Source organism: Allonocardiopsis opalescens (genome assembly GCF_003002095.1).
In the GTDB taxonomy this organism is placed as follows: domain Bacteria; phylum Actinomycetota; class Actinomycetes; order Streptosporangiales; family Streptosporangiaceae; genus Allonocardiopsis; species Allonocardiopsis opalescens.
In genome coordinates this window covers 688547-800591 of the sequence record NZ_PVZC01000001.1, presented here as the reverse complement: position 1 = coordinate 800591, position 112045 = coordinate 688547, and the positions used below count along the sequence as shown (strand labels likewise).

The 112045-nt window shown below is 73.2% G+C and carries 103 protein-coding genes, 2 tRNA genes and 1 pseudogene (1 of these 106 only partly in view); 41 read left to right on the top strand and 65 right to left on the bottom strand.

Going from position 1 to position 112045, the window contains the following annotated elements:
- The first annotated feature begins 122 nt into the window (after positions 1-122).
- From CLV72_RS03160 to rsgA, 3 genes are read left to right on the top strand one after another with little or no spacing between them, the layout of a single operon-like run.
- Positions 123-713, top strand: a complete 591-nt coding sequence (locus CLV72_RS03160) for a DoxX family protein (protein ID WP_106238813.1) — start codon at positions 123-125, stop codon at positions 711-713.
- Between the two features lie 31 nt (positions 714-744).
- Positions 745-2037, top strand: coding sequence for a 3-phosphoshikimate 1-carboxyvinyltransferase (gene aroA / locus CLV72_RS03155; RefSeq protein WP_106238810.1), 1293 nt, complete (start codon positions 745-747; stop codon positions 2035-2037).
- A complete protein-coding gene (rsgA, locus tag CLV72_RS03150; protein ID WP_245929834.1) occupies positions 2007-3023 on the top strand; it encodes a ribosome small subunit-dependent GTPase A in 1017 nt (338 codons plus the stop codon). Before aroA ends, rsgA begins: the two co-directional genes overlap by 31 nt.
- A gap of 589 nt (positions 3024-3612) precedes the next feature.
- Here rsgA and CLV72_RS03145 read toward each other — a convergent pair.
- Positions 3613-4308 carry an HAD family hydrolase gene (locus CLV72_RS03145; protein ID WP_106238807.1) on the bottom strand — a complete coding sequence of 232 codons (696 nt, stop codon included), beginning with the start codon at positions 4306-4308 and terminating at the stop codon, positions 3613-3615.
- A gap of 109 nt (positions 4309-4417) precedes the next feature.
- On the opposite strand from CLV72_RS03145, the gene hisN reads away from it, so the two are divergent.
- From hisN to CLV72_RS03130, 3 genes are all read left to right on the top strand, one after another.
- Positions 4418-5221 carry a histidinol-phosphatase gene (hisN, locus tag CLV72_RS03140; protein WP_106238803.1) on the top strand — a complete coding sequence of 268 codons (804 nt, stop codon included), beginning with the start codon at positions 4418-4420 and terminating at the stop codon, positions 5219-5221.
- A 507-nt stretch (positions 5222-5728) separates the two neighbouring features.
- The gene (locus tag CLV72_RS03135) at positions 5729-6226 is read left to right on the top strand and encodes a hypothetical protein (protein ID WP_106238800.1); all 498 of its coding nucleotides are present in this window, start codon (positions 5729-5731) and stop codon (positions 6224-6226) included.
- A gap of 164 nt (positions 6227-6390) precedes the next feature.
- Positions 6391-6798 (top strand): hypothetical protein, encoded by a 408-nt coding sequence (locus CLV72_RS03130; RefSeq protein ID WP_106238796.1) that lies wholly within the window; start codon positions 6391-6393, stop codon positions 6796-6798.
- A gap of 583 nt (positions 6799-7381) precedes the next feature.
- On the opposite strand, the gene CLV72_RS03125 is transcribed toward CLV72_RS03130, so the two are convergent.
- Positions 7382-7455 (bottom strand) — tRNA-Met (locus CLV72_RS03125).
- Positions 7456-7751: 296 nt separating this feature from the next.
- Between CLV72_RS03125 and CLV72_RS03120 the strand changes: the two genes are divergently transcribed.
- From CLV72_RS03120 to CLV72_RS03110, 3 genes are all read left to right on the top strand, one after another.
- Entirely contained in the window at positions 7752-8171 is a 420-nt protein-coding gene (locus CLV72_RS03120; RefSeq protein ID WP_211302672.1) for a nitrite reductase small subunit NirD, read from the top strand.
- Positions 8172-8211: 40 nt separating this feature from the next.
- Complete coding sequence (locus CLV72_RS03115) at positions 8212-9267, top strand: GNAT family N-acetyltransferase (RefSeq protein ID WP_106238793.1); 1056 nt, start codon at positions 8212-8214, stop codon at positions 9265-9267.
- 115 nt (positions 9268-9382) lie between these two features.
- Positions 9383-9456: transfer RNA gene (locus tag CLV72_RS03110), tRNA-Met, on the top strand.
- 1197 nt (positions 9457-10653) lie between these two features.
- On the opposite strand, the gene CLV72_RS03105 is transcribed toward CLV72_RS03110, so the two are convergent.
- From CLV72_RS03105 to CLV72_RS03085, 5 genes and pseudogenes are all read right to left on the bottom strand, one after another.
- Positions 10654-13554 carry a UPF0182 family membrane protein gene (locus tag CLV72_RS03105; RefSeq protein WP_245929915.1) on the bottom strand — a complete coding sequence of 967 codons (2901 nt, stop codon included), beginning with the start codon at positions 13552-13554 and terminating at the stop codon, positions 10654-10656.
- A gap of 351 nt (positions 13555-13905) precedes the next feature.
- Positions 13906-14409: a PPA1309 family protein gene (locus tag CLV72_RS03100; protein WP_106238785.1), complete on the bottom strand. Its 504-nt coding sequence runs from the start codon at positions 14407-14409 to the stop codon at positions 13906-13908.
- A gap of 44 nt (positions 14410-14453) precedes the next feature.
- Positions 14454-15506, bottom strand: a complete 1053-nt coding sequence (locus CLV72_RS03095) for a YlbL family protein (RefSeq protein WP_106238781.1) — start codon at positions 15504-15506, stop codon at positions 14454-14456.
- A gap of 103 nt (positions 15507-15609) precedes the next feature.
- Positions 15610-16026, bottom strand: a pseudogene (locus CLV72_RS03090) (molybdenum cofactor biosynthesis protein MoaE); the annotation flags it as partial.
- Between the two features lie 42 nt (positions 16027-16068).
- The gene (locus tag CLV72_RS03085) at positions 16069-17187 is read right to left on the bottom strand and encodes an NAD-dependent epimerase/dehydratase family protein (protein WP_106238773.1); all 1119 of its coding nucleotides are present in this window, start codon (positions 17185-17187) and stop codon (positions 16069-16071) included.
- Between the two features lie 61 nt (positions 17188-17248).
- On the opposite strand from CLV72_RS03085, the gene CLV72_RS03080 reads away from it, so the two are divergent.
- Both CLV72_RS03080 and CLV72_RS03075 read left to right on the top strand, forming a co-directional pair.
- A complete protein-coding gene (locus CLV72_RS03080; protein WP_106238769.1) occupies positions 17249-18640 on the top strand; it encodes a zinc-dependent metalloprotease in 1392 nt (463 codons plus the stop codon).
- Positions 18637-19221, top strand: coding sequence for an NUDIX hydrolase (locus CLV72_RS03075; protein ID WP_245929833.1), 585 nt, complete (start codon positions 18637-18639; stop codon positions 19219-19221). Before CLV72_RS03080 ends, CLV72_RS03075 begins: the two co-directional genes overlap by 4 nt.
- A 394-nt stretch (positions 19222-19615) precedes the next feature.
- On the opposite strand, the gene CLV72_RS03070 is transcribed toward CLV72_RS03075, so the two are convergent.
- Both CLV72_RS03070 and CLV72_RS03065 read right to left on the bottom strand, forming a co-directional pair.
- The gene (locus CLV72_RS03070) at positions 19616-20266 is read right to left on the bottom strand and encodes a glycosyltransferase family protein (protein ID WP_106238766.1); all 651 of its coding nucleotides are present in this window, start codon (positions 20264-20266) and stop codon (positions 19616-19618) included.
- A complete protein-coding gene (locus tag CLV72_RS03065) occupies positions 20263-20817 on the bottom strand; it encodes a M48 metallopeptidase family protein (RefSeq protein ID WP_106238762.1) in 555 nt (184 codons plus the stop codon). Before CLV72_RS03065 ends, CLV72_RS03070 begins: the two co-directional genes overlap by 4 nt.
- Positions 20818-21084: 267 nt before the next feature.
- On the opposite strand from CLV72_RS03065, the gene CLV72_RS03060 reads away from it, so the two are divergent.
- The 3 genes from CLV72_RS03060 to CLV72_RS32030 all read left to right on the top strand — a co-directional run bounded on the left by CLV72_RS03060 (position 21085) and on the right by CLV72_RS32030 (position 23960).
- Positions 21085-22161, top strand: a complete 1077-nt coding sequence (locus CLV72_RS03060) for a thiamine biosynthesis protein ThiF (RefSeq protein WP_106238758.1) — start codon at positions 21085-21087, stop codon at positions 22159-22161.
- 83 nt (positions 22162-22244) lie between these two features.
- Complete coding sequence (locus CLV72_RS03055; RefSeq protein ID WP_106241187.1) at positions 22245-23618, top strand: ABC1 kinase family protein; 1374 nt, start codon at positions 22245-22247, stop codon at positions 23616-23618.
- A gap of 165 nt (positions 23619-23783) precedes the next feature.
- Entirely contained in the window at positions 23784-23960 is a 177-nt protein-coding gene (locus CLV72_RS32030; RefSeq protein ID WP_170140852.1) for a hypothetical protein, read from the top strand.
- Positions 23961-24035: 75 nt separating this feature from the next.
- Here CLV72_RS32030 and CLV72_RS32025 read toward each other — a convergent pair whose 3' ends face one another.
- From CLV72_RS32025 to CLV72_RS03030, 6 genes are all read right to left on the bottom strand, one after another.
- Positions 24036-24203: a hypothetical protein gene (locus tag CLV72_RS32025; RefSeq protein WP_170140851.1), complete on the bottom strand. Its 168-nt coding sequence runs from the start codon at positions 24201-24203 to the stop codon at positions 24036-24038.
- 89 nt (positions 24204-24292) lie between these two features.
- Positions 24293-24562 carry a WhiB family transcriptional regulator gene (locus CLV72_RS03050; protein ID WP_106241184.1) on the bottom strand — a complete coding sequence of 90 codons (270 nt, stop codon included), beginning with the start codon at positions 24560-24562 and terminating at the stop codon, positions 24293-24295.
- 166 nt (positions 24563-24728) lie between these two features.
- Positions 24729-25070: a hypothetical protein gene (locus CLV72_RS03045; protein WP_106238754.1), complete on the bottom strand. Its 342-nt coding sequence runs from the start codon at positions 25068-25070 to the stop codon at positions 24729-24731.
- 203 nt (positions 25071-25273) lie between these two features.
- Positions 25274-26146: an acyl-CoA thioesterase II gene (gene tesB, locus CLV72_RS03040; RefSeq protein ID WP_106238750.1), complete on the bottom strand. Its 873-nt coding sequence runs from the start codon at positions 26144-26146 to the stop codon at positions 25274-25276.
- A 17-nt stretch (positions 26147-26163) separates the two neighbouring features.
- Positions 26164-28224 (bottom strand): ATP-dependent helicase, encoded by a 2061-nt coding sequence (locus tag CLV72_RS03035; RefSeq protein ID WP_106238745.1) that lies wholly within the window; start codon positions 28222-28224, stop codon positions 26164-26166.
- A gap of 159 nt (positions 28225-28383) precedes the next feature.
- On the bottom strand, positions 28384-28773 hold the full coding sequence (locus CLV72_RS03030; RefSeq protein ID WP_342755646.1) for a winged helix-turn-helix transcriptional regulator: 390 nt from the start codon (positions 28771-28773) through the stop codon (positions 28384-28386).
- Between the two features lie 96 nt (positions 28774-28869).
- Between CLV72_RS03030 and CLV72_RS03025 the strand changes: the two genes are divergently transcribed.
- The gene (locus CLV72_RS03025) at positions 28870-29841 is read left to right on the top strand and encodes a zinc-binding dehydrogenase (protein ID WP_106238741.1); all 972 of its coding nucleotides are present in this window, start codon (positions 28870-28872) and stop codon (positions 29839-29841) included.
- On the opposite strand, the gene pabB is transcribed toward CLV72_RS03025, so the two are convergent.
- From pabB to CLV72_RS02985, 8 genes are all read right to left on the bottom strand, one after another.
- A complete protein-coding gene (pabB, locus tag CLV72_RS03020; protein ID WP_106238737.1) occupies positions 29831-31927 on the bottom strand; it encodes an aminodeoxychorismate synthase component I in 2097 nt (698 codons plus the stop codon). The genes CLV72_RS03025 and pabB overlap by 11 nt on opposite strands.
- Positions 31928-32003: 76 nt before the next feature.
- Complete coding sequence (hisS, locus tag CLV72_RS03015) at positions 32004-33326, bottom strand: histidine--tRNA ligase (protein ID WP_106238733.1); 1323 nt, start codon at positions 33324-33326, stop codon at positions 32004-32006.
- Between the two features lie 103 nt (positions 33327-33429).
- A complete protein-coding gene (locus tag CLV72_RS03010) occupies positions 33430-34080 on the bottom strand; it encodes a Uma2 family endonuclease (RefSeq protein WP_106238729.1) in 651 nt (216 codons plus the stop codon).
- Positions 34081-34141: 61 nt separating this feature from the next.
- Entirely contained in the window at positions 34142-35077 is a 936-nt protein-coding gene (locus CLV72_RS03005; RefSeq protein ID WP_245929832.1) for a lytic transglycosylase domain-containing protein, read from the bottom strand.
- 121 nt (positions 35078-35198) lie between these two features.
- Complete coding sequence (gene cydC, locus CLV72_RS03000) at positions 35199-37001, bottom strand: thiol reductant ABC exporter subunit CydC (RefSeq protein ID WP_106238725.1); 1803 nt, start codon at positions 36999-37001, stop codon at positions 35199-35201.
- Entirely contained in the window at positions 36994-38724 is a 1731-nt protein-coding gene (gene cydD / locus CLV72_RS02995; protein WP_106238721.1) for a thiol reductant ABC exporter subunit CydD, read from the bottom strand. Before cydD ends, cydC begins: the two co-directional genes overlap by 8 nt.
- 19 nt (positions 38725-38743) lie before the next feature.
- Positions 38744-39697, bottom strand: a complete 954-nt coding sequence (locus CLV72_RS02990) for a cytochrome d ubiquinol oxidase subunit II (protein WP_106238718.1) — start codon at positions 39695-39697, stop codon at positions 38744-38746.
- Between the two features lie 45 nt (positions 39698-39742).
- The gene (locus tag CLV72_RS02985) at positions 39743-41068 is read right to left on the bottom strand and encodes a cytochrome ubiquinol oxidase subunit I (protein WP_106238716.1); all 1326 of its coding nucleotides are present in this window, start codon (positions 41066-41068) and stop codon (positions 39743-39745) included.
- 129 nt (positions 41069-41197) lie between these two features.
- Here CLV72_RS02985 and CLV72_RS02980 point away from each other — a divergent pair, with 129 nt between their 5' ends.
- Positions 41198-41530: a PadR family transcriptional regulator gene (locus CLV72_RS02980; protein WP_106238713.1), complete on the top strand. Its 333-nt coding sequence runs from the start codon at positions 41198-41200 to the stop codon at positions 41528-41530.
- On the opposite strand, the gene CLV72_RS32690 is transcribed toward CLV72_RS02980, so the two are convergent.
- The gene (locus CLV72_RS32690) at positions 41505-42254 is read right to left on the bottom strand and encodes a permease prefix domain 1-containing protein (protein ID WP_211302670.1); all 750 of its coding nucleotides are present in this window, start codon (positions 42252-42254) and stop codon (positions 41505-41507) included. The two genes, CLV72_RS02980 and CLV72_RS32690, sit on opposite strands and share 26 nt — an antisense overlap.
- Positions 42251-42982 (bottom strand): permease prefix domain 1-containing protein, encoded by a 732-nt coding sequence (locus CLV72_RS02970; RefSeq protein WP_211302669.1) that lies wholly within the window; start codon positions 42980-42982, stop codon positions 42251-42253. Before CLV72_RS02970 ends, CLV72_RS32690 begins: the two co-directional genes overlap by 4 nt.
- A gap of 331 nt (positions 42983-43313) precedes the next feature.
- On the opposite strand from CLV72_RS02970, the gene CLV72_RS02965 reads away from it, so the two are divergent.
- The 3 genes from CLV72_RS02965 to CLV72_RS02955 all read left to right on the top strand — a co-directional run bounded on the left by CLV72_RS02965 (position 43314) and on the right by CLV72_RS02955 (position 44388).
- On the top strand, positions 43314-43592 hold the full coding sequence (locus CLV72_RS02965; RefSeq protein ID WP_106238709.1) for a mycoredoxin: 279 nt from the start codon (positions 43314-43316) through the stop codon (positions 43590-43592).
- A 49-nt stretch (positions 43593-43641) separates the two neighbouring features.
- Positions 43642-44082, top strand: coding sequence for an ANTAR domain-containing protein (locus tag CLV72_RS02960; RefSeq protein WP_245929910.1), 441 nt, complete (start codon positions 43642-43644; stop codon positions 44080-44082).
- 75 nt (positions 44083-44157) lie between these two features.
- Positions 44158-44388: a DUF397 domain-containing protein gene (locus tag CLV72_RS02955; protein WP_106238706.1), complete on the top strand. Its 231-nt coding sequence runs from the start codon at positions 44158-44160 to the stop codon at positions 44386-44388.
- 24 nt (positions 44389-44412) lie between these two features.
- Here the strand turns inward: CLV72_RS02955 and nudC are convergent, their stop codons facing one another.
- The 4 genes from nudC to CLV72_RS02935 form a co-directional block, all read right to left on the bottom strand.
- Complete coding sequence (nudC, locus tag CLV72_RS02950) at positions 44413-45336, bottom strand: NAD(+) diphosphatase (protein ID WP_106238703.1); 924 nt, start codon at positions 45334-45336, stop codon at positions 44413-44415.
- Between the two features lie 72 nt (positions 45337-45408).
- Positions 45409-46851 (bottom strand): dipeptidase, encoded by a 1443-nt coding sequence (locus CLV72_RS02945; protein ID WP_106238701.1) that lies wholly within the window; start codon positions 46849-46851, stop codon positions 45409-45411.
- 158 nt (positions 46852-47009) lie between these two features.
- Positions 47010-47366 carry a DUF222 domain-containing protein gene (locus CLV72_RS02940; protein ID WP_106238698.1) on the bottom strand — a complete coding sequence of 119 codons (357 nt, stop codon included), beginning with the start codon at positions 47364-47366 and terminating at the stop codon, positions 47010-47012.
- Positions 47363-48088, bottom strand: a complete 726-nt coding sequence (locus CLV72_RS02935; RefSeq protein ID WP_106238696.1) for an alpha/beta fold hydrolase — start codon at positions 48086-48088, stop codon at positions 47363-47365. The genes CLV72_RS02940 and CLV72_RS02935 overlap by 4 nt, the downstream gene beginning before the upstream one ends.
- A 242-nt stretch (positions 48089-48330) precedes the next feature.
- On the opposite strand from CLV72_RS02935, the gene CLV72_RS02930 reads away from it, so the two are divergent.
- A complete protein-coding gene (locus tag CLV72_RS02930; protein WP_106238692.1) occupies positions 48331-48723 on the top strand; it encodes a hypothetical protein in 393 nt (130 codons plus the stop codon).
- A gap of 69 nt (positions 48724-48792) precedes the next feature.
- On the opposite strand, the gene CLV72_RS02925 is transcribed toward CLV72_RS02930, so the two are convergent.
- From CLV72_RS02925 to ku, 9 genes are all read right to left on the bottom strand, one after another.
- Positions 48793-52194, bottom strand: coding sequence for an ATP-dependent helicase (locus tag CLV72_RS02925; protein ID WP_211302668.1), 3402 nt, complete (start codon positions 52192-52194; stop codon positions 48793-48795).
- Complete coding sequence (locus tag CLV72_RS02920) at positions 52191-55391, bottom strand: ATP-dependent helicase (RefSeq protein ID WP_106238688.1); 3201 nt, start codon at positions 55389-55391, stop codon at positions 52191-52193. The genes CLV72_RS02925 and CLV72_RS02920 overlap by 4 nt, the downstream gene beginning before the upstream one ends.
- A 176-nt stretch (positions 55392-55567) precedes the next feature.
- A complete protein-coding gene (locus tag CLV72_RS02915) occupies positions 55568-56470 on the bottom strand; it encodes an SDR family oxidoreductase (RefSeq protein WP_106238685.1) in 903 nt (300 codons plus the stop codon).
- A 121-nt stretch (positions 56471-56591) separates the two neighbouring features.
- On the bottom strand, positions 56592-57194 hold the full coding sequence (locus tag CLV72_RS02910; RefSeq protein ID WP_170140850.1) for a TetR family transcriptional regulator: 603 nt from the start codon (positions 57192-57194) through the stop codon (positions 56592-56594).
- Between the two features lie 281 nt (positions 57195-57475).
- Positions 57476-57793, bottom strand: coding sequence for an MGMT family protein (locus tag CLV72_RS02905; protein WP_106238677.1), 318 nt, complete (start codon positions 57791-57793; stop codon positions 57476-57478).
- Positions 57794-57911: 118 nt separating this feature from the next.
- Entirely contained in the window at positions 57912-58163 is a 252-nt protein-coding gene (locus tag CLV72_RS02900; RefSeq protein ID WP_106238673.1) for a hypothetical protein, read from the bottom strand.
- A 443-nt stretch (positions 58164-58606) separates the two neighbouring features.
- Complete coding sequence (gene moeZ / locus CLV72_RS02895; RefSeq protein ID WP_106238670.1) at positions 58607-59785, bottom strand: adenylyltransferase/sulfurtransferase MoeZ; 1179 nt, start codon at positions 59783-59785, stop codon at positions 58607-58609.
- 126 nt (positions 59786-59911) lie between these two features.
- Positions 59912-60823, bottom strand: a complete 912-nt coding sequence (locus CLV72_RS02890; protein WP_106238666.1) for an alpha/beta fold hydrolase — start codon at positions 60821-60823, stop codon at positions 59912-59914.
- Between the two features lie 115 nt (positions 60824-60938).
- Positions 60939-61874 carry a non-homologous end joining protein Ku gene (gene ku / locus CLV72_RS02885; RefSeq protein ID WP_106238663.1) on the bottom strand — a complete coding sequence of 312 codons (936 nt, stop codon included), beginning with the start codon at positions 61872-61874 and terminating at the stop codon, positions 60939-60941.
- A gap of 199 nt (positions 61875-62073) precedes the next feature.
- Here ku and CLV72_RS02880 point away from each other — a divergent pair, with 199 nt between their 5' ends.
- The 4 genes from CLV72_RS02880 (at position 62074) to CLV72_RS02865 (ending at position 64324) form a co-directional block, all read left to right on the top strand.
- Complete coding sequence (locus tag CLV72_RS02880; RefSeq protein WP_106238659.1) at positions 62074-62304, top strand: hypothetical protein; 231 nt, start codon at positions 62074-62076, stop codon at positions 62302-62304.
- A 170-nt stretch (positions 62305-62474) separates the two neighbouring features.
- Complete coding sequence (locus tag CLV72_RS02875) at positions 62475-63110, top strand: TetR/AcrR family transcriptional regulator (RefSeq protein ID WP_106238654.1); 636 nt, start codon at positions 62475-62477, stop codon at positions 63108-63110.
- 32 nt (positions 63111-63142) lie between these two features.
- The gene (locus tag CLV72_RS02870; protein ID WP_106238651.1) at positions 63143-63370 is read left to right on the top strand and encodes a DUF3107 domain-containing protein; all 228 of its coding nucleotides are present in this window, start codon (positions 63143-63145) and stop codon (positions 63368-63370) included.
- A gap of 114 nt (positions 63371-63484) precedes the next feature.
- Positions 63485-64324 (top strand): mechanosensitive ion channel family protein, encoded by an 840-nt coding sequence (locus CLV72_RS02865; RefSeq protein WP_106238648.1) that lies wholly within the window; start codon positions 63485-63487, stop codon positions 64322-64324.
- 80 nt (positions 64325-64404) lie between these two features.
- On the opposite strand, the gene CLV72_RS02860 is transcribed toward CLV72_RS02865, so the two are convergent.
- From CLV72_RS02860 to CLV72_RS02850, 3 genes are all read right to left on the bottom strand, one after another.
- Positions 64405-64632 (bottom strand): hypothetical protein, encoded by a 228-nt coding sequence (locus tag CLV72_RS02860; protein WP_106238644.1) that lies wholly within the window; start codon positions 64630-64632, stop codon positions 64405-64407.
- An 82-nt stretch (positions 64633-64714) separates the two neighbouring features.
- Positions 64715-65026 carry a DUF6401 family natural product biosynthesis protein gene (locus CLV72_RS02855; RefSeq protein WP_106238641.1) on the bottom strand — a complete coding sequence of 104 codons (312 nt, stop codon included), beginning with the start codon at positions 65024-65026 and terminating at the stop codon, positions 64715-64717.
- Between the two features lie 189 nt (positions 65027-65215).
- Positions 65216-65896, bottom strand: a complete 681-nt coding sequence (locus CLV72_RS02850; RefSeq protein WP_106238635.1) for a ferritin-like fold-containing protein — start codon at positions 65894-65896, stop codon at positions 65216-65218.
- A gap of 333 nt (positions 65897-66229) precedes the next feature.
- Here CLV72_RS02850 and CLV72_RS02845 point away from each other — a divergent pair, with 333 nt between their 5' ends.
- Both CLV72_RS02845 and CLV72_RS02840 read left to right on the top strand, forming a co-directional pair.
- Positions 66230-67792 carry a DEAD/DEAH box helicase gene (locus CLV72_RS02845; RefSeq protein ID WP_106238631.1) on the top strand — a complete coding sequence of 521 codons (1563 nt, stop codon included), beginning with the start codon at positions 66230-66232 and terminating at the stop codon, positions 67790-67792.
- Between the two features lie 241 nt (positions 67793-68033).
- Positions 68034-68909: an alpha/beta fold hydrolase gene (locus tag CLV72_RS02840; protein ID WP_106238628.1), complete on the top strand. Its 876-nt coding sequence runs from the start codon at positions 68034-68036 to the stop codon at positions 68907-68909.
- 31 nt (positions 68910-68940) lie between these two features.
- Here the strand turns inward: CLV72_RS02840 and CLV72_RS02835 are convergent, their stop codons facing one another.
- Both CLV72_RS02835 and CLV72_RS02830 read right to left on the bottom strand, forming a co-directional pair.
- On the bottom strand, positions 68941-69792 hold the full coding sequence (locus CLV72_RS02835) for an MBL fold metallo-hydrolase (RefSeq protein WP_106238625.1): 852 nt from the start codon (positions 69790-69792) through the stop codon (positions 68941-68943).
- Between the two features lie 137 nt (positions 69793-69929).
- Entirely contained in the window at positions 69930-70790 is an 861-nt protein-coding gene (locus CLV72_RS02830; RefSeq protein WP_106238623.1) for a PHP domain-containing protein, read from the bottom strand.
- 386 nt (positions 70791-71176) lie between these two features.
- Here CLV72_RS02830 and CLV72_RS02825 point away from each other — a divergent pair, with 386 nt between their 5' ends.
- The gene (locus CLV72_RS02825) at positions 71177-72316 is read left to right on the top strand and encodes an Mrp/NBP35 family ATP-binding protein (RefSeq protein ID WP_106238620.1); all 1140 of its coding nucleotides are present in this window, start codon (positions 71177-71179) and stop codon (positions 72314-72316) included.
- Between the two features lie 60 nt (positions 72317-72376).
- Here the strand turns inward: CLV72_RS02825 and CLV72_RS02820 are convergent, their stop codons facing one another.
- The 4 genes from CLV72_RS02820 to sigE all read right to left on the bottom strand — a co-directional run bounded on the left by CLV72_RS02820 (position 72377) and on the right by sigE (position 76909).
- On the bottom strand, positions 72377-73624 hold the full coding sequence (locus CLV72_RS02820; protein ID WP_170140849.1) for an HNH endonuclease signature motif containing protein: 1248 nt from the start codon (positions 73622-73624) through the stop codon (positions 72377-72379).
- A 235-nt stretch (positions 73625-73859) separates the two neighbouring features.
- On the bottom strand, positions 73860-74948 hold the full coding sequence (locus CLV72_RS02815; RefSeq protein WP_106238612.1) for a S1C family serine protease: 1089 nt from the start codon (positions 74946-74948) through the stop codon (positions 73860-73862).
- A 762-nt stretch (positions 74949-75710) separates the two neighbouring features.
- Positions 75711-76310: a zf-HC2 domain-containing protein gene (locus CLV72_RS31655; RefSeq protein WP_146159322.1), complete on the bottom strand. Its 600-nt coding sequence runs from the start codon at positions 76308-76310 to the stop codon at positions 75711-75713.
- On the bottom strand, positions 76307-76909 hold the full coding sequence (gene sigE, locus CLV72_RS02810) for an RNA polymerase sigma factor SigE (protein WP_245929831.1): 603 nt from the start codon (positions 76907-76909) through the stop codon (positions 76307-76309). Before sigE ends, CLV72_RS31655 begins: the two co-directional genes overlap by 4 nt.
- A gap of 457 nt (positions 76910-77366) precedes the next feature.
- Between sigE and CLV72_RS02805 the strand changes: the two genes are divergently transcribed.
- A complete protein-coding gene (locus tag CLV72_RS02805) occupies positions 77367-77969 on the top strand; it encodes an O-methyltransferase (RefSeq protein WP_106238604.1) in 603 nt (200 codons plus the stop codon).
- 96 nt (positions 77970-78065) lie between these two features.
- On the opposite strand, the gene CLV72_RS02800 is transcribed toward CLV72_RS02805, so the two are convergent.
- Positions 78066-79478, bottom strand: coding sequence for a leucyl aminopeptidase (locus CLV72_RS02800; protein ID WP_245929830.1), 1413 nt, complete (start codon positions 79476-79478; stop codon positions 78066-78068).
- Positions 79479-79998: 520 nt separating this feature from the next.
- A complete protein-coding gene (locus CLV72_RS02795) occupies positions 79999-80166 on the bottom strand; it encodes a DUF3117 domain-containing protein (RefSeq protein WP_106238597.1) in 168 nt (55 codons plus the stop codon).
- Positions 80167-80415: 249 nt separating this feature from the next.
- On the opposite strand from CLV72_RS02795, the gene CLV72_RS02790 reads away from it, so the two are divergent.
- Positions 80416-81201 carry an enoyl-CoA hydratase-related protein gene (locus CLV72_RS02790; protein ID WP_106238594.1) on the top strand — a complete coding sequence of 262 codons (786 nt, stop codon included), beginning with the start codon at positions 80416-80418 and terminating at the stop codon, positions 81199-81201.
- A 31-nt stretch (positions 81202-81232) separates the two neighbouring features.
- Here the strand turns inward: CLV72_RS02790 and CLV72_RS02785 are convergent, their stop codons facing one another.
- Positions 81233-81823 carry a DNA-3-methyladenine glycosylase I gene (locus tag CLV72_RS02785; protein ID WP_106238591.1) on the bottom strand — a complete coding sequence of 197 codons (591 nt, stop codon included), beginning with the start codon at positions 81821-81823 and terminating at the stop codon, positions 81233-81235.
- The gene (locus CLV72_RS02780; protein WP_106238588.1) at positions 81820-82410 is read right to left on the bottom strand and encodes a hypothetical protein; all 591 of its coding nucleotides are present in this window, start codon (positions 82408-82410) and stop codon (positions 81820-81822) included. The genes CLV72_RS02785 and CLV72_RS02780 overlap by 4 nt, the downstream gene beginning before the upstream one ends.
- A gap of 103 nt (positions 82411-82513) precedes the next feature.
- Between CLV72_RS02780 and CLV72_RS33050 the strand changes: the two genes are divergently transcribed.
- Positions 82514-83140 (top strand): hypothetical protein, encoded by a 627-nt coding sequence (locus CLV72_RS33050; RefSeq protein ID WP_245929829.1) that lies wholly within the window; start codon positions 82514-82516, stop codon positions 83138-83140.
- Positions 83141-83548: 408 nt separating this feature from the next.
- On the opposite strand, the gene CLV72_RS02770 is transcribed toward CLV72_RS33050, so the two are convergent.
- Both CLV72_RS02770 and dapE read right to left on the bottom strand, forming a co-directional pair.
- Positions 83549-84370 (bottom strand): LOG family protein, encoded by an 822-nt coding sequence (locus CLV72_RS02770; protein ID WP_211302667.1) that lies wholly within the window; start codon positions 84368-84370, stop codon positions 83549-83551.
- Positions 84371-84550: 180 nt separating this feature from the next.
- On the bottom strand, positions 84551-85615 hold the full coding sequence (gene dapE, locus CLV72_RS02765; RefSeq protein ID WP_106238585.1) for a succinyl-diaminopimelate desuccinylase: 1065 nt from the start codon (positions 85613-85615) through the stop codon (positions 84551-84553).
- A gap of 145 nt (positions 85616-85760) precedes the next feature.
- On the opposite strand from dapE, the gene CLV72_RS02760 reads away from it, so the two are divergent.
- Positions 85761-86546, top strand: a complete 786-nt coding sequence (locus tag CLV72_RS02760) for a hypothetical protein (protein WP_245929828.1) — start codon at positions 85761-85763, stop codon at positions 86544-86546.
- Positions 86547-86862: 316 nt separating this feature from the next.
- Here CLV72_RS02760 and CLV72_RS02755 read toward each other — a convergent pair whose 3' ends face one another.
- From CLV72_RS02755 to fdxA, 3 genes are all read right to left on the bottom strand, one after another.
- Entirely contained in the window at positions 86863-87327 is a 465-nt protein-coding gene (locus tag CLV72_RS02755) for an SgcJ/EcaC family oxidoreductase (protein ID WP_245929827.1), read from the bottom strand.
- A gap of 456 nt (positions 87328-87783) precedes the next feature.
- Complete coding sequence (dapC, locus tag CLV72_RS02750; RefSeq protein ID WP_245929826.1) at positions 87784-88902, bottom strand: succinyldiaminopimelate transaminase; 1119 nt, start codon at positions 88900-88902, stop codon at positions 87784-87786.
- A 265-nt stretch (positions 88903-89167) separates the two neighbouring features.
- Positions 89168-89491: a ferredoxin gene (fdxA, locus tag CLV72_RS02745; RefSeq protein WP_106238581.1), complete on the bottom strand. Its 324-nt coding sequence runs from the start codon at positions 89489-89491 to the stop codon at positions 89168-89170.
- A 167-nt stretch (positions 89492-89658) separates the two neighbouring features.
- Here fdxA and CLV72_RS02740 point away from each other — a divergent pair, with 167 nt between their 5' ends.
- The 3 genes from CLV72_RS02740 to CLV72_RS32020 all read left to right on the top strand — a co-directional run bounded on the left by CLV72_RS02740 (position 89659) and on the right by CLV72_RS32020 (position 92225).
- Complete coding sequence (locus CLV72_RS02740) at positions 89659-89916, top strand: putative acetyltransferase (RefSeq protein ID WP_106241148.1); 258 nt, start codon at positions 89659-89661, stop codon at positions 89914-89916.
- 53 nt (positions 89917-89969) lie between these two features.
- The gene (locus tag CLV72_RS02735; protein ID WP_106238577.1) at positions 89970-91283 is read left to right on the top strand and encodes a hypothetical protein; all 1314 of its coding nucleotides are present in this window, start codon (positions 89970-89972) and stop codon (positions 91281-91283) included.
- A gap of 150 nt (positions 91284-91433) precedes the next feature.
- Complete coding sequence (locus tag CLV72_RS32020; RefSeq protein ID WP_170140824.1) at positions 91434-92225, top strand: site-2 protease family protein; 792 nt, start codon at positions 91434-91436, stop codon at positions 92223-92225.
- 22 nt (positions 92226-92247) lie between these two features.
- Here CLV72_RS32020 and CLV72_RS02725 read toward each other — a convergent pair whose 3' ends face one another.
- The 4 genes from CLV72_RS02725 to mshB form a co-directional block, all read right to left on the bottom strand.
- Complete coding sequence (locus CLV72_RS02725) at positions 92248-93177, bottom strand: hypothetical protein (protein WP_106238569.1); 930 nt, start codon at positions 93175-93177, stop codon at positions 92248-92250.
- Positions 93178-93200: 23 nt separating this feature from the next.
- Positions 93201-94136, bottom strand: a complete 936-nt coding sequence (locus CLV72_RS02720; RefSeq protein ID WP_146159321.1) for a hypothetical protein — start codon at positions 94134-94136, stop codon at positions 93201-93203.
- A gap of 1416 nt (positions 94137-95552) precedes the next feature.
- Positions 95553-96023 (bottom strand): hypothetical protein, encoded by a 471-nt coding sequence (locus CLV72_RS02710; protein ID WP_106238558.1) that lies wholly within the window; start codon positions 96021-96023, stop codon positions 95553-95555.
- A gap of 56 nt (positions 96024-96079) precedes the next feature.
- On the bottom strand, positions 96080-96958 hold the full coding sequence (gene mshB, locus CLV72_RS02705; protein ID WP_106238553.1) for an N-acetyl-1-D-myo-inositol-2-amino-2-deoxy-alpha-D-glucopyranoside deacetylase: 879 nt from the start codon (positions 96956-96958) through the stop codon (positions 96080-96082).
- Between the two features lie 81 nt (positions 96959-97039).
- Here mshB and CLV72_RS02700 point away from each other — a divergent pair, with 81 nt between their 5' ends.
- From CLV72_RS02700 to CLV72_RS02690, 3 genes are all read left to right on the top strand, one after another.
- A complete protein-coding gene (locus CLV72_RS02700) occupies positions 97040-99151 on the top strand; it encodes a S9 family peptidase (protein WP_106238549.1) in 2112 nt (703 codons plus the stop codon).
- A 974-nt stretch (positions 99152-100125) separates the two neighbouring features.
- Positions 100126-101268: a S1 family peptidase gene (locus tag CLV72_RS02695; protein WP_106238546.1), complete on the top strand. Its 1143-nt coding sequence runs from the start codon at positions 100126-100128 to the stop codon at positions 101266-101268.
- Between the two features lie 203 nt (positions 101269-101471).
- Complete coding sequence (locus CLV72_RS02690; protein WP_106238544.1) at positions 101472-102596, top strand: S1 family peptidase; 1125 nt, start codon at positions 101472-101474, stop codon at positions 102594-102596.
- A gap of 71 nt (positions 102597-102667) precedes the next feature.
- Here CLV72_RS02690 and CLV72_RS02685 read toward each other — a convergent pair whose 3' ends face one another.
- Genes CLV72_RS02685 through CLV72_RS02675 form a run of 3 tightly spaced genes read right to left on the bottom strand, consistent with a single transcriptional unit; the run spans position 102668 to position 106031 of the window.
- Positions 102668-103417 (bottom strand): succinate dehydrogenase/fumarate reductase iron-sulfur subunit, encoded by a 750-nt coding sequence (locus CLV72_RS02685; protein ID WP_106238541.1) that lies wholly within the window; start codon positions 103415-103417, stop codon positions 102668-102670.
- A complete protein-coding gene (locus CLV72_RS02680) occupies positions 103414-105372 on the bottom strand; it encodes a fumarate reductase/succinate dehydrogenase flavoprotein subunit (protein WP_106241145.1) in 1959 nt (652 codons plus the stop codon). The genes CLV72_RS02685 and CLV72_RS02680 overlap by 4 nt, the downstream gene beginning before the upstream one ends.
- A gap of 32 nt (positions 105373-105404) precedes the next feature.
- Positions 105405-106031: a succinate dehydrogenase cytochrome b subunit gene (locus CLV72_RS02675; RefSeq protein ID WP_106241142.1), complete on the bottom strand. Its 627-nt coding sequence runs from the start codon at positions 106029-106031 to the stop codon at positions 105405-105407.
- 132 nt (positions 106032-106163) lie between these two features.
- Between CLV72_RS02675 and CLV72_RS02670 the strand changes: the two genes are divergently transcribed.
- From CLV72_RS02670 to CLV72_RS02655, 4 genes are all read left to right on the top strand, one after another.
- Positions 106164-107123 (top strand): LysR family transcriptional regulator, encoded by a 960-nt coding sequence (locus CLV72_RS02670; RefSeq protein WP_106241138.1) that lies wholly within the window; start codon positions 106164-106166, stop codon positions 107121-107123.
- A 379-nt stretch (positions 107124-107502) separates the two neighbouring features.
- Positions 107503-108315 (top strand): hypothetical protein, encoded by an 813-nt coding sequence (locus CLV72_RS02665; RefSeq protein ID WP_106238539.1) that lies wholly within the window; start codon positions 107503-107505, stop codon positions 108313-108315.
- A 25-nt stretch (positions 108316-108340) separates the two neighbouring features.
- A complete protein-coding gene (locus CLV72_RS02660; protein ID WP_106238536.1) occupies positions 108341-110308 on the top strand; it encodes a fumarate reductase/succinate dehydrogenase flavoprotein subunit in 1968 nt (655 codons plus the stop codon).
- Between the two features lie 94 nt (positions 110309-110402).
- Entirely contained in the window at positions 110403-111179 is a 777-nt protein-coding gene (locus CLV72_RS02655) for a succinate dehydrogenase/fumarate reductase iron-sulfur subunit (protein WP_106238533.1), read from the top strand.
- A gap of 198 nt (positions 111180-111377) precedes the next feature.
- Here the strand turns inward: CLV72_RS02655 and CLV72_RS02650 are convergent, their stop codons facing one another.
- Together CLV72_RS02650 and CLV72_RS02645 are read right to left on the bottom strand one after the other, a co-directional pair.
- Positions 111378-111896, bottom strand: coding sequence for a hypothetical protein (locus CLV72_RS02650; RefSeq protein WP_211302666.1), 519 nt, complete (start codon positions 111894-111896; stop codon positions 111378-111380).
- Between the two features lie 45 nt (positions 111897-111941).
- A protein-coding gene (locus tag CLV72_RS02645; RefSeq protein WP_245929825.1) for an MFS transporter crosses the window boundary here: on the bottom strand, positions 111942-112045 show its 3' portion. The gene runs 1147 nt beyond the window's last position; 104 of the gene's 1251 nt are visible here — the last part of the coding sequence; its start codon lies beyond the right edge, outside the window; its stop codon occupies positions 111942-111944.

Sequence of the window (112045 nt, the reverse complement as noted above, 5' to 3'; positions counted from 1 at the left end):
GGCCGGACCCGCCCTTCCCGCCCGCTCCCCTGGGAGCCCGCGCCGCGCCCCCGTCCGCGGGTCTCCGCGCGGCCGCGCGGAGCCGAGGTTTGCCCGGCGGCGCAGCGGCCAGATAGACCTACATGGGACTCCTACGCAGTCAGGCGCAGCGGATGCTCGCGGTGCCCTTCGTGCTCAGCGGCGTTCAGCAGCTGCGCGAACCGGGCCCGCCCGCCGACGCGCTCGCCCCCGTCCTGCGGCGGCTCTCCGGCCGCTACCCGTGGGTGCCCGACGACCCCGAGACCGTGGTGCGGCTCCAGGGCGCGCTCGGGGTCGCCGGAGGCGCCCTGCTCCTGCTCGGCTGGAACCGCAGGCTCGCCTGCGCCGCCCTCGCGGTGCACATGGTGCCGAACCTGCTGGTGGAGTACCGGCTGCGGGGCGAGGACGGCGAGCGCAAGGGCGGCTCCGACCGCCTCGCCCGCGACCTCGGCCTGCTCGGCGCGGTGCTGATGGTGGCCACCGAGCCGAAGAAGCGGCCGAGCTCGCTGCGGCGCGGCGCCGGCGAGCTGTCCAAGAACGTCTCCAAGGGCGCCGAAGACCTCTCCAAGAGCGTCTCCAAGAACGCCAGGAACGTCTCCAAGAGCGTGCGCGGCGGCACCCGCGAGGTACGCGCCCGCTCCCGCCGCACCGTGCGCCGGGCGCGGACCGGTGCGGAGCGGCTGCTTCCCCGCTGACGGCGGGGCACCTCGCCTAGACTTGGTGCCCATGCAGCAGACCCAGCACCCCGGCCACTGGCCCGCGCCGACCGCCCGCACCCCGGTGCGCGCCACCGTCCGGCTGCCCGGGTCGAAGTCCATGACCAACCGCGCCCTGGTCCTGGCCGCGCTGGCCGCCGCCCCCGTACGCGTGCACGCGCCGCTGCGCAGCCGCGACACCCTGCTGATGGCGGGAGCGCTGCGGGCGATGGGCGTCGACGTCGCGGACGCCTCCGGTGCCGACTGGCAGGTCACTCCGGGCCCGCTGCGCGGCCCGGCCGCCGTCGACGTGGGCAATGCCGGCACGGTGATGCGCTTCGTCCCGCCGCTCGCCGCACTGGCCTCGGGGCCCGTCGCCTTCGACGGCGACCCCCGCGCCCGCGAGCGGCCGATCGGCCCGCTGCTCGGGGCACTGCGCGCGCTCGGCGCCGAGATCGACGACGGCGGGCGCGGCGCGCTCCCCCTCACCGTCCGCGGCCGCGGCGCGCTGGCCGGCGGCCCCGTCACCCTGGACGCCTCGGGCTCCTCGCAGCTGGTGTCGGGCCTGCTGCTGGCCGGCGCGCGCTTCGACAAGGGGGTGGAGGTGCGCCACTCCGGCCCGCCGGTGCCCTCGCAGCCGCACATCGAGATGACCCTCCAGATGCTGCGGGCGGCGGGCGCGCGGGTCGAGGCGTCGGCGCCCGACCTGTGGCGGGTGGCCCCCGGCGAGCTGCGGCCCGCGCGGATCGAGGTGGAACCCGACCTCTCCAATGCCGCCCCGTTCCTGGCCGCGGCGCTGGTCACCGGCGGCACCGTCACCATCCCCGGCTGGCCCGCCGAGACCACCCAGCCCGGCGACGCCCTGCGCGAGATCTTCGCCCGGATGGGCGGCGAGGTCGCCTTCTCCGACGGCGGCCTGACCCTGCGCGGCGGCGGCGCCGTCCACGGCATCGAGGCCGACCTGCACGACGTCGGCGAGCTGACCCCCACCATCGCGGCCGTGGCGGCGCTGGCCGACTCCCCGAGCCGGCTGACCGGGGTGGCGCACCTGCGCCGGCACGAGACCGACCGGATCGCCGCGCTGGCCGCCGAGATCAACGGACTCGGCGGCGAGGTGACCGAGCTGGACGACGGCCTGGAGATCCGGCCGCGGCCGCTGCGCGGCGGCCTGTTCCGCAGCTACGACGACCACCGCCTCGCCACGGCGGGCGCGGTGATCGGCCTGGTCAGGCCCGGCGTCGCGGTCGACGACATCGCCACCACCGGCAAGACCCTCCCCGACTTCCCCGGGATGTGGGCGTCGATGCTGGGGGACGCGTCCTGACCCGCCGGCGCTACGTCGACGAGGACAGCGTCCGGGTCCGCCCGCGCCCCGGCTCTCGGCCGCGCACCCGCACCCGGCCCAGCCACGACGACGCGGCCGAGGGGCGCGTCGTCACCGTGGACCGGGGCCGGTACACCTGCCTGGTCGAGGAGCGGTCCGTCACCGCGATGAAGGCCCGCGAGCTGGGCCGGGGCAGCATCGTGGTGGGCGACCGGGTGCGGCTCGTCGGCGACCTCTCGGGCCGCCCCGATACGCTGGCGCGGGTGGTGCGGGTGGAGGACCGCGCCTCGGTGCTGCGCCGCACCGCCGACGACACCGACCCGGTGGAGCGGGTGATCGTCGCCAACGCCGACCAGCTCGTCATCGTCACCTCGCTGGCCGACCCGCCGATCCGGCCGAGGTTCGTGGACCGCTGCCTGGTCGCCGCCTTCGACGCCGACCTGCTGCCGCTGCTCTGCCTCACCAAGTCCGACCTCGCCGAGCCGGGCGACCTGGCCGACCTCTACCGCGAACTCGAGGTGCCCTGCGTGGTCACCGGCCGGGGCGGCAGCCTCGACGAACTGCGCACCCACCTCACCGGCCGCTCCAGCGTGTTCATCGGCTCCTCAGGAGTGGGCAAGTCCACCCTGGTCAACGCGCTGGTACCGGACGCCGACCGGGCCGTCGGCGGCGTGAACCCGGTGACCGGCCGCGGTCGGCACACCTCCACCTCCGCCGTCGCCTTCCCGCTGCCCGCCGACTCCGGTGGCGGCTGGATCGTCGACACCCCCGGCGTCCGCAGCTTCGGCCTGGCCCACGTCGACCCGCAGACCGTCGCGGCCGCCTTCCCCGACCTGGTCGAGGCCACCGCCGACTGCCCGCCCGGCTGCGACCACCTCACCCCCGACTGCGCCCTGGACGCCTGGGTCGCCCGCGGCAACGCCCGCGCCACCCGCCTCGACTCGCTCCGTCGCCTCCTGACCAACCGCCCTGACGACGAACCGTGAGGGCGTAGCGGCATCCGCGAGCCGTGGTGCGCGGAGCCGTACCGTTGGAGCGGGCCGGGGTGAACCCGTTGACGCCAGGGTCACGGAGCCAGACCCCCAGAGGGCACACCAGGTGGTCCTGCCCTCAGGGCCCTGTCAGCGGACCGTATCCCCGGACATCGCGAAGAGGGGCGCACCGGATACTCGACTCCCCCGGGGCCCGCGAACCACGTCCAGCGGATCCCCCAACCCCCGCGGCGGTCCCCCTCCCGCCCGGGGGGACGACCCCAACACCATTTTCGCGCGCATCGCGGTCTGACCGCGAGAGCCGGGCGGGGGCTGTGGACAACACCGCCCACGCCACCGACAAACTGTGGACAACCCCGCGCACCGGAGCACCCGGCGCACCAGATGGTGTAGGCGACCACGAGTAGAGCCAGTCCCGGCACTGGGGCCGTTCACGCGGCCGGAGGAAGCAGTGCCGGCCCGTGCCTGGTCACGGCGCGACGGGTCGGACGGACCACCGCTCGCAGCGGGCGGCGGAAGTCGGCGGACCGCGCGGCACGAGCCTGCGCGCCCGGCCCGCCGCACCATCCCCGCACTCCGGCCGCTACTGCCGGACGCCCAGCTCGTCCAGGCGCTGGAGCAGGTCGGCGGGGTCCGTGTAGACGCGGAAGGCGCCGGTGCGCTCCAGTTCCTCGCGGCCGTAGCCGCCGGAGAGCAGTCCGACGCCGAGGGCGCCCGCGCGGCGGGCGGCGAGCAGGTCCCAGACGCTGTCGCCCACCACCATCGCGTTGCCCGGGTCGACGCCGAGCAGGGAGGCGGCGGCCAGGAACAGGTCGGGGTCGGGCTTGGCGTAGCGGACCAGGTCGCGGGTGACCATGGGGGTGTCCTCGGGCAGTCCGAGCGTGCCGAGCGCCGACCTGGCCGTCTCGGCGCGGCCGCTGGTCGCGATGGCCCACGGGATGCCGCGCTCGGTCAGGCTGCGCAGCAGTTCGGGGGCGCCGGGCAGCGCGCGCACCGAGTCGATCTGGGCGTTGTACTCGCGCGCGTGGGCGCGTTGCAGCGCCTCGAGCTGCTCGGTGCTCAGTCGCACCCCCGTCTCGCGGAGCAGCGCCGCCACGAACAGGCCGCCGCTCATGCCGATCCTGCGGTGGATCCGCCAGACGGACAGGTCGATCCCCATCTCCGCGAGCGCGGTCCGCCACGCGATCACGTGCTGGTAGACGCTGTCGATCAGCGTGCCGTCGAGGTCGAACAGGAAGGCCGGCGGCGCGATCTCCTGATAGCGCAGTTGTTCGCTCATGGCCCCAGTGTCGCAGCGACGGCGCGCGGTCCGCCGTTGCGGTGCGGACACGCCTCTCCGGGGTGGTGGATCTACTGGCGAAGCGCCAAGCACGGTAGCGTTTCGCGGCATGGCGGCCTTTGACGATGACCTGCGTCTCGCCCACGTCCTCGCGGACGCGGCCGACGATGTCTCCACTCGCCGGTTCCGAGCCCTCGATCTGACCATCGACACCAAACCGGACCTGACGCCGGTCACCGACGCCGACCGCGCCGTGGAGGAGGTGCTGCGCGGCATCCTCAAGCGCGCCCGGCCCCGCGACGCCGTCATCGGCGAGGAGTACGGCCGCACCGGCCGCGCCACCCGCTGCTGGGTGCTCGACCCGATCGACGGCACCCGCAACTACGTGCGCGGCGTCCCCGTCTGGGCGACGCTGATCGCCCTGATGGACGGCCCCGAAGTCGTCGTCGGTCTCATCTCGGCCCCCGCCCTGAACCGCCGCTGGTGGGCCGCCCGCAACGGCGGCGCCTGGTCGGGCCGGAGCCTGGCCAAGGCGTCGCGCTGCCAGGTGTCGGGCGTCTCCAAGATCAGCGACGCCTCCCTGTCCTTCTCCGACCTGGCCGAATGGGAGGCCGCGGGCCGCTTCGACCAGTTCGTCGACCTGACGCGCTCGGTCTGGCGCACCCGTGCGTACGGCGACTTCTGGTCACACGTCATGGTCGCCGAGGGCGCCGTCGACGTGTCGGCCGAGCCGGAACTGTCCCTGTGGGACATGGCCGCGCTGACCGTCCTCGTGGAGGAGGCCGGCGGCACCTACACCGACCTCAACGGCCAGAACAGCGTCGACGGCGGCAGCATCGTCTGCACCAACGGCCACCTGCACGCCGAGGTCCTCGCCCGACTCGGCGGCGACCCGAAACTCCGCCTGGCCTGACCCCCGCTCTACTCGCGATCTCCGCCTACACCATCTGGTGCACGGGCGTGCCGTTCCGGCCGGGTTGTCCACAGTTTGCTGGCGGCGTGGGCGGTGTTGTCCACAGCCCCCGCCCGGCTCTCGCGGTCGGACCGCGATGCGCGCGAAAATGGTGTTGGGGTCGTCCCCCCGGGCGGGAGGGGGACCGCCGCGGGGGCGGCGGAGGGGCCGGTTTTCCGGATGGTGGTGCGCGGCTCGCGGCCCTGGTGTGCGGCCCTCGGGTGGTGGCCTGGGGGCGCGGTCCGTCCGCACCCCGACGCGGCCGTGCGTACGTCCGGTGCCTCGGCGGCACGCCGGCACCCGGTCCAGTTCCCTGGCCGGTTCCTGTGCTCCCTGATCGAATTCTCCGGTGCCGCCCCGCGCTGGATCCGCTTCCCGTGCGCGCGCCTCAGGGGGCGCAGTCCTCACGGTCGTCCGAATCGCGCGCGTATGCCCCACGCTCGCGCCTGGTTGGCTACGCTGCCGCCCGTGAACCTCGCATCGCGCTTCCTCACCGCCCCCGCCGCGGCGCTACTCGTGCTCGCCGCCGCTTGCGGCGCACCCGCCGCCGACGAGCCCGCGGCCGCCGACAACGCCACGCCCCAGGCGGTCGAGGTGCCCCCGGACATCGCCTTCTCCCCCGAGACGATGACCTGCGAGCCGCACCTGACCACCACCGTGGCGGGCTCCTGGCAGACCGCCGCCCCCCGCAGCCCTGTCGGGACCGACGCCGAGGTCCGGGTGGCGCTCCGCGACGCCGAAGGCTCCGCCGAGATCCCCGTCCAGGCCCGCGTCACCTCACCCGACGGCACCGTCTTCACCGCCGAGGCCACCGCGGCCGCCGCCGAATGGGCCGAAACCGCCTTCCCCGCCGACTACACCCCCACCCCCGAGGAGATCTCGACAGGCGTCTACACCGTCCTGTGGTACACCACCGGCCCCGACGGCGAGACCTTCGTCTCCTGCGACGGCTTCGAACTGGAGTAGAACCGCCCCCTCGCTGCGTACCCCCCGGCTCGTACGGCGCAAGGACGCGATCTCCGAACCACGAGCCCCTGCCCCTGAACCGCACAGCCCCGAACTTTCCCCTCCTCCAACTGCTTGAAATTCTTCTTTTTCGTCGCTAACTTCTTCGCGAGGAAGGAGTGGCGATGCCCACGACGATCGAAGTAGATGAGCAGACCTACCGCTCACTTGAGTTCGCAGCCCGCATGAGCGGCTGCACCGCAGGCGAGGTGGTTGCACGACTGGTGGCTTCCGCGAGCATGCCGTCTGCGAAAACAGAGGAAATGGAGCATCCGGAGACGGCCAGCGGCCTGCCGGTGTACGCCGACTACGAAGGACACCGCACGCAGGGCAGGTACGACCCGAGCACTTCGCGAATCGACATCACGTCGGGCCCGCTCACCGGCCAGAGCTTCAAGTCCCCGACCGGCGCCGCCCGCGCCGTGGTGACCCACTACAAGCCCGACGTCAACCCCAACCGCAACGGCTGGACTTTCTGGGTCCTCGCCGACGGCTCCGGCAAGCTCCTCCAAAGCACCCGAGAGCCCTCGTAACCGCCCAGGCACAACAACGGTTCTTCCTCACCAGCTCTCAACCCCGTCGGAGGCGAGGGCGCACCCCACAGCCCTGGACAACGGCTGGCCTCCCACCGGGTTCCGGCCCCCAGATTCCCCCACACCGTCAAGGTGCGGCCTCAACGGTGTGCGGGGTGAGGAGCGCCCCACAGTCGTGAACGACGGCCGATCCCCCACCAGGTTCCGCTTCACCCCACATCGCCGAGGTGGGTCCTCGACGGTGTCCGGGGGTGAGGGGCGTAGCCCCACAGCCGCGAACGACAACCGGTCACCCACCAGGTTCCGCTTCACCCCACATCGCCGAGGTGAGACCTCAACGATGTCCCGGGGGCGAGGGGCGCAGCCCCACAGCCGTGAACGACGACCGATGTCCCGACCCGATTCTGTTTCCCCCCACATCGTCGGAGTGAGTCCTCGACGTTGTGGGGGTGGGGGGGTCCAGGGGGGCGCCAGCCCCCCTGGTGTGGGGGGCTCCGGGGGGCCATGCCCCCCGGGCAGACACGCGAAGGGCCCGGCGGTGAAGCAAGCAGAAGGCTTGCGAACACACCGGGCCCAGGGCACGTAGCGGGGGCAGGATTTGAACCTGCGACCTCTGGGTTATGAGCCCAGCGAGCTACCGAACTGCTCCACCCCGCGTCGGGATGCCGTAACTCTATGGCCTGCGGATGGTCACCGCAAATCGGTTCGGGGCGGTGCGGGGCGGGGCGGGTTTTACCTGGTGGTGATCGCGGAGACCCGGTCGGGAAACAGCGGGGGGCGAGGATCGGTGCCGTCCGCCGCTCCACAAGTGCGGTGGGCGGTGCGGGCGGGTTCCGGGGTTCGGGTCGGTTGGCGCTGTCGGCGGGTGCCGGTGGCGGGTCGGCGGGGTCGCGGTGGGCTATGAGCTCTTGCCTGTCCGTGCCGCGTCCGCTTCGACACCGAGGGAGCCGCTGATGTCCGTTCCGACGATGGTCCGGGTGCTGTCCGTGCCTGATCCGTTGGCCTCGCCGTCGACGGGGCGCTTGCACTGGGGTGCGATCGCCTTGGGCGATTGGATCGATGCGGGCCCGGTGGCGGATCTGGTGGCGGGCCATGGGCATCGGGCGCTGCTGCGCGGCTGCCAGATCGCGGTGTTCCGCACTCCGGCGGGCACGGTGCACGCGCTGGACGATTTCGATCCGGTGAGCGGCGCCTACGGCCTGAGTTCGGGTGCGGTCGCGGATGTGGGGGGTGTCCCGTCGGTGTGGTCGCCGTCGTCGGGGCGGCGTTTCGATCTGTGCACAGGGCGGTGCCTGGATCTGGAGGGTGCGCGGACGGTGGAGGTCTATCCGGTGCAGGTGCGTGCGGGCCGGGTCGAGGTCGGGCTGCCGTAGGCCGCGCCGTCGGCTGGAGTGATCGGACGAAGGAGCTGTCGTGCCTCTGTGGCGAATCCGAGTCAAGGTGGAGGACCGCCCTGGCCGCCTGGCCGGGCTGACGCGTGTGCTGGCGGCCGCGAAGGAGAACATCCTCGGGATCACGGCGCAGATCGATTCGGCGGGGGTGATCGACGAGTTCCTGGTGACGGGGCCGCGTGATCCGGGGCCGCTGATGGACGCGCTGCGCCAGGCGCCGTCGGCGGAGACGATCGCGGCGGTCCCCGCGAGTCCGGCGGAGCTGGTCGACGAACCCACCCGGGTGCTGCTGCTCGCGTCGCGGTTGAAGGCGAGTCCGCAGGCGCTGCCCGAGGTGCTGCGCGATCTGCTGCGTGCCGAGGACGCCGCCTGGGTCGACGGCGCCGCGTCCGCCGACGACCTTGAGCAGGACGGCGGCGGGGAGCTGCTGGTGCGGGTGGGCGGCGCGCGGCACATCCGGCTGCGAAGGCCCGCCATGCCGTTCACGCTGACGGAGGCCGCCCGGGCCGACGCGATGGTGCGTGCGGTCCTCCCTTCCGCGGCCACCCCGTCACGGGTGCACCGGCTCCGGCTGGCGGACGGCGCCGGTCTGACCGTGCGCGAGCTGGACGCCGCCGACCTGTCGGAGCTGCAGCGGCTGCACGACCGCTGCAGCCCGGAGAGCCGCAGGTCCCGCTACGGCGGCGCGGTCGACGCCCTCACACCGCGCATGTTCGAGGGCTTCTGCGATCCGGGCCGCGGCATCAGCCTGGTGGCCCGCCCCGAAGGCGCGTCGGAGGCCGCCGCCGTCGGCCACCTGCTCTACACGGACCGCCCCGGCACCGCCGAGCTGGCCCTCCTCGTCCGGGACGACTGGCAGGGCCGCGGGCTCGGCACCCACCTGGCCCGCCTCCTCCTCCACATCGCCCGCGACCACGGCCTCGCCGAGATCCACACCGTCACCGACGCCGGCAACGGCCCCATGCTCACCCTCGCCCGCCGCCTGGGCGCCCAGCTCACCCCGCTCCCCGGCCACGCCACCGAAGCGCGCTTCAGCACCACCCGCGACCACCACACCGCCAGACCGCAGCCCAACTAGCCGACCCGCGCCCCCGCCACCGGACGACGGCACCGCCCCGACCGCACAGCGGGCGCGGTTGCGGTGAAACGATTTGGACCCGCGCCCCCCACCCCCTACACTGAAGGCATCCCGACGCGGGGTGGAGCAGTTCGGTAGCTCGCTGGGCTCATAACCCAGAGGTCGCAGGTTCAAATCCTGCCCCCGCTACGTGCCCTGGGCCCGGTGTGTTCGCAAGCCTTCTGCTTGCTTCACCGCCGGGCCCTTCGCGTGTCTGCCCGGGGGGCATGGCCCCCCGGAGCCCCCCACACCAGGGGGGCTGGCGCCCCCCTGGACCCCCCACCCCCACAACGTCGAGGCCGCACCCCGACGATGTGAGGGAAACCAGAACCCGGTGGGGGATCGGCCGTTGTTCACGACTGTGGGGCTGCGCCCCTCGCCCCCGCACATCGTTGAGGCCGCACCCCGCGATGTGGGGGAACCGGAATCGAGTGGGTGACCGACCGTCGTGCACGACAGTGGGGCTGCGCCCCTCACCCCCGGACACCGCTGAGGACCCACCCCGCGATGTGGGGAGAACCAGAACCTGGTGGGTGACCGGCCGTCGTTCACGGCTGTGGGGCTGCGCCCCTCACCCCCGGACACCGCTGAGGACCCACCCCGCGATGTGGGGAGAACCAGAACCTGGTGGGTGACCGGCCGTCGTTCGCGACTGTGGGGCTGCGCCCTTCACCCCGCACACCGTTGAGGCCGCACCCCCGCGGCGTGGGTGAAGCGGAACCCGGTGGGAGACCGGCCGTCGTTCACCACTGTGGGGCTACGCCCCTCACCCCCTGGACACCGTTGAAGTCTCCCCCCGCGATGGGGGGAAACCGGACCGGGGGCAGCAGCACGCGGTGTTCACGGCCTTGAGGCTGCATTTTCCGCTGGCACCTTTGCGGGCTCGCCTCGGCGAGGTGGGGGCTCGACCCGCTTGGTGGTTCGCTTGTGTTCGCGAGGGCGGTGCTTTTCGGTCCTGGTGGCCTTGGGTTTTCATCTCGGTGGTGTGGGGTGCGCCGGGACCTGGTGGGGGGTCGACTGATGTTCGTGGTTCTGGGGTTGTGGGCCGCGTCGCCATACCAGTGGGCTCTCGCGTTGGCGGTGTGGGGGAACTGAATCCGGTGGGCCGTCGGCCGTTGTTCTTGGTTCTGGGGGTGCGCACCTCGTCCCTATGACGTTGAGGGTTCACGGTGGTGGCTTGGCGTGAACCGGACCGGTGAGGGACGGCTGTGGTTCGGGGCGTGCTGCGCTTCCCTCGGTCGTGGCGGCGTTGGGATGGGGGCACGCCTGCGTCGTCGGATACGACGGAGACCGGGAGCGGCCTAAGGCCGCTCCCGGTCTCCGTGGTGGGTCGGGTCCGCTTTCGGGTTACTCGCCTTCGGGGCTGGGGGCGGGGGACGGCTCGGCGGTGCCGGAGTCGTCCACCTGGCTGCCGCCGCCCATGAGGCGGGCGGCCTGCTCCAGGGCGGCGGCGAGGTCTTCGTTGGCCTCGCCGTAGGCGGCGAAGTCGCCGGCCTGGAGGGCCTCCTGGCCGGCCTCGTAGGCGGCGGTGGCGTCGTTGAGGGCCGCGCGGACCTCAGGGCTGACGGTGCCGCCCTCGACGCCTTCCAGGTCCTCGGGGAGCTCGCTGGGGTCGCCTTCGAAGACCTGGTTCAGGGCGTCCTGGAGGTTGGTGCCGAAGCCGATGGAGCCGCCGTAGAGGACCAGCACCCTGCGGAGCACCGGGTAGGGCTCGGCCTGGCTCTCGGTGGACTGGACGTACACGGGCTGCACGTACAGGAGTCCGCCACCGAAGGGCAGGGTGAGCAGGTTGCCGTTGATGGTCTCGGAGTCGCCGATCCGCAGCACGTTCAGGGTGTCGGCGACCTCGGTGTCGGAGTTGAAGGAGTTCTGCACCTGCCCGGGGCCCTGGATCGGGGAGTCGGTGGGCAGCTGGAGCAGCTGGATCTGGCCGTAGTCCTCCCCCGGCGCCGAGCTGACCGCCATGAAGGCGGCGAGGTTCGGCCGGTCGCGCGGCACGAAGGCGGAGGTCAGCGAGAACCGGGGCTCGGGGTCGCACTGGTCGGCCTCCGCGCCCTCGGTCTCCGACGGCGGCTCCTCGGCGGCGCCGCCGCCCTCGGCGGCCTCGGCGTTGTCCTCGGGCCGCGACGGGCAGGGCATCTGCACGGTCAGGTAGTACGGCGGCTGCGAGATGCCGGACTCCTGGGTGGGGTCGTCGGGAACCAGCCAGAAGTCGCCGCCGCTGTAGAAGGCGCCGGGCTCGGTGACGTGGTACTGGGCCAGGATGTGCCGCTGGACCTTGAACAGGTCCTCGGGGTAGCGGAAGTGCTGCAGCAGCTCCTGCGGGATCTCCTCGTGCTCCTGCACGACGCTGGGGAAGGCGTTCATCCAGGTGTGCAGCACGGGGTCCTCGGTGTCCCACTCGTAGAGGTTCACCTCGCCCGTGTAGGCGTCGACCGTGGCCTTGACGGAGTTGCGGATGTAGTTGAGGCGGTCGGTCGGCTGCTGCTGGACGGCGCCGGTCTGGGTGGAGGTGTCGCTGGTGGCCTCGCCGAAGCTGACGCGCTGGCTGTAGGGGTAGGCGTCGGAGACGGTGTAGGCGTCGACGATCCAGACGATCCGGCCGTCGACCACCGCCGGGTACGGGTTGCCGTCGAGCGAGAGGAAGGGCGCGACCTGCTGGATGCGTTCGCGGGGCTCGCGGTTCAGCAGGATCTGCGACTCGCTGTTCAGCTCGCTGGTGGAGAGCAGGAAGTTCGCGTCGCGCAGCACGATGGCGTAGAGCAGCCGGTTGAAGAAGCCGCCGACGGGGACGCCGGAGTCGCCGGTGTAGGTGTAGCTCTGCTGGCCGCCGCTGGCCTCGTCGGGGTAGTCGTACTCGCGGGGGGCCGCGCCCTCGGGCGCGCCGACGATGGCGTAGTCGGAGGTGCGCTCGCCGAAGTAGATGCGGGGCTGGTCGATGCCCAGCTCGCCGCTGGACGGGATGTCGCGCTCGATGAACGCGGGCCGGCCGGTGTCGTCGACCTCGCTGCCGGGCGCGGCCACCAGGCCGTAGCCGTGGGTGTAGACGAGGTGGCGGTTGATCCAGTTGTCCTGGTCGGCCGGAACGGCGCCCATCTCGCGGGCGGCGATCACGGTGTCGCGGAGGTTGCCCTCGGCGTCGGGGTACCGGTCGACGTCCAGCTGCTCGGGGAACTCGTAGAAGCCGCGGATCTGCTGGAGCTGCTGGTAGGCGGTGGAGACGACGTTGGGGTCGAGCAGCCGCACGCCGGAGATGGTCTCGGCCTCGCTGGCCAGTTCGTTGGGCGTCAGCTCGGTGTTGGCGTTGTAGTCGATGATCTCGGCGTCGGCGACGTCGTAGGCGGCGCGGGTGGCCTCGATGTTGCGCTCGATGTAGGGCTCCTCCATCCGCGCCTCGTTCGGCTGCACCTGGAACTGCTGCACGATCGCCGGGTAGGCGACGCCGAGCAGGAAGGCGGAGATGCCGAGCATGAGGAGGCCGACGATCGGCAGCATGGCGCCGCGCCGGATGATGTTGGCGAAGAAGAGCAGCGCGCAGATGACCGCGATCCCGGCGAGGATGTACTTGGCCGGGAGCAGGGCGTTGACGTCGGTGTAGGACGGGCCGTGCACGTAGCCGCGCTCGGAGTAGGCCAGGCCGTAGGTGTCGAGCCAGTAGGCGACCGCCTTGAGCAGCACGAAGATGCCGAGCAGCACCGACAGGTGCACCCGCGCGGCCGGGGTGGCGCGCTCGCCCTGGGTCTGCAGCCGCACCCCGCCGTAGACGTAGTGGGTGATGACGGAGGTGATCAGCGCGAGGATCACGCCGCCGAACAGGTAGGACATCACCAGCCGGATGAACGGATAGGTGAACATGAAGAAGGAGATGTCCGTACCGAACTGCTGGTCGGTGACGCCGAAGGGCTCCTGGTTGGAGAAGGTCAGCCAGGTCTGCCAGCCGCCGGCCGCCGAGGCGCCGGCCATCAGCGCGAGCACCCCGACCAGGCCCCAGAAGATCATCCTGCGCAGGGGGTCGATGGTCATCCGGTAGCGCTCAAGACCCTGCTGCTCCAGGGAGAACGGCCGGTAGGTGGGGCGGACCCGGTAGGCGATGTAGGTGTTGACGCCCACGAAGAGGCCCATGACGGCCGCGCCGGCGGCGAACATGATGGCCTGGGTGCGCAGCTGGGTGAGGAAGACCTCGGTGTAGTCGACCGAGCGGAACCACAGGTAGTCGGTCCAGAAGCTCGCGTAGAGCACGACGAGCATCACGAGGATCACTACTGCGGCGACCACCGGCACGATGAGCCGCGAGCGGCCTCGCGACGCCTGTGCTCCACCGGGCGAACGGAAGGTCACGCCTCCCCCTATCAGGGTCGATCTCTACAGGCTGCTCGGGGCGTGGTGACCGCCGCATGCCATGGCTTCTCTTGTCTTCAACTCGCCGCCGAGCCGCCGGGTTCCCGGGCGCCGCGGGTGCGGGACGGGCGTCGCGGGCGGCGGCCGCGGGGAGCCGCTCGGTCTCTGCAATGTAGTAGATGCGTGCGGCGGCGTCGCCCCCCGCGCTCCGCCGTGTCCGTCCCGTGCGGCCGGACGGGCGCGCGTACGCGCCCGGAGCGTTCAGTCGCGCAGGGTCACGGCCAGGGCGGCGGTCAGCGCCGGGATGAGGTCGGGGCCGGACAGCACCTGGTCGTCGCTGTCGTGCGCGCGCATCCGCAGCGCGGAGTGGCGGGAGCCGTCGCGCAGCACGGCGGCGACCATGCGGACGTCCTCGCGGCCGGGCTGCCGTGCCGCCCATTCGGCGGGGTCGGCTCCGTCCGGCGGCTCGTCGGCGCCGTCGAGCATGATCCGCTCCAGTACGAGGGCGCAGCCGGCCACCGACTCGGGCCAGGCGATCCGCTCCAGCAGCGTCTCCAGCGGAACGTCGGCGGGCAGCCGGTCCTGGCGCAGCGGGGTGAGGCCGTCGGGCTCGGACTCGGCGAGGCCGAGTTGGGCGGCGAGTTCGGGCTGCTCCTCGCGGAGGCGGCCGGTGGGCACCAGGGCGTACAGCGCGGGCGGCTGGTCCCAGCCGCCCGAGGCGGCGTGGCGCTCGATGTCGTGGACGACGTCTGCGAGTGTGGGCACCCCACCATCTTGCCCGCTGCCGGGAGCGGACCGGGCGGGCCGCGTCACGGGCACCGGGGCAGCTCGCCCTCGCCGGTGCGCAGGGTCTCCAGCGCCTGGATGGCGCCGTCGAGGGTGTCCACCCGGACGACGTCGAGCCCCTCGGGCGCGTCGGCGGCGGCGTCGCAGTTGCCGGCCGGGATCAGGAAGACGGTGGCGCCGTCGCGGGCCGCGCCGACGAGCTTCTGCGGCACCCCGCCGACCGGGCCGACCTCGCCGTCGACCGTGATCGTGCCGGTGCCGGCGACGTGGTGGCCGCCGGTGAGGTCCTCGCCGCCGATGATGTCGACCAGCGAGAGCGCGAAGATCAGGCCGGCGCTGGGGCCGCCGATGTCCTCGACGGTGATGTCGACCTCGACGGGGAAGTCGTAGCTGGCCTGCACGACCACGCCCACGACGCTCTGCTCGGGGTCGCCCTCGGCCGCCTCGGTGGTGAGCTCGACCTCGGTGGGCTCGCCCTGGCGGTCCACGTCGATGACGACCTCGCTGCCCGGCTCGCGGTCGCGGATCAGCCCGGCCGCCTCCTCGGGGCTGTCGACGGGCTCGCCGTCGACCTCGGTGATGACGTCGCCGATCTCCAGCTCGCCGTCGGCGGGCATGCCCTCCTGCACGCCGCCGACGGCGACGGCGGCCTCGACGGGCATCTCCAGCTGGCGCAGGGCCGCGGCGGTGGCGACCGTCTGGGAGTCGACCATCATCTGCTGGTTGGCCTGGTCGACGTCGTCGGCGCTCTGGTCGGGCGGGAAGAGGGTCTCCTGGGGGACCACGGCGCGGTCCGGCTCGATCCAGGCCGACAGCGCCGTGAACAGGTCGAGCGGGCTGCCGGGGCCGCCGGTGTAGGAGATGGTGACCATGCGCAGCTCGCCCTCGGTGGCGGGCACCTCGTGGCCGTCGACCGTGATGAGCGGTGGCTCGCCGCCGCCCCCGATGACGTTCTCGGTGGGGCCGGGCTGCAGGACGATGTACGGCACGGGCAGCAGCACGCTGGCCACCGCCAGCACCAGGACGAGCGCGCCCGCGACGATGAGGGTGAGGGATCGGCGGAGTAGGCCAGGCATGCAGCGAAGCTTATGCGTACCCGGTGCCGGTTCCGGTGCCTATGGGAGGTGTCGGCGCGCTCGCCGCGTCCGCGGGCTCCCCCGGCCGGCCGGGCTCCTCACCCGCGCCCACCCACTCGGCGGTGCCGTCGGTGAACCGCTGGTGCTTCCAGATGGGCACCTGGGCCTTGATGTCGTCGATCAGCCGCCGGCAGCCGTCGAAGGCCTCGGCGCGGTGCGCGGCGGCCGCGGCGACGACCACGGCGGTGTCGCCGATCGCCAGCTCGCCGACCCGGTGCACGGCGGCGACGGCGCGCAGCGGGATGTCGGCGGCGACCCGCTCGACGACCTCCCTGAGCCGGTCGGCGGCGCTGGGGTGCGCGGAGTAGGCGAGGCCGCCGACCCGGCGGCCGGCGTCGTCGTCGCGCACGGCGCCGACGAAGACGGCGATGCCGCCCGCGCCGGGGTCGGCGACGGCGGCGAGCGCCTGGTCCGCCGTGATGGGGTCCTCGCTCAGGCCGATCAGTCTGATGACGTCCACGCCCCGACGTTACCCGGCCGCGGCGCCCGGCGCCGCCCCGCGTCAGCCGCGGCCGCGCCTGCGGGCCCGGCGCAGCACCACGGCGGCGCCGATGACGGCGACGGTGGCGCCCGCCGCGGTGGCGGTGGCGATGGTCGCCTCTCGCGCGCCGACGTGGCGGCCGAGCGCGTGGTGGCCGGAGCGGGCGTCGAGGAGCACGCGCAGGGCGGCGGCGTTGTCGTGGGCGGGGCGCCAGCCGGCCTCGCGCAGGGCGGCCGCGTCGACCACCCAGGGGTAGACCATGAAGGCCAGCTCGCCGGCGGGGGCGGGGGTGACGCCCATGTGGTGCAGCCGCTGCGCGGTGCCGAAGGTGATCGTGGCGGGCAGTTCGAGCTTGCGCAGCCCGGAGATCTCCAGCGCCTCCTGGGAGTCCAGCCATCCGTCGCAGCCGACGGCCAGCGGCCCCGACAGCCGGTGGGAGACGATGAACTCCAGTGCGCTGACCAGGTCGTCGACATGGCAGAACTGCCAGCGCTGCTGCGCTCCCCGCACGGTGAGCAGGCGCGGCGCGGCGAAGTGGCGGGTGGCGTAGCTGTCCAGGCCGGGGCCGACCAGCGCGGCCGGGCGCACGACCGTGACGCGCAGCCCGGGATGCGTCCTGCGGGCCCGCTCGGCCAGTTCCTCGATCTCCAGGAAGTCGCCGACGAGGCCGGAGTCGTGGTCGGCGCGGCTCAGCTCGCCCTCGGCCATCGGCACCGGGTTGTCGGGGCGCGCGCCGTAGACCATCGAGCTGGTGACCAGGACGACGTGGGGGACGCGCTCGGCGGCGGCCGCGGTGAGGACGGTCTGCGCTCCGCGCACGTTGTAGGCGCGGCGGCGGCGCGCGGGGGTCTCGACGGAGCGGTCGTCGTCGAGGTGCACGATCACGTCGACCCCGGTGAGGCGCGCCGCCAGGCGGGGCGCGCGGACGTCGACGAGCCGCCAGGTGACGCCCCGGACGTCACCGCGCCGCTCGTCGATGGCGACGACCTTGGCCGCGGTGTCGGAATCGGCCAGCCGCGCGACCAGTGCGCGGCCGACTCCATCGGCCGCTCCGGTGACCGCAACGACTGGACGGTGGTGGGGGGTTCCCGCCTCGGCCGTGCTGCGCCGAGGGCGAACCTGGCCGTTTGATGTATTCACCCCGGTCGGCTCCAAGCTAACGTGACAGATGTGATACTTCCATCCTGCCCGAGGTCGAACCGTGAGTGACGTCCCCTTTGGCTTTGGTATGCCAAATGAACCAGACGACGAGTCCGGACGGCGCGGCGGCGGCGCGGGCGGCTCCGGCGGCGGTGCCGGAGGCGGCGGTGGCGGCGGCGGTCCCCAGGACCCGTTCGGCGGCATGTTCGACCCGAACATGATGGCCGACATGCTCCGCCAGTTCGCCGACATGATGTCCAAGCAGGGTGACGAGCCGGTGAACTGGGACGTCGCCAAGAACGTGGCGCGCCACGCCGTCAGCGAGCACGGCGACCCCAGCGTGAGCCCGGCGCAGCGCGCCCAGGTGGAGTCCGCGCTGCGGCTGGCCGACCTCTGGCTGGACAGCGCCACCACCCTGCCCTCCGGGGTGCGCACCACCGAGGCGTGGAGCAGGGCGGAGTGGGTGGAGAACACCCTGCCCACCTGGTCCAAGCTGTGCGATCCAATCGCGGCGCGCGTGGTGGAGTCGATGGGCGCCGGGATGCCCGAGGAGATGCGGGCGGTGGCCGGGCCGCTGCTCGGGCTGGTCAGGCAGATGGGCGGCATGATGGTCGCCCAGCAGTCGGGGCAGGCCGTGGGCGCGCTGGGGCGCGAGGTGGTCGGGTCCACCGACGTCGGGCTGCCGCTGGGCAAGCCGGGCACCGGTGTGCTGATCCCGTCGGGTGTGGCGGAGTTCGGCTCCGGGCTGGAGATCCCCGACGACGAGGTGCGGCTGTACCTGGCGCTGCGCGAGGCGGCCCACCAGCGGCTGTTCGTGCACGTGCCCTGGCTGCGCGGCCACCTGATGGGCGCGGTGGCCGACTACGCACGCGGCATCGACTTCGACACTTCCCGGTTCGAGGACCTGATCGGGCGGGTCGACATCAACAACCCCGAGTCGCTGCAGCAGGCGCTGAGCGGCTCCGACGCGCTGCTGGAACCGCAGCAGACCCCGCAGCAGAAGGCGGCGCTGACCCGGTTGGAGACCGTGCTCGCGCTGGTCGAGGGCTGGGTGTCCGTGGTGGTGGACGAAGCGGTGGGCGGCCGGCTGCCGCACGCCGCCGCGCTGGCCGAGACGATGCGGCGGCGGCGCGCCTCCGGCGGACCGGCCGAGACCACCTTCGCCACCCTGGTCGGGCTCGAACTGCGGCCGCGCCGGCTGCGCGAGGCCGCCGAGCTGTGGCGGGAGCTGGGCGCCGTGCGCGGTCCCGAGGGCCGCGACGCGGTGTGGAACCACCCCGACCTGCTGCCCTCCGCCGACGACCTCGACGACCCGGCCGGCTTCGTCCGGCGGCAGACCGACGAGGACGCCGCGCCGCTGGACATCTCGGAGCTGGAGGCCGGCGGCTCCGGCGAGGCGCCGCGCGAGGACCCCGGGCCCGACTCCGGCGGCGAGCGGCCGGACGACCGGTGACGGCCGCGGCGGAGCGCGGTCCCTCCGTCGCCGAGGGGCTGCACGCCGACGCCGCGCGGCTGCTGGCGGGCTGGCCGCCGCCCGACGGTGCGCAGGACGCCCTGCGCCGCGACTACCTGGCGCACCTCTCCGCGCACCCTGACGCCATGTGGCGCTCCTGCCTGCCGGGCCACCTCACCGCCAGCGCGGCGGTGCTGGACGCCTCGGGGCGGCGGGTGCTGCTGACCCTGCACGCCCGGCTGCGGATGTGGCTCCAGCTGGGCGGCCACTGCGAGGCCGGCGACCTCTCCCTGCTCGGTGCGGCGCTGCGCGAGGCGGCCGAGGAGTCGGGCATCGGCGGGCTGCGGCCGCTCGGCGGGCCGGTCCGCCTCGACCGGCACCCCGTTCCGTGCGGCGGCGGCTCCTTCCACCTCGACGTGCAGTTCGCGATGGTGGCCCCGGAGGGGGCCGTCGCGGTCCGCGACGCCCGTGAGTCCGACGACCTGGCCTGGTTCCCGGTCGGCGGCCTGCCCGAGGGCGTGGACGGCTCGGTGCGCGCGCTGGTGGCGGCGGCCATCAGCCGCTTCGACCGGGGCGGCTGAGCCGGTCGGGTCATCCGCGCAGGTGGCTCTGCTCGCGGACCTGTTCCGCCGCTGCGGCGGCGCGGTGACGTGCCGTCCCCGAAGTCGCGCGGGCCCGGGTTCCCGGCTCGGCCGGCAGCCGGGTCGATACGCCCAGGAGCGGGTGCGCTTCGTCACCGGGTGTGTCCGCTCGCTCCGGACCCTGTGCCAGGTCATGGCGGTTCCCGTGTCCGCCGGAAACCGCGGCGCCTCCGTCGTTACGCTGGGTGGCGACCGCTCGTTCCGGCGCCGGCGCAGGCGGCCCGCTCGGCCGAGCGGGTGCTGGCGCTGTTCGCGCCGGAGCTCCGCGGCGTCGAGGGCGCGCGGGCGCACGGCCGTGGCGGCTGCCGGAGCACGAGCGGGGCGGGCTCGGCGGCTATCCGCCGCCAGTGGTCGAGCCGGACCGATCCGGCGCGGGCGCCGGTGGGCGGGAGAGCAGGGTGCGGGTGGCGTCCCAGCCCTCCAGGCCCGGGTCGAGCAGGGCGAGGTCGGCGGGCGCGGTGAGGCGGTGCCAGCCGGGGCCGACCGCGACATCGCGGCGGCGGGGGGCGCCGGCGAGGGCGCCCATCGCGTCGGGGCCGTCGAGGTCCACGGGGCCGAGCCAGCCGGGGGCGGGCAGTCGCGCGGCCAGGGCGACGAGCCGGCCGTCGGCGGTGGGGCAGACGGCGACCGGTGCGGAGCCGAGGGCGCGGAAGAGCTTGCCGACCAGCAGCGGAGGCAGGTCGGGGGCGTCGGCGGCGACCAGCGCCGCCTGGTCGGCGCCCGCGGCGGCGAACTGGTCGAGCGCGGCGCGGGTGGGCTCGGAGCCGTCGTCGGGCAGCCGGATCAGCGGGGTGCCCGGCCAGACCAGTTCGTCGAGGCCGTGCGGGGCGCGGGGGCCGGCCACCAGGCCGGCGGTGAGCAGTTCGAGGCCGGCCAGGGTGTCGTAGACGTCCTCGGCCATCGCCAGGGCGAAGGCGGCCGGGTCGACGCCCGGGGGCGCCGCGGTGCTCGGGCCGGTGACGAGCGCCGCGGCGACACGTCTCATCGCTTGGCGGGGTCGGCGCCCTGGGTGGCGAGGGCCGGGTCGGGGGCGGCCAGCCGCGGCGCGGCCACCACGCCCTCAAGGAAGCCCCTGGCCCGCTCGGCCTTGGGGTACTGGCCGACGAGCTTCCAGAACTCGGGTCCGTGGTCGGGCACCAGCAGGTGCGCGAGTTCGTGCAGGAGCACATAGTCGACCACCCAGGACGGCATGCCGACCAGCCGCCTGGAGAGCCGGATGGAGCCGTCGGCGGGGGTGCACGAGCCCCAGCGGGAGTTCTGGTTGTCGACCCAGCGGACGCTGACGGGCGCGGCCTTGCCGTCAAGGTAGCGGGCCGCCAGATCGGCGGCCCGCTCGAGCAGTTCGGCGTCGCTGGGTTTGCGCCGCATCTCGCGGGCGGCGAGCCGCTGCAGCATGCGCGACACCCAGCGCTCTTCCTCCGCGTGGGACAGGCGCGCGGGCAGCAGAACGACGGTCTTGTCCCCGTCCCGGTAGGCGGACACGGTCCGCCTGCGCCGGGGACTTCGCCGTACCTCGACGATGGGTTCCACAGGCACAATTGCACGTTAGCTGACCAGCGGGATTTTCCACAGGGGGGCGGCGGTCCGGTCCAGGCCACGCCGGAATAATTTGCCTGGGCGACATATGCGGACACCGCCGCGGACATCGCCCGCCCGCAGGCGATGTCCGCGGGCGGCACCGTCGGGCCGGCCGGCGCCGCGCTGTGGAAAACGGCGAGGGCGAACCGAATTCTCTAGGGAGCTTATCCACAGGACGGGAATCGGTACTGACCGCATCCGCGCTCCGCCTGCCACGCTGAGCGCATGCTCCCGTATCTCAAGCCGACGCTCGCCCGGCTCTGGCGCAGCCCCGGCACCCTCCAGATCGGCACCCACCCCAGGCGCGCCCGCGCCGTGCACGGCCTGCCCGAGGGTGCCGCCCCCCTCATCGCGGCACTCGACGGGCGGCACGGCCTGAGCGAGATCCTGCGGCTGGGCCGCCGGCTGGGCGTCTCGCGTGCGTGCGTGCACCAGATCATCGCCCTGCTCGCCGCGGCCGGCCTGCTCGACGACGCCCACCGCCGCCCGGCCGGCCTGCCGCCCGACGAGTTGGCCCGGCTCGCCCCCGAGATCGCGGCGGTCGCGGTGGCGCTGCGCACCGGCGACGGCGGCGCCTCGGTGATCGGGCGGCGGCGCGGGCGCATGGTGCGGATCTACGGCGGTGGCCGCCTCGGCGCCGCCATCGCCACCACCCTGGCCGCCTCCGGCGTCGGCCACATCGCCGTCCGCGCCAGCGGCGAGACCACCCATGCCGACGTCGGGCCGGGCGCCGCCGGCTGGAGCGATGTCGGCCGCCCGCGCTCCGACACCGTCCGCGACGCCGTGCTGCGGGCCGGTCCGCGCACCCGCGTGCACGACGACGGCGTCCCCGACCTCGCGGTCCTCGCCTCCAGCGGCTACGTCGACCCGCTGCTCGGCGCCGAACTCGTCGCCGAGGGCGTGCCGCACCTGGCCGTGGCGGTGCGCGAGGCGGTCGGCATCGTCGGGCCGCTGGTGCTGCCGGGCGGCTCCAGCTGCCTGGGCTGCATGCACGCCGTGCGCACCGACCGCGACCCCGCGTGGCCGAAGCTGCACGAGCAGCTGCTGGACGGCTCCGAGGACGGCTCGGCGGCGGCGCTGGTCGCGGCCACCGCGGCGCAGGCCGCCACCCAGGCGCTCGGGCAGCTCGACGGATTCGCCAGCGCCGCCGTCGGCGGCACCCTGGAGGTCGTGTGGCCCGACTGGCGGTGGGAGCGCCGCTCCTGGCCGCGGCACCCGGCCTGCGGCTGCGCGCGGCGCCGACCGCGGGTGCGCGGCGGGCCGCCCCGGCTGGAACCGAGCGCGCCTCCCGCCGATCCGTGACCGCCTCCGGCGCGCGTCCGCCGCCCGGCGGCGCGCGCCACCCCACTCGCCTGCGGGTCCGAGCAGCGCTTAGGCTGAAAACCGTGAGCGATCTGCCCCAACGCGCGGTCACGCGCACCGCCAAACTGGCCGCGCTGCCGTTGAGGTACGCCAGCCGGACCGCGCTGGGGTTCGGCAGGAGGATGGCCGGCCAGTCGGCCGACGACGTCGCCGCCGACATCCAGCGCCGCACCGCCGACCAGGTCTTCAGCGTGCTCGGCGAGCTCAAGGGCGGGGCGATGAAGCTCGGCCAGGGCCTGTCCATCTTCGAGGCGGCGCTGCCCGACGAGATCGCCGGCCCCTACCGCGAGACGCTCACCCGCCTGCAGGAGTCGGCGCCGCCGCTGCCCGCCGCGGCCGTGCACCGGGTGCTGGCCGAATCCCTCGGCCCGGACTGGCGCGACGGCTTCGCGCACTTCGACGACCGGCCCGCGGCCGCCGCCTCCATCGGGCAGGTGCACCGCGCGGTCTGGCACGACGGCCGCGCCGCGGCGGTGAAGATCCAGTATCCGGGCGCGGGCCGGGCGCTGCGCAGCGACTTCCACCAGCTCGCCCGGGTCGGCCGGCTGTTCGCGGTGATGATGCCCGGGCTGGAGGTCAAGCCGCTGCTCGCGGAGCTGAAGGACCGCATCATCGAGGAGCTGGACTACGGCCTGGAGGCCGACGCGCAGCGCGGCTTCGCGGCCGCCTACGCCGGCGACCCCGAGTTCCGCATCCCCGGGGTACTGGCCGCCGCGGAGCGGGTGCTGGTCAGCGAGTGGCTGGACGGCACCCCGCTGTCTCAGGTCATCGCGCGGGGCAGCCAGGCCGAACGCGACCGCGCGGGCACCCTCTACGCCCGCTTCCTGTTCTCCGGCCCCACCCGGGCCGGGCTGCTGCACTCCGATCCGCACCCGGGCAACTTCCGGATGACGCCCGACGGCCGGCTCGGCGTGCTCGACTTCGGGGCGGTGAACCGGCTGCCCGACGGCCTGCCGGTGGCGCTGGGCCGGTTCACCCGCATCGGCCTGATGGGCGACGCAGAGACGGTGGTGGCCGGGCTGCGGGCCGAGGGCTTCATCCGGCCGGGCGTCGACGTCGACGCCCAGGCCGTGCTGGACTTTTTGCTGCCCAGCGCCGAGCCCACCCGGCACGAGACCTTCGCCTTCAGCCGCGAGTGGCTGCGGCGGGAGGCGGAGCGGATGGCCGACCGCGACTCCACCGCGGTGCTCAGGCAGCTGAACCTGCCGCCGTCCTACATGCTGATCCACCGGGTCATCGCCGCCGCCACCGGCGTGCTCTGCCAGCTCGGCGCGCGGGTGCCGCTGCGCTCGGAGTTCGAGCGCTGGGTGCCCGGTTTCCCCGAGGACCTCGAACGCGATATGGCCGAGGAGGCGGCGTCCGAGGCGCGGGCCGACGACGACCGCGTACCGGGCTGAGCCCTCGGCCCACCGCGCGGCCGGCGGGACGGATCGTCGCGCAGGTGCGTTCCGGCACGCGATCCGGTCGGCGAGCCGCGGCCGGGCGCCGGCCGGAATGTGGGGAATGCTGCTTCGCGGCGGAGTGCGTCCGGCGCCGCCGGCGCCTTGCCTAGCCTTGAGCCCATGAACGGGATACGGATCCTCTGCCCGGCCTGCGGCGGGCGGCGCTGGCGGTACGTGGCGCGGGCCGGCGTGCTCTACGACCGGATGCTCTCCCTCGGGGTGCGCGAGCCCTGCCCGCACTGCGCGGAAGCGGGCCGGCCGGAGGCGGGCGCCGGAAGGCCCGGCGGCGAACCATGACGCGGCACGGCGACGGCGGCGGGCCCCCGCCGCCCCTGTAGGGCGGGGGCCCGCCGCCCCGGTGGCCGCGCCGGCTCAGCGGATGAGCGTGACCGAGCGGTAGAGGCGGATTAAGGCCTCCTCGGACTGCCTGCGCGCCCGGCGCCTGGCGAGCAGCCGCCGCGCCGAGCGGATCGCCTCGCGCTCTTCGACGCGCTCCTGCGCCCGGCGGTCCTCTTCGTAGTTGGGCTTGTTGATGAACACGTCTCACTCCTGGAGTCGTCACACACGGCGGATGGAGGGTGAGGGGCGGCGGCGCGGCCGGGCCGCGCCGCCGTCCGGGAGCTGCGCCGTCAGGCCGCGACCTCGGCGGCCTCGTTCTTGCGAGGCCGGCCGCGCGGGCGCTTGCGGGGCACGACCACCCCGCGCAGGAACAGCTCGCCGCCCCACACACCCCAGGGCTCGCGGCGCTCCCGCGCGGCGGTCAGGCACTCCTCGCGCACGGGGCAGTCGCCGCAGATGGCCTTGGCGGCCTCGACGTCGGCCGGAGCCTCAGCGAAGAACAGATCCGGCACCTCGCGGCACGGGATGTCGACCTCACCCAGCCACGGAGCCACTTCCATGGGCCCGAACACGGGTGTCCTCCCTACGTTTCGTCGTTTCAGGGATTGCGGCTCGAGTGGTCAAGCCAGGGACCTGAAACCACCCCGGTCTCATCGGGGCGGAAACGAAAGAACCGCGGTCCCCAGCTGGGGTCCGCGGCCTGAGGGAGACATCCCGGCCGTGTAGCTAGGCCGGGGCCCTCCGATCTCGCGGACCCTCGTGGGCATCCGTTCCGATGCCCGTCAGTTGCATGGCGCTGCCCAGTTCCCGAAGAGTGCCGGGGCGCGGGTCTTCCCCGACGCCGCGGACGCGCTTCGCCACGGGGGCGAAGGGACGGGAGGCGACCTGCTGCGCGTCGCGCGCCACCGCAGGCATGCCGCCGCCCATGGCAAGGCGACGGTCCACGCCGGCATCGGCGGTCACCACAGCCGAGAACGGAGTGGCCGCGACCAGATACCGCAGGGAGCACACCGAGGTGGCCCACATCGGCTGGGTGAGCTGCGCATGAGCGCTAATCAACGTCGCCACGTGGAACCACCTCCAAGAGATCCGCCGGTGGGAGTCCCCTCCCACGGCCGTGTGATCGAACGGCTAAAGCCTACGCACCCGGCTCCGATCGCGGCAACATATTTTTGACCTGCGATTTCGCCGATCCCGGCCAGAAGTTTTTCGGAACCGCCGTCGGCGCGTCCCGCTCCGCGCCGCCCGGCCGCCGGGGCCGGGCCACCGACCTATCCGGTCCGCTCCGCGTCGCCGGACGGCCGCATCGGCCGGATCAGCCCCTCCTGCACGACCGAGCACACCAGCCGCCCCTCGGCGGTGAACACCTCGCCGCGTGCGAGTCCGCGTCCACCGCCGCCGAACGGGGTCTCCTGGGCGTACAGCAGCCAGTCGTCGATCCGGAACGGGGCGTGGAACCACATGGCGTGGTCCAGGCTGGCCATCTGCACGCCGTTGAAGGTGCGGCCGTGCGGCAGCAGGGTGGTGTCGAGCAGGGTGACGTCGGAGGCGTAGGTCATCAGGCAGACGTGCAGCAGCGGGTCGTCGGGCAGCTTCTCGGCGGTGCGCAGCCACACCTGGTTGCGGGTGGTCCGCAGCCCGGGATCCCGCTCGACCTCCCACGACAGCGGCCCGACCGGGTGCATGTCGAAGGCGCGCCGGTTCGGCTGCGGGAGTTCACCGAAGATCGCGCGCAGCCGCTCCTCGACGGGGGGCAGCTCATCGGGCCCGGCCACCTCGGGCATCTCGCTCTGGTGGCTGAGCCCCGGCTCGGAACCGTGGAAGGAGGCCGAGAGGGTGAAGATCGGCTTGCCGTGCTGGATGGCCACCACCCGCCGGGTGGTGAAGGAGCGGCCGTCGCGCACCCGGTCGACCTCGTAGACGATCGGCACCGCGGGGTCGCCCGGCCGGATGAAGTAGGCGTGCAGCGAGTGCACGCGGCGGTCCTCGGGCACGGTGCGGCCCGCCGCGACCAGGGCCTGGCCCGCCACCTGCCCGCCGAAGACCCGCTGCACGGTGTCGTCCGGGCTGCTGCCGCGGAAGATGTTCACCTCGATCCGCTCCAGATCGAGGATGCGCAGCACGTCGGCCAGCCCACTCGCCATCGTCCGCCGCTCCCTCGCTAGTCGCCCGCCGGGTCGGCGCCGCACAGCCCCAGCACCGCAGCACCGTACCTGTTCAGCTTCACCGCGCCGACGCCGGGGATCGCCCCGAGCTCCGCCGCCGACGAGGGCGCGCGCTCGGCGATGGCCTGGAGGGTGGCGTCGGTGAACACCACGTAGGCCGGCACCTTCTGCTCGCGTGACTCCGCGGCGCGCCACTCCCTGAGCCGGTCGAGCAGCGCCTCGTCGTAGTCGGCCGGGCAGTCGGCGCACCGGCCGAGCTTGCGCTCGGCCGCCGCGGTGAGCGGCTGGCCGCAGACCCGGCACGGCTGCGGCCCGGAGAAGGCGCGCCGCGGCGGGCGCTCGGCCGCCAGCGACGGCGAGGCCGGCCGCAGGCCGTCCAGGAAGCGCGAGGGTCTGCGGTTCTTGCGCCCGCCAGGCGACCTGGCCAGCGACCACGACAGCGCCAGGTGCTCGCGGGCGCGGGTGACGCCCACGTACAGCAGCCGCCGCTCCTCCTCGACCTGTTCGGCCGTGTCGGCGTACACGATCGGCATCATGCCCTCGGTGAGCCCGACGAGGAACACCGCGTCCCACTCCAGTCCCTTGGCGGCGTGCAGCGAGGCGAGGGTGGCGCCCTCCAGCTCCGGGGCGTGCTGGGCGGCGGCGCGGGCGCGCAGCTCCTCGACGAAGTCGGCCATGGTGGCGCCGGGGTGTTCGGCGGCCACGTCCTCGGCGAGCTGGGCGAGGGCGGCCAGCGACTCCCAGCGGGCGCGGGCGGAGCCGCCGCCCGGCGGCTCGGGGCTGAGCCCGATCCCGGCCAGGATGTGGCGGACGGCCACCACCATGGCGGCGTCGTCGTCGGCGCGGCGCGCCCCCTGCAGCAGGTGGATGGCCTGCCGCACCTCGGCCCGGTCGAAGAAGCGGTCGGCGCCGCGCATCACGTAGGGCACCCCGGCGTCGGTGAAGGCCTGCTCGTAGGGCTCGGACTGCGCGTTCACCCGGAACAGCACCGCGATCTCGCGGGCCGGGACGCCGGACTCGATCAGCGCCGCCGCCTTGGCGGCCACGGCCGACGCCTCGGCCACCTCGTCGTCGTAGGCGGTGAAGCCGGGCTCGGGGCCGTCGGGGCGCTGCGCGACCAGCTCCAGGCGGTGCCGGGCGGCGGCGCCCCTGGCCTGGCCGATGACGCCGTTGGCCAGCCGGACCACCTGCGGGGTGGAGCGGTAGTCGCGGACCAGCCGGATGACGGCGGCGTCGGGGTGGCGGACCGAGAAGCCGGTCAGGTAACCGGGGGTGGCGCCGGTGAAGGAGTAGATGGTCTGGTTGGGGTCGCCCACCACGCAGAGGTCGTCGCGCTCGCCCAGCCAGGTGTCGAGCAGCAGCTGCTGCAGCGGGCTGACGTCCTGGTACTCGTCGACGACGAAGTAGCGGTACTGCTCGCGGACCTGCGCCGCGACGTCGGCATGCTCGGTCAGCACGGCGGCGGTGAGCTCCAGCATCGCCTCGAAGTCCAGCAGGTTGTGCTCGCGGCGCAGTTCCTCGTACGCCTCGAACACCCGGGCGACCTCGCGCGGTCCGAGCGGGGCGGCGCGGCCGGCCTTGGCGGCGGCGTTCTCGTAGTCCTCGGGCCGGGTCTGGGTGGCCTTGGCCCATTCGATCTCCGAGGCGAGGTCGCGCAGTTCGGTGCGGCCGAGGGCCAGGCCGCTGGTGCGGGCGGCGTCGGCCACCAGGCGCACCTTGCTCTCGACCAGCCTCGGCAGCGGACCGCCGACGATCTTGGGCCAGAAGAAGCCGAGCTGGCGCAGCGCGGCGGCGTGAAAGGTGCGGGCCTGCACGCGCGGCGCGCCCAGGGCGCGCAGCCGGGTGCGCATCTCGGCGGCGGCGCGGGCGGTGAAGGTGACGGCGAGCACGCCGGTCTCGGGCACCACCCCCGACGCGACGGCGTAGGCGATCCGGTGGGTGATGGCGCGGGTCTTGCCGGTGCCCGCCCCGGCCAGCACGCACACCGGGCCGCGGACGGCCCGGGCCACGGCCAGCTGCTCGGGGTCCAGCCCGTCGAGCACCTGATCGGCCTCCATCGGCGCCTCCCCTCGTGCGCGTGATCGCCCGGCTCCCTCCCCATCCTCTCAAGTAGCGGCGGCAACGCGAGCCGCATCCGGGCCCGATTCGCTCCAGGCGCCACATCCGTACCGCGCGGCGGCGCGCCGGGGCGGCGGCCGGCCGGGCGACGGCGGAGGTCAGCGCTCGGCTTCGCCGCGGCTCTCGTAGGCCGCCCTGGCGGCGAGCAGCGCGGTCATGTGCTCGTCGGCCCACTGCCGGCAGGCGGCGATCACCTTGAGCAGCGTGCGGCCGAGCGGGGTCAGCTCGTACTCCACCCGCGGCGGGACCTCGGCGTAGATCGTGCGCGTGACCATGCCGTCGCGCTCCAGCGCGCGCAGGGTCTGGGTGAGGACCTTGGGGGTGACGCCGCGCAGCGGCACCCGGATCTCGGAGAACCGGCGCGGGCCCTCCTCCAGGCACCGGATGACCGCCGCCGACCACTTGTCGCCGATCCGGATCGGCATGGCGCTGTTCGGGCAGGACGGGTCGAACATGTCGGGGTCGAGCGGACGCATGAGTACCCTCACGGTAGCCGGATACCTTTGAAGTAACCAGTATCTCATGGATACCTTCGCCGGTGGGGTGGACTTCCGCCCTGATCCCTACGGTGAAGGAGAAGGCGCATGCGCGTCGTCCGCTTCCATGAATACGGTCCGCCCGAGGCGCTGCGGGTCGACGAGGTGCCCGAGCCGGAGCCCGGCCCCGGCCGGCTGCTGGTACGGGTGGCCGCCGCCGGGGTGGGCCTCGCCGACACGCGGATCCGGGCGGGCCTGGTCCGTGACATGCTCCCGGACCTGCCGCTGCCCTTCTCCCCCGGCTTCGAGGTGGCCGGCACGGTGGCGGCCGTCGGAGCGGGCGCCGACCCGGCCCTGGCCGGCCGGCGGGTGGCCGCCGCGGTCTTCGGCGGCGGCTACGCGGAGGTCGCCGAGGTGGACGCGGAGGCGGCGTATCCGCTGCCCGACGGCCTGGACGACGCCGCGGCGCTCGCCCTGCTCGGCCAGGGCGCGGCCGCCGTCGGAGCCGCCGAGGCCGCCGCGATCGAGCCGGGCGAGACCGTGCTGGTCCAGGCGGCGGCGGGCGGTGTCGGCGGCCTGCTGGCGCAGCTGGCGAAGCGGGCCGGCGCCACCGTGATCGCGGCGGTGGGCGGCCCGGCGAAGTACGCGGCGGCCCTGCGCAACGGCGCGGACCGCGCCGTCGACTACACCGCGCCGGACTGGGCCGACCGCGTCCGCGAGTCGGCGCCCGGCGGGGTGCACGCGGTGTTCGAGGGCACCGGCGGCCCGGTGTCGGCGGCCGCCTTCGGCCTGCTGGCGCCGTCCGTGGGCCGCATGGTCGTCTACGGCGCGTCGAGCGGGCGGATGCCGGAGTTCGACCCGGCCGAGCTCTACCGGCGCGCCGTCGCGGTCCGCGGCTTCGCGTCGGTGCTGCTGCCGCCCGCCGAGCTGGCGCGGCTGCGGAACCGGGCCTTCGCGCTGGCGGCCGGCGGGGAGCTGAGCCCGGCCGCCGGCTCGGCGCTCCCGCTCGCCGAGGCGGCCGCCGCGCACCGCGCGCTGGAGGAGCGGCGCACCACCGGCAAGACCGTGCTCATCCCGTGACCGCGGGCCCGGCGGCGGAGCCGCGCCGCCCGCCGGCGAGGGCGGCGCGGATCTTGAGCAGCATCTCGTCGTACTCCGCCGCCGGGTCGGAGTCGAGCACGATCGCCCCGCCGCCGCCCACGCTGACGCGGCCGTCGTGCACCACCGCCGTGCGGATGACGATGTTGAGGTCGGCGGTGCCGGTCAGCCCGAAGTAGCCGAGGGCGCCCGAGTAGATCCCGCGCGCGTGCCCCTCGATCCGGTCCAGGATCTCCATGGTGCGCAGCTTGGGCGCTCCGGTCATCGAGCCGCCGGGGAAGCAGGCCCGCACCGCGGCCACGGCGTCGACGCCGGGGCGCAGCCGGCCGCGCACGGTGGAGACGAGCTGGTGGACGGTGGCGTAGGACTCCACCGCCATCAGCTCGGGGACCTCCACCGCGCCGGTCTCGCAGACGCGGCCCAGGTCGTTGCGGAGCAGGTCGACGATCATCAGGTTCTCGGCCCGGCTCTTGGGGTCGGCGGCCAGCCCGGCGGCGAGCCGCCCGTCGGCGGCCGGATCGGGGTGGCGCGGGGCGGTGCCCTTGATCGGCCGCGACTCGACCCACCCCTCGGCGTCGACGGCGCAGAAGCGCTCGGGCGAGGAGCACAGCACCCGGGTGGGGCCCAAGGCCAGGTAGGCGGCGTACGGAGCGGGGTTGGCGGCACGCTGCCGCAGGTAGAAGGCGAAGGGGTCGCCGGTGAAGGGGGCGTCGGCCGCGGTCGTCAGGCAGATCTCGTAGCTCTCGCCCGCGCGCAGCAGCCGCCGGCACTCCGCCACGTCGGCGAGGTAGCCGGTGCGTCTTCGGCGCGGGACGACGGTGTCGGGATCGGGAGCCCCGGCGGCGACCGGCAGCGCCCGGCCGCCCATGCCGATCCCGTCGAGCACGGCCGAGGCGCGGTCCAGCCAGCGCTCCGCGTCGGCGGCGGACGCCGGGGTGCCGTCGGTGAGGGCGGCCAGCCAGGTGGCGCCCTGGCGGTGGTCCACCAGCAGCAGCCGGCCGGCCGCCGCCCACACGGCGTCGGGCAGCGGCGCGGTGCGGGCGGCCGCGCCGCCGCACTCGGCCTTCAGCTCGTAGCCGAAGTAGCCGACGTATCCGCAGGCCAGTTCGGGCGGCACGCCGTCGGGCAGGCTGACGGCGCGCTCGGCGATCCGGCCGCCGAGGGCGTCGAAGACCGAGCCGCGCAGATAGCGGGTACCGCCGGGCCCCAGGCACTCGACCTTGCCGGCGCCGACCCGGTAGCGCAGTACCTCGCCGTGCGGGCCCTGCGGCGCGCCGAGCAGCGAGTAGCGGCCGCTGCCGGCGCCCGGCGCGCCGCTGTCCAGCCAGAACGCGTACTCGTCGGCGCCGAACAGGGCCTGGAAGGCCTCGGGCGCCGGGACCTCGCGGTCCAGGCGCCGGTGCGCCAGGCGCCAGCCGCCCCGTGCGGTGCGCACCGGGCGGCGCGGCGCCCCGGTGCCGGTGCGGCGCGGCGCGGCCGGGCGGCGCGCCGGGGCGTGCCGCAGCGCCAGTTCGCGGAAGTTGCGCAGCAGCCGCGCCCCGTGCGCGCTGCCGACCGACTCGGGGTGGAACTGCACACCCCACCACGGCAGCACGGTGTGCGCCAGCCCCATCAGCACACCGTCCTCGGCCCACGCCGTCGCCGCCAGCTCCGGCGGCAGCGGCTCGGCCACGCACAGGGAGTGGTACCGGACGGCGGCGAAGTGCTGCGGCACTCCGGCGAACAGGCCCTCCCCGGTGTGCGCGACGCGGCCGACGTGCCCGTGCCTGGGCTCCGGCGCCGGGCGAACGGCGGCGCCGGCCAGCAGGCCGAGCAGCTGGTGGCCCAGGCATACGCCCAGCACCGGCAGCTCGGTGCGGGCCAGCAGCGCGGGCAGCGCTCCGACGTCGCGGGCGGTCGCGGGATGGCCGGGGCCCGGCGAGACGACCAGCGCCGCCAGGTCCGCGGGCAGCGGGTCGGGGATCTCGTCATTGCGGACGACGAGCGGGGGCTCACCGTAGACCTCGCCGATCAGCTGGGCGAGGTTGTAGGTGTAGGAGTCGTAGTTGTCGATCAGCAGCGTGCGCATCGCGCTGCTCCGGCAGGTCGGACGGCGCGCGGCCCGCCGGGGCGCGCGGGCGCGCAGCCCGGGCGCCCCGGGCCGGTCAGGCCCCGGCCGGCGTCCATGTCATCAGGTCGGCCTCGGTCTGCTCGCCGCTGGCCATGTCCTTGACCTCGTGCGGCCTGCCGTCCTCGAAGGGCGGGAACCACACGTACGGGATGCCCTTGCGGGAGGCGTACCTGATCTGCTTCCCGAGCTTGTCGGCCTGGTGGTAGGTCTCGGTGTTGACGCCCCGCCCGCGCAGCGCGGCCGCGGCGGCGACGGCGTCGGCACGGCGGTCGTCGGACGGCACGACCACCAGCACCCGGCTGGGCGACTTCGCGCCCGGCTCGATCAGCCCCTCCGCCACCAGCTTGGCGAAGATGCGGGTGAGGCCGATGGACAGCCCCACGCCCGGCAGCTCCCTGCGGATGAAGGAGCCGGCCAGGTCCGCGTAGCGGCCGCCCGCCGTGATGCTGCCGTAGCCGGGCCAGTCGGTGAACTTGCCCTCGTAGACGGTGCCGGTGTAGTAGTCCAGGCCCCGCGCGATGGACAGGTCGGCCACGACCGTGCCCTCGGGCAGGTCGGCCAGCTCCTCCAGTACGAAGCCCAACTCGTCCAGGCCCGTGCTGAGCAGCGGCGAGGAGACCCCGAGCTTGGCGATGTCGTCAACCACGCCGGTGCCGGAGCCGCGCACCGACGCCAGGTCGAGCACCGCGCCGGCCTGCCCGGGGTCGAGCTTGAGGTCGTCGGCCAGCAGCCGCCGCACGCCCTCGGCGCCGATCTTGTCGAGCTTGTCGACGGCGCGGATCACGGCGAGCGGGTCTGGCAGGCCCAGCCCCTCGTAGAAGCCCTGGAGGACCTTGCGGTTGTTGATGTTGATCGTCCACGGCGGGATGCCGAGCGAGGTCAGCACCTCGTGCACGATCCTGGGCAGCTCGGCGTCGAAGTGCAGCGGCACCTGGTCGGGGTTGATGACGTCGATGTCGCACTGGGTGAACTCGCGGAAGCGGCCCTCCTGCGGCCGCTCCCCCCGCCACACCCGCTGCGTCTGGTAGCGCTTGAACGGGAAGACGAGGTCGTTGAAGTGCTGGGCGACGTAGCGTGCGAAGGGCACGGTGAGGTCGAAGTGCAGCCCGAGCCGCGCGGCGTCGTCGCCCGGCTCGCCCTGGAGCCGGTGCAGCGTGTAGACCTCCTGGGAGGTCTCGCCCTTGGCCTGCAGCACCTCGAGCGCCTCGACCGACGGCGTCTCGATCGAGCAGAAGCCGTACCGCTCGAAGGTGGCCCGGATGCGGTCCAGCCAATGCAGCTCCACCGTCCGGACCTCGGGCAGCCACTCGGGGAAGCCGCTGATCGGGACCGGTCGGACGATCTGCTGGTCGGACATGGTGGAGGACTTTCCGTGTCGGCTGCGCGGGGCTGAGGCGCCCTGTCCAACGGTACCGGGAGGCGGGCGCCGCGGGGGCGTCCGGCCCCAGCGGCGATCGGGCTCAGGCGGGCGGACCGGCGAGCCGGCAGGAGTCGATCCGTACGTTGAAGGGCTCCGGGATGGTGATCGGCCCGGACGAGACGCGGTGGCTGTCGTCGTAGTCCTCGCCGCCGGGACGGGAGAGCAGCGTCACACCGGGTCCGCGAGGATCCCAGTGGTCGATCAGGAGGTAGAGGGGAATCCCCGCTCGCGCGTAGTGCCGGCGCTTGACGATCCTGTCGTGGTCCGCGTCCGCCTTCGAGGTGATCTCCACGACCAGCAGGGCCGCCGAGCCTGGAGTGAGCGACTCCGGGCCGTCGCGGCGGGGTAGCGCGGTCCTCGGCACCACGACGAGGTCGGGGACGAACAGCCTCCGCTCAAGGGGGAATGCCAGGCTCAAGGTCTGGTAGATGCCCCATTCGGCAGGGACGACCCGGTAGAGCGCGCACTGGGTCTCCTCCGCCGCGCCGCTGTGGGCCGCGGAGGGCGGGGGGACCGCGAGAACGCCCTCCGCGCGGATCTCGGAGCGCCAGCCCTCGGGAGCGCCGGTCTCGTACCGAGCGCGCAGCAGGGAGGTCCAATCGGAGTAGGGCGCGGAGGTCACCGCCTCAGCGGCGCCGGCCGTTCCGGACGCGTCCGGCGGTCGGTCCTCACCGCGGGGATCACGGCTCATCGCTCACATGGTGGCACGCTGGGCCCCGCGGTGTGACGCCGTCCGGCGGACGCCTCACCCGCTACCCCGCCGCGCTCGCGTACCCGTTCGCCGTCTCCAGCACGTCCGTCACGTACTCGCCGGAGTTGTTGTACGACAGCACCGCGCTCTGCCAGCCCTCGACGGTCGACATGTCGCGCCCGTCGGCGCACAGGTAGCGGGCGGCCGAGACGGCGGCGTCGTCGATGTTGTGGGGGTCGGCCCGCCCGTCGCCGTCGGCGTCGGTGCCCCAGGAGCGCCAGGTGCCGGGGATGAACTGCATCGGGCCGACGGCGCGGTCCCACTCGGTGTCGCCGTCGAGCACGCCGCCGTCGGAGTCGCCGATGGCGGCGAAGCCGTCGCCGTCGAGCTGCGGCCCGAGGATGGGCACGGTGGTGTCGCCGTCGGCGTCGATCTCGCCCCCGCCGAAGGTGCCGTGCCTGGTCTCGATCTGGCCGATGCCCGCCAGGGTGGTCCAGGTGAGCCGGCACCCGGGCAGCGCGCCCTCGCTCCACAGGTGGGCGCCCGCGTAGGCCTGGAGCGCGCGCTCGGGCACCCCGGTGCGCGCCGAGACCTCGGCGATCCAGCCCTGGTCCAGCCGGGGCAGTACGCCCGGCGCCTCCTCGGTGGGCGCCGGCGCGGACTCGCCGGGCCCGCCGCTGAGCGCGCCCGTGCCGCCGGCCTGCTGGGAGCCGGGCGCCCTGGACGCGGCCGAGGCCGGCGCGCTCCCGGCCACCTGCGGGTAGGGCTCGCCGATGTAGACGCCCTCCAGGTCGTAGCCGCCGGGGATGACGGTTGGGGCGGCGAGATCGGAGGCGGGTGCGGGCATGCGCGCGATGGCGACGGCGACGGCCGCGGCGGCGAGCACGGCCAGGGCGGCGGCGATGGCGGCCAGGCGCACGGACGGACCCGGCCGGCCGCCGCCTCCGTAGGGGTCGCCGTGCAGGTCGCCGGGGAAGTGGTCGTTCAGGTCGGCCATTGTCGTCGCGGTCCGTGGTGGCTAGGGGTCCGGGCGGCAAACGGCATCAGCATAACGCTCACAAAACGGATCTTCCGGTGGAACGGTGCCGAAGTTCCTCGGCCCCGGCGCGGAGCGGCGCTCAGTCGGCGCCCGCCGCGGCCAGCGGCGCCCGCGCCAGCTGCTCGGCGGTCAGCCGCTCCCGGAAGTAGCCGGGCCGGGCCGCCAGTTCGGCGTGGCCGCCCCGCTGGGTGATCCGGCCGTCCTCCAGCACGACGATCTCGTCGACGGCCTCCAGGCCGGTCAGCCGGTGGGTGACCAGCAGGGTGGTCCGGTCGGCGGTGGCGGCCAGCACATCGCCGAGCACGGCGTCGGCGAGTTCGTCGTCCAGGCCCTCCGTGGGTTCGTCCAGCACCAGCACGGGCGGGTCGGCCAGCAGCGCCCGGGCCAGCGCGAGCCGCTGCCGCTGGCCGCCGGACAGCTGGGCGCCGTCCTGGCCCGGCAGGGTCTCGAAGCCCTCGGGCATGGCGTCGATGTCGGCGAGCAGCCCGGCGGCGCGGGCGGCCTCGCGCAGCTGCTCGGCGGTGGCGCCGGGCCGGGCCAGCCGCAGGTTCTCGGCCAGGCTGACCTGGAAGACGTGCGGATCCTGCGTGACGCCGCTGACCAGGCGGCGCAGCTCGGCGTCGGGCCGCCCTGCGGGCGGGCGCCCCGCGAGCAGGACCGTGCCGCTCTCCGGCGCCACCTCGCCGAGCACGGCCGCGATCAGGGTGCTCTTGCCCGCGCCGCTCGGCCCGACGACGGCGACGCGCCGCCCGGCCGGGACGTCCAGGCGCACGCCGCGCAGCGCGGGCGGCCTGGACGGGTCGAGCCGCACGGTCACATCGTCCAGCCGCAGGTCGACGGCTGCCGGATCGGCGGTGCCGCCGTCGCCCGGCGCGGCGGCGGCCTCCCCCGGGGCGGACCCGAGCACGGCCACGACCCGGCGCAGCGCGGCGCGCGAGGCCCGCAGCTGCACCAGTGCGGCCGGGAGCGGCCGCAGCGGTTCGAAGACGGCCAGCGCGGTGAGGCCGAGCACGACGACGGCCACCCCGCCGATCACGTCGACGGCCGCGATGCCGGCGAGCGCGACGGCCAGCACGGTGGCGCCCTGGACCAGGATCTGCCCGGCGCCGGCCAGCGCCTCGGCCCCCGCCGCCCGCCGCTGCGCGGCGGCGAGCCGGTCGCCCGCGCCGGCCACCCGCGCGGCGAAGCGGTCGTGCGCCCCGTACACGGCCAGTTCGGCCGCGCCTTCGAGCACGTCGCCGGTGTGCACGGCCAGTTCGGCGCGGACGCGGGCCACCGAGGCGGCCGCGGCGGCCGAGCGCGCGGCCGCCAGCGGCGGCAGCACCGCGCCGGCCAGCAGCAGCCCGGCGGCGAGCAGCAGCGCCGCGGGCGGATGGAGGAACGCGGTCACCGCCACCGCGGCCGCGCCGGCCGCGCCGGCCACGGCCACCGGCAGCCAGCTGCGCAGCAGCAGGTCCTGCACGGCGTCCACGTCGGTGGACATCCGGTTCAGCAGGTCGTCGCGGCGCCAGCGCCGCACCCCGCGCGGCACGAGGGCGTCGTAGACGCGCCCGCGCAGGTCGGCCAGGGCGCGCAGCGCCACATCGTGGCCGGTCAGCCGCTCCAGGTAGCGCAGCACGCCGCGGGCCAGCGCGAAGGCGCGCACGCCCACGATCGCCAGGCCGAGCGCGCCGATGAGCCGCTGCTCGGCGGCGGTGGCGATCAGCCAGGCGGCCGTCGCGGTGAGGCCGAGCCCGGCGAGTTCGGCGGAGGCGGCGGCGAGGGCCGCCAGCGCGAGCCGGCCGCCGTGACCGCGCGTCACCTCGCGCAGGGTGCGGGCGGTGCCGGCCGGGCCGGCGGCCGCGCCGTCCTCGGCGGCCGTCCCGGGCGTCGGTTCAGTCATCGGCGCTCCCGGTGGCGCGGGCGGCGGCGATCCGGCCGTCGCGGAGGGTCACGACCCTGTCGGCGTGGGCGAGCAGCGCGGGGCGGTGGGTGACGAGTACGGCGGTGCGCCCGGTGAGCAGCGCGCTGGTGGCGGCCAGCACCGCCGCCTCGCTGCGGCCGTCCAGGTGCGCGGTGGGTTCGTCGAGCAGTAGCAGCGGCGGGTCGCGCAGCACCGCGCGGGCCAGTGCGACGCGCTGCCGCTGCCCGGCCGACAGCCCGGCGCCGCGCTCGCCGAGCCGGGTGGCGTAGCCCTCGGGCAGTTCGGCGGCGAAGGCGTCGACGCGGGCCGCCCTGGCGGCCGCCTCGACGGCGTCGGAGGGCGCCGAGGGCTCGGCCAGCGCGATGTTCTCGGCGAGGGTCCCGGCGAACAGGTGCGGGCGCTGCCCGATCCAGCCGAGCCCGGCGCGCCAGCGCGCCCAGTCGGCGTCGGTGAAGGCGGCCGCGTCGGCGCCCCCGAGCAGCACCCGGCCGCTGTCGGCGCGGGCGAAGCCGAGGACCAGCGCGAGCAGGGTGCTCTTTCCCGCCCCGCTCGGCCCGACCAGGGCGACCCGCTCCCCCGGCCGGATCTCCAGGCTCACCTCGGCCAGCGCCGGGCGGTCGCGCCCGGGGTAGCGGACGGTCACCCCCTCCAGCCGCACCGCGGGCGCGCCGCCCGCCCGCGCGCCGGGCGGGGGCCCGGCGGCGCCGGGCGCGGCCGCCACCCGGGTCTCGTCGTCGATCACGCCGAAGGCGCGCTCGGCCACGGCCAGGCCCTCGGCGCTGGCGTGGAAGCGCGTGCCGAGGGCGCGCAGCGGCAGGTAGGCCTCGGGCGCCAGGATTAGCACCAGCAGGGCGACGTGCAGGGTCAGCTGCCCGTCGAGCAGCCGCAGGCCGACGGGGACCGCGACCAGCGCGACGGAGACCGAGGCGACCAGTTCGAGCACCAGCGCGGACAGGAACGCGATCCGCAGCGTGCGCATGGTGGCGCCGCGGTGGGCGTCGGCGATGCGGCGCACCACTTCGGCCTGCGCCCGGGCCCGGCCGAAGACCCGCAGGGTCGGCAGACCCGCGACCACGTCGGCGAAGTGCCCGCCCAGCCGCTCCAGGGACCGCCACTGCCGCAGGGTGGCGTCGCGGGTATGCGCGCCGACGAGCGCGCCGAACACCGGGATGAGCGGGAGGGTGAGCAGGATGATCAGCGCGCTGCCCCAGTCGGCGGCGGTCAGCCGGATGAGGATCGCGACCGGCACGACGACGGCGGGGACCAGCGCGGGCAGGTAGCCGGTGACGTAGGGGTCGAGCGCGTCCAGGCCCCGGGTGGCCAGGGTGACCAGCTCGCCGCGGCGCCGTCCGGCCAGCCAGCCCGGGCCGCCGCGCTGCGCGCGGTCGAGCAGCTCCGTGCGCAGCCGCGCCTTGACCGCGTCCGCGGCGCGGCGGGCCAGCGCCTCCAGCCCGAACCACAGCGCCGCCCGGACGCACACGACGGCGGCGAGCGCGGCGATCAGCGGCCAGGCCGGCGCGGCGCCGGCGAAGCCGCCGGCGAGCAGCGCGGCCAGCAGGTCGGCCTGGGCGACGATCAGCACGGCGGTGACGGTGGAGCCGGCGGCGAAGGCGAGGACGTGGCCGCGGCCGCCCGGCAGCAGACCGAGCAGCCGCCCGCGCGCCGGCGGCGTCCGCCGCGCCGCCCCTTCGGCCGTGGTCATCCGCGCCGCCTCCCCCGCGTCACAGGTACGAGGCTGTGGTGCGGTCGACCACGCCCCAGAAGGTCCGCCACAGCCACACCTGCGCCAGCGCCAGCAGCGGCAGCACCGGCCCGGCCGTGAGGGTGAGGACCAGCAGGGTGGGCTGCGGCGCGGCGTGCGCCTGCAGGACGCCGAGCGCGCCGGTGACGACCGCGAGCGCCGGCGCGGCCGCCGCGACGGCGGTGTAGCCGAAGGCTCCGCCGCCCCCGCCTCGGACCAGGGCGGCCGCCCGCAGGGTCGCGAGCGCCGCCACCATGAGGATAGCCCCGGCCCCGATCCACCACAGATCGACCCGGCCTCCGGCCATCGGCGCGCCCAGCGCGGCCACGGCGAGGACGGCGAGCGCCGCCATCGGCAGCCGCACCAGCAGCTTCGCGGCCCGCTCCCCCGGGGTGTCGGCGACCCGCCCCGCGAGGAAGGCGGCGCCGTGCGCGGCCAGCACCGCCACCATGGTGACCGCGCCGAGGAGGGCGTAGGGGTGCAGCAGGCCGGGCATGGGAGTGCCCGGTTCGGCCGGCAGGCCGGCGGCCGCGTTGGCCAGCGCCACCCCCCACATGGCCGCCATCAGCACGCTGCCCGCGGTGATGGCGGTGTCCCAGACCGCCCGCCAGGCGGCCGACTCACCGCGCGCCCGCATCCACAGGCCCGCGCTGCGCAGCACCCAGGCGACCAGGAAGAGGACCACGACCGGGTAGAGCCCGGCCAGCAGCCGCCCCTCCAGTTCGGGGAAGACCCCGAACAGCACGCCGACCACGGCGACCAGCCACACCTCGTTGCCGAGGAAGAACGGGCCGATCCCCGCCACGGCGGTGGCGCGCTCGCGCTCGGTGCGCGCGACCACGGGCAGCAGCACGCCGACCCCGATCGTGAAGCCCTCCAGGACGAAGTAGCCGCCGACCAGCACCGCGAACACGGCGATCCACAGGATTTCCATCGCTCTCCATCACTTCCTCGAACAGGTCCGTGCCGTCGCGCGGCACTAGAGGGTGGCGGCGGGTACGGGGGCGGGCGCCGCCTCCGGGGGCGGCGCGCCCAGCGCGACCCGGTCGGGGCCGCGGCCGATGGTGCGCAGGATGAGCGTCCAGTTGACGCAGAAGAGCACGCCGAACAGCACGGTGAAGCCGGCCAGCGAGGCCGTCAGCGTCGCCGGGTCGATGGGCGAGACGGCCTGCTCCACCGTCAGCTCCCCGTACACCACCCAGGGCTGGCGGCCCATCTCGCGGTAGATCCAGCCCGCGATGGCGGTGAGGAAGGGCAGCGGCGGCAGCAGCACCAGCAGGGCGAGCACGGGGCGGAACCGGGCCAGCGTGTTGAACGCCAGCAGCGGCGCCATGACCATGTTGGCGATGACGAAATACAGGTTGCCGCTGAGATCCATGAACATCGACGCGGTGGCCACCATCGGGCTCAACTCGTAGTCGCCGGGGCCGAACTGCTCGGTCAGCAGCCGCTGGGCGGCCGCGACGTCCCCGGGCTCGGCGTGGGCGAAGTTCGCCATCTTCATCGGCTGCTGCGCGCCGACGTAGGAGAAACGGGCGAAGCCGGCGCTGACTGCGAGAAACGAGCCGAAAGCGGCGAGCAGCACGCCGAAGCGCATCGTGCGCAGGAACAGGTCGCGGTCGGCGGCGACGCCGGGCGGGGCCGCGGCGAGGCGCTTCTTCGCGACGGCACGGCGCAGCTCGCGGCGGCGCAGGAAGTGGAAGGCGGCCGCGCCGACGAACAGGAAGCCGGTGGCGAGGGCGGCCGCGCCGACGATGTGCGGGATCGCGTACCAGGTGCTCTGGTTGGCCACCAGTGCGCCGAAGTCGGTGAGGTGGCCGACTCCGTCGCGGATCTCGTAGCCGACCGGGTGCTGCATGAAGGAGTTGGCCACCATGATCCACACCGCCGACATGTAGGCGGTGAGGGTCACCAGCCAGATCAGCAGGCAGTGCGTCCAGACGCCGAAGCGGTGCCAGCCGAAGATCCACAGGGCCAGGAAGGTGGACTCCAGGAAGAAGGCGAGCAGCGTCTCCAGCGCGATCGGCGCGCCGAAGACGTTGCCGACGAAGTGCGCCAGGCCGCTCCAGGCGATGCCGAACTGGAACTCCATCACCAGCCCGGTGAGGATGCCGAGCGCGTAGTTGATCACGTACACCTGGCCCCAGAAGCGCGTCATCCGCAGGAGCACGGGTCTGCGGGTGATGGCGTACCGGGTCTCCAGGATCGCGACGGCCGGGGCGAGGCCGAGCGTGAGCAGGACGAACAGGAAGTGCATGCCCGCCGTGACCGCGAACTGGGTGCGGGCGAGCTCCAGGGCCTCCATCCGGGCCTCCCCTTCGGACGATCGTCGATGTAGCCACTCTACATATAGCGAATCTACATGTAGTGTGGCTACATGGAAAATCGCACCGGCCCCAGCGCGGGAGCGCCCGCGCGCCTAGACTCGGCTGGCGTGGACCCCAACACGCTGCGCGGGCACCTCGACGCCCTGATCCTGGCCGTGGTCGAGCACGAGCCGAGGCACGGCTACGCGATCATCGAGGCCCTGCAGGAGCGCAGCGGCGGAGCGCTCGACCTCCCCACCGGCACCGTCTATCCGGCGCTGCGCCGGCTGGAGCGGGCCGGGTTCGTGGCCAGCGAGTGGGACGTGGTGGGCGGCCGCAGGCGCCGCACCTACCGGCTGACCCGGGCGGGCCGGGCCGAGCTCGCCGACCAGCGCAGCTCCTGGCTGGAGTTCACCCGGGCCATCGGCCAGGTGCTCAACCCCCGGCCGCAGGGCGCCTGAGCCTCCCGGCGCGCCGGGAGGCGGCCAGCGCCGCCAGCGAGCGCACCGCCAGGACGGCCAGCACCAGGTGGACCAGGTACAGCACCGCCATCACCAGGCTCGCCATCCTCGGCAGCATGTGGCCCAGCACATCGCCCGCACCGCCGAGCGCGAAGACCACCCCGGTGGCCGTCGGCAGCAGGGCCATCGCGAGCACCAGGGCCGAGGTGCCGGCCACCAGCCGGGCGGGGTCGGCCGCCCGGCGCGCCGAGCGCCGCAGCAGCAGCCAGAGCGCCACCGCGCCCGGCACGACGAGCAGCGGGACGGCGTCCACCGCGGTGCTGACCGCGACCAGCCAATCCGGCTGGGCCTGCCACAGCCGCCACTCCCGCGGAGTGCTCGCCGTCCACAGCGACGAGGAGGCCGCCTGCCCGGCCGGCGACACCACCGCCACCAGCACGGCCAGCCGGCGCCCCTGGGAGCGGTGCAGCTCCGCCTGGAAGTGGGGCGCGACCTCGGCGACGGTGCCGAAGTCGGCCACGGCCCGCCGCCGCGCCTCCGCGCGCTCCAACCCTTCGGCCTCGTAGGCCTCGGCCGCGTCGGTCAGCCCGTCGGCCACCTCCGCCAGCATGTCCGCCTTCTCCCGGCGCGCCCCCACCAGCGCGCGCCCCAGGCCGCGCACGTAGGCGTCCACCGGATCGCCGCCGCCCCGGCGGCCGGGCGGCCGGCCCGCGGCCGGGATCACGCCGCCTCCGTCCTGGCGGGGGCGGCGGCCGCGGGCCCCGACCCCAGGGCGCAGAGCACCGCGAGCACGACGACGGTCGCGTTGAGCAGCGTGCCGACGCCGAACACGAGTGTGGCCGGCATCATGCCGGCGTAGTGCTCGGGCGGCAGGTCGGCCACGGCGTTCAGCAGCCAGCCGGCGAGCGCGGCGAAGCCCTGGACCGCGAGCACCGCGACACCGGCCCCGCGCACCAGCCGCACGACGCCGCCCCCGCGCCTGGCGCTGCGGGCGAGGAGGACGAGCACCACCGCGCCGACCAGCGCCGACAGCAGGTGCGAGGCGTCGACCGCCTGGGCCAGCAGCAGCACCCCGTCGGGCTGCTCCCGCCACCGGCGGGCATCCTCCGGCGATCCGGAGGAGCTCCACAGCACGGTGGTGGAGGCCAGTACCGACAGCGGGACGACCACGGCGCAGACCGCGAGCAGCCGCGCACGGCCGCACAGCAGCTCGGCCTGGAAGCCGGCGGCGATCTCGGCGACCGGGCCGAAGTCGGCCACGGCCCGCCGCCGCGCCTCCGCGCGGTCCAGGCCGGCCGCCTCGTAGGCCTCGGCGGCGTCGGTCAGGCCGTCGGAGACCTCCGCCAGGATGTCGGCTTTGGCGCGGGCCGGACCCGCCAGGGCCGCGCCGAGTTCGCCGACGTAGCCGGCCACCGGGTCCCCGGCCGCGCGGGCCGCCGCCCTCTTGTGCATATTCGCCTCACCGTGCGACTCACCGTCACCGGCTACCCTAGGCGAGCCCGCCCGCGCGCACCCGGCCCCCCGCCCCCGGTTCACCCCCGAGCGGACCCTGAGGCATCCCCGAGGGCGGTCGCGCCCGAGGTCGCGGGGCACCGGCGGCCGACCCGCGGATTCGCAGAACAGGCCAGACAAAGAAGGCATACTCTACGAAGGGGTCACGGGTCGTGACGTGGCCTCCGGCCATCCGGTGCGGCCTCCACCGCACTGCGACCGGGAAGGAAGCGGGCATATCGGGCGTTGCAAGCAGCGTCGCGATCGGTGACTCACCCCAAGGAGAGCGTCCATGGCCAGCCCTGCAAGCCCCGCCGAGGCCACGACGGCCAGAATCACCATGTACACCACCCCGTGGTGCGGGTTCTGCAAGCGCCTCAAGGGCCAGCTGTCGCGGGAGGGCATCGAGGTCCGCGAGGTCGACATCGAGCGCGACCCCGAGGCCGCACGCTTCGTGATGAGCGTCAACGGCGGGAACCAGACCGTGCCCACCGTCGTCTTCGCCGACGGTGCGGCGCTGACCAACCCGTCCGTCGCCCAGATCAAGGAGAAACTTGCCGAGCAGGAGTGATCACTCCGCGGCGGCGGTCGCCGTCGCCGACCGGGGGACCGAGCAGACGATCCACCGCACCTCCGCCGGCTGGCGGGTGGGCGGCACCGAGCTGGGCGACCTCACCAGCGCGATGGTCCTCGCCGACCTCATCGCCGCCGAGGAGCAGGCGTCCGAGCACCCCGGCGGCCGGCCGCCGGGGCGGCCGCCCCGCGCGCCCGACGGAGCCGGTGAGGCCGAGCGGCTGCGCGTCACGGTGGCGCAGCTCGAGCACGCCCTGAACACCCGAGTGGTCGTCGAGCAGGCGATCGGCGTCGTCACGGAGCGGCACCGCGTCTCGCCGCGCGACGCCTTCGAGCGGCTGCGCCAGGTGGCGCGCTCCGGCGGTCGGCGGGTGGCTGAGGTGGCCGGCGACGTGGTGACCAGCGCGACCAATCCGCTGGTACCGCTCCCGGCCGAACTGGCCAGACCCCAGCCGGGCGGCGGAGGCGCCGCCAGGCGCAGGCGCTGAGGGCGCGCGCACCGCTGGAGCCGGCGCGTGAAGCCCCGCCGCGCCGCGCGGCCGTGCATTAGGATCGCAGTCACTATGAGCGACGAAAAGCCCACGCCCCAGCAGCTGGACCTCTCCGGCGCCGAATGGCTGCGCAGCCCCGACAGCCCGCCCGACGCCGACGCCGTCGAGATCGCCTTCGTCGGCGAGTTCATCGCGATGCGCAAGGCGAACGACCCCACCCCGCCGCTGATCTTCACGCAGGGCGAGTGGGACGCCTTCGTCCTGGGCGCCAAGGACGGCGAGTTCGACATCGAGGTCGCCTGAGCCCGGCACCTCCACCCGCCCGGCTCACCACTCCCCGGGCAGTTCCCCGCCGTACCAGTGCTCGATCAGCTTGCGCGCGATCGAGACCGAGCCCGGCAGCCTGATCCGGTCGGCGTCCACCGCCTCGCGCAGCTCCGCGCGGGTGAACCAGTACACCTGCGTGATCTCCTCGAAGTCCGTGCGCTCGGCCCGCCCGGTCGCACGGGCGGTGAAGCCCAGCATCAGGCTGCGCGGGAACGGCCATGGCTGGCTGCCGAGGAACTCCGGCCGCTGCACGGCGACGCCCACCTCCTCGGCCACCTCGCGCACCACCGCCTGCTCCGCCGACTCCCCCGCCTCCACGAAGCCGGCCAGCACCGAGACCCTGCGCTCGTCCGGCCAGCGCGGATTGTGCGCCAACAGGCAGCGGTCGCCGTCGTGCACCAGCATGATCACGGCCGGGTCGGTGCGCGGGAAGTGCTCGATGCCCTCGCGCTCGCAGATCCGCACATGGCCGGCCGCGGCGAGCCGGGTCGGCCCGCCGCAGCGCGGGCAGAAGCGGTTCCCCGCGTGCCACGCGTCCAGCGCCGCCGCCTGGGTGAGCAGCCCGGCGTCGCGGTCCGACAGCAGCGCGCCGTAGCGGCGCAGGTCTCCGGGGGCACCGCCCTCGACCACCGGCAGCGGCGCGTGCACCGAGAAGTAGGCGACGCCCTCGCCGTCGACGCCAAGCAGGATCCGCTCTCCCTCGGGCGCGGCGGCCGGCTCGACCAGCATCAGCCCCGGCGGCGAGCCCGCCACCAGCGCGTGCCCCTCGGCCACCACCAGCACCCGGGTGCGGGGATCCGCCCAGGCCGCGGCCAGCCAGGCGTCGTCCTTGCGGCGGTAGCCCGCCAGGTCGACGCCGCTCCGTGATAGCGCCGGGCGCAGCCCGCCGCGGCGGGCTTCCGCCGCGCTCCGGTCGTCCTTCATCCTGCTCCCCTCGTACCGCGCCGCCCGCCGTCCGCCCCCGCCGGAACGGCCCCTCGCCGCCCCGGGACCCGGTCAGCCGGCGCCGGAGCGGGCCCCGGCGAGTTCGGACCACAGGTAGGCGGCCGCCTCGGCCCCCTTGAGCAGCAGGTCGACCTCGACCTTCTCGTTGGGCGCGTGGATGCGGTCGTCGTCCAGGCCCACGGCGACGAAGACCAGCGTCGCGGCCAGGATCTCGGCGAGATCGGCCTCGGGCCCGCTGCCGCCCTCGCGGGTGAACAGCACCTCGGTGCCGAAGGCCCGCTCCATCGCCCGCCGCGCCGCCCGCACCTCGGGCGCGTCGATGTCGGAGAAGCACGGCCGCACCCCCGGCCCGTGGAAGACCACCTCGGCGCGCAGGCCCGGCGGCACCGAGCGCTCGACGTGCTCGCGGAAGAGCCGCTGGATCCTGCCCGGCTCCTGGTGGGCGACCAGCCGGAACGAGACCTTGGCGTGCGCCGAGCGCGGCACGATCGTCTTGCCGCCGGGGCCGGTGTAGCCGCCCCAGACCCCGTTGACCTCGGCGGTCGGCCGCGCCCAGACGCGCTCCAGCGTGGTGTAGCCGGCCTCGCCCGCCGCGGCGCGGCTGCCCGCGGTGGCCAGCCAGGCGTCCTCGTCGAAGGGCAGTCGCCCGAACAGCTCCCGCTCGGCGCCGGTCAGCTCCACCACGTCGTCGTAGAAACCGGGGACCGCCACCCGGCCGTCGTCGTCGTGCAGCCCGGCGAGCAGCCGCGCCATGGCGGCGGCCGGATTCGGCACCGCGCCGCCGAAAGAGCCGGAGTGCAGGTCGCCGTCAGGGCCGTACAGGCTGATCTCGCAGTCGGTGAGGCCCCGCATGCCCGTGCACATGGACGGTACGTCGGCTGCCCACATGGTGGTGTCGGAGACCACCACCACATCGCAGGCCAGCCGGTCCAGGCGCGACCGCAGCAGCGGCGCAAAGTGCGGCGAGCCCGACTCCTCCTCGCCCTCGACCAGCAGCTTGAGGGTGACCGGCGGGGCCGCCGCGCCCGACGCGGCCAGCGCGGCACGCAGCCCGAGGGTGTGGAAGAGCACCTGCCCCTTGTCGTCGGAGGCGCCGCGGCCGTACAGGCGGCCGTCCCGCTCCACCGGCTCGAACGGCGGATGGTGCCAGGCCTCCGGCGGATCGGCCGGCTGGACGTCGTGGTGGCCGTAGACCAGCGCGGTGGGCGCCTGCGGATCGGCGGCCGGCCATTCCGCGTAGACGGCGGGCGCTCCCGCCGTCTCCCAGATCTCCACCACCGGGAAGCCGGTGCCGCGCAGGTGCTCGGCCAGCCAGCGGGCGGAGGCGGCGACGTCGCCGCGGTGCGCCGGGTCGGCGGAGATGGACGGGATCGCCAGCCACTGCTTGAGCTCGGTCAGGAAGTCGCCCGCGTGCTCAGCGATGTACGCGCGCACGGCGGCGTCGCCGTCGACCCCGGCGTGGCGTCTGGGCCCTGTCCCTGTCTCCGCACTCATCCTCGCTCCTTCGCGATCGCTCCCAGGCAGCCTACGGCCGCCCACCGGGTGCGCCGCACCTCGGAGGGGAGCTGTGCGCGAGGCCGCACCGCGGCGGCGGGCGCCCCGAGGCGGAGGATGAGGAGGAGAGGGGAAAGAGCAGGAGACGGCGCAGGGGATCAGTCGAAGGCGGCCCGCCGCCCGCCGCGGGCCTCGGCGTCGAGGGCGCGGCGCGACATGGCGGCCACCGCGTCCGCGCGGCGCTGCCCGAGCGTGCGGCGGTCGCCGCGGCGCGGCGGGTCGGTGAAGGCGGCGAGCACCCGGGTGAACAGCGCGTGCTCGTCCGCCGGGAGTCTCGCCTCCAGGTCGAGCACGCCGCCCTCGGCGCCGTCGGCCCCGGGTACGAGGGCGTCGGGGCGGTCCGAGCGCCGCACCCCCTGAGCCAGCAGGGCGACGCCCGCGACCGCGAGGGTGTCCAGCGCCGCCTCGCCGAAGGCGAGCGGATCGTCGCTCGCCTCCTCAATGATCGAACTCATGTTCGAACTCTAGCAGGCCCGGCGAGCGAGCGCGCATAGCCGTCCAGCCGCTCGGCGAGCTCGGCGGGCCGCGCCAGCATCGGCATATGGCCGCCGCCCATCTCGTCGGCGGCGATGCCCAGCCGCTCGCGCACCAGCCGGCGCATGAACTCCGCCGGGAAGAAGCGGTCGTCGCGGCAGAGCAGCGCCCGGGTCGGCACCGGCGGCCAGGCGACCAGCCCCCACGGCTCCTCCATCGACCGCGCCGACTGGTCGCGCGAGCGCCGCAGCGCCTCGGCCGCGAGCCCCGGCGGGACGTCGTGGGTGAACACCTCGGCCTCGGAGCCGGACGCGGCCTCCGCCGCCGCACCGTGCTCCCGCAGGTACGCCTGGTACCCGCTGGCCTCCCACCACTCCTGCGCCGCCTCCCCCGGCGCCGGGACCATGCCGGCCACCAGCACCAGCAGGTCGGCCTCGACCCGGCCGCACAGCAGTGCGGCGGTGAAGGCGCCGAGGGAGTGCCCGACGACGACCAGCTCCGCCCCCGCCCGGTCCCGGCGCCGCGCACGGGCGCCGAGCGCGTCGGCGACGGTACCGGCGAATTCCGACAGCCCGGCCCCGGGATCCTCGACCGGCAGGTCGACCGCGACCACGTCATGGCCGCGACCGGCCAGGTCCGCGGCGACGAGGTGCCATTCCCAGGCACTGCCGCCACCACCGTGCACCACGGCGAAGACCGCCATCACTCCCCCTCGCAGCTCCGACCCTGGTCGGCTACCCGGGCCTGGCGGCACGCTACCGGCCGGCTCCGACACCGACGGGCCGCCCGGCTCCGCCCCGGCCCCACGGGCGCCCGGCCCCACGGGCGCCCGTCCGCGCGGTCGGGGACCTCCGGCAGCGGCCACACCGGAACCGGAGGCGCTACGCTCCGCGTTGAGCGACAACGGGAAGTACATGGCGGAACTCGGGATTGGAGCACCTTGTGATGAAACGGTGGGCGGCACCCGGCCTGGTGGTCCTGGCCCTCGCGGCCGGATGCAGCGAGGCCCAGCAGGAGCAGGCGATCGACACCGCGGTCACCACGCTGATGGCCGAACTCGGCGCGCAGGAGCTGGCCTCGGCCGGAGTCCAGCTCTCCGGCGGGCTCGACTGCGGCTCCGCCGACGACTCCGACGTCACCACCGTGCAGGTCAGCTGCACGGGTGAGACCGACAGCGGCGAGCCGGTGGAGTTCCTCGGCACCGCCGACGCGGAGATCGTCACCGGTGAGATCAACGGCGAGTTCACCGCGACCGTGGCCGGCGAGGAGGTCTACAGCAGCAACTGCCTGGGCTGCGGTGGCGAGGGCGGCGAAGGCGGTGAGGGCGAAGGCGGCTGACGGCCGTCCGCCCGCTCCCCACGGGCCGGGCCGCGGCGCCTCACCGGCGCGGCGGCCCGGCCCCGCCCGTCACTCCGCCGCCGGAAGCTCCTCCAGCAGCGCCCGCAGCGCGGCGCCGTCCAGCAGGTCGCTCGGCCTGACCGTGGTGTCGAAGCGCACATAGTGGAAGGCGGCTCCCACCCGCTCCACCGGCACCCGCGCCAGGTCGGCCCAGGCCAGCCGGTAGGCGGCCAGCTGCACCGAGACGGCGCGCCGCTCCGCTCCGGTGGCCGGCATCGGCCCCGTCTTCCAGTCGACGACGTCGAAGCGCGCCTGCCCGTCATCGCCCGTCTCGGCGAACACCGCGTCGATCCGGCCGCGCACCAGCCGGTCGCCGAGCATCGTCTCGAAGGGCACCTCCACCTCGATCGGCACCCGCGACGCCCAGGCCCCGCGCTCGAAGGCCTCCCGCAGTTCGGCGAGTTCGCCGTCGTCGGCGGCGCCGTCGTCGGCCGCCCCCGGCAGCTGGTCGGGCTCCAGCAGCTCCTGCTGGCCGAACCGGGTCTCCAGCCAGCGGTGGAAGGCCGTCCCGCGCCTGGCGTAGGGGGCCGGAGGGCGCGGCATCGGCCGGCGGATCTGCCTGGCCAGTTCCTCCGGGTCGCGCGCCAGTGTGACCAGCGAGGACACCGACAGGTGGCCGGGCAGCTCCACCAGCTGCACCCCGTCGCGGTCGCGCTGCGCCTCGCGGTGCGCGAGCAGCAGCTCCACATCGCGCTCCCAGCCGTCCAGGCGGCGGCGCATCCCGGGCGGCAGCGTGGCGCGGCCGATCCGGTCCAGCCACAGCTCGCCGGCGGTGGCGGCGCGCACCTCGCCGCCGTCCGCACCGCCCGCCGCCCCGACGTGCGGCAGCGGCCAGCCCGCCGAACGCACCAGGTCGGCCCCCTCCACCACACCGGCGTGCACCGCCCCGCCGGGTGCGGCCGGCCACGGCGCGCGCTTGGGCTCGGCCAGTCTGGGGTTCTCGGCGTCCTCCCCGGGCGGCGCCTCCCACCGCACCACCCGGCCGGCCCCGGCCAGGCACGCCGCCCGCACCTCGTCCAAGAACACCGACGGCCCCAGCCGCGCCGCGCCGTCGCCCCACCAGTAGCCCGAGCACAGCAGCCCGAAGGACGCGCGGGTCACCGCCACGTACGCCAGCCGCCGCTCCTCCCGCTGATCGCGCAGCGCACACGCCTCGGTGAATTCCGCCAGCGCGTCGGCGTCCACACCGGCCAGCACCGGGAGGTCCCCCGCGTCGCCGCGCAGCGGGAAGGGCAGTTTGCGCGGATTGTCATTCCACCGCGTCGAAGTGCGCGGCCGCGCCGGGAACACGGTGCCGCGCCGCCCCGACGACAGGCCGGGCACCACCACCAGCGGCCACTGCAGCCCTTTGGCGGCGTGCACGGTCATCAGCTTGACGCTGTCGGACTCCCCGACGCGGCCCGCCTCCAGGCCGAACTCCTGGTCCTGCGCCGCGGCCAGGTACGCCAGGAAGGCGCCGAGCGTGGGGTCCTCGGTGCTGCCGGCGAAGCGGCTGGCCGCGTCGACCAGCGCGTCCAGGTCGGCCCGCGCGCTCACCGGCTCCCGGCCCGGACGGGCGGCCACCTCGATGTCGAGGCCGAGCACCCGCTCCACCTCGTTGATCAGGTCCGGCAGCGGCTGGGCCGCCTGGCGGCGCAGCATCCGCAGCTCGGCCCCCAGCCGCAGCAGCCGGTCGTACCCCGCCTCCGAGTAGCCCTCCGCGTCGCCGGGGTCGTCGAGCGCGTCGATCAGGCTGCCGACCTCGGCCGTCATATCGGCCACGGCCTGGCGCAGCGGGTCGGGCTCGTCGACCGGCTCGGGCAGCCGGGCTCCGTCGAGGTCGCGACGGGCCTGGCGGGCCAGCTCCCTGGCCCGGTTGCCCAGCGCCACGAGGTCGCGCGGCCCGAGCCGCCAGCGCGGGCCGGTCAGCAGCCGCGCCAGCGCGTCGCCGGCCCCCGCGTCGTGCAGCATCCGCAGTGTGGCCACGATGTCGGAGACCTCCGGGACGGTCAGCAGCCCGCCCAGGCCGACGACCTCGACCGGGATGCCGCGCCGCCGCAGCGCGGCGCGGATCGGCGCGAACTGGCCCCGCTTGCGGCACAGCACCGCCACGTCCGCCGGCCGCACCCGGCGCCCCTCGTCGCGCTCGTCGGTCCAGGGCCGCCCGTCGGGCGCGATGCCGCCGGGCAGGTCCAGGGCCGCGGCGATCTGCGCCGCGATCCACTCCGCCTCGTCGTCGGCCGTCGCGAACAGCGCGCAGGCCACCGCGCCCCGGCCGCGGCGGGCCCCGCCCGGATGCAGCACCGGCACCGCGGCCGCCTCGGCGCGCAGGTCCTCGGCGAGCACCTTGGCCACGTCCAGTACCCGCTCGCCGTTGCGGAAACTGGTGGCCAGCTGCCCGACGGGCGCGGGCTCGCCGTCCGCGGCGGGGAAGTCGCCGGGAAAGCGCAGCAGGTTCCCCGCGCTGGCGCCGCGCCAGCCGTAGATGGACTGGCAGGGGTCGCCGACGGCGGTGACCGGGTGCCCGCCGCCGAACAGGGCGCGCAGCAGCACGAGCTGGGCATGGCTGGTGTCCTGGTACTCGTCGAGCAGCACCACCTGGAAGCGCTCCCGCTCGATCCTGCCCACCTCGGCGTGGCCGCGGGCGATCCGCGCGGCCAGCGCGACCCGGTCGCCGTGGTCCATCACCTCGCGCGCCGCCTTCGCCTTGGCGTAGCGCTCGATCATCGGCAGCAGCTGCTCGCGGGCCCGCTGCGCGCGCAGCAGCGCCGCGGTGGCCGCCGGGACGCGTCCGGGCAGCGCGTCGGCCTCGGCGCGCAGCCGGTCGCCGAGTTCGCGCACCTCGCCCCCGTCGCGCAGGTGCTCGGCCAGCTCGCCGCCGAGTTCGAGCACCCCCGAGGTGACCGTGGCGGGGGCCCACGGGACCGCGTCCATCGGGCCGTCGTAGTCGGCCACCACCCGGCTGGCCAGCTGCCACTCCACGGCGGGGGTGATCAGCCGCGCACTGGGCTCCACCGCCTCCCGCAGCGCGTGGTCGGCGACCAGGCGGCCCGCGTAGGCGTGGTAGGTCGACACGGTGGGCTCCCCGTCGAGCACGTCGGGCGAACCCTCCTCCCCCGACGGCGTCGGCGGCAGCACCTTCGCGGCCTTGAGCTGGTCGAGGCGGGTGCGCACCCGGTGCGCCAGCTCGGCCGCCGCCTTGCGGGTGAAGGTGAGCCCGAGGACCTGCTCGGGCCGGACCAGGCCATTGGCCACCAGCCACACCACCCGGGCGGCCATGGTCTCGCTCTTGCCCGAACCGGCGCCGGCCACGACCACGCCGGGCCGCAGCGGCGCGCCGATCACCGCCGCCTGCTCCGCGGTCGGCTCCGGCAGTCCGAGCAGGCGCGCCAGCTGGACCGGCCCGAACCGCACCGGTTCGGCACCGGTCACGGCGTCCGCCCCGCCGGGCCGCCCTGGCCCTCGCCCTCCGGCGGCGCCTCCCCGACGTGCGCGCCCTCGTCGTGCGCCGGGCAGCACGAGCGCACCGGGCAGGTGCGGCAGCCGTCGCCGCGGCGGGCCTCGAAGACGGAGCCGGACATGCCGTCGGCCACCGTCTCCACCAGGCGCAGCGGCCAGTGCGGCTCGGCGTCGTCGGTCACGGCCGGCTGGCGCTGCACCCGGGCCCGGGCCCGGAAGCCGGCGTCGCCGACCTGGACCAGCTCGGCGCCGCCCGCCTCCGTCAGGCCGTGGCGCTCGAACGCGGCGAGCATGGTGGCCAGCTGGTAGGCGCCCAGCTGCGGATGGCGGCTCAGCTCGGCCTCGCCGGGCCGCGCCGAACCGGTCTTGATGTCCACCACGATGCCCCGTCCGGAGTCGTCGGTCTCCAGCCGGTCCACCCGGCCGGTGATCCGGATCCGGCCGACCCGGATGTCGAAGGGCTCCTCCACGGCGGTCAGCTTGCGCGGGTTCTCGCGGTGCCAGTCCAGGAACCGGCGGACCATCGTCTCGGCGCGGTCGCGCTGGCGCGCGTTGTACCAGCGGCTGCCGAAGTCCAGCTGCGACCAGATCTCGTCCAGGCGGCGGCCGAGCGCCGCCTCGTCGGCGCCCTCGGCGGCCAGCACTGCCAGGGCGTGCACCACCGAGCCGAGGTGCTGCACGCTCTCGGCGGCCCGCGCCCCGACGGCCGCCTCCAGCAGCCAGCGCAGCCCGCAGCTGGTGAACTGCTCGACCTGCGAGGGCGACACGGTGATGGACTCGTCCGGTGCCACCACCGGGCTCGGGTCCGACAGCGGGGTCAGCGCGTACCACTCGCCGGGATCCGCCCCGCGGACCCCCGCCCGCGCCAGGCGGGCCAGGTGCGCCGCGGCGGCCCGGCGCAGCGCGAGGTCCCGCCCGGTATCGGCGACCACCGACCGCAGATCCCCCACCAGGGCGGGCAGCGCCAGCCAGCGCCGTCCCGTGGAGACCGGCTCCGGTTCGCCCAGGCCCAGCTCGGTCAGGAAGCGCGAGGGCCGCTCCTCGGTGTCCTCTCCGCCGACGGCGGTCACCACCAGTTCGTGCCTGGCCCGGGTGACCGCCACGTAGAACAGCCGCCGCTCCTCATCGAGCAGCCGCGAGACGAGCGCCGCGCCGGTGCCGTCGAACCGGCCCGCCGCCGCGTCGACCAGCCGCTCCACCCCGAGCAGCGAGCCCCGCAGCCGCAGGTCGGGCCAGACGCCCTCCTGGACGCCGGCCACGATCACCAGGTCCCACTCCAGGCCCTTGGAGCGGTGCGCAGTGAGCAGCCGCACCGCGTCCCCGGCCGGCGCCTGCTCGGCGAGCGTGTCGGCCGGGATCTCCTGGGCCTCGATATCGTCTAGGAAGCCCTCAGGGCTCCCCGGCGGCAGCCGGTCGACGTAGCGGGCGGCCGTCTCGAACAGCGCCACCACCGCGTCGAGGTCGCGGTCGGCCGCCGCGCCGCGCGCCCCGCCGGACTGGCTGCGCGCCAGCAGCTCATCGGCCAGCCCCGAGGCGCTCCACAGCTCCCAGAGCACCTCTTCGGCACTGCGCCCCTGGGCGGCGCGCTCGCCGACCAGGGCGAGCAGGCCGCCGACCCTGCGGGCGGGCGCGCCGACCCGGTCGGCCACCAGGGTCAGCTCCTCCGGGCGGCGCAGCGCCGCCACCAGCAGCGCCGAGGTGGGACGGCGTCCGCCCTCGGCCCGGTCCAGCTCGCGCAGCGCACGGCCGAGCCGGCGCAGCCCCACCGCGTCGGCGCCGCCGAGCGGGCTGGTCAGCAGTTCCTCGGCGCGCGCACCGTCCAGCAGCCCGGGACGCAGGCCGTACCGCATCAGGTTCAGCAGCGGCCTGACCACGGGCTCGGCGCCCAGCGGCAGCTCGTCGCCGGAGACCGTCACCGGCACGCCGGCCGCGAGCAGCGCCCGGCGCAGCACCGGCACCTGCCGCACGGCCGAGCGCACCACCACCGCCATCCGCGACCACGGGCGCCCGTCCACGAGGTGGGCCCGCCGCAGCGTGTCGGCGATCAGCGCCGCCTCCTGGGTGGCGCTCTCGGCACGCAGCACCCGCGCGCTTCCCGGATCGGCCCCGGGCGGCGCGTCGAGCTCGCGGTGCTGGTTCACCCGGCTGCCGTCGGGGCTCGGCGCCGCGGGCAGCCGCTGCGCCACCGAGCGCGACGCGGCCAGCAGTTGCGGCCCGAAGCGGCGGCAGGTGCGCAGCGCGACCACCGGGGCGGGGTTCCCGTCGGCGGTGCGGAAGCGGTCGGGGAACTCCAGGATGCCCCGCACGTCGGCGCCGCGGAAGCCGTAGATCGACTGGTCGGGGTCGCCGACCGCGACCAGGTCGCCGCCGTCTCCGGCCAGGGCCCGCAGCAGCTCTTCCTGGGCCGGGTCGGTGTCCTGGTACTCGTCGACGAACACGGCGTCGTGCTCGGCCCGCACCCGCAGCCGGACCTGCGGATCGGCCAGCAGATTGACCGCGACCCGCACGAGTTCGGCGTAGTCGAAGGCGGGCACCGGCGCGATGTCGAAGCGGTCGCCGGCCCGCCGCAGGAAGCGGCCGACCGCCACCCAGTCGGGGCGGCCCAGCCGCGCGCCGAGGGCCGACACGTCCTCGGGCCCCAGGCCGCGCTCGGTGGCACGGGCCCCGAAGTCGCGCAGCTCCTCCGCGAAACCGCGCGTCTCCATGGCCGGACGCAGTGCCGGCGGCCAGTCCGCCGCACCGTCCTGGACCTCGCCCCGCAGCAGTTCGCGGATCTCCATCAGCTGCTCGGGGCCGGACAGCAGGCGCGGCGGCGCGTCGTCCAGGGCGAGGAGTTCGCGCCGGACCAGCGCGTAGGCGTAGGAGTGGAAGGTCAGCGCGAGCGGCTGCCGGGTGGTGCGGCGCAGCCGCGCGGTGATCCGCTCACGCAGCTCGTGCGCGGCCTTGCGGCTGAAGGTGAGCACCAGCACCCGCTCGGGCGGCAGGCCGCGCCGCTCGATCCGGTCGACCACCGCCTCCACGATCGTGGTGGTCTTTCCCGTGCCCGGTCCGGCCAGCAGCAGCAGCGGCCCGCCGGGGTGCGCGACCACCCGCCGCTGCTGTTCGTCCAGCCGCGGCGGCGCCGGGGGTGGTGCGGCGCGGCGCACGAGTCGGTAGGCGGGCCTGCTCACTTATGGCATTCCACCAGATCGTCGGGGTGGCCTGGCCGGGTCGGAACGGCGAGATGGCACACGCCCGACGGCGGCACCGTACCGACTCGCGGCAGCGGGGACTCGTCAGGATACGCCCGACTCCCGGCCGCCCGCCCCACCGGTGGCGCGGGCCGGCACCCGCTCCCGGACCTGGATCAGCGGTAGCCGGTGTCGTCCGCCTCCCGGCCGCCCAGCACCACCTCCTCGAAGTAGCGGCCCCAGTCGGGACGGGTGCCGTCGGAGTCGGTGAAGCCGTACTCGCGGGCCAGCCCCCACGAGGACAGCGCCTGCCCCGACCAGCGCGCCCGGTCGGGGTCGGCGGCCAGCGCGGCCGCGGCCCGGCCGACGAAGGCAGGGGTCTCCGAGGCGCGAAAGTGCGGGTCCGCGGCCTTCCGCCAGGTGTCGGCGGTGACGCCGAAGTGGTCGAGCATCGCCTCGGAGCGCAGGAAGCCGGGTGTGAGCGCCACGGCCGAACCGCCGTGCGGACGCAGCTCGGCCGCCTGCGCCGCGGCCATCCGGATCACCGAACTCTTGGCGAGGTCGTAGTAGAAGGAGCCCCGGTACCCGCCGGTGTCGGTGCCGTCGGTGACCTCGATCACCAGACCGCCAGGGCGGCGGACCAGCAGCGGCAGCGCATGGGCGCTGGTGATGATGTGGCTGTCGACGGCCAGCCGCAGCAGCCGCAGGCCGTCCGCCAGGGAGTGCTCCCACAGCGGCACGCCCCATGCCGTCAGCGGATCGCCGCCCCAGACGTCGTTGACGAGCACGTCGAGCCGTCCGTGCTCGCGGTCGATCCGCTCGACCAGGGCGCCGACGGCCCCGGGCTCGAGGTGGTCGACGGCCACCGCGACGCCCCGCCCACCCGCCTCGCCCACCAGTTCGGCCGTCTCCTCGATGGTCTCGGGACGGTTCATCTCCGAGCGCCGCGACCGGGTGGTGCGGCCGGTGCAGTAGACGGTGGCGCCGGCCGCGCCCAACTCGACCGCGATCCCGCGCCCGGCTCCCCGGGTGGCCCCGGCCACCAGCGCGACCCGGCCGTACAGCGGCTGCTCCTTCATCGGTTCTCCCCCGTCGGTGTGATCTCCCTCGCCTGAATAAATAATGACTGCTCATTATCTAATCGTCAAATCGATCTTCCGCCCCTCCGCCCCCGGGCGGGGGCACCGGCGGAACCGGGTGCTACCCGGGCGGCGTCCGGTAGGGCGCGAGCACGGTTTCCAGCCGCCGGCGCACGGTCTCGGCCACCCGCCCCTCGCGCGCGACGGCCCAGGAGATCTGCGCGCCGTGCCGCACCGTGTCCAGCAGCTCCGCCAGCTCCAGGACCTCGTCCTCACCGCCGAGCCGCAGCCGCCCCTGCTCCGCCGCCTCGCGCAGGAACTCCGCCAGCTGCTCGCGCACCCGCTCCCCCTGGCGGGCCAGCAGCTCGCGGAACTCGTCGTCGGCGAGTTCCAGGCCCAGCCAGCCCAGGTGGTTGGCGAACTCCTGCGGCGACCGGTCGGCGTCGACGGACAGGACGACGGCGCGGACGATCCCCTCGACCGGGTCGGGCGCGGTCGCGAAGGCCGCGCGCGCCTCCAGCGGCGACCAGACCGACGCCGAGCGCGCGTGCGCCAGCAGCAGCTCCCGCTTGCTGCCGAAGCGCTGCACCAGCGCGCCGGTGGTCACCCCGGCGTCCCTGGCGATCTCGGCGAGGGTCAGCCGGGCGACCCCGACCCGGCCCACGGCGCTCGCCACCGCCGCCAGCAGGCGCTCGTCGCTGATCGTGCGCGGTCGTCCGGCCATCCGCCCTCCCCGTGTCGCCCACCATTGAAGACCATGCCGGCGGATCCGACACCCGCACATCGCTCAGACGCATCCCGGCAAGGCAGAGAATGCCCATAAGGCAGAATTCGCAACACAGCCAAGAAATTGCGCCCAGATAATCCCAATTGCCCGATTCGCGACAATATCGCGGCGATCCGGAGCACACGGCCGGGACGAATTCGCCCGAACACCGAGGAGGTCCGGCGGACAATTCCCCGCGCCCCTCCGGCCACCGCTACAGCGCCGGCGCCGCCGCGGACTCAGCCGCGGGCCCCCTCCTCCACGCCGTCCCAGCGCGCCCCGCGCATATCGACGCGGACGCCGCCGGGGCGCAGCGGAGTGCCCTCGGCGCGGTACGCGCGCACCGCTCGCACCTCGTGGCCGGGCGGCGGCGAGCCGTCGGCGCGGATCACCCGCCACCACGGCACCGCCCCGCCCCACAGGGCCATCACCCGGCCCACCTGGCGGGGCCCGCCCGCACCGAGGTACTCGGCCACGTCACCGTAGGACATGACCCTGCCGGGCGGGATGCGTTCGACCAGGTCGAGCACCCGCTCGGCGAATTCGTCCGGCTCCATGGACCAGCAGCCTAGGGCGTTGCGGCGACGCCGACGAGCCGCCGCGGCCGCGCCGGGCATGCGTCGAGGGCCGGCCCCGTACGGTCGGGAACCGGCCCTCGCAGCGCGATGGGCGCCGTTACTCGGTGGGCTCGGCGCTCGGCACGCCGGCGTCCGGGGCCTCGGTGCCCACCCCGGGGGCCTCGGTGCCCACGCCGCCGTCCATGCCCGTCTCGGTGCCGCCGGCCGGGGCGCTCTCGGACGCGCCCTCGGACGGGTCGCCGGCCCCGGCACCGCCGTCGCAGGCGGCCAGCGGCAGTGCGACGAACGCGGCGACAGCGCCGGCCGCGGCCAGCCGCTTGATGGCGGCGATGTTCAGCTCGATGCTCACGTGATACTCCATCCCTCGTCAACCGTGCTTGACTTCGCACTGTCGCGGCCGACGGGAACCGGCCGACCGGCGTGGATCCGGGGGCCTGTTGGCGCGCGGCCCTCCGGGCACGCGGTGGCCGGCGGGTACTCGACGGGACCGCGGCGATGCTGCGAAGGACGCTAACGAGCGCGGTAATACGCTGGGTGAATTGCCGGTGACCGACGCGAATTGACCGCGCGAACCGGAATTCACCGGAGACGCCGACCACAATTCGACCGTTCCTTGAACTGTGAACGGCGCGCCACGTCCCCGCGAACGGGCCGCGAAAATCGCAATGCCGGACCGTTTCCCGCCGCGCGCTCCGGCCGTTCCGGCCGGCGCGTCCGCCTCGGCCCGCCGCAAGCGCGAGGCCGCCGCACCCGTGCGGGTGCGGCGGCCTCGGAGGGCACCAGAGGTGCCGGTCAGTACGCGGGCAGGCTCGGGTCCACCTGCTTGATCCAGCCCAGCACGCCGCCGCCGACGTGGACCGCGTCGGCGAAGCCGGCGCCCTTGAGCACCGCCAGCGCCTCCGCGGAGCGGCCGCCGGACTTGCAGTGCAGCACGACCTGGCGGTCCTGCGGCAGCTTGGACAGCGCCTCGCCGTTCAGGAACTCGCCCTTGGGGATGAGCACCGAGCCAGGGATCCGGACGATCTCGTACTCGTTGGGCTCGCGGACGTCCACCAGCACGAAGTCGTCGCCCCGGTCGATCTTCTCCTTGAGCTCCAGCGGGGTGATGGTCGAGCCGAGGGCGGCCGCCTGCGCCTCGTCGGACACGGTGCCGCAGAACGCCTCGTAGTCGATCAGCTCGGTGATCGTCGGGTTCTTGCCGCACAGCGGGCACTCGGGGTCCTTGCGGACCTTCACCGAGCGGTAGGACATCTCCAGGGCGTCGTAGATCATCAGCCGGCCGACCAGCGGCTCGCCGAAGCCCGCCAGCAGCTTGATCGCCTCGTTCACCTGGATGGACCCGATGGACGCGCACAGCACGCCCAGCACGCCGCCCTCGGCGCACGACGGCACCATGCCGGGCGGCGGCGGCTCGGGGTACAGGCAGCGGTAGCAGGGGCCGTGCTCGGCCCAGAACACCGACGCCTGGCCGTCGAAGCGGTAGATCGAGCCCCACACGTAGGGCTTGCCGAGCAGCACGGCCGCGTCGTTGACCAGGTAGCGGGTGGCGAAGTTGTCGGTGCCGTCGACGATGAGGTCGTAGGGCTCGAAGATCTCGAAGGCGTTGCCGGAGTCCAGCCGCTCGGTGTGCAGGACCACCTCGACGTTCGGGTTCGTCTCCCGGATGGAGTCGCGCGCCGACTCCGCCTTGGGCCGGTCGATGTCGCTCTGGCCGTGGATGATCTGGCGCTGGAGGTTGGACTCGTCGACCACGTCGAAGTCGATGATGCCGAGGGTGCCGACTCCGGCCGCGGCGAGGTAGAGCAGGGCCGGGGAGCCGAGGCCGCCCGCGCCGACCACCAGCACCTTGGCGTTCTTGAGACGTTTCTGCCCGTCCATCCCGACGTCGGGGATGATCAGATGCCGGGAGTAGCGGCGGACCTCGTCGACGGTCAGCTCGGCGGCTGGTTCCACCAGCGGCGGCAGCGACACGTGAGACTCCTCGGAAGCTCGTAACGCCAGGCGTTGGGGGCGAGGGAGCGGGGACGGCTCCCCCCTGCTCCTCAGCACAACCTACTCGGCGGCCCGACGCATTCCCAGCCCCGCTCCGGGCAGGGCTCAGCGGCGCGGACCAGGCGCGACGTCGTCGAGCAGCGCCCGCACCTCGCGCGCCACGGCCGCCGGGTGCTCCATCATCGGCAGGTGCCCGGAGTCGGAGAGCACGACGGTGCGGCTGTCGCGGAAGGCCTGGCCCGCGCGGAGCGCCATCCGCGCGTCCACCAGCTTGTCGTGCCGCCCGTACACGAGCAGCACCGGGCACTCCACCAGCCCGGCCTGCCGCCACAGCGCCCGCGGGCCCGAGCGCACGTACTCCTGCACGAGTCCGCGCAGCGAGCCCAGCTCGGCCCGGCTGACGTGGGCCAGTCCGGCCCGCCTGCGGTACTCCTCGACCGTCGCGGTCATCCGCGGCGGCGGGACCCGGCCGGGATCGTGGTAGCACATGTCCAGCATCGTGCGCACCTGCGCCTCGGGCGGCCGCCGCAGCAGCCAGGCGTGGCCGACGGGCCCGAGCACCGGCAGCAGCCCGCTGAGCAGCTGGTAGGGGTGCGGGCGCGGCCGCAGATCGGGCAGCGCGGGGGTGACGAGGGTCAGCGAGCGGACCAGCTCGGGGCGCTGCGCGGCCACCCGGGTGGCGACGGCGCCGCCCATCGAGTTGCCGAACAGGTGCACCGGCCCCCGGCCGAGCGCCTCGACCAGGCCGGCGACGACGTCGGCGTGGGCGTCGATGGAGTAGTCGTCGTCGGGCGGCGGCGGGGACTCCCCGAAGCCGGGCAGGTCGGGGGCGGCACCGGCCAGCACATCGCCCAGCTCCGCCATCAGGTCGGTCCAGTTGGTGGCCGAGCCGCCGAGACCGTGCACGAAGACGGCGGGCTCGCGGCCGGCCGAGGGCTCGGGGCCGCGCCGGACGAACAGTTCGCGCCCGTCGACCTCGACGGCGGCGCCCGGCCACCACGGCGCGAGTTCGGCCACGACTCCCCTTCCTCGTCTGCGGGCGGTGGCGGTGCGGACCGCACGGCTCCCCGCATGCTAGCCGCGGCACGGTGTGAGCAGCACCGGGCGACCGGTCCCGGCCGGACGGGAACCCCTAGCCCGGTGCGCGCTCCGCCGAAGGGCCGCGCGTGTCGCGCTGCGCCGCCGAGGGGCCGTCCGTGACGCGGCCGGCCGGGCGGGTGCGCGGGCGGCGGCCGGCGGCGCGGCGCTCCGACCGGCGCTGGCCCGCCGCGTCCTCGCCCGCGGCGCTCAGGCTGGTCCGCAGCTCCTCCAGCAGGTCGCCGGACGGCTCCGCCTCGCCCGCGCCGGACGGCGGCGCCTGCGCGGGCTCGGCGGCCCCCTCGCCGCGGGCCGCCGCGGCCGTCCGGTCGGCGATCACGTCCCACAGCGCGGCCGCGTAGTCGTCCTCCAGGTCCAGGTCGGCGAAGTCGGAGGTCATGGCCGCGATCAGCCGCCCCGCCAGCTTCAGTTCGCGCGCGCTGATGGCCACCTCGGCGCGCAGCACGTCGAAGTCGGCCGGGCGCACCTCGTCCGGCCAGACCAGTGTCTGGAGCACGAACACGTCGTCGCGCACCCGCACCGCGGCCAGCGACTCGCGGCGGCGCAGCGTCACCCGCACCAGGGCGACCGCGCCCGAGCGCGCCAGCGCCTCGCGCAGCAGCACGTAGGCCCGCAGCCCTTCGGTCTCGGGCACCAGGTAGTAGCTCTTGGCGGCGAGCACCGGGTCGAGCTGCTCCTCCGGGGTGAAGCGCAGCACCTCGATGCGCCGTCCGCCCCCGGCCGGCAGCGCGGCCAGGTCGTCGTCGTCCAGCACCACCATCTCGCCGCCGGCCGTCTCGTAGCCGTGCGCGACGTCGTCGAAGGGCACCTCCTGCCCGTCGATCTCGCAGACGCGACGCATCCTGATCCGGCCGCCGTCGGCCCGGTGCACGTGCCGCAGGGCCGGATGCCGCTGATCGGTGGCCGCGTACAGCCGGGCCGGAACCGAGATCGTGCCGAAGGCGATGACACCCTTCCAGACGCTGCGCATGCCGACTCCCCACCCGCGCCCCGGTCCTTCCAGGATCGCCGACCGCGGGCCGCCGCGACAGGCAGGGCACCGTATCCCCCGGACCTGCTTTGGCTATCGGTCCGGACAGCGGTTTCACCGCAGGGGCAGCGGGCAGAGATCGCTGAGCGGGCGCCCCGCCCCGCGCGCCCGCGGGCCCAGGAGAGGAACGGGAGGCACCATGGACACCCCGTCGGAGCCCCAGCCCGACCTGGAGGAGCCGAGCACGATCCCCGACGAGCCCGCCGAGCCCGGCGTCGAGGTGGCCGAGGGCGACGCCGCCGAGCAGCGCCGCGAAGTCCGCGACGACTCCGACGACCACCCCCGGCGGACGGACTCCCTGGAAGTCGACGAGGGCGATGCCGTGGAGCAGTCCCGTGCCGTCGGCGAGGACGAGGACGACTACCGCTGAGGCGGCCGCCGGAGCCGTCGATACGCCCCCTGGCCAGGGCATCCGTCCTGCGGTCGGCGCCCCGTGCGGTACGACGGATCGAGCGCGAACCCGCCCCGCCGTACTATTGGACTGATGTTCGACCCACGTCCGCGCGCGCGGACGTGGCCCATCAACGGAAGAGTGTGGGTGTGACTGCTAATCCGGACGCCCGCCCGCGCGGCACCAGGTTGCCCCGGCTCGCCCGCCGAAAGCAGCTGCTCGGGGCGGCGCAGGAGGTCTTCGTCGCGCAGGGCTACCACGCGGCGGCCATGGACGAGATCGCCGAGCGCGCGGGTGTGAGCAAGCCCGTGCTGTACCAGCACTTCCCGGGCAAGCTGGAGCTGTATCTCGCCCTGCTCGACCAGCACTCCGAAGTGCTGATCGAGAAGACCCGCGCGGCCCTGGCCTCGACCGACGACAACCGCCAGCGGGTGACCGCCACCTTCCAGGCGTTCTTCGACTTCGTCGCCGGAGAGGGCGAGGCCTTCCGGCTGGTCTTCGAGTCCGACCTGCGCAACCTCCCCGCCGTGCGCGAGCGGGTGGAGGACACCCTGCGCGCCTCCGCGGAGCTGGTCAGCCAGGTCATCCACGCCGACACCGACATCTCCAGCGACGAGGCGCGGCTGCTCAGCATCGGGCTGGTGGGCATGGCCGAGGTCAGCGCGCGATACTGGCTGGCGTCCACGCGCGCCATCCCCAAGGACGCCGCCGAGCAGCTGATGGCCCGGCTCGCGTGGCGCGGCATCAGCGGTTGGGACCTCACCCGGCCGGGTACGGCTCACTAGCGGGCCACGACGCAGAGTCGGGAGTACAGCGGGTGGAAATCAAGATCGGCATTGTCACGCTGAATCGTGAGATCACCATAGAGACCGACCGCTCCGCCGAGGACGTCGAGCGCGAGCTGGCCGAGGTGCTCGCCCACGAGCACGGTGTTTTCAGCATTACCGATGAAAAGGGCAACCGGTTCGTCATCCCCGCCGACAAGATCGGCTATCTGGAGTTCAGCGCGCTCCAGCCGCAGCCGATCGGCTTCGGCCGCCGCTGACCCCTCAGCAGCGGTTCTGACCGGCCCCTACGCCTCCCCCTGATGGTTTGGTGCCCACGATCCGGGTACCCGCCTGGTCAGAGCATGATCAATCTTCGGGGGAGGGGGCTGGCGATGTCTGGGTCGCTCGCCGCTGTCAATTTCGGACAGGGGATTTCTCAGGCATGGAACGCGGTCGCGTCGTTTGTTCCGGCGCTCGTGGCGTTCCTTGTCATTCTGATAGTGGGCTGGCTGATCGCCAAGCTCATCGGCCGCTGGGTCGGACGGGGGCTCGCACGCGTCGGCTTCGACCGCTTGGCCGAACGCGGCGGCGTGGCCCAGTACCTGGAGCGCAGCCAGTTCACGGCCAGCACGCTGGTCGGCCGGATCATCTACTACGTCGGCCTGCTGTTCGTGCTGACGCTGGCCTTCAACGTGTTCGGGCCCAACCCGATCAGCAACCTGCTCTCCGAGGTCATCGCCTGGCTGCCGCGGGCCGCCGTCGCGCTGGTGATCATCGTGGTGGCCGTGGCGCTGGCCAAGGGTGTGCGCGACATCATCTCCGGGGCGCTGAGCGGACTCGGCTACGGACGCGTCCTGGCCACGATCGCGGCCGTGTTCATCATCGCGCTCGGCGTGATCGCCGCGCTGAACCAGATCGGGGTGGCCACCACCGTCACCACGCCGGTGCTCGTGGCGATCCTGGCCACGGTCGGAGGCATCCTGGTCGTCGGCGTCGGCGGCGGTCTCATCCGGCCGATGCAGCAGCGCTGGGAGCACTGGCTGAACCGCGCCGAAGAGGAGACCGACCGGATGCGCAGCACGGCCTATGCGGCCGGCCGCTCCGATGCCATGAAGGGCGGCCCGTCCGAGCGCCGGACCGCCGGCCGCGGCGCCTCGGAGTCCGACCAGGAGACGATGGCCGAGCACCGGACGTCGGCGCCGGGCGGCGGGATGGACGACCCGCAGCGCTGATCCGGAGACTGCCCTAAGGGCGAGGCGGTGGACCGTTCCAACGGTCCACCGCCTCGGTGCTGTTCAGGGCCTGCGCGCGTCTACAGGGGCTCTTCCGCCCGCGACAGGTGGCCGATCCGGCGGACCAGCATGACCAGCACGAGCACCGAGCCGAGCAGGGCCAGCCAGAACAGGACACTGGCGTAGCCGGCGAAGACCATGATCGTCACCGCGAGCGCGAACTGCAGGGCCAGCAGCACGAAATCCGCCGGCTCCTGGCTGATCAGCACTCCCAGAGGCGGCCGTGCGGCCCCGTGTCGGCCTCTCATCCAAGCTCCCTTCGCCGCGGCGCCTGCGCGCCGCGCAAATACTGCCGAGTAACCATATGCCAACGGACGCGGTGGTCCGTACTCACCGGACGAAGCCGAGCTCGCGGGCCATCCAGCAGATCGACAGCAGGCGCTGCGTCTCCCAGTCGTAGTCGGCGCCGTCGCCGCTCCAGCCCCGTTCGCGCACGCCGTCGAGGAAGCCGTGCAGGTAGTGCGTGAGCGTGACCCGCGTCAGCCGTCCGCCTCCCCGCAGGATCGTGTCGCGCACGGCGGCGGCGTGCTGGTCGACGAGTGCGGTCAGGCCCGGTGAGGCGGCCATCTCCGGGAAGCCGAAGTGGCCGACGTCGCGCACCAGGCGAGAGAGGTGGCTGTCGACGGAGAAGCCACGGCGCATGGACAACCCCCATACGGGATCAAAAGACCAAGGGATCGCCATGAATATATCGGGCGGAGTTATAGTCCCGTGACCGGTTCCAGTGAACGAGTGGGCTCGCCGATGGTAGGAAGCGCCGCTCCGAGGCTCGAACTGCGGCGGTCGCAGCGATATGGCGAGCAAAACGTGAGCTTGCTCACAAGTCGCGGTTCAGGTGGAGAGGCCGAGGGCGTTCATCCGCGCGGTGTGCGACTCCGTCAGCCGCGCGAACATCCGGCCGATCTCGGCCAGGTCGCCGCCCGCACCCTCGACTCGGCCGACCAGCAGTCCGGCAAGCTCGGCCCGCTCGGCCGCGACGCGCTGCGCCTGCCCGAGCGCCTCACCGACCAGGCGGCGCGCCCACAGGGCGAGGCGACCGGCGATCTTGGGGTCGTTCTCGGTGGCCGCCCGCACGCGTGCGACCACGAACTCCGAGTGCCCGGCGTTCGACAGCACCTCGTGCACCAGTTCCCGGGTGCCGGGGTCCACGAGCTCGGCCACCTGCCGGTAGAAGTCAGCCGCGATGCCGTCACCGACGTACGCCTTGACCAGGCTCTCCAGCCAGTCGTTCGGGGCGGTCTGGGCGTGGAAGGCGTCCACCGCGGCGGTGAAGGGCTCCATGGCCGCGCCGGGCTCGGCGCCCAACTCGACCAGCCGGTCGCGGATCCGCGTGTAGTGGCCGAACTCCACCGTCGCGAGCTGCGCCAGTTCGGCCTTGTCCGCGAGTGTCGGAGCGAGCGAGGCGTCCTCGCTCAGCCGGAAGAACGCGACCAGCTCCGCGTAGGCGAGCAGGCCGAGCAGGTCGACGACCGCTCCGGGGGTTTCGGTGCCGTTCGTCGGCTGCTCGCTCATGCAGAGCAGATTAGAGCATCCGCGCGACGGCGGCGCCGGGCCGCCGCGGCGGGCGCCGCGCTCGCGCCGCGGGCCGGATCCGCGCCCGGAAACCCTTGCGCGGCAGGGGCCCTACGAAGATCGCGGAACGCTCCAGGTCGGGAACGGGCAAAACTTGCGTCGAGCGGCTAGACTCACCACCTGGTAGTACTTGATCGCCAAGCCCCCAATGTGCTCGAGCGATCCTCAGATGGACGGACAGGCCCCTCCTCGGGCGCATTCCGTCGCAGCCGCGCGACGACGCGAGCGCACGGATGCCACTCATGGCGACCCCCAGGAGTGCGGCCCCGTCAGATGGAGGCAGTAGTCCTGACCACCTTTCGAGAACTCGGAGTCCAGGCCGACATCGCCGACGCCCTTGAGGCCGAGGGCATAGTCGAGCCGTTCCCGATCCAGACGCTCGCCCTGCCCCTGGCACTGGGCGGAAACGACATCATCGGCCAGGCACGCACCGGCACCGGCAAGACGTACGCCTTCGGACTCGCGCTGGTGCAGCGGGTCGCGGACGCCCAGCAGCGGCTCCCGCGCGCCCTCGTGGTCGTGCCCACCCGCGAACTGGCCATCCAGGTCACCGCGGACCTCACCACAGCGGCCAAGCGCACCTCCGTGCGCGTCCTGACCGTTTACGGAGGCCGTGCCTACGAGCCGCAGATCTCCGCGCTCCGCGCCGGCGTCGACATCGTCGTCGGCACGCCGGGCAGACTGCTCGACCTCGTCGGCCAGAAGCACCTCGACCTCTCCGTGGTCGAGTCGCTCGTCCTCGACGAAGCCGACAAGATGCTCGACCTCGGCTTCCTGCCCGACGTCGAGCGCATCCTCACCCTGACCCCGGCCGACCGCCAGGTGATGCTCTTCTCGGCCACGATGCCGAGCGAGATCGTCACCCTGTCGCGCCGCTACCTGCGCCAGCCCACCCACGTCCGCGCCGACGGCGGCACCGACGAGCCGACCCTGTCGGCCTCCGTCCGCCACCACGTCTTCCGCACGCACCCGCTGGACAAGCCCGAAATGCTCGCCCGGCTGCTGCAGGCCGAGGGCCGCGGGCTCACCATGGTGTTCTGCCAGACCAAGCGCGTCTGCGACCAGGTGGTCCTCGCCCTCACCGGCCGCGGCTTCGCGGCGGCGGCCGTCCACGGCGACCTCGGCCAGAGCCAGCGCGAGCGCGCCCTGCGGGCCTTCCGTAGCGGCAAGATCGACGTCCTGGTCGCCACCGACGTCGCCGCCCGAGGCCTCGACGTCGACGACGTCACCCACGTCGTCAACTACGAGTGCCCCGAGGACGACAAGACCTACGTCCACCGCGTCGGCCGCACCGGCCGGGCCGGCCGCTCCGGCACCGCCGTCACCTTCATCGACTGGCAGGAAACCCAGCGCTGGAAGCTGATCAACAACGCGCTCAAGCTCGCCTTCGCCGAGCCTGAGGAGACCTACTCGACCTCCGAGCACTTCCGGCTCGCCCTCGACATCCCGGCCGACGCCACCGGCGTCCTCGCCGCGGACCGCCGCGACCGCGCCGGCCTCGAGGCCGAGATGATCGAGGACATCGGCGACACCGGCCGCGCCGGGCGACGCGACCGAGACCGCGATCGCGATCGCGACCGCGGCGAGCGCTCATCCAAGAGCCGCTCGACGCGCCAGCGCCGCCGCACCCGCCGGAGCTCGAACAACGCCGAGCCTCGCACCGCAGACGCCGCACAGCCCGCGGCCCCGTCCGACAAGCCCACCGGCCAGGCGCAGGCCGAGGGCTCCGAACCCGCCCAGCGCCGCCGCTCCCGCTCCCGCCGCCGACTCCGCAGCGGAGTGGACGTCGCTCCCGCCGACCAGAGTGCGGGCGACGGCGACACCGCATCGAGCTGACCCGCCCGCCCCGCCAGACCTGACCCACATTCCAGGCAGACGGGGCGGCGACGAACGCCGGCACCGGGCCACCGCCTCGGTGCCGGCACCACACTCGCCAACACCCGGCCGTCAGCTCCGACTCCAGCCCCACAGCACGCCGCACACCACCGTGCCCCCAGTATCACGCCGCGGACCGGCCGGCCCCGCGGTGATCACGCCCCGTCCGCCACCAGGCCGCCTGCAACTAAGGTGAAACCTCGTGAGCACACCGCGTTTCCTGACCCTTCCCCCCGGCGTGCGCCGCGTGGACATCCCGACTGCCCGGGGCACCCTCGCCGCACTCGAAGCCCTCCCCACGTCAGGATCCTGCGAACGCCAGACGGCGGTACTGGTCCCCGGCTTCACCGGCAGCAAAGAAGACTTCATCGCCCTGCTGCAAACCCTCGCCCACGCCCGCCGCCGAGTCATCGCCATCGACATGCGCGGCCAGTACGAATCCCCCGGGCCCGACGACCCCGCCGCCTACGCGCTCGCCGAACTGGGCGTGGACATCCTCGCCCTCATCGACGCCCTCGACTCCGAGGGCGTCCACCTACTCGGCCACTCCATGGGCGGACTCGTCACCCGAGAGGCCGTCATCACGGACGCCGCCGGCATCGCGTCGTACACGATCATGAGCTCCGGGCCAGGCGCCATCGCCGGCGCCCGCGAGTCGGACGCACGGCGCCTGATCACGGCCCTGCAGAGCTACACGGTCGAAGAGATCTGGGAACACAACCTGAGCGCCGGAGTGGCCGCATCCACGCTGCCCCAGGAAGTGAAGGCGTTCCTCTACAAGCGGATGGTAGCGAACACTCCCGCCGGCCTGGCACAGATGGCCCACGAGGTCACCTCCGCCGCCGACCGCGTCGCCGAACTGGCCGCGGTTCCAGTGCCCAAACTCGTCCTCTACGGCGAAAACGACGACGCCTGGCCACCTCAGGTGCAGGCCGAGATGGCCGAACAACTCGGCGCCAGCCGAGTCGTCGTCCCCGGCGCCGCGCACTCCCCCAATGTCGAGGCGCCCGAAACGACCGCAAGCGCTTTGACCGACTTCTGGAACGCCTGCGAGCGCGGCGGAGCACTCGCCGGATGAGGCATCCGCCGCAGCTCGTCCAGGCAGAACACTAGTCCTCGGGCGTCACCCAGTCGTCGAAGTTCGCCGCCTCTGCGGCGATCGTCGTCTCTTCACCATGCGCCGGGAGCACGCGTGTATCGGCCGGCAGCGCCAGCAGTGTCTCCCCGATGGAGGCCAGCTGCCCGGTGAAGTCCCGATACCCGTCGCCGACAGGCCCCGGCCGGCCCTTCACCAGCGTGTCCCCCGTGAACACCACACCGCGTTCGGGGACGTAGAAGGAGACCGCCCCGGGACTCGAGCCGGGCGTCGCCAGAACCTCGATGGTGACGTCACCGACCTCAAGCGTGCCGCCGTCCTCCAACTCCAGGTCCGGAACCTGCTCAGCTCCGTGCTCGCGACGCCAGAGCCGCAACTCCTTCTTGTGCAGCGCGATCGGCGCCTCATCGGCCTCGGCCACGGCGAGCGCCCCGGCGATGTGGTCGCGGACACCGCTCGTGCAGAGCACCAGGACGACTTCCCGACCGCCGACCGCCTTGACGAGCGCGTCACCGTCGAAGGCCGGGTCAACGACGATCACTTCGTCATCGCTGACAGGGAAGATCCACGAATTGCTGACGGCCGCATGTTCGACGTCATCAACGGTCAGCGTGCCCGTGCTTTCGACCAGGCGGATCCCATCATCAGAGGCGGCTTCAGCCTCATCGGATCCGCCATCGCTCACCGCTTCCGCGTCCGCGACGTTATCCGCGTCGATCGCATCTGCAGGCCGCTCAGGCGTGGAGGCGCCATCGACCTCATCCTTCGCCTTGGCGACAGAGTTCGTATCGACGTCGGCCGGAGCACCTTCCGGCGATCCATCGCCACTCGCCGATTCCTGCTTGGCCTTCTTCTTCCAGAACACCGGAGCCTCTCCGTCGGTCTACTCGATCGGACCGTGACTGTGCCGCCAGAACAGCCGCCGGCGGACGTCTCCATCTTGCTGGTCCGCACTCGCCATTGCGACCGTCTCTGCTATACCGCACCAACCTGAACGAATCATCAAACGCCGGTCAGGGGCACCGCACCGGACGCCCCGGCGATCAACGCCTCCAGCGCGTCCGGATCAGTGGTCTCGCACCCTAGCCGGTGCCCCGTCAGACTTCCGTGGTCGTCGCTGGACCCGGTCGCCACGATCGACAAGCTCTCGGCCACCCCACGCCAGAACTCACGTTCAGTCCGATCGTGCATCGGGTGATCCACTTCGATTCCGCCGAGGCCGACGGCGGCCATCCGCTCCACCAACTCGACAGGCTGCGGTCCCTCATCGCCACGCGCGGGATGCGCGATCACTGCGACACCGCCCGCAGCGCGGACCAACTCGACAGCTCGCACCGGCTCGAGCGCGTACCGGTGCACATAGCCGGGCGTTCCTGGAGAGATCCAGAGGTCGAAGACCTCCTGAACGTCGCTTGCGGCTCCGATCTGGACCATTGCGCGAGCGATGTGCGGACGTCCGACCACTCCGTCACCGGCGATACCGCTCACAATCTCCCAGTTGATCGGGATCCCGTGGGACGACAAACGGTCGACCATTTCCCGGGCACGAATATCGCGAGACTCTCGGATACGACGCAATTCTGCTGACAACTCTTCATTACTCGAGTCGAACAGGTAGGCAAGTAGATGCACGCTCCGATCTAGGTACCGACATGAGAGCTCCATACCGGGAATGAGCGTCATGCCAGGCGGCAGAACCGCAGCAGCCGCCGCCAGGCCACCGACCGTGTCATGGTCAGTGAGGGCCAAGGTCTTAACTCCCGCCACGCGGGCAAGTCTGATGACTTCTTCGGGGGGTTCAGTCCCGTCAGAGACGTTGCTGTGTGAATGCAGGTCGATGGACACCTTCCCAGAGTAGCGCATTACCACAGCCCGGATCAGGTCTTCCCTTCGTTGGATATTTTGTTGCCCTACCAGCTCAGCACATACCAAATGTGAGTCACAATACAAAGGAAAAATATTTGATGGAAACACGAGCCCTATGGAGCCAGGAATCGTCAAGCCGCCTTTTCATTCCTGTTGCACTACGACGAGCACCTAGGGAGACGCTCTGCGGCAGGTGCCGATGATGCCGTGCAATCAATATGTCGTACCAGTCCGTTGTCATAGCTACAGCGGCTGAAGCAGCACGCGGCTGGTCGGACACTCGGCCACAGCCGCGGTACTGCTGGGCAAGCAGACGCTGTCGCGGCTTGTTGCCGGTCCGGCCCAGCGACCAAGGGAGTGGCACCAGTGCATACCATGGGAGCATGGCCACCGCACCGACCGTTGAGCAGGTTCAGCAAGCACTGGCAACGGTTCACGACCCGGAGATCCGCCGCCCCATCACCGAGCTCGACATGGTGAAAGATGTCGCAATCGGGCCTGACGGCGACGTCCGGGTGGAGATCTACCTCACCGTCGCCGGCTGTCCGATGCGTGATCGGATCACCTCGGACACGACGTCGGCGGTCAAGCAGGTACCTGGGGTCTCAACAGTCTCCGTCGAACTCGACGTCATGAGCGAACAACAGCGCCGAGACCTACAGACCAAGCTGCGCGGGAACCAGCCGGAACGCGAGATCCCCTTCGCGAAGCCGAACTCGTTGACGAAGGTCTTCGCCGTCGCAAGCGGCAAGGGTGGTGTCGGCAAGTCGTCTGTGACAGTCAACCTGGCCGCGGCGATGGCCGCTCAGGGGCACAAGGTCGGCGTAGTCGACGCGGACATCTACGGGCATTCGGTCCCGCGGATGCTGGGTGTGACCGACCGGCCGACGAAGGTGGCCGACATGATCATGCCGCCTTCCGCGAAGGACGTGAAGGTCATCTCGGTCGGCATGTTCACGGCAGGAAACGCTCCTGTCGTCTGGCGCGGCCCGATGCTGCACCGGGCACTGCAGCAGTTCCTCGCCGATGTGTACTGGGGCGACCTGGACGTCTTGCTCATGGACCTTCCTCCAGGCACCGGTGATGTCGCGATCTCCGTGGCGCAACTGCTTCCGTCAGCCGAAATCCTGGTCGTCACAACACCCCAGCTGGCCGCGGCGGAGGTGGCGGAGCGAGCCGGCTCCATCGCCTCCCAGACGCACCAGCGGATCGTCGGCGTGATCGAGAACATGGCCTACCTCACGTGTCCGCACTGCGATGAGCGTATCGAGGTGTTCGGTAGCGGGGGCGGTCAGGCGGTCGCGGACGGGTTGACCCGGTCTCTAGGGGCGAAGGTTCCGCTGTTGGGCCAGGTGCCTATCGACGTAGATCTGCGCGTCGGGGGGGACTCAGGTGAACCGCTGGTCCTGTCAGAACCTTCGGCATCGTCGAGCGTCGAGCTGAGGCGGATCGCCAAGGAACTGCTGGGTACCGGTCGCGGTCTTGCCGGCCGTCCACTGAACCTGACTCCGGTGGCCCGCTAGACCGGCGGCAAGCGGCCGTGTCCGATGTGATGGCCCTAGTCGTCTGACGGCAAGACCGTTCTAAGCGGCTCGCTCCTGCGCTCGAGCCTCGAAGCTTTTTCGGTAGTAGTCGAGGACGTATCGATTCTCTTTCAGTAGATGATGATGCCAGCACAAGGGTATGGCGTTCGCCATATCGTCGACGCCTCCGCGCCACCATGGTGTCTTCATACTGATGTCACAGGCGGCAACCGGAACACTGCAGCCCTCTTCCCATTGGCAATTGCCGAACTTGGCGGCTACCGCGACGCGAATATTCGGTGGGAACAATTGTGCTGCAGTCCCGATGTCCAGAGGATTGCCACTGGCCGGTTCCGTGAGTATTCGTTGCAGAACGCTGTCACCGTTTGTCATCGCGCGTGCAGCAGAGAGCGGCACGGTCCTGCCCGAGTCGGTGACGGTTGCCCTGCTCTGCGATGACGGAGACAGGCTGTCGATGCCGACATGAACCCGGACCGCGACTGCGTTTCCCTTGCGCGGCAACTTCGAATCTGCGGCATCAATTGCGATCTTACAGACTTCCACGAAGGCGTCGTTGGCACGCTGTGCGAACGTTCGTTTACGATCGTTCGGTGGGAGATGAAGTCGAATGGCTTCTTCAACGAATGTCGCAGAGGCGGCATCAACTTTGATGTTGACGTTGAGTGCGCCTGTTGCTTCACGCATCATCTGCAGTTCACGGCGATCACATTGCCGTTCGAACTCTCGCTCCACACCTGGCGGGTTCACGACGGCACGGATCTGACTCTGCATTCGCTGCAACAGTGGAACGTTGAAGCGGATCGCGGTTTCGGCGAACTCTTTATCCAAACGGTCGTAGAGTTCGACAGGCTTGATGCCGTCCTCTTCAACTTTGAGATCCTTTAACGCAGTATCGGCACAGCCAGCCGCAACCATCATGTGCCCGAGTCCGATGACACCTCCATCGACTGCCGAGCGAGTCCTTTTCAAGCCGTGGAGATGGCGGACAACGTGTGCGCGGCGTGACGCGTCGGCATGACTCATTTTCCCGTTGCGCACCAACCACTGCTTGATTCCGTTTGCATTAGATTTATCGACACCCCCCTGATTGACGAACAATCGCATCGAGCGCAGGGCGCACAACTCCACCTTGTCACGCATCGCAAGTAGATCGACCGTTAGCCCTCCGAGCAACGAGGCGGGAAGAACACCAAGGTCATCGTCAGAGATCGTGACCAACTCTGAAAGCGCATCCTGTATCTGCGCGAACAGTCGAGACGCCGCAGCAGTTGGCGATTCTGCACTCATGTTCATCCTTTCAGCAGACGGCCGCGCTCTAAGCGGAGCGCAGATGGCTGCTATTCGTAACATGAGTTCGGGCGGGGCACCAGCCCGTTATCCACAGGCTGCGGCCAGCAGTGAAAGTTATCCACAAGAGCGCATTGAACGTCCACAGGAGACGCTCGGTCTCGTATAAGGAGTACCAGACGAAGCTCAACGTCCCGAAGAGGTCACATGCCCTGCCTGAGCAGGTCAGCGTCCATCAGTCGGTCGAGTTGCCCAGGGTCAACTGGGTCGTGTTCTCCTCATCGCCGCGGAGGTAGGTGATGTCCACAGTGTCGCCTGGCTGGTTCTGCCGAATCGCCACGATCAGCTCGTCCGGCCCGGTGACCCTGGATCCGTTGAATTCGGTAATGATGTCACCAGGACGCAGGCCCGCATTCTCCGCAGGCCCGTTGGGAATAATGGAGTTCTCCCCTTCCTCGCCGATGATGCGAGCTCCTGTTCCCGGATACCGGATGTCCAGCACCGCACCGATGACGGCGTACGTCGCCTGGCCAGTGGTGATCAGTTGCTGGACGACGTTGTTGACCTGGTTGGAAGGTATGGCGAATCCAAGCCCGATACTGCCGCCTTGCCCCCCAGTTTGCGGGGAAGCCACGGTGTCGATCGCGGTGTTCACGCCGATGACGCGACCATTGACATCGACCAACGGCCCACCAGAGTTTCCGGGGTTGATCGCGGCGTCGGTCTGCAGGGCGCTGAAATAGGATTCTGCCCCTTGTTCGCCGACCGCGACCGGCCTGTCAACGGCACTTATGATTCCAGTGGTCACCGTACCGTTCAGTCCTAGAGGGGAGCCGATGGCGATCACTGTGTCCCCTACAACGACACTGTCCGAATCCCCGAACTCCAGCGGCTGCACACGAGGGCCCTCAGCCACCTCCAGTACCGCGAGGTCGAAACTCGCCGCCCGTCCGACGATTTGAGCCTCTCGGACGTCACCATCACCGAATTCGATTTCGATCCGACCCCGCTCCGCGGCAAGCTCGATGACGTGATTGTTGGTGACGACGTATCCGCCATCGACCACGAAGCCTGAGCCTGTGCTCTGTCCCTGGGCTGCTTGAGCCGTGATCGAGACCACGCTGGGGCGCACGCGCTGAGCGACTCCTGCGACGGTGTCAGGAGGCCGGCTCTGAGTTCCGGAAGGGACGGCTGAGGGATCGTACGGCGAACCGAATACCGAATCCTGCTCGCCTTGGATGTACCAACCCCCCACGACACCGCCGCCGACGGCCGAAACCACGGACACGATGACCATGGTGAGAAACACCAGGAAGAAGGGCACTCCTCGCGGCTTGGACCGTCCTTCGCTGTCCCCGGCCGCACCAGGCGGCAGCTGGCCTGGCGTCGTCTGCGTAGTGAACTGGCCAGTCTGGTGACTCGGACGAGAAGCCGGCCCGACAGCCCAATGCTCATTACGGCCCTGGCCAGCTGGAAGCGATTGTTGGGCTCCGGTGTGGGACGTAGCGCCACGCCCGGGCAGTGCACCGTCACTCTGAGGGGAGCCGGCACTCGAAGAGTACGCAGCCCGTGGGTCACCGTAGAGTGCATTCGGTGGCTGAGACGATTGAGGGGAGCCATACGGCCCTTCGGAACGACGCCATCCGCCGGTGGCGTTCGGAGCCGAGGGAGCCGCGTCAGCGGGAGGTCGTTCATTCCGTTGTGGATCGGGAGTCGGCTTGCCACCGAGACCGTCATGAGGTCCGTTATGACCGGTCATCCCGCCCCTCCGAACGCACCACGTTCACGAACCGATCGTCATGGTCCGTCCTCAGAATCCTACGGGCTCAGTCGCTTGGTCACCTCGGACGAGCTTGCTTTCACACCAGGCCAGGTGCGGCCTGTCCATGATCGACCTCAGCCAGGAGGAGGGTGGTTTTGAGAACGACCGGCACCGAGCCGTGAAGAAGACCGCCCGAGGCGGGCGGTCTTCTTCACCAGCGGATCATGGAAACCGCCACAACACTCAATCCTGGCCGTTGCCACCTCTGACCGGTTGGTCAGCGGCAACGCGCGATCGTGGTGACCGCCCATCGCGGGCGGTCAATCACTCCCCGGTCAGTCCTCCGGTCAGGGCCGTCACGATCGACGGATCCCAGAATGGAACTTCAGTCGATCCATCGCCTTCGACGGCGTAGTCCTCAGGACCAGGGGTGGAACCAGAGCCGCCATCGAAGTCGCCGGTGGCGACGAACGCGGTGCCAAGGGTCAATGCGACGAGCGAGGCACCTGCTACCGCATATCGAGTACGTGACCACCGGATCGGCGCACGCGTCGAGAAACGGCCAAGGCGACCGTTGTTGTTCGAGGGGCGCGCGCTTCCCGAGCCGTCCGGGGTGCGGCCGGCGAAGGGCGAGGACGCACCCAGTGGCGCGCTGCTACCCAGAGGTGGCCGGGCTCCAGGGAACATGGGCGGTGTAGGAGGGTCGTCGGTACTTCCGGAAGTCATCGAGGAGAGGCGGCCGAGGAAGTCCATCGACGGCTCCGGACCGTCCAACCGGTTCAGCCGACGCTTGAGCCGGCGAAGCATTTCCGCCTCGAACCTGCAGGCTTCACACTTGGCGAGGTGACTCAGTGCCCACTCGCGGTCGGAATGGCCCAATTCATCGTCGACCAGCGCGGACAGGCGCTCACCCAAATGGCTCATCGTCCCTCCACCTCCTGGTTCGCCCGCTGGTGAAGCGTCGATTCCGACTGCTCATCGATGGTGATCGCGCGCCGGTGCTCGAGCGCCGCCCGCAACTGGGCGCGTCCACGGTGGATTCGGCTGCGTACTGTACCGAGTTTTACGTCCAAGGTGGCCGCGATCTCCTCATAGGACAGTCCTTCGATGTCGCACAGCACCACCGGGGCCCTGAACTCCGGCGGCAACGCGTCGAGCGCGGCCTGGACGTCGGCATCGAAGTGGCGATCGTCGTAGACCTGCGCGGGCGACGGCTCACGTCCCTGCAAACGCTCGGCTGCGTCATCAGCGAGCCCCTCGAACCGGATGCGAGCACGACGGCGCGCCATATCGAGGAACAGGTTCGTGGTGATCCGATGCAGCCAGCCTTCGAAGGTGCCGGGTGTGTAGGTGGAAAGCGACCGGAACACTCGGACGAAGACCTCTTGAGTGAGGTCCTCGGCGTCGTGCTGATTGCCTGTCAGCCGATAGGCGAGGCGGTACACACGTGCCGAGTGGGTGCGCACCACCTCGTCCCAGCTCGGGGGCTGCCAATCGCCCTGAGCTTGGTCAAGGTTCGACACCAAGGCTCCTCTCGCCACGCAAAGCTCGCCGCCATCGTCGCACTCACGACGTGCCGGGACGTCCGATACGTCCACGTTCACGGTATTCCGTTGTGCGGCACGCCGAAACGCGCCAACACCCGGATCAACGCCGACGACCGTCGATCTAGTTCCGACGGAGCGAGATTGTGACCGGAGTCGTCCCCTGACGCGAGCCACCGGTGGCGCCTGCGAACGACTAAGCTCGGATCGACCGTGACAACGCGAAGGTAGAGCGCGCCTGCTGGTAAGGCGCTGGATCAGCGGGCAGGGCGAGCGGTTCGGAACGGCCAGCCGTGATGAGCACCACGCCGTCCACCTGCTCGCTGAACTGGGCGAGGCCGGAGCGCCGACCATCAGCCCGCCAGTGATTGCGCCGACAGGACGTTCCGCGGGCGAGGAGGCCGACATCGCCAGCCGAGAAGCCACACTTGCCTATGTGGCTGATTTCCCGTCCGAGGACGCGGCCATAGCCAGCGCGCGCCGACGCGGTGCTGAAGCGGGTGCGGCCCCTGTGGACGCCGCGAGCGGCGCCACGCTGCGCTTCCTGGCCGCGGCGATCGCCGCGAAGGCCGTGGTCGAGATCGGCACGGGTTGCGGTGTGTCCGGTCTGTGGCTGCTGCGGGGCATGCGTCCCGACGCGGTTCTCACCAGTGTGGACGTCGAACCGGAACACCAGCGACTCGCCCGGCTCGCGTATACCGAGGCGGGATTCGCGGCGAACCGGACCCGACTCATCACGGGCAGGGCGCTGGACGTGCTGCCCCGGCTGACCGACGGCGCATACGACCTGGTGTTCGCGGACGCGGCCAGGCAGCAGTACCCGGAGTACCTGAGCGAGTCACTGCGGCTGCTCCGTCCGGGTGGGATCGTCGTGTTCAGCAGTGTGCTCGCCGACGAGCGTCTGACCGATGCGACGCGGCAGGACGCCGAGACGCTGGCGATACGCGAGGTGATCCGCCGAGTGCGCGATGACGAGGAGTTGATTCCCCTCCTCATCGCTCATGGCGAGGGCTTGCTCGCGGCGCTGAAGCGCCCGTAGGGGGCTCAGCGGGCCCGAACCGTCACCCGGTCGGCTCCACCGAGATCATGGACCGTGGCTTCGCGCCGGCGCAGCAGCCCATAAGCGGTGGCGGCATTACGGGGTGGTCGGTCGACCGTCTTGGGCGGCGAGCCAGTGCAGCACGAGACGGGTGCCGTAGCCGGTACCGCCCTTGGTCAGTACGCCCTCATCCGAGGTGGAGCGGCCGGGCCCCGCGATGTCGAGGTGCGCCCATGGCACGCCGGCGGTGAACTCTCGGAGGAAGAGCGCCGCTTCGATCGCGCCGGGCCTGCCGTAGTCCTTCTTGATGCCGATGTTGGTCAGGTCGGCCACGGCGGAGTCGAGCGTGTCACGGTACTCGTCCGTGATGGGCATCCGCCACAGGTGCTCGCCGGCGTGGTCGGCGGCGGCGAGCAGCTCGTCTGCCAGTTCGTCGTCGGTGGAGAACAAGGAGGCCGTCATGCCACCCAGGGCGATGCGCGCCGCGCCGGTGAGGGTGGCCACGTCGATGATGCGGTCGGGCCGCAGGTTCTCCACCGCATAGGCGATTGCATCGGCAAGGACGAGGCGGCCTTCTGCGTCGGTGTTCAGTATTTCCACGGTGCGGCCGTCGAAGTGGGTGATGACGTCGCTGGGGCGCTGGGCCGCGCCGGAGAAGGCGTTGTCGGCCATCGCGAGCAGTGCGGTCACCCTGGTGGCCGGCGCGAAGCTCCGTACGTGCGCCATTGCGCCGAGTACGGCTGCGGCACCGGCCATGTCCGTCTTCATCAGCTTCATGTTGTCGTTGGGCTTTAGGGAGAGGCCGCCGGTGTCGAAGGTGATCCCCTTGCCGACGAGGACCACGTGCCGGTCGGCGCCGTCAGGGGTGTGGCGGAGTTCGATCAGGCGGGGAGGGCGTGGGGAGCCCTGACCGACGGCGAGGATGCCGCCGAAGCCCTCGGCTCGCAGGGCGGACTCGTCCCAGGTACGGATCTGCAGGCCGGTGTCGGCAGCGACGGCGGCGGCCTGGTCGGCGAACCAGGAAGGGCTCTTGAGGGCGGCGGGGGTGTTGATCAGGTCGCGTGCCAGCTCGGTGGCGGCGACCAGCGCCCGGCCGGCATGCAGGTCCGTGGCGGGCTCGGGCCAGGCCGTCACCAGTTGAATCTCGGCGACCGGAGCGCGCTTGTTCGGACGGGTGCTCTCGGTGTAGCGGTAGGAGGGAAGGAGCAGGCCCTCGATCAGTGCAGCCGTCGCGGGTCCCTCGGCGACTCGGCCGAGCGTCGTGAGCAGCCGGCCCCGGCCGCGGGCGTGGCGGGCCAAGGCCACTCCGGCGGCTCGGAGCGCGGACGGGGCGGCATCACCGGTTCCGACGAACGCCAGGCGCAGCAGTCGCTCGCCGACCCTGGCCGGAACCTCGACGATCTCGCCCGCTCCGGCGCTGAACTCGTAGAATTCAAGGAGTTCGCGGATCGGGACGGCACCGGCTCCGGCAAGGTCTTCCGGAGTGATTCCGCTGCCCTCCCAGACCACGGTGGGCGGCTGCCCTGCGGCTCCCGGGCGCACGGCCAGGGCGACGAGATCGGCGGGGGCGGTGCCGGACGGGCCGGACACCACGTCGAGCCGGCTGCTTACGGGCACGTCGAAGACCTCCGAGTCGGGATTCGTTCGGCGAGACGACTGTAGACGGGGCTGCCGCGCGGACGGCGCCTCGGGCGCGCGTTCAGGTCCGTGACGTGCCGTCCGGACATGGCCTCCCAAAGGCATGACGGCGGAAGTGGACGCACAGCGATACCTATATGTGCGAGCCGGTTGCCTGGAACGATGATCGACGGTGAAGGCGGGGCCGGCCACGACGCGGTCAACCGCTCACCCGTGTGCGACGGTATGAGGCGGTCGGATCCCTGCAGGACACGGATCGGCGCGCGACCGGAGGGCAGCGCGGCGTAGCGACCGCAGGCGGCGGCCGATCCTCACCTTCGTGCCGAGCGGCTGTACGCCCGCGTGATCGCGGGCGTCGGCCCCGCCTGTCGGCGGTGGGCGGAACGGGCGGTCAGCCGACGACGCCCTTGAGGGCGTCGCCGAGAGCGCTCGCCTCGTCAGGGGTGAGCTCGACGACAAGCCGCCCGCCACCTTCCAGTGGAACGCGCATCACGATGCCACGCCCCTCCTTGGTGACCTCGAGCGGACCATCCCCGGTCCGCGGCTTCATCGCCGCCATGCTGCTTCCCCTTTCCTCTAGGGTCCAGCCAGCCACCGTGAAGCCCCACGATCGTCCTGGGTTCACAGCGCGGAGACCGACTAGCCGCATCCGCATCATTTCCGTAGTGGCTCATTATCTCGATTTCCGGCGGCGGATGGGAACGATCAACCCCGGGCAAGGCAGACTCAGCGTGTCACAAATCGATACGCCGCCGTCGGAACGGATCCGGGCGCAGGCGGCGGGGCACGCCTACCGGGAGGGCATTCCATGTCGGACACCGTGCGATACGAGTCGGGTGGGGGCATCGCCACCATCACGCTCGACCGACCGGAAGCGCTGAACTCGCTGACCGTCGAGAGCAAGGAGGCGCTGCTCGCGTCGCTCGAGCGGGCGCGCGACGATGCGCACGTCCGGGCCGTTATCCTGACCGGCAGCGGCAGGGCCTTCTGCGCCGGGCAGGACCTCCAGGAGCATGCGGCGGCGCTCGACCGCGGCACGGGGCTGATGGACACCGTGCGGCTGCACTACAACCCGATCGTGACGACGTTGACCGGAATGGCGAAGCCGGTCGTCGCGGCGGTCAACGGCATGGCGGCGGGGGCCGGCGCCGCGCTGGCGTTCGCGGCGGATCTCCGTGTCGCCGCACAGAGCGCTTCGTTCCTGATGGCCTTCTCCGGGGTCGGGCTGGGTCCTGACACGGGCGCCTCGTGGACGCTGCAACGGCTGGTAGGCCGCGGACGGGCCAGCGAGATGCTGCTGCTCGGCGAGCGCGTGTCGTCGGAGCGGGCGCTGGAGTGGGGCATGGTCAACAAGGTCGTGCCGGACTGGGACCTCATGGAGACCGCAGGTGCGCTGGCCGCCCGTCTGGCCGCGGGGCCGACTCTGGCTTACGCGGGCATCAAGGAGGCGCTGGAGGTGGCGAGCAGTCGCGGCTTCGAAGAGGCGCTGCGGACGGAAGCGGACGTCCAGGAGCGGCTGGCGGCCACTGCGGACCACCGCAATGCCACCGCGGCTTTCGTGGCGAAGCGGCGGCCTACGTTCGAAGGGCGGTGAGGAAGGGCTGTGCGGCGGTCGCTCCTCGGTCCTACCGGTCGCCTGGGCCGGCTTCGGCCCGGACGAAGCAGTCGGCCAGGTGGTCGTTGACGAGGCCGACGGCCTGCATGGTGGCGTAGACGTTGGTCGGTCCGACGAAGCGGAAGCCCTTGCGCTTCAGCTCCTTCGCGAGGGCCGTCGACTCCTTCGTCGCCGTGGGCACGTCCTCGCCGACGACCGGCGCCGGCGCGGATGCAGGTGCGTAGCGGCCGATGAGTGCGGCCAGCCCGCCGGGCAGCAGCTGCGCGGCCCGGGCGTTCGCGACGGCGGCCTCGATCTTGGCCCGGTTGCGGATGATTCCGGGGTCGGCGAGCAGCCGTTCGACGTCGTCAGGGCCGTAGGCGGCCACCGCGTCGATGCGGAAGCCGTCGAAGGCACGGCGGAAGGCGTCGCGTTTGCGCAGGATCGTGCGCCATGAGAGCCCGGACTGGAACGCCTCCAGGACGATCCGCTCGTAGAGGCCGCGGTCGTCGCGGACCGGACGGCCCCACTCCTGGTCGTGGTAGTGCAGCAGGTCGGGGCCGGCGACCGCCCACGGGCAGCGCAGCCGCCCGTCGGGGCCGGCGAGCGGCCGACCGGTCACGGACCGTCGGGGCGCTCGGCGGGTTCGCCGGCTTGGCGGACGTCGTCGGCGGACGCCGGTGCCTGCTGCGGCGAGGCGCTTGGCGGGGTGGAGTCGATGGAGGTGGGAGTGGAGTCGGGCGAGCGGAGGGCCGCGGGCCGGTCCGGGCGGGTGGGGGCGGCGGGCTCGAGGTCCGGGATGGTCTGCTGCCCGCGGACCTGCTGGTGCTCGTCCGTGGCGGTGGCGTCGGAGCGCTCGACGCGGCTGCGCGACGCGGCGCTCGAGCCGCCGTGCCACCACTCGGCGGGCTGGCCGCCGAGTTCGGTGACCTGCTTCTCGAGAGTCGCGATGCGGGTGTCGCGCTCAGAGAGGGTGAACGCGACCCGCCGCAGGACTTCGTCGACGGCCCGGACGTGGTAGCCCCACATACCGAGCGGGAGGCGCAGCAGCGCGACGTCGGTGCCGACGATGGGGCGGTTGCCGGGAAGGTCGACCGGGGGGTAGTCGGAGGTCGCGGGGGCCAGTTCGCCGCCTCGGCCGAGCGCGACGAAGAATACGCCGGCCACCACGGCGACACCGGCGAGCAGGCACAAGATTGCGATGTACACGTGTCGATCGTGCCATATCCCGGCCGCGGCCGGACTTGCCGGCAAGCCCGGTGCGGTGCGGCGCCCAAAGGCTTCCGGGCTGAGCTGTGCAAGCATCGTCGGCATGGAGTTGCGGCTGGGCACGGTGACGATCGTCGCGGACGGCTATCCGGTGATCGCCCGTATCGGTCCCGACACTCGGGGCGTGGCGATTCCAGGTGCCGACGCGCCGACCGGGGTCGCGACGGCCGCGGATGGGAACTCCGAGTTCGGCGCGGCCGCCGGCGAGCGCCGTGAGGCGCACCCTGAAGGTTCTGTGGACGTGGTCGGGGCCCGGGCCGCGCGGGCGGCCGGGGAGGGAGCGGACGCGGTGCTCCTGGACGGCTTGAGTCCTGGTCTGCGTGCCGCTTTGGCCGGGTGGCGGTTAGGGGTTCCGGTGCTGGACGGCACGGAGCTGGATGGAGCGCTCGTCGATCTGCGGGCCGCGGGTGAGGATGCGGACGGTCTTCCGCCGGCGGAGCGGCTGCGGCGGCGGGTCGCGGAGCTGAAGGGACCTGTGGTCGTCGATGCCGACGAGGCGGCCGCGGCCGGTGGTAGCGCCGCGCTGGTCGCGATGGTGACCGTGAGCGCGTGGCTGGGGGCGGCCGGTTTTGTGACGGCGCGGGTGCGCCAGGTGCGGCGGGCCGTGGATATGGTCGCGGCGGTGCGCGGGATCACCGGACCCGCGGTCGCGCGGCGCGGTCTGGCCTGAGCCTGGCCGGGGCGTCGGTTCGGGTTGGTCGTTCCCCGACGGGATTCGTGGCTGGGCAGGGCGCGGATGCGCCGATCGTGCGAGCTGCGGGGTTCGGCGGGCGGACAGACGCCGTCTGGTGCGCTTCGCCTTTGGAGCGGGCGGACCGGCTCTTCGGCCGGGTGGCCTCCGTGCAGGGGCGGCCTTGTCCGCGGACGGCTCGACGGCGCGCGAGGAGGGTAGGCACGAGCGGGGCCGATCCGGTTCGGGCGGCCCTCGGGCTCGGACCGGCCTGTGTCCGGGCGGCTCCGGAGGGAGCGGCGCCCGTGCACGGGCCGGTCGTGTGGATCTCTTGGGCCGGTCGGGTGGCGGCGGGGCGGGACGGCGTGCCGCCGGCCGGGGTGCACGCGGGACCGGGTCGCCGGGGCGCTACCGCCGCCGGCTCTCCGACTCCTCACTGGCCTCTTCGACGTCGTGTGCCGTGGCTTCGACCTGGCGCTCCTCTTGCATTTCACGCTGGATGTCGGCCTCCTGGATGATTTTCACGGCCTCCTCGGGGTCGTCCGTGAGGTACATCAGGTCGGGGTCGCCGGGCGAGATCATTCCCTCGGCGAGCAGGGTCTCGTTGATCCAGTCGCGGATGCCGGACCAGAAGGAGGTGCCCACCAGCACGACCGGGAAGCGGGTGACCTTGCCGGTCTGCACCAGGGTGATGGCCTCGAACAGCTCGTCGAGGGTGCCGAAGCCGCCGGGCAGCACGATGAACGCCTGCGCGTACTTGACGAACATCGTCTTGCGGACGAAGAAGTACCGGAAGGTGATGCCCATGTCGAGGAAGTCGTTGAGCTTCTGCTCGAACGGCAGCTCGATGCCGAGGCCGATGGAGTGGCCGCCGGCCTGCTGGGCGCCCCGGTTCGCGGCCTCCATGATGCCGGGGCCGCCGCCGGTGATGACGGCGTATCCGGCGCCGGCGAGCAGTTCGCCGATGCGCACGCCCGTCTCGTAGTGCTCGGTGTCGGGTTTGACGCGGGCCGAGCCGAAGACGCAGACGGCACGGCCGAGTTCGGACAGCAGGCCGAAGCCCTCGACGAACTCGGACTGGATGCGCAGGACGCGCCACGGGTCCGCGTGGACCCAGTCCGTCGGGCCCCGGCTCTCCAGAAGGCGCTGGTCGGTGGTGGTGGCGGGGATGGCGTTGCCTCGGAGGGTGAGTGGGCCTGCGTGTCGGATCTTTCCTTTGGATTCGGTCATGCTGACACCGTAGCCAGGACCGGTCGGGTTCGGGTTACCTGACAGCGAACGGTGGCGCTGATCTGGCCCTTTCCGGTCAGTGGAGCCGCGAAGGGCGGTGATCAGGACGGTCGGCGCGCCCCGTTCGCGGGCCGGTCGGGCGCCGTCGGCGAGCCGGCCGGGCCGGGCGTGCGGCGCGGGTCACGGCGAGGCCGTGAGCCAGGCGCGCATCCGCTGCTCGCACTCGGCGACGGCGCGCAGTTCGACGTGCTCGTCGCGGGTGTGCGCGAGCGTGGGTTCGCCGGGGCCGTAGTTGACGGCGGGGATGCCCAGTTCGGCCATGCGGGCGACGTCGGTCCAGCCGAGTTTGGCGCGCGGCGGGGTGCCGATGGCCGCGATGAAGTCCGCGGCGGCCGGGAGGTGCAGCCCGGGGCGGGCCGGTGGCGCGCTGTCGACGACCGTCAGCTCGAAGCCCTCGAAGACCTCGCGGAGATGCGCTTCGGCCTGGGCGGTGTCGCGGTCGGGGGCGAAGCGGTGGTTGACGGTGACGACGCACTCGTCGGGGATCACGTTGCCCGCCACGCCGCCGCTGATGAAGACGGCGTTGAGTCCTTCGTGGTACTGGAGGCCGTCGACGTCGGGGCGCCGCGGTTCGTAGGCGCGGAGGACGTCGAGGATGGCGCCGGCCTCGTGGATCGCGTTCCGTCCCATCCAGGACCGGGCGCTGTGTGCGCGCTCGCCGCGGGCCCGGACTTCGGCGCGCAGTGTGCCCTGGCAGCCGCCCTCGATCATCGCGCCGGTGGGCTCGAGCAGCACCGCGAAGTCGCCGCGGAGCCAGTCGGGATGGGTGCCGACGAGCCGGCGGAGGCCGTTGCGCTCGGCGTCGACCTCCTCGCAGTCGTAGAAGACGAAGGTGAGGTCGTGCAGGGGTTGCGTGACGGTGGCGGCGATCCGCAGCTGGACGGCGACGCCGCTCTTCATGTCGGTGGTCCCGCAGCCGTACAGCCGGTCGCCCTCGAGCCGCGACGGGAGGTTGTCGGCGACCGGGACGGTGTCGAGGTGGCCGGCGAGCACGACGCGCTGGGCGCGGCCGAGCCGGGTGCGCGCGACGACGGTGTTGCCGGTGCGGTCGACGGCCAGATGCGGCAGTTCGAGCAGGGCCTGCTCGACGGCGTCGGCGATGGCCTGTTCGCCGCCGCTGACGGATTCGATGTCGACGAGCTGGGCGGTGAGGTGCGCCGCGTCACGGGAGAGGTCGAGCCGCATGGTCGCCCAGCCTACGACGGCACGGAGCCGCGGACGGTTCGAGCACGCCCTTGGGCGGGATAACGTCGCTTTCGTGTCAGAGGAGCGGTCCCGTGCGCGGTCGCGGGGCGGGGGGTTCAACTGCCTAGTCGTCGCCATCGCGGCGGTGACGGTCGTCGTCGGCATGCTCGTGGGCGCGGGCTACTTCGTGCTCGACCGGATGAGCGGGCCGGTGGTCGGCTCGGGCTGCCGGGTGGCGCTGGACGGTGCGGAGATCGAGCTGTCGGTGGAGCAGGCGGCCAACGCCGCCACGATCGCCGGGGTCGCCTTCGAGCGCGGTCTGCCGAAGAAGGCGGTGGTGATCGCCTTCGCCACGGTCTTCCAGGAGTCGGACTTCATGAACCTGCCGGGCGGCGACCGCGACTCGGTGGGCCTGTTCCAGCAGCGCCCGTCCATGGGCTGGGGCGAGGTCGAGCAGCTGCTCGACCCGGTGTTCGCGGCGGGCGCGTTCTACGACGGCCTTGTCGAGGTTCCGGGCTACCAGGACCTGCCGGTGCACGAGGCCGCGCAGGCCGTGCAGCGCAGTGCCGACGGATTCGCCTACGACCAGCACGAGGACGAGGCCAGGATCCTGGCGGCGGCCTTCACCGGCGAGGTGCCCGGAGCGGTCTACTGCTGGTATCCGGACGCGGAGGCGCGGCCGCCCGCGGTGGAGGCCGCGGACGAGGAGCTGCGCCGGGTGTACGGGGTGTCGGCGGACGCGTCCGACGGCGGTGCCCCCACCGGGGACCGCGGCTGGTCCATGGCCGCGTGGGCCGTGGCGCACGCCCAGCACTTCGGGCTCGGCTCGGTGACGCAGGACGACCGCGTCTGGACGGCCGAGCAGGGCGCGGAGGGGTGGACGACGGTCGAGGAGGCCGCGCCGGCGCTTCGCTTCGACGCCGCCGGCTGACGAGGGCGTGGGGTGCCCGCGCCAGACGGCGGGGTCATCGGCGCAGGACGCCGCTCGCGTCCCCCATCGGCGACGGCCGCGGTTGGGGGACGGACGGCTTCCCGGGACAGGCGACTTTGATCTTGTGGACTCGGCCTGCTCCCAGTGTCAGCACAATGGCACCCCGGATACATGAGCGACGCTCATGTATCCGGGGTGGTCCGGCGTGCTGCTCGGCTGGTGCGATGGCGGCGTGTGCCCGCAGGCCATGGTCTTGAAGCCGACTACGGACGCATGGGCATTCGGTCGTCCGCCGGCCGACCGGTGAGGTGCGGGCTCAGTCACCGGCGCCGAAGATCGGGCGGGCCGGCGACGCCTCCTCGTCGTCGAGCACACCGGTGTTCTGGCAGGCGGTCAGCAGCCAGCGCCCGTCCTCCTTGGCCATCACCCACAGCGGAGAGCCCACGTCCGGTCCGTCGGGTGTCCGGTAGAGCTGGCGCAGCTTGACGGCCGCGACGTCGGGGCGGATGTACAGCACGTGCTCCAGATCGAAGGTGACCGTCGTGCCCTTCATGCCGCCGGGCAGCACCGCGCGGGTGAACTCCGAGATCGCGTCGATGCCGAAGAGGCGCCGGCCTCCTCCCGTCGTCCAAACCGCGTCGGCGCGGAACAGGGCGAGGAACTCATCGGGAAGTTCGTTGTTCTGCGCGTGTTCGACGGTGGCGACCACCTGCTTGATCGCCTCAAGATCGGCCTCGCGGGCCGGCGTGTCGATGTTCATGGTCATGAGTGCCAGCCTCACACCTGAACCATGGTTGAGGTCAACTGCGTTCCGCCGGACCGCCGTTCGGCTCCCCTCGCGGTTCGAGGGTGGAGGCGCGAAACGCGGCAGCGGGCGGGAGGGCCGGCCGTTCCCCGGCCGTGGGAACGGGAGATCGCTTCAGCGGCAGCCGGGCGGGCGCTTTCGGGCCGCGATGGGCCTGGCTCGATGGCAGGGCCGCTCCGCCCTTGGGCGCATGACGGACGCCGCGCGTCATCATGCGTGCGTCATCACGTGATGGATGCGCGCCGTCTCGGTCCGGGCGGAGCGCTGAGGCGTTGGCGTGAGCCCGCGATGCGCACGCGCGGTGAACACGCCGGACCGGACTTGCCGGCGCGGTCCACGGCCTGGCTCTTCATCGCCGTCGCGGGTGGGCGGCGCCGCCGGCCGAGCCGCCCCGCGAGCTCTGCCAGCAGGGGTGGACCATGGCGCGGGGCGTCAGCCGGCGTCGGCGAGGCGCTTCACGCCGGCGGCCACGCGTTCGTCCGTGGCGGTGATGGCGACACGCACGTGCCGGGCGCCGGCGGGGCCGTAGAAGTCGCCGGGAGCGACCAGGATGCCGAGGTCGGCCAGGGCGGTAACGGACTGCCAGGCGTCGAAGCCGGGGCGCTCGGCCCACAGGTAGAGACCGGCCTCAGAGTCGGTGACACGCCAGCCCGCCTCTTCCAGGGCCGGTCGCAGGAGGGCGCGGCGGCGCGCGTAGCGGGCCTTCTGCTCGTCGGCGTGGCGGTCGTCGGCGAGCGCGGCGGCCATGGCCGCCTGGACGGGGGCAGGCAGCATCATGCCCGCGTGCTTGCGGACGCCCAGGAGTTCGGCGATCAGAGCGGGGTCGCCGGTGACGAAACCGGCGCGGTAGCCGGCCAGGTTCGACCGCTTGGACAGGGAGTGCACGGCGAGCAGGCCGTCGTGCGAGCCGCCGCAGACCTCGGGGTCGAGGACGGACCGGGGGCGGCGGGCGGGGTCGGATTCCCAGCCGAGTTCGATGTAGCACTCGTCGGAGGCGACCACCGCGCCGCGTTCGCGGGCCCAGGCCACCACCTTGCGGAGGTGGTCCACGGGGAGCACGCGCCCGGACGGGTTCGACGGGGAGTTGAGCCAGACCAGCCGCACGGGGGCCGGGCCGAGGGCGAGCAGGCCGTCGGTGGCCACCGGATCGGCGCCGGCCAGCCGCGCGCCGACGTCGTAGGTGGGGTAGGCCAGCTCGGGGTGGACCACGGTGTCGCCGGGGCCGACGCCGAGCAGCGTGGGCAGCCAGGCGACCAGTTCCTTGGAGCCGACGGTGGGCAGCACCGCCTCGGGGTCGACCGTGACTCCGTGCCTGCGGCGCAGCCAGCCCGCGGCCGCCTCGCGCAGGGCGGCGGTGCCGTGCGTGGTGGGGTAGCCGGGCGTGTTGGCGTGGGCGGCCAGCGCCTGCTGGACGACCTCGGGCACCGGGTCGACGGGGGTGCCGACCGACAGGTCGACGGTGCCGTCGGGGTGCGCGGCCGCCGCGGCCTTGGCCTCGGCGAGCCGGTCCCAGGGGAAGCCGGGCAGCCGCTCGGATGGACGGGTACGCACGGGTCGCGTTCTCCTTCTGGCCCCGGCGGAGCGCCGGGCGGTGGCGGTGGGCGAGCGAGCGGCCCCGGCGGGCGCGGCGGCCGGTGGGCAGGGTCTCTACCCGGCGGGATCCAGGCCCTGAACACCGACGTCGGGCGCCGGCAGGGCCGACTGGTACGGCGGTGGTCCCTCCGCCGTACAGGCCGCGGCCGGCCGGTGCGGCGGGCCGCTGGAGTGCGCCGGCCCCGTCGCGGCGGCCGGCCGCTCGCTCGGCTAGGTCACGCCCTCAGTCCTCCTCCTGGGGAGGGAGGGCGGCGACCACCGGGTGGTCCCGGTTGATCTTCCCGACCTTCGAGGCGCCGCCCGGCGAGCCGAGCTCCTCGAAGAAGTCGACATTGGCCTTGTAGTAGTCCTTCCACTGCTCGGGCAGGTCGTCCTCGTAGTAGATGGCCTCCACGGGGCAGACCGGCTCGCAGGCGCCGCAGTCGACACACTCGTCGGGGTGGATGTACAGCATGCGCTCGCCCTCGTAGATGCAATCGACAGGGCATTCCTCGATGCACGCCTTGTCGAGGACATCGACGCAGGGTTGCGCGATGATGTAGGTCACGTCGAACTCCTCTTCGTCCCAGGGTCCTCGCCACGTCCGACCGCGGGTCTGTTCGCCAGACGACCACCGCGTCCGAGCCTGCCACGGAGCGCGTCGCGACTGGCGTCTCTTGGTGGTTCTAGTATTGCGGTGACCGCGACGCCATGGGTCAACTGGGGGTTGTTGCGATGGAGCCGCCGCCGGCCGCCCGCCCGTCGGTCTCGGTGTCGGCCGCCGACACGGGCCGCCGGGTGTCCGTGCGCAGGCGCCTGCCGTCGGGGTGGCTGGGTGATGTCGTCGGGGTGCTGGAGTTCTGGCGCGACGGGGTGCTGGGCATCCGCAGGCGCGACGGATCTGTGACGGAGGTCACCGAGGCGAGTCTGGTGGCCGGCAGGGTCGTCCCGGAGGCCGCGCCCGGGACACGGGCGACGCGCCGACGGGCCTGAGGATCTCGGGCAAGATCTCCCCGATCACCCGCTTCTCCTGGCAGACTCGCGGTATGCAGGAGACCATCGCCTCGGCGCTCGCCCAGTTGGGCCGCCTTGATCCGAGGGCCGCGCGGCAGGCCGAGGCCGCTCTGACGACCCTCACCGGAGGCGATGGCCTGGAATCCCTGAGCCAGCGCACCGTGCAGGAGTTCTGCTGGTATGTGCTGCCCGTCAAGTTCCTCAGCGACCTGGAGGAGCAGCTGTTCACCGCGCACTCGCTGGCGCGGCTGTTCCGGATGCTCGACCTGCCCAGGTACGCGGAGATCTGCGACGGCGAGACCACCCGCGAAGTACTCGAGCGGTACCTGGACCATCATGACGAGGGCGTCAGGGCCTACGAGAAGGCCATGCGGCTCTCCGGCGTCCAACCGCCCGACCTGCAGGAACTCAGCTGGGGAACCATGCTGGGGGCCGTCGAGACCGACGCCTTCGAGGCGACCGCGGCGGCCCTGGAGCTCACCATCGCCTCGGGCGACCTGCGGCCGGGCGCGCGTGGGTGGCGGTCCACCCAGGCGGAGCTGACCCGGATGTTCCTCACCCAGCCCGACATGACCGGCCGCAGCCGGCTGGACAAGGTGCGCGAGGAGCGGGTGCGGAGCTGGCTGTCCTCGGGCGCCAACGCGCACCGGCAGCAGCTCACCTCGATGGCCGGCCAGCTGATCCAGGGCACGGAGCCGCCCTACAACGTCGGCGAGATCCTGGCACCGATCCGGCGGATCCTGGACTTCGCCGCCGACGGCATCCCACTCACACAGGTGGGCAACATCACACCGACGATCGTCCGGCGGCTGTGCTCGGAGTTCGGCTGGCACGCTCTGCCCGACCCGCCGCGCACCGAGGGCGATGTCGCCCAGCTCATGACGCTGCACGGCTTGTTACGGTCCATGCGGGCGGTGCGCAGGACCGGGCGCAAGCTGCTGATCACCCGCGCCGGGCGGCAGATGCGGGAGTTCCCGACCGCGCTGTGGCGGTCGGTGACGGAGTCGGTGATCCCGACGGGCGGCTTCGAGCAGGCGGCGGTGGAGACCGGTCTGGCGCTGCTGCTGACCCGTCCCCGGGCGATGACCAGCGACGACCTGGCTCAGGCCGCGGGCGAGATCCTGGCCGAGGCCGGCTGGCAGGACCGCCGCACCGGCTCGGGCCCGGACCGGCGGCAGGTGTCGGCGGTGCTGGTGGACCTGAACTGGCTGCTGGAGACGCTGAAGCTGGTCACCGGCAGCCGGCTGGTGACGCTGGACCAGCCCAGGCAGCTCACCACCGCCGGGCGCGCGTTCGTGCTGGCGACGCTGCACACGGCCGCGACGGCGCCGCGCACCTCGCTGTGATCCCCGGGGCTCCGGCGGCGGCCGCCGGTTCCCGGGGGCGGCGGCGGGCCCGGGCGGCGAGGCCGTAGCCTGTGCTGCGTCCCCGGCGGTGCCTCGGCCGTCGGACGGACGTGGCGCGCGGGCGGAGCCGGAACGGAGCGGGACGGGCAGATGACGGCAGTGCGGTCGGCCGATTCACGGCTCGGAGTCAGGGAGCTGGCTCCCAGCCCCGCCTTTCTGGCGGTCGCCGGACTCGCCGCACTGGGCGGCTGGCTGGCCTGGAGCGATCACGCGTACAACTACTACGGCGTGTTCGTGTTCACGCTGGCCGGCTGGCTGGCCTCGGTCTGCGTACGGGAGTGGGTGCGGGGTGTGCTGGCCTACCGGGCCGGCACGCCCGCGGACGCGCTGGGCGGCCCGCTGACCCTGAACCCGTTCCGCTACGCGCACGGCTTCCAGACCTGGGTGCTGCCGGTGGCCTTCGCCGTGCTGGGCGGGATCGGGATCGCCTCGGGTCCGGCCAATGTGCCCGCCGGATCGCCCGAGGGCCGGGGCCGCCGCGCGTTCGTGGCGCTGTCGGGCCCGCTGACCAGTGTGCTGCTGGGGCTGGTGCTGGCGCTGGCGGCCGGGCGGCTGGCGGGCGACTCGGTGAACATCTTCTGGACGGCGCTCGCCCTGCTGGCCTATCTGCAGCTCAGCTCGGCGGTGATCGGCCTGCTGCCGGTGCCGGGGCTGGACGGCTTCGGGGTGGTGGAGCCGTTCCTGCCCCGGCGGCTGCGGGAGTTCGGCGCGGCGGCCGGGCCGTTCGGGGTCATCGCGGTCTTCGCCGTGCTGTGGTTCCCGCCGGTGAGCAACGCGTTCTTCGGGCTGATGCTGGCGGGCGGCCAGGCGGTGGGCCTGAACGCGATCTACGTCGACAACGGGCTCGATCTCTTCCGCTTCTGGAACCTGGCGACCTCCTGACGGCGCCGGGCCGCCACCGCGCTCACCAGTTGTCCGGCGGGAACACCGCCAGGACCACGGACTCCAGCCACTCCGACCAGGCGGCCGGGTCGGTGGGGGTCTCGGAGAAGTCGTCGTCGGGGCCGCTGCCGGGCGGTACGAGGTCGAGCCAGAGCTGGCGGTCGAGGTCGGATCCGGTCAGCCGGAAGCCGACCGGAGCGGACTGGGCGGCCGCGTCGGCGGACACCGGCACGCTCTCGGCCCTGGCGACGTCGGCGGCGCTGATGGTGGTGGGGTCGAGCCGCAGCGTCTCTCCACGGGACCGGCCGCTCCAGTGCGCGTCGGCCAGCACTTGGGCGAGGCTGCCGAGCAGCCGTGCCCACGGGCCCGCCAGCAGGCGGGGGACGTGGTGCAGCCGGAGGTCGGGCAGGCCGAAGCGGCTTAGGCCGATGGTGGCGAGGGTGGCGCCCTCGGGGTCGCCGACGACGTCGAGGACGCAGATCCAGTCCATCAGCCGCAGCTGGCCGCGGCCCGGCCAGGTGTCGGCGGCGAAATGGTCGTGCACCAGCATGGTGAGCGGATCGAGCAGCATGCCGCCGGTGCGGTCGGCGAAGGCTCCGGCGACGTGCCGGGCCACCAGGGCGTGCAGGGGCGGCCAGCCGGGGCGGTGGTAGGCGCCGACCAGCAGGTGGCGGTCGGCGTCGCCGATGCGCCGCAGCTCGGCGAGGGAGGCGTTGGCCAGCCGCTGGGTGACGCCGGCGGCGAGGTGGCCGCCGTTGAGTTCGCGCACCTTGAGCCGGACCCGCCCGGCGACCGGGCCGCCGCCGGCGTCGGCGATGGTGGGGAGTTCGGCGGCGATCCGTTCGGCGATCGCGGCGGGGTCGCGCGGCCAGGCGGCCGGGGCGGCGACGAGGTAGTGGGCGCCGAGCAGCTTGGGCAGGGTGAGCCGGACGGGGGCGGTGCTCGGGTTCACCTGGTTGCTCCTGTTCACGGCGGTCAGCCGGGGGTGGTGGCGCGGGCCGCCGCGCGGTCGAGGGGGAAGGCGAGCGCGGCGATGCGGTCCAGCCAGCTGTCGATGCCGCCGGTGTAGGAGGCGCGCGGCCGGACCAGCACGCGGGTGCCGGCCCCGGCGGCGGGCGGGGTGAGCGGGGTGAGGCGCACCTCGACCGAGGCCACCGGCGGCTGGTCGTCGAGCACCCCCCAGTAGCGCTTGACGTCGCGGGTGTCGACGACGGTGCGCACCGCCAGCCACCTGCGGGCCCGGCCGGGCCGCTCGGCCGACCAGGTCCAGTGGTCGGTGAGCAGCCGGGTGGCCAGGCCGCGCAGCAGGGTGGTGGCCAGGAACCACTGGTGCAGCGCGATTCCGCGCAGGTTGAGATCGGGCAGGCCGAAGCGGGCCAGGCCCGCGCTGGCGATCTCGGCCGGGGCGGCGCGGCGGCCGGGGCCCCGGTCGCGGGCGGCGGGGCGGTCGAGGTAGAGGGCGAGCCACTGGTCGGCCAGCTGGAACTCCAGCGCCTCGGCGCCGCCTCCGGCGGGCAGTACCTGGCCGGTGAAGGCGTCGGCCACCAGCCCGCCGCAGGACGCGGCCAGCGCACGGGCCGCGGCACGCGCCGCCTGGACCGCGCCGGGTCCGGCCCCGCCCGCGCCGACGATGCGCACCGCGAGGTGGTGGTCGGCGCGGTCGAAGCGCGCGCGGAGCTGCTCGGTGCGGACCGGGCCGCGGGGGCGGCCGAGCAGGTGCGGCGGCTCGGGCTCGCAGCGCAGTTCGCCGGAGTGCAGCAGCCGGAGCGCGGCGCCGGCCAGGCCGCGCTCGGCCACCCGGGCGAGCCCGGCCACCACGGCGGTGTGCGGATCGTCGGGGAGCCGTTCGGCCGCGACGAGGAACTGGGGGACGCCGACGGGAGGGTCGGCGAGGGAGATGTGCTGTGCCATGCCGGCACGCTAGGCAGGCCGGGCGCAAGCGCGGAGCAGCACTTTCCCCGGCTGTGGACGGCGGCTCACCTGGAGTGATCGAATTGTGGAAAAACCCGGTCCGCCTTGCGGACCGGCGTCGGACGTGCTGGGGAGTCAGGGGTCGTCGGCGACTCCCGCAGGGGGTGGACGGCCGTCGTACAGGTCGAGCACGCCGAGGAGACCTTCCACCAGCGGCGCACCGACCGCTGTCGACGAGCCGCCGCGCCGAGGTACCGGCGGATGCGGCCTGTGGTGCAACGACGGCGGCGCCTTCCGTGCAGCGGTTCCCCCATGGTGGACGTCCGGACGGGGTCGCGGCCGAGCGGCCGATGGGTTCTCTGTGCGTCGCTTCCGCCCGCGCCGGAACCCGCCCCCGGCGGTCGGCGCACTGACCTGTGCAGGCACGCGGAGAGACCGCGCATCAGGTGCCGGGGACGCCGACGCCAGCTACCGCCCGTGATGGCCGGCGCGAGCACCAGGCCCACCGCGAACGCGCCGATCACTTGCCGCGCCCGCCTCAAGTGACGCGTACCAGTGGTACAGCGCACGTCGCCGACGGCGGACCGCCCGGAACGACCGGTGTGAAGGTGCAGCCTGACCGCGCAGTGTTCCCGCCACGCATCGGCCGCCCGGACGTGGCCGGTCGATCGGCGGGTTCGGCCGTCGTGCGGGCGCGGAGTCGGCCACGCTGCTGCGTCGGTCTCCACCACCGGGATCCGTAAGCCGGCGAAAACCTCGGCTCCGGCCCGCACGGCGGAGACGCTCCGGCCGCATTCGGACAGCCGGCGGGGGCGTTCGGTCACGCGGCGGCGGAGACGCCGGGCGGTCCGTGCGGCGCTCCCACGACATGGACGGCCGAGGCGCCCAAGTGTCCGGGCGGTACGCCGCCCTGCCGCGCGAACGCGGCACCGGGCATGCGCAGGCGCCACGTCGGTGGCGCTTGTCCGGCCGGTTCTTGACGGCCGTCCACCGACCGGGCACACGCACCGCCTATGGACGACAAGGTCACGGACCAGGGTCGTGACCCGGACGCGCCGGTTCCGCGTCGTCGGCGACGGCGCCGCGCGCCAGGGCCTGCGGGTGCGCTCACCCCCGGGCGGCGCGGCGTAGGCCGTGCGGTCATACCGCCGAGCGCTTCCGCGCCCGGATTCGGCCTGGGGCTGGACCGGCCGCAGCGCGGCCGAGCCGGTCCGGACCCACCGGAAGCGCGCCGCACGGGCCGGCTCCCCGGCGCGTTCGCGGCCGGGCGCAGGAGAGGGGGGCGGCGGTGTACCAGTCGCGGCGGTCGTGGCGCGCGGCGAATTCAGGGACTGTGGACGGCCGGGCGCCGAACCCGGCCCGGCCTGTGGACGACCCGGTGCGGCCTTGCGGCGGCGGGCCGCGCCTGGTGGAGTGTCAAACGTCTTCCGCTGCGGCCTGCAGCGGGGCGATGACGACAGCGGCCATGCCGGTGATGAGGAAGACGTAGTCCGACCAGCTGCCCATGAAGACCGTGCTTGTGGTGACCATGGCGAAGCCGAGTACGACGAGCAGCCAGCCGAGCCCGACCAGGGCGGCGTCCAGCCGGCTGCGGGTGGCCCAGCCGGCCGCGCGGGAGGCGGCGTAGACCAGGGCCGCGAGCAGCAGCGCGCCGGCGATCGCGGCCAGCACGCCGAGCGCGCCCTGGTGCGCGACGGTGCGGGGCCAGCCCGCCAGGAAGGAGGTGGTGGCGCCGAGGACGCCGCCGAACAGGGCCAGGACGGTGTGGACGGCGTAGCGCACCAGCGCGTCGAGCGCGGGGGGCGCCGCGCGGTCCGGGCGCGCGGGCTCCGGCCGCTCGGGCGGGGCGGGCGCGGGCCGTGGCGCGGAGGTGGCGTCGTCGTCCATAGGGTGCACAGTAGGGCCCTTCTCCGAGGTGCGGCGCACGGCCCGCTTCTCGGCCGTCACCAGGGGAAGCGGGTGCCGAACAGGTCGGCCTCGTAACCGTCGACGCCCGCGGGGCCGCGCTCCCCGGCGATGAGGGTGAAGTACTCGACGCCCATCAGCGGCAGCGCGATGTTGTTGGTGAGCGCGAAGGCGGTTCCGTGCACCGAGATCTGGGTGGCGTGGGCCTGCATCGCCTCGATCTTTGCCGGTAGGTACTCGCCGGCGTCGATGCGGGTGGTGACCTGGTCGTCGGGCACGCCGAAGGGAAGGTCGGCGATGGAGTCGACCACCTCGAAGGGGCCGGACTCCGCGCGCAGCCGCATCAGTTCGCGGCGGAGCACGGACTCCGGCATCGCGGTGGCGTAGAACTTCGCGGGCTGCCAGGGGTCGCCGGTGCCGAAGTCGGGGTCGGCGGACTTCTCGAAGGCGCGCCAGGCCACCCGGTGGGCCTGGATGTGGTCGGGGTGCCCGTAGAAGCCGTTGTCGTCGTAGGTGACGACCACCTGGGGCCTGCGGTCGCGGATCAGCGCCACCAGCTGCTCGGCCGCGGTGTCGATGTCGGCCCGCCAGAAGCAGCGGGGGTCGTCGTTGCTCGGGGCGTCCATCATGCCGGAGTCGCGCCAGCGGCCCGCGCCGCCCAGCAGTTCGTGGTCGGGCACGTCCAGGGCGGCGCAGGCGAAGGCGAGTTCGACGCTGCGGTGCCGGCCGAGGTCGTCGGTGCGGTCGGCGGCGAGGTGGGCGAGTTCGGGCGACAGGATCTCGCCCTCCTCGCCGCGGGTGCAGGTGACCAGGGTGACCTGCGCGCCCTCGGCCGCGTAGCGGGCCATCGTCGCCCCGGTCCAGATGCTTTCGTCGTCCGGATGGGCGTGCACAAGCAGCAACCGGCGGTCGGTCATGGGGTTCACCCTACGACGAACCGGTGGGCCCGGCGCCCCGCCCGCGACCGCGCCGGGCGGTGTGCCTGCGATCATGGGGGGATGAGCTTCCCCCGGCAGCAGGCCCGCACCCGGCGCTTCAGCCTCGGCGTCCCCCGTGCCTTCCAGATCTCCGCCGACGGTTCCCGGGTGCTGTTCCTGAGGTCGTCCGGCGGCACCGACCCGGTCAGCCTGCTGTGGCAGCTCACCCTGGGGGACGCCGGCGGGACCGGGGCCGCCGAACGCGTCGTCGCCGACCCGCGGCTGCTCGGCGCCGGCGAGGAGGACCTGCCACCGGAGGAGCGGGCCCGCCGCGAGCGCATGCGCGAGCAGTCCAACGGGATCGTCTCCTACACGGCCGACGGGGAGACGCGCCGCGCCGCCTTCACCGTGTCGGGCCGCCTGTACGTGGTGGACCTGCTGGATCCGGACGCCGTGCCGCGCGAGCTTCCCGCCGCGGTTCCGGTGGTGAACCCGGTGATCGACCCGACCGGGCGGCGGGTGGCGTACGTGAGCGGCCGGGGGCTGCGGGTGGTGGAGATCGGCTCCGGTGAGGACCGCGCCGTCGCCTCGCCCGACGGGCCGGACGTCAGCTGGGGCCTGGCCGAGTTCATCGCGGCCGAGGAGATGGGCCGCTTCCACGGCTTCGCGTGGTCGCCCGACGGGGAGGCGCTGCTGGCCGCCCGGGTGGACGAGTCGCCGGTGCGCGGCTGGCATATCGCCGATCCCACCTTCCCCGACCGCGCCCCGGCCCTGATGCGCTACCCGGCGGCCGGTACGCCCGACGCCGAGGTGACGCTCGCCGTGTTCGCCGCGGCGGCCGGCGCCGAGGCGCCCGCGCTGGTGCCGCCCGCCGACCCCGAGCTGCCCTACCTGGCCGACTTCCGCTGGCACCGCACCGGTCCGCTGGTGGTCCGGCAGAGCCGCGACCAGCGCCGGGTGGTGGTCCGGCACTCCCCCGGCGACGGCGGCGACTGGCGCGTCCGCGAGCTGGCCGACCCCGACTGGGTGGAACTGGTGCCCGGGCTGGCGCGGCTGTCGGACTCCGGCCGGCTGTGGTGGGTCGGCGACTCCGGCGGCGACCGCAGGCTGCACCTCGACGACGAGGCGGTCACGCCCGACGGCCTGCAGGTGCGCGGTGTGCTGGACGTCGACGGGGAGACCGTGCTGTTCAGCGGCTCCACCGAGCCGACCGAGACCCATCTGTGGACCCACGGACCCGGCGGGCTGGTCCGGCTCACCGAGGAGCCCGGCGTGCACACCGGGCGGCTGCGGGCCAGCACGGTGGTCGTGTCCAGCCGGGTGCCGGACGAGCCGGGTGTGCGCACCTCGGTGCGGCGGGGCGGCGCCGAGGTCGCCGTCATCGCCAGCCACGCCGAGCGGCCCGAGCTGCCGCCCGCGCCGGTGCGGCTGGTGCGGCTGGGCGCGCGGGAGCTGCGCACCGCCGTGGTGCTGCCGTCCTGGCACGAACCGGGCTCGGGTCCGCTGCCGGTGCTGATGGACCCCTATGGCGGCCCGCACGCCCAGCGCGCGGTGGCGTCGGGCGGCGCGCACCTCACCTCGCGGTGGTTCGCCGAGCAGGGCTTCGCGGTGGTGGTGGCCGACGGGCGCGGCACCCCGGGCCGCGGTTCCGCGTGGGAGCGCGCCGTGCGCGGCGACCTGGCCGGGCCGGTGCTGGCGGACCAGGTGGACGCGCTGCTGGCCGCGGCCGAGCGCTTCCCCGACCTGGACCTTTCCCGGGTCGGCGTCCGGGGCTGGTCCTTCGGCGGCTACCTGGCCGCGCTGGCGGTGCTGCGCCGCCCCGACGTGTTCCACGCCGCGGTGGCGGGGGCGCCGGTGACCGACTGGCGGCTGTACGACACCCACTACACCGAGCGCTACCTCGGCCGCCCCGACGAGCACCCCGACGCCTACGAGCGCAGCTCGCTGCTGGCCGACGCGGCGCGGCTGCGCCGCCCGCTGATGCTCATCCACGGCCTGGCCGACGACAACGTGGTGGCCGCGCACACCCTGCGGCTGTCGGGCGCGCTGCTGGCGGCGGGCCGCCCGCACACCGTGCTGCCGCTGTCGGGCGTCACCCACATGACGCCGCAGGAGACCGTGGCCGAGAACCTGCTGCTGCTCCAGGCGGACTTCCTGCGTGAGGCGCTCGCCGCTCCGGCAGCCGGAGCCTGAGCCTGAGCCTGAGCCGAGGCTCCGGCCGGGCCGTCCGTCGTCGACGGCCTCGACCCATACCCCCGCCCTCCCTGGGGGGACGACCCCACGTCCATTCTCGCGCGCCGGCGTGCGCCGCGGCAGGGGTTACCGGCTGGTTGTGGACAGCGGCGCCGCTGCGGTGAGCAGCTGTGGATAAGCCGAACGGGCGGTGGCGGCCCCCGCCGGGCGGCGGCCATGGCGGTGCCGGGATCCCTCGGCCTCCCACGGGGCCACTCCGGACCGCTTCGGACCTCGCCCGACCGCTTCGGACTCGCCGGGCCGCTCTGGGTCTCGGACCGCTCCGAATCTGCCGGGCCGCTCTGGGCCGGCCCGGCCACTCCGGACCGCTCCGGTCTGCCGGGTTGCTCCGGACCGCTCTAGGTCTCGGACCGCTCCAGATTCGCCGGGCCGCTCCGGGCCGGCCCGGCCACTCCGGACCGCTCCGCGTCTGCCGGGCTGCTCCGGACCGCTCCGGATTCGCCGGGCCGCTCCGGGCCGGCCGGACTGCTCCGGCCGCTCCGAACCCGCGCCAGGTTTGCCGGACCGCTCCGGGCCAGCCAAGCCAGGCAACCAAGCCGATTTGTTAGTTCCGTGTTACATCTCTGTCGAATCGACACGCCGTAGATCGGTAAACCAGCTGACCGCATCCGGTCAGCGCCGCGCCGTATCGCCGCGCGGTCCGATTCCAAGGGCACGTCAATGGCGCCGTGACGAGTTCGCTACAGAAATCGGACATGTCCAAGGATTTAGAACTTTAGTGACACATCTTTTACGCCTGGTAGTTGGTGACGTATGGTCAACGCGCCAACCCACCCCGTGCTCATCGCCGGACGTGCTGCAGGACGCTCGGCGTGCGGATGAGGTGGGCGAGGCACCCGCGGCAGCGGTGTGGGGCCCCCGCCCGTCCACATTTCTCCGCGGGATCCCTCCATCCCAAACTGAGGAGTCGAAGGATGAGACGTACCACCGTGGTACGGGTCGCCGGAGCGGCTTTCGCCGCTCTCGGTCTCGCCGTCGCGGCCGCGCTGCCCGCGACCGCCGGCGAAGCGGCGGCAGCCGCCGACCAGGGCACGACCGAGGTCTCCCCCCAGGTGCTGCACGCCATGCAGCGCGACCTCGGGCTCACCCCGCAGCAGGCCATCGACCTGCTCGCGGTCGAAGCGGAGGCCGCTCAGACCGAGCAGGAACTGCGCGAGTCGCTGGGCACCGCCTTCGGCGGCGCCGTCCTGGAGGACGGCGAGCTGACGGTGGCCGTGACCGACGCGGCCCAGGCCGCCGAGGTCGAGGCCGCGGGTGCGGTCGCGACCGTGGTCGACTACAGCGAGGCCGACCTCGACGCGGCCGTGGCCGACCTCGACGCCGAGGCCGACGCCGCTCCCTCCGAGGTCACCGGCTGGTACGTCGACACGGCGGCCAACCAGGTCGTGGTGACCGCGACCGAGACCGGCACCGACGTCGAGCGCTTCGTCGACGCGGCCGGCGTGCCGGCCGACGCGGTGACCGTGGTCGAGTCCGCGGAGCAGCCGCGGACCTACTACGACATCCGCGGCGGCGACGCCTACTACCCGGGCGGCAGCCGCTGCTCGGTGGGCTTCTCGGTCTCCGGCGGCTTCGTCACCGCCGGGCACTGCGGCGGCGTCGGCACCTCGGTGTCGGGCTTCAACCGGGTCGCCATGGGCTCGGTCGCCGGTTCGCGCTTCCCCGGCGCCGACATGGGCTGGGTGCGGACCAACAGCAACTGGACCCCGCGTCCGTGGGTGAACCGCTACAACGGCAGCAACGTCACCGTCAGCGGCAGCACCGAGGCCGCGATCGGCGCGTCGATCTGCCGCTCCGGCTCGACCACCGGGTGGCGCTGCGGCACCATCCAGGCGCGGAACCAGACCGTCCGGTACGCCCAGGGCACCGTCAACGGCCTGACCCGCACCAACGCCTGCGCCGAGCCCGGCGACTCCGGCGGCTCGTGGATCAGCGGCTCGCAGGCCCAGGGCGTCACCTCCGGCGGTTCGGGCAACTGCTCCACCGGTGGCACGACCTTCTTCCAGCCGCTCAACCCGATCCTGAGCACCTACGGCCTGAGCCTGACGCGAGGCTGAGACCGGCAGGCGGTCGGGAACGGACCGCAGTACACGCAGTAGGAGTCCGGTCGGGCGCTTGACCGCCCACCGCTCCCGGCAGGCGGACGGGTGGCACCCAGGCGGTGCCACCCGTTCGCCTCCCCGCCCCGGCCGATCCCCCCGGCGGCCGGGGCCGCGGCCCATGACGCCGTCCTGGTCGGCCGACCGGTGAGGAAGCCCCCATGAGACCCTCCCCCCTGATCCGGGCCGCGCTCGCGGCCGCCACCGCCACCGTGCTGGCCGCCGGCGCCTCGGCCTTCGGGCCGGCCGCCGCGGCCGCCCCGGCCGCCCCAGAGCCGGCCCCGTCCCTGAGCGCGCACACGGTCGCGCTGATCGAGCGCCAGGCCGACGCGGGCGCGCTGGAGCGCCGGCTCCGCGGCGAACTGGGCGCCGAGGACTTCGGCGGCGCCGCGGTGCGCCCGGGCACCGCCGAGCTGGTGGTCGGCGTCACCGACCCGGCCGCCGCCGCCACCGTGCGCGCGGCCGGCGCCGTCCCCGAACTGGTGGAGCACAGCCACGCCGAGCTGCTCGCCGCCGCCGAGGCGCTGGACCGGCGGGCCGCTGCCCGGCCGGACGCCGTCTCCGGCTGGTACGTCGACGTGCCGGGCAACCGGGTGGTGCTCACCGCCGACCTGGACGGCGCGGACGCGCGCGGCGAGGTCGCCGCCTTCGTGGCGGCCGCCGGTGCCGGTTCCGGCGCCGTGCGGGTGACGGATTCCGAGGAGCGGCCGCGGACGCTGGCCGGGCAGATACGGGCCGGCGACCCCCTCGTCTTCGGCGGCGCCTCCCGCTGCACCGCCGGCTTCGCCGTGCGCGGCGGCTTCCTGATCGCCGGGCACTGCGGCGGCGCCGGCACCCCGGTGAGCACGCCGGGAGGCGAGCCGGTGGGCGTGGTGGCCGGCTCGCGCTTCCCCGGATCGGACATGGGCTGGGTGCGGCTCAATTCGGGCTGGACCTCGGTGCCGCAGCTGAACACCCACGGCGGGCCGAGCGTGACGGTCACCGGCTCGACGCCGGCGCCGGTGGGCGCCACCGTCTGCACGGTCGGCAGCGTCGCGGGCTGGCGCTGCGGCACCATCGTGGCCCGCAACGCGACGGTCAACTACCCGCAAGGGCCCGTCACCGGCCTGGTCCGCACGAACGTGTGCCTGGCGCCCGGCGACTCCGGCGGCCCGTGGATCTCGGGCACCCAGGCCCAGGGGATGACCTCGGGAGGTTCGGGGAACTGCACCAGCGGCGGCACGACCTACTTCCAACCGGTCAACCCCGCGCTGTCGACCTGGGGCCTGACCCTGATCACCGGCTGACCGCCGACCGGGCCGGCACCCGCCGTTCCCCGGCCGCCGCCCTGATGAGGCAGGGGCGGCGGCCGGGGGCCCTACTTCGCGTCCGCGCCGGACAGCGAGCCGAGCAGGTCGTGGTTGAGCCGGGAGATGGTCTCCAGCGGGATGCCCTTGGGGCAGACCGCCGCGCACTCGCCGATGTTGGTGCAGCCGCCGAAGTCCTCGGCGTCCATCTGGTCGACCATCCGGACCACCCGGCTCGCCCGCTCCGGCTGGCCCTGCGGCAGCAGGCCGAGGTGGGTGACCTTGGCGGCGGTGAACAGCATGGCCGACGCGTTCGGGCAGGCGGCCACGCAGGCGCCGCAGCCGATGCAGGTGGCGGCGTCGAAGGCCCTGTCGGCGTCGGCCTTGGCCACCGGGATGGAGTGGGCGTCGGGCGCGCTGCCGGTGGGGGCGCTGATGTAGCCGCCGGCCTGGATGATGCGGTCGAAGGCGCCGCGGTCGACCACCAGGTCCTTGACCACGGGGAAGGCCTTGGCCCGCCAGGGCTCGATGTCGATGGTGTCGCCGTCGGAGAACGAGCGCATGTGCAGCTGGCAGGCGGTGGTCACCTCGGGGCCGTGCGCGACCCCGTTGATGACCATGCCGCACATGCCGCAGATGCCCTCGCGGCAGTCGTGGTCGAAGGCGACGGGCTCCTCGCCTTCCAGGGTCAGCCGCTCGTTGAGGACGTCCAGCATCTCCAGGAAGGACATGTCGGGCGAGACGTCGGCGACCTCGTAGCGGACCATCCGGCCCTTGTCCTCGGAGCCCTTCTGCCGCCAGATCCGCAGGGTGAGGTTCACTTGTAGCTCCGCTGGGTCATCTTGACGTACTCGTACGTCAGCTCTTCCTTGTGCAGCACCGGCGGCTCGCCGGTGCCGGTGTACTCCCAGGCCGCCACGTAGGCGAAGTTCTCGTCGTCGCGCAGCGCCTCGCCCTCGGGGGTCTGGCTCTCGGCGCGGAAGTGGCCGCCGCAGGACTCGGTGCGGTGCAGCGCGTCGATGCACATCAGCTCGGCCAGCTCGAAGAAGTCGGCGACGCGTCCGGCCCGCTCCAGCGACTGGTTCAGCTCCTCGCCGCCGCCGGTGACCTTGACGCGGGTCCAGAACTCCTCGCGCAGCTCCCTGATCCGGTCGATTGCCTTGGTCAGGCCCTCCTCGGTGCGCTCCATCCCGCAGTAGTCCCACATCAGCTTGCCGAGCTCGCGGTGGAAGGAGTCGACGGTGCGGTCGCCGTCGACCGACAGCAGCCGGCGCACCCGCTCGCGGACCTCCTCCTCGGCGGCCACGGCCTCGGGGTGCGAGGCGTCGACCTTCTCGAAGGGGCCGGAGGCGAGGTAGTCGTTGACGGTGTTGGGCAGCACGAAGTAGCCGTCGGCCAGGCCCTGCATCAGCGCGCTGGCGCCCAGGCGGTTGGCGCCGTGGTCGGAGAAGTTGGCCTCGCCGGTGACGAAGAGGCCGGGGATGGTGCTCTGCAGGTCGTAGTCGACCCACAGGCCGCCCATCGTGTAGTGGACGGCCGGGTAGATCCGCATCGGGACGGTGTAGGGGTCCTCGCCGGTGATGCGCGCGTACATGTCGAAGAGGTTGCCGTACTTGGCCTCGACCGCCTTGCGGCCCAGCCGCTGGATGGCGTCGGCGAAGTCCAGGTAGACGCCCTGGCGGTGCCCGGACTCGCCGGGGCCGACGCCGCGGCCCTCGTCGCAGACGTTCTTGGCGGCGCGCGAGGCGATGTCGCGCGGCACCAGGTTGCCGAAGGCGGGGTAGATGCGCTCCAGGTAGTAGTCGCGCTCGTCCTCGGGGATCTCGTTGGGCGGCCGCTCGTCGCCGGCCTTCTTGGGCACCCACACCCGGCCGTCGTTGCGCAGCGACTCGCTCATCAGGGTCAGCTTGGACTGGTAGTCGCCGCTGACCGGGATGCAGGTGGGGTGGATCTGGGTGTAGCAGGGGTTGGCGAAGAGCGCGCCTTTGCGGTGCGCCCGCCACACCGCCGTGACATTGCAGCCCTTGGCGTTGGTGGAGAGGAAGAAGACGTTGCCGTAGCCGCCGGTGGCGAGCACGACGGCGTCGGCGAAGTGGCTGGAGATCTCGCCGGTGACCAGGTCGCGGGTGACGATGCCGCGGGCGCGGCCGTCGACGACGATCAGGTCCAGCATCTCGGTGCGGGCGTGCATCTCGACGTTGCCGAGCCCGATCTGGCGGCTGAGCGCCTGGTAGGCGCCGATCAGCAGCTGCTGGCCCGTCTGGCCCCTGGCGTAGAAGGTGCGCGAGACCTGCGCGCCGCCGAAGGAGCGGTTGTCGAGCAGGCCGCCGTACTCGCGGGCGAAGGGGACGCCCTGGGCGACGCACTGGTCGATGATCTCGACGCTCACCTGGGCGAGCCGGTAGACGTTGGACTCCCGGGCCCGGAAGTCGCCGCCCTTGACGGTGTCGTAGAACAGGCGGTGGATGCTGTCGCCGTCGTTGCGGTAGTTCTTGGCCGCGTTGATGCCGCCCTGGGCGGCGATGCTGTGCGCCCGGCGCGGGCTGTCCTGGTAGCAGAAGGACTTGACGTGGTAGCCGAGTTCGGCGAGGGTCGCGCCGGCCGAGGCGCCGGCCAGGCCGGTGCCGACGACCAGCACGGTGAGCTTGCGCTTGTTGGCCGGGTTCACCAGGCGGGCATTGAAGCGGCGCTCGTCCCAGCGGGCCTCGATCGGGCCGGCGGGCGCCTTGGTGTCGGCGATGGGCTCGCCGTCGGTGTAGAGCGGCATCGGGGTCATCGGGGCGTGGGAACCGTCGGAAGCGGTCATGGTCAACTCACCCAGCCGATCATTACGGAGACGGGCACCAGCATGAAGCCGGCGATCAGCAGCACGCTCAGAGCGGTGGCGCCGCCGCGCAGCAGCGGCTCCCTGCGGCCGCTGCTGGCGCCCAGCGTGGCGAAGACGCTCCACAGGCCGTGCTGGAGGTGCAGACCGACCAGCAGCAGCGACACGATGTAGAAGACGGCGACCAGCGGCTGCTGGAACCCGTTGACCAGGCGCTCGTACGGGCTGTCTGAGGCGCCGCCGGGGGCGATCACGTTCACCGTCAGGTGGAGGATGTGGTACAGCACGAAGACGGCGATGATGACGCCGCCCCAGCGCATGGTGCGGGAGGCGTAGCTCTGCCGTACCCGCTTGCGGGTCTGGTACCGCTGCGGCCGGGCCCGGCGGGCGCGCAGCGCGAGCACCGTGGCGGAGGCGATGTGCACCACCACGCTCACGGTCAGCGCGATCCTGATCGCCCACAGCAGTCCGCCCTCGGGCACCGCCGGGTAGCCCACCACCCGCAGCCAGTGCGAGTAGGCGTCGAAGGACTCCTGGCCCTCGAATGCCTTCAGGTTGCCGACCATGTGCATGATCAGGAAGAGCACCATGACGGCGCCGGTGACGGCCATCGCGGCCTTGAGGAAGACCGAGGACCGGTATCGGGTCGGGATCACTGTCTGCACAGCTCGTCACCGTATGTCCGTCCGGTTAAAAGCGCCAAGACATGAAGGCACTCGTTTCGATAGCCGTAGGCTATGAGCATGCAGCTGCAGCAGCTCGCCTACTTCACCGCCGTCGCCGAGACGCGCCATTTCACCCAGGCAGCAGAGGAAATGCGCGTCGCGCAGCCCTCGTTGAGCAAGCAGATCCGGGCCCTCGAACTGGACCTGGGTGTGATCCTGTTCAACCGGGCGCGGGGCAATATCACACTCACCGCGGCCGGTGAGGCGCTGCTGCCGCTGGCCAGGCGCATCCTCGCCGACACCGAGACGGCCCGCCGGGAGGTGCAGGAGCTGGCCGGCCTGCGCCGCGGCCGGATGCGGCTGGGCGCCACCCCCAGCCTGTGCGCCGGGCCGCTCGCCGACGCGCTCGCGCTCTTCCACAACCGCTATCCCGGCATCGACCTGGTGGTGGAGGAGGACGGCTCGCGCGACCTGGTGCGCCACCTCTCGCGCGGCGAACTCGACCTCGCGCTGATCATCCTGCCGGTGGCCGCGCCGGACACCCCGCTGGCCACCCGGTCCATCCTGCAGGAGCAGCTGGTCGTCGCCGCGCCGGTGGACGGCCCCGCGGACCCGCCGGGCCGCGGGCCCGGCGCCGGGCACGTCGCCATCCACGAGCTGCGGCACCGGCCGCTGGTGATGTTCCGGCGCGGCTACGACGTGCGCGAGGCGACGCTGTCCGCGTGCCGGCAGGCCGGCTTCGAGCCGCGCTTCGCCGTCGAGGGCGGCGAGATGGACGCGGTGCTGCGCTTCGTGGAGGCGGGTCTCGGCCTGGCGGTGGTGCCAAGCATGGCGCTGGCGGGCCGGCCGCAGCTGCGCGGCGTCGCGCTGGCGCCGCCGGGGCTGGCCCGCACCATCGCGCTGGCGCACCGCAGGGACGTGGTGCCGACCAACGCCACCCGCGCCTTCGAGGAGACGCTGCTGGACTTCCTCAGCGACGCCGCGGCGAGCGGCGGCCTGCCCGCCGGGCTGGAGCTGATCGCCGAACCGCACGTGTAACGATCGACGATCGATCAGGCTCGGACCGCCGGGCCCAGGACCTCACGAAATCCGGCGAACCATAATGAACCGGACAGCGAATCGGGCGCGCATCCGACGGCGAGCACAGCGAATGAGTCACGATTCGTCGGTCAACGGTCGACCAAAACCCCAAGTGGGCACTTTCGACCCGGTGGTTTTCCACGAAATGGAAGTGTCACAATGGACGTGGCCAGTTTCACAGAGACCGTCCCGGAAGCCGCCTCGTCTCGGTAATCTGCATCGATCTAACGTAGGGGAAACACCTGCGCAACTCGTTGAGGGCGGACGCCGGTCCCGCAGCACGAACTCGCCGCCCGAGCGGCGCGTCGGGGCGTAACCGCCGAAGAGGAGACGTCGGATGACGCAAGTGGCCCAACCGCGCCCGGCCAACAAGCGCGCGCAGATCTCGGCCCCCACCTTCCGCACGGACAATTGGCGGCTCTCGCCGATCCTCACCGTGCTCGGGCTGGCCGGATTCGTCGGGTACGCGACCTTCCGGTCGTTCCAGCAGGACCACTACTGGGTCGAGCTGTACCACTACCTGACGCCGTTCTACTCGCCGTGCCTGAGCGCCACCTGCGAGCCCGGCTCGGCCGTGTTCGGCACCCTGCCGTGGGCCTTCCCCTGGTTCATGCCCTTCGCGGCGGCCACCCTGCCGTTCCTGCTGCTCTTCCGGCTGACCTGCTACTACTACCGCAAGGCCTACTACCGGGCCATCTGGCAGGCGCCCACCGCCTGCGCCGTGCGCGAGCCGCACCGCAGCTACTCCGGCGAGACCCGGTTCCCGCTGCTCGGCCAGAACCTGCACCGCTACTTCTTCTGGATCGCGGGCGCCATCGCCGTCCTGAACACCTATGACGCGCTGGTCGCCCTCTTCCACGGCCACAACGGCGGCTTCGGCATCGGCCTGGGCAACCTCATCCTGCTGGCCAACGTCGTGCTGCTGTGGTGCTACACCCTGTCGTGCCACTCCTGCCGGCACGCCTTCGGCGGGCGGCTGCGGAGCTTCTCCCGGCACCCGGTCAGGTACTGGATGTGGACGCAGATCTCCCGGCTGAACACCCGGCACATGCAGTTCGCCTGGATCACCCTCGGCAGCCTCGTCCTCACCGACCTCTACGTCGCGCTGCTGTCCAGCGGCGTCATCACCGACCTGCGCTTCTTCAACTGAGCACCCCAGGAGACACGGCCCAGCGATGTCCACACCAGCAGACCAGCAGCCCGGACCCTCCCCAGCCGGCGCGGAGGGCGACGGCGCCGCGGCCGCTCCCGTCGCCCGGCACCGCTACGACGTCGTGGTGATCGGAGCCGGGGGCGCCGGCCTGCGCGCCGCGATCGAGGCGAGGGAGCAGGGCAAGAAGACCGCCGTGATCAGCAAGTCGCTGTTCGGCAAGGCGCACACCGTGATGGCCGAGGGCGGCGCCGCGGCGGCGATGGGCAATGTCAACGCCCGCGACAACTGGCAGGTCCACTTCCGCGACACGATCCGGGGCGGCAAGTTCCTCAACAACCCCCGCATGGCCGAGCTGCACGCCAAGGAGGCGCCGGACCGGGTCTGGGAGCTGGAGCACTGGGGCGCGCTCTTCGACCGCACCGCCGACGGCCGGATCAGCCAGCGCAACTTCGGCGGCCACGAGTACCCGCGGCTGGCCCACGTCGGCGACCGCACCGGCCTGGAGATGATCCGCACCCTCCAGCAGCGGATCGTGGCCCTGCAGCAGGCCGACGCCGAGCGGCTCGGCGACCCCGACGCCATGCTGCGCGTCTACGCCGAGACCACCGTCACCGAGCTGCTCAAGGACGGCGAGCGCATCGCCGGCGCCTTCGGCTACGTGCGCGAGACCGGCGAGTTCGTCGTGTTCGAGGCGCCGGCGGTGGTGCTGGCCACCGGCGGCATCGGCAAGTCCTTCAAGGTCACCTCCAACTCCTGGGAGTACACCGGCGACGGCCACGCGCTGGCCCTGCGCGCCGGGGCGACCCTGCTGAACATGGAGTTCGTGCAGTTCCACCCCACCGGCATGGTCTGGCCGCCGTCCGTCAAGGGCATCCTGGTCACCGAGTCGGTGCGCGGCGACGGCGGCGTGCTGCGCAACTCCGAGGGCAAGCGGTTCATGTTCGACTACGTCCCCGAGGTCTTCCGCGGCCAGTACGCGGAGACCGAGGAGGAGGCGGACCGCTGGTACACCGACCCCGACAACAACCGCCGCCCGCCGGAGCTGCTGCCCAGGGACGAGGTGGCCCGGTCCATCAACGCCGAGGTGAAGGCGGGCCGCGGCTCACCCCACGGCGGCGTCTTCCTGGACGTGTCCACCCGGATGCCCGCCGAGGAGATCCGGCGGCGGCTGCCGTCGATGCACCACCAGTTCAAGGAGCTGGCCGACGTCGACATCACGGCCGAGCCGATGGAGGTCGGCCCCACCTGCCACTACGTGATGGGCGGTGTCGAGGTCGACCCCGACACCACCGCGGCCACCGTGCCGGGGCTGTTCGCGGCCGGTGAGGTGGCCGGCGGTATGCACGGTTCCAACCGGCTGGGCGGCAACTCCCTGTCCGACCTGCTGGTGTTCGGGCGCCGCGCCGGGCTGGGCGCCGCCTCCTACGTCGACGGCCTCGGCGAGGACCGGCCGCGGGTCGGCGAGGCCGACCTGGACGCGGCGCGCGCCACCGCGCTGGCGCCGCTGGAGCGGACCGGCGGCGAGAGCCCGTACCTGCTGCACCAGGAGCTGCAGCAGACCATGAACGACCTCGTCGGCATCATCCGCCGCGCCGACGAGATGAAGCAGGCGCTCGACTCGCTGGACAAGCTCAAGGAGCGGGTCGCGCACGTCAGCGCCCAGGGCGCCCGGCCCTACAACCCCGGCTGGCATCTGGCGCTCGACCTGCGCAATATGCTGCTCGTCTCGATCGGCACCGCCATGGCGGCGCTGGAGCGGCAGGAGAGCCGGGGCGGCCACACCCGAGACGACTTCCCCGAGATGTCGCCGGAGTGGCGCACCACCACCCTGGTGCTGCGGGCCGATCCGGCCGGCGAGCAGGTCACCCTTGGCCGCCGGCCGCTGGAGCGGATGCGCGACGACCTGCTCGCCCTCTTCGAGCGGAGCGAGCTGGCGAAGTACCTGACCGAAGCCGAACTGGCCGAGCTCCCCGAGGGGGAGCGGCCGTGACGGCGGGACGGTCCGCGGGGGCGGTCGCGCGCCCCGCGCCGGAGCGGCCGCCGGGCCGCGCCGTCCGCACGACGAGCGGGAAGGGGAGGCGACCATGAGCAAGGCGAGCTTCCGGATCTGGCGCGGCGACGCCGGCGAGGGCCGGCTGGTCGACTACACGGTGGAGGTGAACGAGGGCGAGGTGGTCCTGGACGTCCTGCACCGGTTGCAGGCCACCCAGGCGCCCGACCTCGCGGTGCGGTGGAACTGCAAGGCGGGCAAGTGCGGCTCGTGCTCGGTGGAGATCAACGGGCGCCCGCGGCTGGCCTGTATGACCCGGATGAACCTCTTCGGGCCCGACGACGTCATCACCGTCACGCCGATCCGCACCTTCCCCGTCATCAGGGACCTGGTCACCGACGTGTCGTACAACTACACCAAGGCGCGCCAGATCCCGTCCTTCACCCCCGACCCGCGGGTGAAGCCGGGCGAGATGCGGATGCGCCAGGTGGACGTCGAGCGCTCGCAGGAGTTCCGCAAGTGCATCGAGTGCTTCCTGTGCAACACCGTCTGCCACGTGATCCGCGACCACGAGGAGAACACGGAGCACTTCTCCGGCCCGCGCTACCTGATGCGGGTGGCCGAACTGGAGATGCACCCCGAGGACACCGCCGACCGCCGGATGATCGCCCAGGACGACTTCGGGCTCGGCTACTGCAACATCACCAAGTGCTGCACCGAGGTCTGCCCCGAGCACATCAAGATCACCGACAACGCGCTGATCCCGCTCAAGGAGCGGGTCGCCTCGCGCAGGTACGACCCGGTCGTCTGGCTCGGCTCCAAGATCGGCCGCCGCCCGGCCAAGGACACCCCGAAGGTGCCGAACACCTGAGGCGGTCATCGGCACCGTCCGCCGGGCCGCGCGGCCATCGTGCAGCTGTGGAGCCGGAGACCGCGGCCGAGGTGGAGGCCGTCGACAAGGACCTGGACGAGATCGCCGGGCGCCGCAGGCGCCTGGAGTTCGTCGACGAGCTCATCGACGGCGCGATCGACCTCTCCGACGATGCGTCGCGGCGATCCGCAGGGCCGCTCAGCGGAGGAGGTCGGCGCCGTCCTCGCCGGAGGGATCGAGCGTGATCAGGTCCTCGTGCAGGGACTCCAGGGTCCGGCCGGTGAGCACGTCCTCACCGGCGGCCTCGGCGGGGCGGGTCTCCATCAGTGCCCAGCCCGGGGTGTCGGCCGGCGCCTCGGGGTCGCGGCCCATGCCGGTGAGGTGGTGGAGCACTCCGAAGGCGGCCGCCTGAGCGGCGTTGCGGGCCAGCCTGGCCAGGTCGTCGGCGTCGGCACCCGCCGCCAGCAGCCGGCGGCCCGCGGGCAGCGACTCCAGGGCGCCTGGGGCGGCCCAGGAGTCGATCAGGGTCGGCCACAGCGAGCGGAGCGCCAGGAAGCGGGCCAGTTCCGGCGCATCGGCGTCGATCTCGGCGGCCGCCCCGGCCTCCGGCTCGGGGTGGCCCAGTTCGGCGAGGCGGTCGCGCAGGGCCAGGGCGGCGGCGCGCCGGTCGGCCGGCAGCGCGTCCATCAGTCGGTCCCAGTACCCGTTCGTCGGCATACCGGCCATTATCGGCCCGCCGCGGCGGCCGCTCGTGCGGCCGGCCTAGGGCACGCTCTTGATCCGCCAGACGAGGACGGCGCCCAGGACCGTGACGGCGGCCACCGTCAGGTAGAGGGTGGTGTAGCCGCCCAGGTAGGCGACGAGGG

Excerpts from the sequence above, each read along its gene's own strand:
- CLV72_RS03160 (WP_106238813.1), top strand. The coding sequence starts at position 123 with ATGGGACTCCTACGCAGTCAGGCGCAGCGGATGCTCGCGGTGCCCTTC.
- aroA (WP_106238810.1), top strand. The coding sequence starts at position 745 with ATGCAGCAGACCCAGCACCCCGGCCACTGGCCCGCGCCGACCGCCCGC.
- CLV72_RS03145 (WP_106238807.1), bottom strand. The coding sequence starts at position 4,308 with ATGAGCGAACAACTGCGCTATCAGGAGATCGCGCCGCCGGCCTTCCTG.
- hisN (WP_106238803.1), top strand. The coding sequence starts at position 4,418 with ATGGCGGCCTTTGACGATGACCTGCGTCTCGCCCACGTCCTCGCGGAC.
- CLV72_RS03130 (WP_106238796.1), top strand. The coding sequence starts at position 6,391 with ATGCCCACGACGATCGAAGTAGATGAGCAGACCTACCGCTCACTTGAG.
- CLV72_RS03120 (WP_211302672.1), top strand. The coding sequence starts at position 7,752 with ATGTCCGTTCCGACGATGGTCCGGGTGCTGTCCGTGCCTGATCCGTTG.
- CLV72_RS03105 (WP_245929915.1), bottom strand. The coding sequence starts at position 13,554 with ATGCTCGTCGTGCTCTACGCGAGCTTCTGGACCGACTACCTGTGGTTC.
- CLV72_RS03095 (WP_106238781.1), bottom strand. The coding sequence starts at position 15,506 with ATGCCTGGCCTACTCCGCCGATCCCTCACCCTCATCGTCGCGGGCGCG.
- CLV72_RS03070 (WP_106238766.1), bottom strand. The coding sequence starts at position 20,266 with ATGAGACGTGTCGCCGCGGCGCTCGTCACCGGCCCGAGCACCGCGGCG.
- CLV72_RS03060 (WP_106238758.1), top strand. The coding sequence starts at position 21,085 with ATGCTCCCGTATCTCAAGCCGACGCTCGCCCGGCTCTGGCGCAGCCCC.
- CLV72_RS32030 (WP_170140852.1), top strand. The coding sequence starts at position 23,784 with ATGAACGGGATACGGATCCTCTGCCCGGCCTGCGGCGGGCGGCGCTGG.
- CLV72_RS03050 (WP_106241184.1), bottom strand. The coding sequence starts at position 24,562 with ATGGAAGTGGCTCCGTGGCTGGGTGAGGTCGACATCCCGTGCCGCGAG.
- tesB (WP_106238750.1), bottom strand. The coding sequence starts at position 26,146 with ATGGCGAGTGGGCTGGCCGACGTGCTGCGCATCCTCGATCTGGAGCGG.
- CLV72_RS03035 (WP_106238745.1), bottom strand. The coding sequence starts at position 28,224 with ATGGAGGCCGATCAGGTGCTCGACGGGCTGGACCCCGAGCAGCTGGCC.
- CLV72_RS03025 (WP_106238741.1), top strand. The coding sequence starts at position 28,870 with ATGCGCGTCGTCCGCTTCCATGAATACGGTCCGCCCGAGGCGCTGCGG.
- pabB (WP_106238737.1), bottom strand. The coding sequence starts at position 31,927 with ATGCGCACGCTGCTGATCGACAACTACGACTCCTACACCTACAACCTC.
- hisS (WP_106238733.1), bottom strand. The coding sequence starts at position 33,326 with ATGTCCGACCAGCAGATCGTCCGACCGGTCCCGATCAGCGGCTTCCCC.
- CLV72_RS03010 (WP_106238729.1), bottom strand. The coding sequence starts at position 34,080 with ATGAGCCGTGATCCCCGCGGTGAGGACCGACCGCCGGACGCGTCCGGA.
- CLV72_RS03005 (WP_245929832.1), bottom strand. The coding sequence starts at position 35,077 with ATGGCCGACCTGAACGACCACTTCCCCGGCGACCTGCACGGCGACCCC.
- cydC (WP_106238725.1), bottom strand. The coding sequence starts at position 37,001 with ATGACTGAACCGACGCCCGGGACGGCCGCCGAGGACGGCGCGGCCGCC.
- cydD (WP_106238721.1), bottom strand. The coding sequence starts at position 38,724 with ATGACCACGGCCGAAGGGGCGGCGCGGCGGACGCCGCCGGCGCGCGGG.
- CLV72_RS02990 (WP_106238718.1), bottom strand. The coding sequence starts at position 39,697 with ATGGAAATCCTGTGGATCGCCGTGTTCGCGGTGCTGGTCGGCGGCTAC.
- CLV72_RS02985 (WP_106238716.1), bottom strand. The coding sequence starts at position 41,068 with ATGGAGGCCCTGGAGCTCGCCCGCACCCAGTTCGCGGTCACGGCGGGC.
- CLV72_RS02970 (WP_211302669.1), bottom strand. The coding sequence starts at position 42,982 with ATGCACAAGAGGGCGGCGGCCCGCGCGGCCGGGGACCCGGTGGCCGGC.
- CLV72_RS02965 (WP_106238709.1), top strand. The coding sequence starts at position 43,314 with ATGGCCAGCCCTGCAAGCCCCGCCGAGGCCACGACGGCCAGAATCACC.
- CLV72_RS02955 (WP_106238706.1), top strand. The coding sequence starts at position 44,158 with ATGAGCGACGAAAAGCCCACGCCCCAGCAGCTGGACCTCTCCGGCGCC.
- nudC (WP_106238703.1), bottom strand. The coding sequence starts at position 45,336 with ATGAAGGACGACCGGAGCGCGGCGGAAGCCCGCCGCGGCGGGCTGCGC.
- CLV72_RS02945 (WP_106238701.1), bottom strand. The coding sequence starts at position 46,851 with ATGAGTGCGGAGACAGGGACAGGGCCCAGACGCCACGCCGGGGTCGAC.
- CLV72_RS02940 (WP_106238698.1), bottom strand. The coding sequence starts at position 47,366 with ATGAGTTCGATCATTGAGGAGGCGAGCGACGATCCGCTCGCCTTCGGC.
- CLV72_RS02935 (WP_106238696.1), bottom strand. The coding sequence starts at position 48,088 with ATGGCGGTCTTCGCCGTGGTGCACGGTGGTGGCGGCAGTGCCTGGGAA.
- CLV72_RS02930 (WP_106238692.1), top strand. The coding sequence starts at position 48,331 with ATGAAACGGTGGGCGGCACCCGGCCTGGTGGTCCTGGCCCTCGCGGCC.
- CLV72_RS02915 (WP_106238685.1), bottom strand. The coding sequence starts at position 56,470 with ATGAAGGAGCAGCCGCTGTACGGCCGGGTCGCGCTGGTGGCCGGGGCC.
- CLV72_RS02910 (WP_170140850.1), bottom strand. The coding sequence starts at position 57,194 with ATGGCCGGACGACCGCGCACGATCAGCGACGAGCGCCTGCTGGCGGCG.
- CLV72_RS02905 (WP_106238677.1), bottom strand. The coding sequence starts at position 57,793 with ATGGAGCCGGACGAATTCGCCGAGCGGGTGCTCGACCTGGTCGAACGC.
- ku (WP_106238663.1), bottom strand. The coding sequence starts at position 61,874 with ATGCGCAGCGTCTGGAAGGGTGTCATCGCCTTCGGCACGATCTCGGTT.
- CLV72_RS02880 (WP_106238659.1), top strand. The coding sequence starts at position 62,074 with ATGGACACCCCGTCGGAGCCCCAGCCCGACCTGGAGGAGCCGAGCACG.
- CLV72_RS02865 (WP_106238648.1), top strand. The coding sequence starts at position 63,485 with ATGTCTGGGTCGCTCGCCGCTGTCAATTTCGGACAGGGGATTTCTCAG.
- CLV72_RS02860 (WP_106238644.1), bottom strand. The coding sequence starts at position 64,632 with ATGAGAGGCCGACACGGGGCCGCACGGCCGCCTCTGGGAGTGCTGATC.
- CLV72_RS02855 (WP_106238641.1), bottom strand. The coding sequence starts at position 65,026 with ATGCGCCGTGGCTTCTCCGTCGACAGCCACCTCTCTCGCCTGGTGCGC.
- CLV72_RS02850 (WP_106238635.1), bottom strand. The coding sequence starts at position 65,896 with ATGAGCGAGCAGCCGACGAACGGCACCGAAACCCCCGGAGCGGTCGTC.
- CLV72_RS02845 (WP_106238631.1), top strand. The coding sequence starts at position 66,230 with ATGGAGGCAGTAGTCCTGACCACCTTTCGAGAACTCGGAGTCCAGGCC.
- CLV72_RS02830 (WP_106238623.1), bottom strand. The coding sequence starts at position 70,790 with ATGCGCTACTCTGGGAAGGTGTCCATCGACCTGCATTCACACAGCAAC.
- CLV72_RS02825 (WP_106238620.1), top strand. The coding sequence starts at position 71,177 with ATGGCCACCGCACCGACCGTTGAGCAGGTTCAGCAAGCACTGGCAACG.
- CLV72_RS02820 (WP_170140849.1), bottom strand. The coding sequence starts at position 73,624 with ATGAGTGCAGAATCGCCAACTGCTGCGGCGTCTCGACTGTTCGCGCAG.
- CLV72_RS31655 (WP_146159322.1), bottom strand. The coding sequence starts at position 76,310 with ATGAGCCATTTGGGTGAGCGCCTGTCCGCGCTGGTCGACGATGAATTG.
- CLV72_RS02795 (WP_106238597.1), bottom strand. The coding sequence starts at position 80,166 with ATGGCGGCGATGAAGCCGCGGACCGGGGATGGTCCGCTCGAGGTCACC.
- CLV72_RS02790 (WP_106238594.1), top strand. The coding sequence starts at position 80,416 with ATGTCGGACACCGTGCGATACGAGTCGGGTGGGGGCATCGCCACCATC.
- CLV72_RS33050 (WP_245929829.1), top strand. The coding sequence starts at position 82,514 with ATGGAGTTGCGGCTGGGCACGGTGACGATCGTCGCGGACGGCTATCCG.
- CLV72_RS02770 (WP_211302667.1), bottom strand. The coding sequence starts at position 84,370 with ATGACCGAATCCAAAGGAAAGATCCGACACGCAGGCCCACTCACCCTC.
- dapE (WP_106238585.1), bottom strand. The coding sequence starts at position 85,615 with ATGCGGCTCGACCTCTCCCGTGACGCGGCGCACCTCACCGCCCAGCTC.
- CLV72_RS02740 (WP_106241148.1), top strand. The coding sequence starts at position 89,659 with ATGGAGCCGCCGCCGGCCGCCCGCCCGTCGGTCTCGGTGTCGGCCGCC.
- CLV72_RS02735 (WP_106238577.1), top strand. The coding sequence starts at position 89,970 with ATGCAGGAGACCATCGCCTCGGCGCTCGCCCAGTTGGGCCGCCTTGAT.
- CLV72_RS32020 (WP_170140824.1), top strand. The coding sequence starts at position 91,434 with ATGACGGCAGTGCGGTCGGCCGATTCACGGCTCGGAGTCAGGGAGCTG.
- CLV72_RS02720 (WP_146159321.1), bottom strand. The coding sequence starts at position 94,136 with ATGGCACAGCACATCTCCCTCGCCGACCCTCCCGTCGGCGTCCCCCAG.
- CLV72_RS02710 (WP_106238558.1), bottom strand. The coding sequence starts at position 96,023 with ATGGACGACGACGCCACCTCCGCGCCACGGCCCGCGCCCGCCCCGCCC.
- mshB (WP_106238553.1), bottom strand. The coding sequence starts at position 96,958 with ATGACCGACCGCCGGTTGCTGCTTGTGCACGCCCATCCGGACGACGAA.
- CLV72_RS02700 (WP_106238549.1), top strand. The coding sequence starts at position 97,040 with ATGAGCTTCCCCCGGCAGCAGGCCCGCACCCGGCGCTTCAGCCTCGGC.
- CLV72_RS02695 (WP_106238546.1), top strand. The coding sequence starts at position 100,126 with ATGAGACGTACCACCGTGGTACGGGTCGCCGGAGCGGCTTTCGCCGCT.
- CLV72_RS02690 (WP_106238544.1), top strand. The coding sequence starts at position 101,472 with ATGAGACCCTCCCCCCTGATCCGGGCCGCGCTCGCGGCCGCCACCGCC.
- CLV72_RS02680 (WP_106241145.1), bottom strand. The coding sequence starts at position 105,372 with ATGACCCCGATGCCGCTCTACACCGACGGCGAGCCCATCGCCGACACC.
- CLV72_RS02675 (WP_106241142.1), bottom strand. The coding sequence starts at position 106,031 with ATGGCCGTCACCGGCGCCGTCATGGTGCTCTTCCTGATCATGCACATG.
- CLV72_RS02670 (WP_106241138.1), top strand. The coding sequence starts at position 106,164 with ATGCAGCTGCAGCAGCTCGCCTACTTCACCGCCGTCGCCGAGACGCGC.
- CLV72_RS02665 (WP_106238539.1), top strand. The coding sequence starts at position 107,503 with ATGACGCAAGTGGCCCAACCGCGCCCGGCCAACAAGCGCGCGCAGATC.
- CLV72_RS02660 (WP_106238536.1), top strand. The coding sequence starts at position 108,341 with ATGTCCACACCAGCAGACCAGCAGCCCGGACCCTCCCCAGCCGGCGCG.
- CLV72_RS02655 (WP_106238533.1), top strand. The coding sequence starts at position 110,403 with ATGAGCAAGGCGAGCTTCCGGATCTGGCGCGGCGACGCCGGCGAGGGC.
- CLV72_RS02650 (WP_211302666.1), bottom strand. The coding sequence starts at position 111,896 with ATGCCGACGAACGGGTACTGGGACCGACTGATGGACGCGCTGCCGGCC.